At 72.9% G+C, this 115,007-nt stretch carries 94 protein-coding genes, 1 other RNA gene and 4 pseudogenes (2 of these 99 cut by a window edge); 60 read left to right on the top strand and 39 right to left on the bottom strand.

Features of this window, described 5'->3' with window-relative positions; genetic code table 11:
- Positions 1-231: the 5' portion of a TetR/AcrR family transcriptional regulator gene (locus ABTZ58_RS19410; RefSeq protein ID WP_351357808.1), read on the bottom strand. Its footprint begins 393 nt before the window's first position; 231 of the gene's 624 nt are visible here — the first part of the coding sequence; the start codon lies at positions 229-231; the stop codon falls past the left edge of the window.
- A gap of 96 nt (positions 232-327) precedes the next feature.
- Here ABTZ58_RS19410 and ABTZ58_RS19415 point away from each other — a divergent pair, with 96 nt between their 5' ends.
- Positions 328-1,383 carry an aldo/keto reductase gene (locus ABTZ58_RS19415; RefSeq protein WP_351357811.1) on the top strand — a complete coding sequence of 352 codons (1,056 nt, stop codon included), beginning with the start codon at positions 328-330 and terminating at the stop codon, positions 1,381-1,383.
- Between the two features lie 61 nt (positions 1,384-1,444).
- On the opposite strand, the gene ABTZ58_RS19420 is transcribed toward ABTZ58_RS19415, so the two are convergent.
- Positions 1,445-1,759, bottom strand: coding sequence for a hypothetical protein (locus ABTZ58_RS19420; protein ID WP_309098129.1), 315 nt, complete (start codon positions 1,757-1,759; stop codon positions 1,445-1,447).
- 229 nt (positions 1,760-1,988) lie between these two features.
- Between ABTZ58_RS19420 and ABTZ58_RS19425 the strand changes: the two genes are divergently transcribed.
- The 8 genes from ABTZ58_RS19425 (at position 1,989) to ABTZ58_RS19460 (ending at position 10,444) form a co-directional block, all read left to right on the top strand.
- Positions 1,989-2,348: an arsenate reductase family protein gene (locus tag ABTZ58_RS19425; RefSeq protein ID WP_351357814.1), complete on the top strand. Its 360-nt coding sequence runs from the start codon at positions 1,989-1,991 to the stop codon at positions 2,346-2,348.
- Positions 2,349-2,466: 118 nt separating this feature from the next.
- Complete coding sequence (locus tag ABTZ58_RS19430) at positions 2,467-3,150, top strand: SCO2207 family protein (protein ID WP_351357817.1); 684 nt, start codon at positions 2,467-2,469, stop codon at positions 3,148-3,150.
- A gap of 358 nt (positions 3,151-3,508) precedes the next feature.
- Positions 3,509-4,540: a glutamine synthetase gene (gene glnII, locus ABTZ58_RS19435; RefSeq protein ID WP_351357820.1), complete on the top strand. Its 1,032-nt coding sequence runs from the start codon at positions 3,509-3,511 to the stop codon at positions 4,538-4,540.
- Positions 4,541-5,037: 497 nt separating this feature from the next.
- A complete protein-coding gene (locus ABTZ58_RS19440; RefSeq protein ID WP_351357823.1) occupies positions 5,038-5,619 on the top strand; it encodes a winged helix-turn-helix domain-containing protein in 582 nt (193 codons plus the stop codon).
- Positions 5,620-5,682: 63 nt separating this feature from the next.
- Positions 5,683-6,693, top strand: coding sequence for an SDR family oxidoreductase (locus tag ABTZ58_RS19445; RefSeq protein WP_351357826.1), 1,011 nt, complete (start codon positions 5,683-5,685; stop codon positions 6,691-6,693).
- A 96-nt stretch (positions 6,694-6,789) separates the two neighbouring features.
- Positions 6,790-8,049 carry a sensor histidine kinase gene (locus ABTZ58_RS19450; protein WP_351357829.1) on the top strand — a complete coding sequence of 420 codons (1,260 nt, stop codon included), beginning with the start codon at positions 6,790-6,792 and terminating at the stop codon, positions 8,047-8,049.
- Positions 8,040-8,693 (top strand): response regulator, encoded by a 654-nt coding sequence (locus ABTZ58_RS19455; RefSeq protein ID WP_351357832.1) that lies wholly within the window; start codon positions 8,040-8,042, stop codon positions 8,691-8,693. Before ABTZ58_RS19450 ends, ABTZ58_RS19455 begins: the two co-directional genes overlap by 10 nt.
- Positions 8,694-8,896: 203 nt before the next feature.
- Positions 8,897-10,444: a DUF1996 domain-containing protein gene (locus ABTZ58_RS19460; RefSeq protein WP_351357835.1), complete on the top strand. Its 1,548-nt coding sequence runs from the start codon at positions 8,897-8,899 to the stop codon at positions 10,442-10,444.
- 71 nt (positions 10,445-10,515) lie between these two features.
- On the opposite strand, the gene ABTZ58_RS19465 is transcribed toward ABTZ58_RS19460, so the two are convergent.
- A complete protein-coding gene (locus ABTZ58_RS19465; protein ID WP_351357838.1) occupies positions 10,516-10,950 on the bottom strand; it encodes a hypothetical protein in 435 nt (144 codons plus the stop codon).
- 147 nt (positions 10,951-11,097) lie between these two features.
- Between ABTZ58_RS19465 and ABTZ58_RS19470 the strand changes: the two genes are divergently transcribed.
- From ABTZ58_RS19470 to ABTZ58_RS19480, 3 genes are all read left to right on the top strand, one after another.
- Positions 11,098-11,625, top strand: a complete 528-nt coding sequence (locus ABTZ58_RS19470) for a tetratricopeptide repeat protein (RefSeq protein ID WP_351357841.1) — start codon at positions 11,098-11,100, stop codon at positions 11,623-11,625.
- Positions 11,626-11,674: 49 nt separating this feature from the next.
- The gene (locus tag ABTZ58_RS19475) at positions 11,675-13,597 is read left to right on the top strand and encodes an amino acid adenylation domain-containing protein (RefSeq protein ID WP_351357844.1); all 1,923 of its coding nucleotides are present in this window, start codon (positions 11,675-11,677) and stop codon (positions 13,595-13,597) included.
- 93 nt (positions 13,598-13,690) lie between these two features.
- Positions 13,691-14,380 (top strand): TetR/AcrR family transcriptional regulator, encoded by a 690-nt coding sequence (locus tag ABTZ58_RS19480; protein WP_309096285.1) that lies wholly within the window; start codon positions 13,691-13,693, stop codon positions 14,378-14,380.
- A 6-nt stretch (positions 14,381-14,386) separates the two neighbouring features.
- On the opposite strand, the gene ABTZ58_RS19485 is transcribed toward ABTZ58_RS19480, so the two are convergent.
- The 7 genes from ABTZ58_RS19485 to ABTZ58_RS19515 all read right to left on the bottom strand — a co-directional run bounded on the left by ABTZ58_RS19485 (position 14,387) and on the right by ABTZ58_RS19515 (position 27,050).
- A complete protein-coding gene (locus ABTZ58_RS19485) occupies positions 14,387-14,743 on the bottom strand; it encodes a 5-carboxymethyl-2-hydroxymuconate Delta-isomerase (protein ID WP_351357847.1) in 357 nt (118 codons plus the stop codon).
- Positions 14,744-14,827: 84 nt separating this feature from the next.
- On the bottom strand, positions 14,828-20,221 hold the full coding sequence (gene pulA, locus ABTZ58_RS19490; protein ID WP_351357850.1) for a pullulanase-type alpha-1,6-glucosidase: 5,394 nt from the start codon (positions 20,219-20,221) through the stop codon (positions 14,828-14,830).
- A gap of 184 nt (positions 20,222-20,405) precedes the next feature.
- The gene (locus ABTZ58_RS19495) at positions 20,406-21,779 is read right to left on the bottom strand and encodes an alpha-amylase (RefSeq protein ID WP_351357853.1); all 1,374 of its coding nucleotides are present in this window, start codon (positions 21,777-21,779) and stop codon (positions 20,406-20,408) included.
- 119 nt (positions 21,780-21,898) lie between these two features.
- The gene (locus ABTZ58_RS19500; RefSeq protein ID WP_502996099.1) at positions 21,899-23,623 is read right to left on the bottom strand and encodes a glycoside hydrolase family 13 protein; all 1,725 of its coding nucleotides are present in this window, start codon (positions 23,621-23,623) and stop codon (positions 21,899-21,901) included.
- 112 nt (positions 23,624-23,735) lie between these two features.
- Complete coding sequence (locus ABTZ58_RS19505) at positions 23,736-24,644, bottom strand: sugar ABC transporter permease (protein ID WP_309096289.1); 909 nt, start codon at positions 24,642-24,644, stop codon at positions 23,736-23,738.
- Between the two features lie 14 nt (positions 24,645-24,658).
- Complete coding sequence (locus ABTZ58_RS19510; RefSeq protein ID WP_351357856.1) at positions 24,659-25,663, bottom strand: carbohydrate ABC transporter permease; 1,005 nt, start codon at positions 25,661-25,663, stop codon at positions 24,659-24,661.
- Between the two features lie 118 nt (positions 25,664-25,781).
- Positions 25,782-27,050 carry an extracellular solute-binding protein gene (locus tag ABTZ58_RS19515; protein ID WP_351357859.1) on the bottom strand — a complete coding sequence of 423 codons (1,269 nt, stop codon included), beginning with the start codon at positions 27,048-27,050 and terminating at the stop codon, positions 25,782-25,784.
- A gap of 398 nt (positions 27,051-27,448) precedes the next feature.
- On the opposite strand from ABTZ58_RS19515, the gene ABTZ58_RS19520 reads away from it, so the two are divergent.
- A complete protein-coding gene (locus ABTZ58_RS19520) occupies positions 27,449-28,483 on the top strand; it encodes a LacI family DNA-binding transcriptional regulator (protein ID WP_309096292.1) in 1,035 nt (344 codons plus the stop codon).
- Positions 28,484-28,576: 93 nt separating this feature from the next.
- Entirely contained in the window at positions 28,577-29,464 is an 888-nt protein-coding gene (locus ABTZ58_RS19525) for a phosphatase PAP2 family protein (RefSeq protein ID WP_351357862.1), read from the top strand.
- A 43-nt stretch (positions 29,465-29,507) separates the two neighbouring features.
- On the opposite strand, the gene ABTZ58_RS19530 is transcribed toward ABTZ58_RS19525, so the two are convergent.
- Positions 29,508-32,516, bottom strand: coding sequence for a bifunctional [glutamine synthetase] adenylyltransferase/[glutamine synthetase]-adenylyl-L-tyrosine phosphorylase (locus ABTZ58_RS19530; protein ID WP_351357865.1), 3,009 nt, complete (start codon positions 32,514-32,516; stop codon positions 29,508-29,510).
- A 422-nt stretch (positions 32,517-32,938) separates the two neighbouring features.
- Here ABTZ58_RS19530 and ABTZ58_RS19535 point away from each other — a divergent pair, with 422 nt between their 5' ends.
- Positions 32,939-33,388, top strand: coding sequence for a VOC family protein (locus ABTZ58_RS19535; RefSeq protein WP_351357868.1), 450 nt, complete (start codon positions 32,939-32,941; stop codon positions 33,386-33,388).
- 274 nt (positions 33,389-33,662) lie between these two features.
- Here the strand turns inward: ABTZ58_RS19535 and glnA2 are convergent, their stop codons facing one another.
- Entirely contained in the window at positions 33,663-35,024 is a 1,362-nt protein-coding gene (gene glnA2 / locus ABTZ58_RS19540; RefSeq protein ID WP_114257364.1) for a gamma-glutamylpolyamine synthetase GlnA2, read from the bottom strand.
- A 292-nt stretch (positions 35,025-35,316) separates the two neighbouring features.
- Between glnA2 and ABTZ58_RS19545 the strand changes: the two genes are divergently transcribed.
- Positions 35,317-36,504, top strand: a complete 1,188-nt coding sequence (locus tag ABTZ58_RS19545) for a globin domain-containing protein (protein WP_351357872.1) — start codon at positions 35,317-35,319, stop codon at positions 36,502-36,504.
- Positions 36,505-36,534: 30 nt separating this feature from the next.
- Here the strand turns inward: ABTZ58_RS19545 and ABTZ58_RS19550 are convergent, their stop codons facing one another.
- Positions 36,535-36,975, bottom strand: coding sequence for an RrF2 family transcriptional regulator (locus tag ABTZ58_RS19550; protein WP_309098116.1), 441 nt, complete (start codon positions 36,973-36,975; stop codon positions 36,535-36,537).
- A gap of 189 nt (positions 36,976-37,164) precedes the next feature.
- On the opposite strand from ABTZ58_RS19550, the gene ABTZ58_RS19555 reads away from it, so the two are divergent.
- The 6 genes and pseudogenes from ABTZ58_RS19555 (at position 37,165) to ABTZ58_RS19580 (ending at position 41,255) form a co-directional block, all read left to right on the top strand.
- On the top strand, positions 37,165-37,830 hold the full coding sequence (locus ABTZ58_RS19555; protein WP_351357876.1) for a thioredoxin-like domain-containing protein: 666 nt from the start codon (positions 37,165-37,167) through the stop codon (positions 37,828-37,830).
- The gene (locus tag ABTZ58_RS19560; protein ID WP_351357879.1) at positions 37,827-38,447 is read left to right on the top strand and encodes a DUF305 domain-containing protein; all 621 of its coding nucleotides are present in this window, start codon (positions 37,827-37,829) and stop codon (positions 38,445-38,447) included. Before ABTZ58_RS19555 ends, ABTZ58_RS19560 begins: the two co-directional genes overlap by 4 nt.
- A gap of 13 nt (positions 38,448-38,460) precedes the next feature.
- Positions 38,461-38,675, top strand: a pseudogene (locus tag ABTZ58_RS19565) (serine protease); the annotation flags it as partial.
- A gap of 77 nt (positions 38,676-38,752) precedes the next feature.
- The gene (locus ABTZ58_RS19570) at positions 38,753-40,507 is read left to right on the top strand and encodes an NAD+ synthase (protein WP_351357882.1); all 1,755 of its coding nucleotides are present in this window, start codon (positions 38,753-38,755) and stop codon (positions 40,505-40,507) included.
- A gap of 56 nt (positions 40,508-40,563) precedes the next feature.
- Complete coding sequence (locus ABTZ58_RS19575; protein WP_309097722.1) at positions 40,564-40,866, top strand: ArsR/SmtB family transcription factor; 303 nt, start codon at positions 40,564-40,566, stop codon at positions 40,864-40,866.
- The gene (locus tag ABTZ58_RS19580) at positions 40,863-41,255 is read left to right on the top strand and encodes a VOC family protein (protein ID WP_351357886.1); all 393 of its coding nucleotides are present in this window, start codon (positions 40,863-40,865) and stop codon (positions 41,253-41,255) included. The genes ABTZ58_RS19575 and ABTZ58_RS19580 overlap by 4 nt, the downstream gene beginning before the upstream one ends.
- Positions 41,256-41,370: 115 nt before the next feature.
- On the opposite strand, the gene panB is transcribed toward ABTZ58_RS19580, so the two are convergent.
- Positions 41,371-42,243, bottom strand: a complete 873-nt coding sequence (gene panB, locus ABTZ58_RS19585; RefSeq protein ID WP_309097724.1) for a 3-methyl-2-oxobutanoate hydroxymethyltransferase — start codon at positions 42,241-42,243, stop codon at positions 41,371-41,373.
- A 196-nt stretch (positions 42,244-42,439) separates the two neighbouring features.
- Between panB and ABTZ58_RS19590 the strand changes: the two genes are divergently transcribed.
- The 6 genes from ABTZ58_RS19590 to ABTZ58_RS19615 all read left to right on the top strand — a co-directional run bounded on the left by ABTZ58_RS19590 (position 42,440) and on the right by ABTZ58_RS19615 (position 49,820).
- Positions 42,440-44,041 carry an MFS transporter gene (locus tag ABTZ58_RS19590; protein ID WP_351357889.1) on the top strand — a complete coding sequence of 534 codons (1,602 nt, stop codon included), beginning with the start codon at positions 42,440-42,442 and terminating at the stop codon, positions 44,039-44,041.
- Positions 44,042-44,106: 65 nt separating this feature from the next.
- On the top strand, positions 44,107-44,745 hold the full coding sequence (locus ABTZ58_RS19595; protein ID WP_351357893.1) for a TetR/AcrR family transcriptional regulator: 639 nt from the start codon (positions 44,107-44,109) through the stop codon (positions 44,743-44,745).
- A 280-nt stretch (positions 44,746-45,025) separates the two neighbouring features.
- Positions 45,026-45,988, top strand: a complete 963-nt coding sequence (locus ABTZ58_RS19600) for an endonuclease/exonuclease/phosphatase family protein (RefSeq protein WP_502996104.1) — start codon at positions 45,026-45,028, stop codon at positions 45,986-45,988.
- Positions 45,989-46,123: 135 nt separating this feature from the next.
- Entirely contained in the window at positions 46,124-47,341 is a 1,218-nt protein-coding gene (locus ABTZ58_RS19605) for an MFS transporter (protein ID WP_351357899.1), read from the top strand.
- Between the two features lie 647 nt (positions 47,342-47,988).
- Positions 47,989-49,008 carry an ATP-binding cassette domain-containing protein gene (locus tag ABTZ58_RS19610; protein ID WP_351357902.1) on the top strand — a complete coding sequence of 340 codons (1,020 nt, stop codon included), beginning with the start codon at positions 47,989-47,991 and terminating at the stop codon, positions 49,006-49,008.
- Complete coding sequence (locus tag ABTZ58_RS19615; protein ID WP_351357905.1) at positions 49,005-49,820, top strand: ABC transporter permease; 816 nt, start codon at positions 49,005-49,007, stop codon at positions 49,818-49,820. Before ABTZ58_RS19610 ends, ABTZ58_RS19615 begins: the two co-directional genes overlap by 4 nt.
- 21 nt (positions 49,821-49,841) lie before the next feature.
- Here the strand turns inward: ABTZ58_RS19615 and ABTZ58_RS19620 are convergent, their stop codons facing one another.
- Positions 49,842-53,168 carry an AfsR/SARP family transcriptional regulator gene (locus ABTZ58_RS19620; RefSeq protein WP_351357908.1) on the bottom strand — a complete coding sequence of 1,109 codons (3,327 nt, stop codon included), beginning with the start codon at positions 53,166-53,168 and terminating at the stop codon, positions 49,842-49,844.
- A gap of 318 nt (positions 53,169-53,486) precedes the next feature.
- Between ABTZ58_RS19620 and ABTZ58_RS19625 the strand changes: the two genes are divergently transcribed.
- Positions 53,487-54,287 carry a site-2 protease family protein gene (locus tag ABTZ58_RS19625; protein WP_351357911.1) on the top strand — a complete coding sequence of 267 codons (801 nt, stop codon included), beginning with the start codon at positions 53,487-53,489 and terminating at the stop codon, positions 54,285-54,287.
- 4 nt (positions 54,288-54,291) lie between these two features.
- Here ABTZ58_RS19625 and ABTZ58_RS19630 read toward each other — a convergent pair whose 3' ends face one another.
- The 3 genes from ABTZ58_RS19630 to ABTZ58_RS19640 form a co-directional block, all read right to left on the bottom strand.
- On the bottom strand, positions 54,292-54,471 hold the full coding sequence (locus ABTZ58_RS19630; RefSeq protein ID WP_502996100.1) for a hypothetical protein: 180 nt from the start codon (positions 54,469-54,471) through the stop codon (positions 54,292-54,294).
- 65 nt (positions 54,472-54,536) lie between these two features.
- Positions 54,537-55,256: an NADPH-dependent F420 reductase gene (gene npdG / locus ABTZ58_RS19635; protein WP_351357917.1), complete on the bottom strand. Its 720-nt coding sequence runs from the start codon at positions 55,254-55,256 to the stop codon at positions 54,537-54,539.
- A 38-nt stretch (positions 55,257-55,294) separates the two neighbouring features.
- Complete coding sequence (locus ABTZ58_RS19640) at positions 55,295-56,368, bottom strand: sialidase family protein (protein ID WP_351357920.1); 1,074 nt, start codon at positions 56,366-56,368, stop codon at positions 55,295-55,297.
- Between the two features lie 118 nt (positions 56,369-56,486).
- Between ABTZ58_RS19640 and ABTZ58_RS19645 the strand changes: the two genes are divergently transcribed.
- On the top strand, positions 56,487-57,089 hold the full coding sequence (locus ABTZ58_RS19645) for a hypothetical protein (RefSeq protein WP_351357923.1): 603 nt from the start codon (positions 56,487-56,489) through the stop codon (positions 57,087-57,089).
- Positions 57,090-57,996: 907 nt separating this feature from the next.
- Here the strand turns inward: ABTZ58_RS19645 and ABTZ58_RS19650 are convergent.
- A complete protein-coding gene (locus tag ABTZ58_RS19650; protein WP_351357926.1) occupies positions 57,997-58,227 on the bottom strand; it encodes a hypothetical protein in 231 nt (76 codons plus the stop codon).
- Between the two features lie 58 nt (positions 58,228-58,285).
- Between ABTZ58_RS19650 and map the strand changes: the two genes are divergently transcribed.
- Positions 58,286-59,143, top strand: a complete 858-nt coding sequence (map, locus tag ABTZ58_RS19655; protein ID WP_309097284.1) for a type I methionyl aminopeptidase — start codon at positions 58,286-58,288, stop codon at positions 59,141-59,143.
- 168 nt (positions 59,144-59,311) lie between these two features.
- Complete coding sequence (locus ABTZ58_RS19660; RefSeq protein ID WP_351357929.1) at positions 59,312-59,959, top strand: biliverdin-producing heme oxygenase; 648 nt, start codon at positions 59,312-59,314, stop codon at positions 59,957-59,959.
- A 293-nt stretch (positions 59,960-60,252) separates the two neighbouring features.
- Here ABTZ58_RS19660 and ABTZ58_RS19665 read toward each other — a convergent pair whose 3' ends face one another.
- Positions 60,253-60,930 carry a PhzF family phenazine biosynthesis protein gene (locus ABTZ58_RS19665; RefSeq protein ID WP_351357932.1) on the bottom strand — a complete coding sequence of 226 codons (678 nt, stop codon included), beginning with the start codon at positions 60,928-60,930 and terminating at the stop codon, positions 60,253-60,255.
- A gap of 198 nt (positions 60,931-61,128) precedes the next feature.
- Between ABTZ58_RS19665 and efeU the strand changes: the two are divergent.
- Positions 61,129-62,061, top strand: a pseudogene (gene efeU, locus ABTZ58_RS19670) (iron uptake transporter permease EfeU); the annotation flags it as partial.
- Positions 62,024-63,016: an SCO2278 family lipoprotein gene (locus tag ABTZ58_RS19675; RefSeq protein ID WP_351357938.1), complete on the top strand. Its 993-nt coding sequence runs from the start codon at positions 62,024-62,026 to the stop codon at positions 63,014-63,016. The pseudogene efeU and the gene ABTZ58_RS19675, both read left to right, overlap by 38 nt.
- A 15-nt stretch (positions 63,017-63,031) precedes the next feature.
- Here ABTZ58_RS19675 and ABTZ58_RS19680 read toward each other — a convergent pair whose 3' ends face one another.
- Positions 63,032-63,763: a bifunctional DNA primase/polymerase gene (locus ABTZ58_RS19680; protein ID WP_309096342.1), complete on the bottom strand. Its 732-nt coding sequence runs from the start codon at positions 63,761-63,763 to the stop codon at positions 63,032-63,034.
- 229 nt (positions 63,764-63,992) lie between these two features.
- Between ABTZ58_RS19680 and ABTZ58_RS19685 the strand changes: the two genes are divergently transcribed.
- Positions 63,993-64,850, top strand: a complete 858-nt coding sequence (locus tag ABTZ58_RS19685) for a glycerophosphodiester phosphodiesterase (protein WP_351357941.1) — start codon at positions 63,993-63,995, stop codon at positions 64,848-64,850.
- On the opposite strand, the gene ABTZ58_RS19690 is transcribed toward ABTZ58_RS19685, so the two are convergent.
- Entirely contained in the window at positions 64,829-65,476 is a 648-nt protein-coding gene (locus ABTZ58_RS19690; protein WP_351357944.1) for a TetR/AcrR family transcriptional regulator, read from the bottom strand. The two genes, ABTZ58_RS19685 and ABTZ58_RS19690, sit on opposite strands and share 22 nt — an antisense overlap.
- Before the next feature lie 105 nt (positions 65,477-65,581).
- Between ABTZ58_RS19690 and ABTZ58_RS19695 the strand changes: the two genes are divergently transcribed.
- Positions 65,582-65,788: a DUF6243 family protein gene (locus ABTZ58_RS19695; RefSeq protein ID WP_351357947.1), complete on the top strand. Its 207-nt coding sequence runs from the start codon at positions 65,582-65,584 to the stop codon at positions 65,786-65,788.
- 128 nt (positions 65,789-65,916) lie between these two features.
- Positions 65,917-67,362 (top strand): S28 family serine protease, encoded by a 1,446-nt coding sequence (locus ABTZ58_RS19700; RefSeq protein ID WP_351357950.1) that lies wholly within the window; start codon positions 65,917-65,919, stop codon positions 67,360-67,362.
- Here the strand turns inward: ABTZ58_RS19700 and ABTZ58_RS19705 are convergent.
- A complete protein-coding gene (locus ABTZ58_RS19705) occupies positions 67,299-68,294 on the bottom strand; it encodes a small ribosomal subunit Rsm22 family protein (protein ID WP_351357953.1) in 996 nt (331 codons plus the stop codon). The genes ABTZ58_RS19700 and ABTZ58_RS19705 overlap by 64 nt on opposite strands.
- 207 nt (positions 68,295-68,501) lie before the next feature.
- On the opposite strand from ABTZ58_RS19705, the pseudogene ABTZ58_RS19710 reads away from it, so the two are divergent.
- Positions 68,502-68,746 (top strand): annotated as a pseudogene (locus ABTZ58_RS19710) (DNA-binding protein); the annotation flags it as partial.
- A 36-nt stretch (positions 68,747-68,782) separates the two neighbouring features.
- Here the strand turns inward: ABTZ58_RS19710 and ABTZ58_RS19715 are convergent.
- Positions 68,783-69,958, bottom strand: a complete 1,176-nt coding sequence (locus ABTZ58_RS19715; RefSeq protein WP_351357956.1) for a serine hydrolase domain-containing protein — start codon at positions 69,956-69,958, stop codon at positions 68,783-68,785.
- Entirely contained in the window at positions 69,910-71,208 is a 1,299-nt protein-coding gene (locus tag ABTZ58_RS19720) for a multidrug effflux MFS transporter (RefSeq protein WP_351357959.1), read from the bottom strand. The genes ABTZ58_RS19715 and ABTZ58_RS19720 overlap by 49 nt, the downstream gene beginning before the upstream one ends.
- Positions 71,209-71,293: 85 nt before the next feature.
- Between ABTZ58_RS19720 and ABTZ58_RS19725 the strand changes: the two genes are divergently transcribed.
- Positions 71,294-72,340: a Gfo/Idh/MocA family protein gene (locus ABTZ58_RS19725; RefSeq protein WP_309096349.1), complete on the top strand. Its 1,047-nt coding sequence runs from the start codon at positions 71,294-71,296 to the stop codon at positions 72,338-72,340.
- Here ABTZ58_RS19725 and ABTZ58_RS19730 read toward each other — a convergent pair.
- A complete protein-coding gene (locus ABTZ58_RS19730; protein ID WP_351357962.1) occupies positions 72,327-73,967 on the bottom strand; it encodes an alkaline phosphatase D family protein in 1,641 nt (546 codons plus the stop codon). The two genes, ABTZ58_RS19725 and ABTZ58_RS19730, sit on opposite strands and share 14 nt — an antisense overlap.
- Positions 73,968-74,101: 134 nt before the next feature.
- On the opposite strand from ABTZ58_RS19730, the gene ABTZ58_RS19735 reads away from it, so the two are divergent.
- On the top strand, positions 74,102-74,860 hold the full coding sequence (locus ABTZ58_RS19735) for an SDR family oxidoreductase (protein ID WP_351357965.1): 759 nt from the start codon (positions 74,102-74,104) through the stop codon (positions 74,858-74,860).
- Between the two features lie 251 nt (positions 74,861-75,111).
- On the opposite strand, the gene ABTZ58_RS19740 is transcribed toward ABTZ58_RS19735, so the two are convergent.
- Positions 75,112-75,438, bottom strand: a complete 327-nt coding sequence (locus ABTZ58_RS19740) for a nuclear transport factor 2 family protein (RefSeq protein WP_309096352.1) — start codon at positions 75,436-75,438, stop codon at positions 75,112-75,114.
- Between the two features lie 167 nt (positions 75,439-75,605).
- Here ABTZ58_RS19740 and ABTZ58_RS19745 point away from each other — a divergent pair, with 167 nt between their 5' ends.
- From ABTZ58_RS19745 to ABTZ58_RS19770, 5 genes are all read left to right on the top strand, one after another.
- Complete coding sequence (locus ABTZ58_RS19745) at positions 75,606-76,172, top strand: DoxX family protein (protein ID WP_502996105.1); 567 nt, start codon at positions 75,606-75,608, stop codon at positions 76,170-76,172.
- A gap of 61 nt (positions 76,173-76,233) precedes the next feature.
- Positions 76,234-76,587 (top strand): MazG-like family protein, encoded by a 354-nt coding sequence (locus ABTZ58_RS19750; protein ID WP_351357972.1) that lies wholly within the window; start codon positions 76,234-76,236, stop codon positions 76,585-76,587.
- Positions 76,588-76,743: 156 nt separating this feature from the next.
- Positions 76,744-78,564 (top strand): MFS transporter, encoded by a 1,821-nt coding sequence (locus ABTZ58_RS40230; protein WP_502996106.1) that lies wholly within the window; start codon positions 76,744-76,746, stop codon positions 78,562-78,564.
- On the top strand, positions 78,524-89,521 hold the full coding sequence (locus ABTZ58_RS19765) for a non-ribosomal peptide synthetase/type I polyketide synthase (RefSeq protein ID WP_351357975.1): 10,998 nt from the start codon (positions 78,524-78,526) through the stop codon (positions 89,519-89,521). The genes ABTZ58_RS40230 and ABTZ58_RS19765 overlap by 41 nt, the downstream gene beginning before the upstream one ends.
- A gap of 129 nt (positions 89,522-89,650) precedes the next feature.
- On the top strand, positions 89,651-90,340 hold the full coding sequence (locus tag ABTZ58_RS19770) for a hypothetical protein (protein ID WP_351357978.1): 690 nt from the start codon (positions 89,651-89,653) through the stop codon (positions 90,338-90,340).
- A gap of 64 nt (positions 90,341-90,404) precedes the next feature.
- Here the strand turns inward: ABTZ58_RS19770 and rnpB are convergent.
- The 4 genes and pseudogenes from rnpB to ABTZ58_RS19790 form a co-directional block, all read right to left on the bottom strand.
- An RNA gene (rnpB, locus tag ABTZ58_RS19775) (RNase P RNA component class A) lies at positions 90,405-90,810 on the bottom strand.
- Between the two features lie 115 nt (positions 90,811-90,925).
- A pseudogene (locus ABTZ58_RS19780) lies at positions 90,926-91,705 on the bottom strand (DMT family transporter); the annotation flags it as partial.
- Between the two features lie 19 nt (positions 91,706-91,724).
- Positions 91,725-92,555, bottom strand: coding sequence for an AraC family transcriptional regulator (locus tag ABTZ58_RS19785; RefSeq protein ID WP_351357981.1), 831 nt, complete (start codon positions 92,553-92,555; stop codon positions 91,725-91,727).
- Positions 92,556-92,579: 24 nt separating this feature from the next.
- Positions 92,580-93,158, bottom strand: a complete 579-nt coding sequence (locus ABTZ58_RS19790) for a Uma2 family endonuclease (protein ID WP_351357984.1) — start codon at positions 93,156-93,158, stop codon at positions 92,580-92,582.
- A 167-nt stretch (positions 93,159-93,325) separates the two neighbouring features.
- Between ABTZ58_RS19790 and ABTZ58_RS19795 the strand changes: the two genes are divergently transcribed.
- The 4 genes from ABTZ58_RS19795 to eda all read left to right on the top strand — a co-directional run bounded on the left by ABTZ58_RS19795 (position 93,326) and on the right by eda (position 96,209).
- Complete coding sequence (locus ABTZ58_RS19795; RefSeq protein ID WP_351357987.1) at positions 93,326-94,087, top strand: MerR family transcriptional regulator; 762 nt, start codon at positions 93,326-93,328, stop codon at positions 94,085-94,087.
- Entirely contained in the window at positions 94,084-94,662 is a 579-nt protein-coding gene (locus tag ABTZ58_RS19800; RefSeq protein WP_351357990.1) for a hypothetical protein, read from the top strand. The genes ABTZ58_RS19795 and ABTZ58_RS19800 overlap by 4 nt, the downstream gene beginning before the upstream one ends.
- Positions 94,663-94,705: 43 nt before the next feature.
- Positions 94,706-95,488, top strand: coding sequence for a peroxide stress protein YaaA (gene yaaA / locus ABTZ58_RS19805; RefSeq protein ID WP_351357993.1), 783 nt, complete (start codon positions 94,706-94,708; stop codon positions 95,486-95,488).
- Between the two features lie 67 nt (positions 95,489-95,555).
- Complete coding sequence (gene eda, locus ABTZ58_RS19810) at positions 95,556-96,209, top strand: bifunctional 4-hydroxy-2-oxoglutarate aldolase/2-dehydro-3-deoxy-phosphogluconate aldolase (RefSeq protein ID WP_351357996.1); 654 nt, start codon at positions 95,556-95,558, stop codon at positions 96,207-96,209.
- Here eda and ABTZ58_RS19815 read toward each other — a convergent pair.
- The 3 genes from ABTZ58_RS19815 to ABTZ58_RS19825 are packed head-to-tail and all read right to left on the bottom strand — an operon-like array spanning position 96,184 to position 99,159.
- Complete coding sequence (locus ABTZ58_RS19815; protein WP_351357998.1) at positions 96,184-97,536, bottom strand: bifunctional RNase H/acid phosphatase; 1,353 nt, start codon at positions 97,534-97,536, stop codon at positions 96,184-96,186. The two genes, eda and ABTZ58_RS19815, sit on opposite strands and share 26 nt — an antisense overlap.
- Positions 97,537-97,555: 19 nt before the next feature.
- Complete coding sequence (locus tag ABTZ58_RS19820) at positions 97,556-98,299, bottom strand: zinc ribbon domain-containing protein (RefSeq protein ID WP_351358100.1); 744 nt, start codon at positions 98,297-98,299, stop codon at positions 97,556-97,558.
- The gene (locus tag ABTZ58_RS19825) at positions 98,296-99,159 is read right to left on the bottom strand and encodes a Nif3-like dinuclear metal center hexameric protein (RefSeq protein WP_351358001.1); all 864 of its coding nucleotides are present in this window, start codon (positions 99,157-99,159) and stop codon (positions 98,296-98,298) included. Before ABTZ58_RS19825 ends, ABTZ58_RS19820 begins: the two co-directional genes overlap by 4 nt.
- A 223-nt stretch (positions 99,160-99,382) precedes the next feature.
- Between ABTZ58_RS19825 and ABTZ58_RS19830 the strand changes: the two genes are divergently transcribed.
- From ABTZ58_RS19830 to ABTZ58_RS19845, 4 genes are all read left to right on the top strand, one after another.
- Entirely contained in the window at positions 99,383-100,765 is a 1,383-nt protein-coding gene (locus ABTZ58_RS19830; protein ID WP_351358004.1) for a hypothetical protein, read from the top strand.
- Positions 100,766-100,861: 96 nt separating this feature from the next.
- A complete protein-coding gene (locus ABTZ58_RS19835; protein ID WP_351358007.1) occupies positions 100,862-101,029 on the top strand; it encodes a hypothetical protein in 168 nt (55 codons plus the stop codon).
- Positions 101,030-101,201: 172 nt separating this feature from the next.
- The gene (locus tag ABTZ58_RS19840; protein ID WP_351358010.1) at positions 101,202-101,582 is read left to right on the top strand and encodes a DUF2087 domain-containing protein; all 381 of its coding nucleotides are present in this window, start codon (positions 101,202-101,204) and stop codon (positions 101,580-101,582) included.
- A 136-nt stretch (positions 101,583-101,718) separates the two neighbouring features.
- A complete protein-coding gene (locus tag ABTZ58_RS19845; RefSeq protein ID WP_351358013.1) occupies positions 101,719-102,951 on the top strand; it encodes a polysaccharide pyruvyl transferase family protein in 1,233 nt (410 codons plus the stop codon).
- 4 nt (positions 102,952-102,955) lie between these two features.
- Here the strand turns inward: ABTZ58_RS19845 and ABTZ58_RS19850 are convergent, their stop codons facing one another.
- Both ABTZ58_RS19850 and ABTZ58_RS19855 read right to left on the bottom strand, forming a co-directional pair.
- Entirely contained in the window at positions 102,956-103,711 is a 756-nt protein-coding gene (locus ABTZ58_RS19850; protein ID WP_351358016.1) for a class I SAM-dependent methyltransferase, read from the bottom strand.
- A 239-nt stretch (positions 103,712-103,950) separates the two neighbouring features.
- Positions 103,951-105,384, bottom strand: coding sequence for an MFS transporter (locus ABTZ58_RS19855; protein ID WP_351358103.1), 1,434 nt, complete (start codon positions 105,382-105,384; stop codon positions 103,951-103,953).
- Between the two features lie 208 nt (positions 105,385-105,592).
- Between ABTZ58_RS19855 and ABTZ58_RS19860 the strand changes: the two genes are divergently transcribed.
- The 6 genes from ABTZ58_RS19860 (at position 105,593) to ABTZ58_RS19885 (ending at position 110,900) form a co-directional block, all read left to right on the top strand.
- The gene (locus ABTZ58_RS19860) at positions 105,593-107,332 is read left to right on the top strand and encodes an MFS transporter (RefSeq protein WP_351358019.1); all 1,740 of its coding nucleotides are present in this window, start codon (positions 105,593-105,595) and stop codon (positions 107,330-107,332) included.
- An 88-nt stretch (positions 107,333-107,420) separates the two neighbouring features.
- Complete coding sequence (locus ABTZ58_RS19865; protein WP_351358022.1) at positions 107,421-108,071, top strand: class I SAM-dependent methyltransferase; 651 nt, start codon at positions 107,421-107,423, stop codon at positions 108,069-108,071.
- A 108-nt stretch (positions 108,072-108,179) separates the two neighbouring features.
- The gene (locus ABTZ58_RS19870; protein ID WP_351358025.1) at positions 108,180-108,467 is read left to right on the top strand and encodes a hypothetical protein; all 288 of its coding nucleotides are present in this window, start codon (positions 108,180-108,182) and stop codon (positions 108,465-108,467) included.
- A gap of 51 nt (positions 108,468-108,518) precedes the next feature.
- A complete protein-coding gene (locus ABTZ58_RS19875) occupies positions 108,519-109,469 on the top strand; it encodes an N-acetylmuramoyl-L-alanine amidase (protein ID WP_351358028.1) in 951 nt (316 codons plus the stop codon).
- A 157-nt stretch (positions 109,470-109,626) separates the two neighbouring features.
- Positions 109,627-110,451 (top strand): DUF5336 domain-containing protein, encoded by an 825-nt coding sequence (locus ABTZ58_RS19880; protein WP_309094053.1) that lies wholly within the window; start codon positions 109,627-109,629, stop codon positions 110,449-110,451.
- 155 nt (positions 110,452-110,606) lie between these two features.
- A complete protein-coding gene (locus ABTZ58_RS19885; RefSeq protein ID WP_309094054.1) occupies positions 110,607-110,900 on the top strand; it encodes a hypothetical protein in 294 nt (97 codons plus the stop codon).
- A 44-nt stretch (positions 110,901-110,944) separates the two neighbouring features.
- On the opposite strand, the gene ABTZ58_RS19890 is transcribed toward ABTZ58_RS19885, so the two are convergent.
- From ABTZ58_RS19890 to ABTZ58_RS19900, 3 genes are read right to left on the bottom strand one after another with little or no spacing between them, the layout of a single operon-like run.
- Complete coding sequence (locus tag ABTZ58_RS19890) at positions 110,945-112,015, bottom strand: prenyltransferase (protein WP_351358032.1); 1,071 nt, start codon at positions 112,013-112,015, stop codon at positions 110,945-110,947.
- Complete coding sequence (locus ABTZ58_RS19895; protein WP_351358035.1) at positions 112,012-112,758, bottom strand: class I SAM-dependent methyltransferase; 747 nt, start codon at positions 112,756-112,758, stop codon at positions 112,012-112,014. Before ABTZ58_RS19895 ends, ABTZ58_RS19890 begins: the two co-directional genes overlap by 4 nt.
- The gene (locus ABTZ58_RS19900; RefSeq protein WP_351358038.1) at positions 112,752-114,380 is read right to left on the bottom strand and encodes a glycosyltransferase; all 1,629 of its coding nucleotides are present in this window, start codon (positions 114,378-114,380) and stop codon (positions 112,752-112,754) included. The genes ABTZ58_RS19895 and ABTZ58_RS19900 overlap by 7 nt, the downstream gene beginning before the upstream one ends.
- A 211-nt stretch (positions 114,381-114,591) precedes the next feature.
- Here ABTZ58_RS19900 and ABTZ58_RS19905 point away from each other — a divergent pair, with 211 nt between their 5' ends.
- A protein-coding gene (locus ABTZ58_RS19905) for a TetR family transcriptional regulator (protein WP_351358041.1) crosses the window boundary here: on the top strand, positions 114,592-115,007 show its 5' portion. It continues 250 nt past the right edge of the window; the window shows 416 of its 666 coding nt (coding positions 1-416); its start codon is at positions 114,592-114,594; the stop codon falls past the right edge of the window.

Here is a 115,007-nt window from a genome sequence, read left to right on the forward strand (position 1 = left end):
GGACCGCTCGGCCATGTCCGCCAGGAGGTCGGCCACCAGCCCGGTCACCGTCCCCCAGCGGCGGTAGACGGTCGTCTTGCCCACCCCGGCGCGGCGGGCGATGTCGGCCAGGTCCAGGCCGGTGAAGCCCTGCTCGGTCAGGGCGTCCTCGGCCGCCCGCAGCACGGCCTCCCGCACCCGCGCCGTACGCCCACCGGGCCGCAGCGTCCCCGGCTCGCCTCCGTCAGCCATAACGGCACTCCTGTTCCATTAAGAGCCTCGCCCTGCTAGCCTAATGACCACTAACGGAACCATAGACCCGTTAGTTGCGACCAAGGAGGGTCCGCGATGGAGTACAGGCGATTGGGCGCGTCCGGGCTGATGGTCCCCGCGCTGAGCTTCGGCGCCGGCACCTTCGGCGGCCGGGGCCCGCTGTTCGGGGCATGGGGCGCGACCGACGCACGGGAGGCCCGCCGCCTGGTGGACATCTGCCTGGACGCCGGCATCACGCTGTTCGACACCGCCGACGTCTACTCCGCCGGCGCGTCCGAGGAGGTGCTCGGCCAGGCGATCAAGGGCCGCCGCGACCGGGTGCTCCTCTCCACGAAGACCGGCCTGCCCCTGGGCGACGGCCCGGGCGACGCGGGCACCTCGCGCTCCCGGCTGATCGCCGCCTGCGAGGACGCCCTGCGCCGGCTGGGCACCGACCACATCGACCTGTTCCAGCTCCACGCCTTCGACGCCGGTACACCGGTCGAGGAGGTGCTGGACGCCCTGGACAGCCTGGTCCGGGCGGGCAAGGTGCGCTACACCGGCGTCTCCAACTTCTCCGGCTGGCAGCTGATGAAGTCCCTCGCGGCGGCGGACCGGCTCGGCCGCCCCCGCCACGTGGCCCACCAGGTGTACTACTCCCTCGTCGGCCGCGACTACGAGTGGGAGCTGATGCCGCTCGCCCGGGACCAGGGCCTCGGCGCGCTGGTGTGGAGCCCGCTCGGCTGGGGCCGCCTCACCGGCCGCGTCCGCCGCGACACCCCGCTCCCGCCCGGCAGCCGGCTGCACAGCACCGCCGGCTACGGTCCACCGGTCGACGACGACCACCTGTACCGCGTGGTCGACGTGCTGGACGAGATCGCGCAGGAGACGGGCCGGGCCGTCCCGCAGATCGCACTCAACTGGCTGCTGCGCCGCCCGACCGTCTCCTCCGTCATCATCGGCGCCCGCGACGAGCGGCAGCTGCGCCAGAACCTCGGCGCCGTCGGCTGGAGCCTCACCCCCGAGCAGGTGGCGCGACTGGACGCGGCGAGCCACCGCCCGGCGCCGTACCCGTACTTCCCCTACGAGCGCCAGGAGGGCTTCGCCCGGCTGAACCCGCCGGTGTTCGCGGCACCGGAGCGGGCGGCGTGAGAAGGCGCACCGCGCGCCGGGCGCACCGCACGGCTGGGCACCCGGCGCGCCAACGGTCCGGTCAGCGTGCGTAGCGCATGAACGCCCGCACCATGTGGCACGTCGTGTCCGACGGCGGGTGGACGCCGATCAGCTCCGCCGTGTCGCGGATGGTCTCGTTGCGGGCCTGGTTCGGCAGGTAGACGCCGGAGTCGAGCAGGGCGATGGCCAGCCGCATCGCCTTGAGGCGGCGGTTGTGCGTCACGTACCACTCGCGGGGCCGGCCCGGCGGCAGCGGTCGCTTCTCCACGGGCGCGTACGGCAGGTCGAGCAGGACGGGACGCTTCGCGGTGGACTGGGTGGGCAACGGCTTCGGCTTCAGAGCGGCAGCGGGCACAGGCATCCTCCTGTCGCGGTCGGGCGGTCCGCCGAAGACCTCGGCGTCGTCGGCGTCACCCTCGAACACTGCTTCCAGTTTACCGCCGGGCACTGACAACGGGGAGTCCGCAACCACTCACAAAAGCCCAGGTGGCGACGGAAATTGGCACCTCGTCACGGCAGCTGCGGAAGGGGCGGATGAGTCGGCAGAAAATCGAACAGAGCCGGGAGCGCGTACGGTGGGCGGCATGGAAATCTGGATCAATCCGGCCTGCTCGAAGTGCCGCAGCGCCGTGCAGCTGCTCGACGCCGAGGGCGCCGACTACACCGTGCGCCGCTACCTGGAGGACGTGCCGAGCGAGGACGAGATCCGCGGCGTGCTCACGCGCCTCGGCCTCGAACCCTGGGACATCACCCGGTCGCAGGAGGCGGCCGCCAAGGAGCTCGGGCTGAGGGAGTGGCCGCGGGACGCCGGGGCGCGCGACCGGTGGATCAAGGCGCTGGCCGAGCACCCGAAGCTGATCCAGCGCCCGATCATCACCGCGGACGACGGCACGGCGGTGGTGGCCCGCACCGACGAGGCCGTACGCGACGCGCTGGGGCGTTGACGCCGGTCAACAGCGTTGTGGCGCAGGTCACTTCAGCGTCTCCCGCAACCGCTGAGCAACCCCGTTCGGTATCTCGTACATAGCGGCGTACGCTCCCCTACCGCTTCAGGAGGCGCGCATGTCGCGCAGGAGAACTCTCGGCACGAAGAAGAAGATCGCGCTGCTCGTGGGCGCGGCGACGGTGGCGGGAGGCGGGGCCTTCGTCATGGCGAGCACGTCGAACGCCGCGCCGACCCCCAAGTCGGCGTCGGAGTCGACGGTCTGCCTGGGCCTCGCCACCGCCCTCGGCAACAACCAGAAGTTCATCGCGGACCAGCGGGCCAGGCCCGACGCCCAGTCCGAGGCGCGGATCGCCAACCGCGAGGCGGTCGTCGCGGAGATCAAGCGCAAGCAGGAGGCGTCGGGCTGCGTGGTGGGGGAGTCGGCTCAGGACTCCCAGGCCACGCAGCCCGCGCAGCCCGCCCAGCCGTCGGCCCCCGCGGCGTCGGCCCCGGCCGCCCCGCCCGCCGCGTCCGCCCCGGCGGGGAACGCCGGTGGCGGTGGCGCGGCCGCCGGGCAGCAGGTGTGCAACGGCTCCACGGTCACGCTCTCCGGCGAGGGCGGTGCGCCCGCCGCGTCCAGCAACCAGTTCCCGGCCGGCACGAAGCTGAAGGTCACCAACCTGGACAACAACAAGTCCACGACGGTGGAGGTCACTTCGGTCTCCGGCAGCTGCGTGCTGCTCAACAACGCGGCCTTCGAACAGGTCCGTGAGCCCGGCAAGTTCCTGATCCGCCGGGCCGTGATCGAGAAGGTGGGGTGAGGCCGGGCGGTCGAGGAAGCCACTGAGGCGGCGGCCCACCCCCCGGTCGCCCCTCGTACGTGTCCCCGGCTCCCGCCTCCCCCGGCCAGGGGCGGCGGGACCGGCACGTCAGGGCCGCACGGCGCAGTTCACCGGCTGACCGGGGGGTAGCCGGTGAACTGCGCCTGTCCCGGGGCGAAACACCCTCACAGCGTGAGGTGCGGCGCAGCGCCACCAGGTAACACGGGGTTCACATTCGGGCAATGGCCGGGAAATCGCCCGTTGCGAGGCTGCCGGGCAGCACCGCGCGGCGTTTCAGTGCCGCAGCGCCGCAGCACCCGCGATACGCGCCCAGACACACCCCCGAAGGATGTGGCCCGTGACCTTCAAGGCTGAGTACATCTGGATCGACGGCACCGAGCCGACGGCCAAACTGCGTTCCAAGACCAAGATCATCACGGGTTCCCCCGCCGGTCTCGACGCGCTGCCGATCTGGGGCTTCGACGGGTCCTCCACCAACCAGGCCGAGGGCCACGCCTCGGACTGCGTGCTCAAGCCGGTCTTCACCTGTCCGGACCCGATCCGCGGCGGCGACGACGTCCTGGTCCTGTGCGAGGTGCTGAACATCGACCTCACCCCGCACCCGAGCAACACGCGGGCCGCGCTGGCCGAGGTGGCGGAGAAGTTCGCGGCGCAGGAGCCGATCTTCGGCATCGAGCAGGAGTACACGTTCTTCAAGGACGGCTACCCGCTCGGCTTCCCCAAGGGCGGCTTCCCGGCCCCGCAGGGCGGTTACTACTGCGGCGTCGGCGCCGACGAGATCTTCGGCCGTGACGTCGTCGAGGCCCACCTCGACAACTGCCTGAAGGCCGGCCTCGGCCTGTCCGGCATCAACGCCGAGGTCATGCCCGGCCAGTGGGAGTTCCAGGTGGGCCCGTTGGCCCCGCTGGAGGTCTCGGACCAGCTGTGGGTGGCCCGCTGGCTGCTCTACCGCACCGCCGAGGACTTCGACATCGCCGCCACCCTCGACCCGAAGCCGGTCAAGGGCGACTGGAACGGCGCGGGCGCGCACACCAACTTCTCCACCAAGGCGATGCGCGAGGGCTACGACGCGATCATCACCGCGTGCGAGGCGCTCGGCGAGGGCTCCAAGCCGCTCGACCACGTCAAGAACTACGGCGCCGGCATCGACGACCGCCTGACCGGCCTGCACGAGACCGCCCCGTGGGACCAGTTCTCCTACGGCGTCTCGAACCGCGGTGCCTCGGTCCGTATCCCGTGGCAGGTCGAGAAGGACGGCAAGGGCTACATCGAGGACCGCCGTCCCAACGCCAACGTCGACCCGTACGTGGTGACCCGTCTGCTCGTCGACACCTGCTGCACGGCGCTGGAGAAGGCCGGCCAGGTCTGATCCCGTCCCGCGGGGCTTGTCAGGGGGCGCTCACCGTGCGCGGTGGGCGCCCCCTGTCGTCGCCTGGGTGATGGTGCGCTGGGAGCGGGAGAAATCCGGCTGCCGGCCCCGCCGCCCGGCCGGGAGACCGCCGCGCGGCCCACGGCCCCCTGGCCCGGCGCGAACGGACGATGGGGTGACGCACCCGACATCCGCTCGATGTCCAAGCAGTGAGAGAAGGGTCCCGGCGGTCGGCCCCCGTCTGCTTCAATGGGCCCATGGCCAGCTACCAGAAGCACACCGCGACGGGTCGCCATGACCTCGAGCCCTTCTGGCCTTCCCGTCAGCACCACGACTTCGACCGGGTGTGTTGCCGCGCGACGAACGCGCCGGCCCTCTAAAGCCGTACACCCCGGCCTTCGGCCAGCGCGCACCGCGTACGTCCTCGGCGGCCCCGACCACGAACTCGCGGCCGTCGACCTCCCGACGAACCCTTCGCGCGAAAGAGCTGACCTCTCATGGCGACCACTCGTTCCCTGTCCACCGCCACCCTCGACTCCCCCGCCCCCCACGGCCCCCGGCACCGGCTGCGCGCCGTCGACCGGGACGAGGTGGTGACGGTCGCGGATCTGCTGCCGCCCGGGGCCACCTGGCTGCCGGCTCCCCCGCACACCCTGCCGGCGCTGCCCGGGCAGCCGCCGATGATCGGTTATCTGGTGCTCGTCCCCGCCGACCAGCAGCCCCCGTTCCCGGTGGCGGTCCCCGACCGGCCCGCGGCGCCCGAGGCCGCGACCGAGCCGGGCGGCGAGCCGCTGATCCGGGTGGACACCGTGCAGCGCACCGCCCAGGTGGACGGGCGGCCGCTCGACCTGACGTACCTGGAGTTCGAGCTCCTCGCCCACCTGGTGGCCCACCCGGGCCGGGTGCACACCCGGGACCAGCTGGTCGGCACGGTGTGGGGCTACGGCCACGTGGGCGACGGCCGCACGGTCGACGTCCACATCGCCCGCCTGCGCCGCAAGCTGGGCGCGGAGCACCGCGACGCGATCCGCACGGTGCGCCGCGTCGGCTACAAGTACGTGCCGCCGGTGGAGCGGTGATCCGCGTCTGCTGACAGCAGATCCCCGTTCCGTCCCCTCGCCGCACCGGGCAGAGTCCTCGGCATGAGACTTCTGGTGCTGGGTGGTACGGAGTTCGCGGGGCGGGCCGTCGTGGAGGCGGCGCTCGCGCGGGGCTGGGAGGTGACCGTCTTCCACCGGGGGCGGCACGAGGCGCCGCCGGGCGTGCGGTCGCTGCACGGCGACCGCACCGCGCCCGGCGGGCTCGCCGCCCTGGCCGAGGACACCGGCGCGTGGGACGCCGTCGTCGACACCTGGTCGGCGGCGCCCCGGGCCGTACGGGACACGGCGCGGCTGCTGCGGGACCGCGCCGGCCGGTACGTGTACGTGTCGAGCTGCTCGGTGTACGCCTGGGCACCGCCCGCCGGGTACGGCGAGGACGCGCCCCTGGTGGAGGGAGCCTCGGCGGAGGCCGGGGCGACCGACTACGCCCGGGACAAGCGGGGCGGCGAGCTGGCCGCCCTGGACGCCTTCGGTCCGGACCGGTCGGTGCTCGTCCGGGCCGGGCTGATCCTCGGCCCGTACGAGAACGTCGGCCGTCTCCCGTGGTGGCTGAACCGGATGGCCCGCGGCGGCCCGGTCCTGGCGCCGGGGCCGCGGGAGCTGCCCCTGCAGTACGTCGACGTCCGGGATCTGGCCGAGTGGATCCTCGGCGCGGCGGAGCAGGGGCTGAGCGGGCCGTACAACCTCATCAGTCCGCAGGGGCACGCCACGATGCACACCCTCCTCGACGCCTGCGCGCGGGTCACCGGCGGTGCGGCCGAGCTCCGGTGGACCGAGCCCGGGGTGATCCTGGAGGCGGGCATCGAACCGTGGGTCCAGCTGCCGGTGTGGGTGCCGCCGGGCAGCGACCTGCACGACGCCCTGCACAGCGCCGACGTCTCCCGGGCGCTCGCGGCCGGTCTGCGCTGCCGGCCCGTCGAGGAGACCGTGGCCGACACCTGGAGCTGGCTGCGGGCCCTCGGCGGGGTCGCGCCGCAGCGGCCGGACCGGACGGGCAAGGGGCTGGATCCGGAGGTGGAGGCGAAGGTGCTCGCGGCCGGCGCGGGTTCCTGAGCCACCGGCCGCCCCGGGGGGGTGTAGGCAGCACCACCCCCGGGCCGGGTGCCGGGCCCCGTGACCGCGCACGCCCGCTCGACCAGACTGAACGCCATGACCATCGACACGAGGACCAGCGGGTTGCGGACGGCGGGGCGGGGCATGGGACTCGCCGCGGTGCGAGGGCTGGCCCTGGCCCTGATCTCCCTGCCCGGGGCGGTGCTGTGCTTCTGCCTGTCCGCGGTCTCGATCGGGCTCATCCCGATCGGGGTCGGGCTCGTCACCACGCCGTACGTGCTGACGGGGGTGCGGGCGTTCGCGAACTGGCGCCGGGTGCTCGCGGCCGAGTGGGGCGGGGTGCGGATCCCCCCGGCGTACCGGCCGCTGCCTGAGGGTGCCAACCCCTGGGCCCGCACGTTCGGGATGCTGCGCGACCCGGCGACCTGGCGGGACCTGAGGTGGCTGCCGGTCGACATGACCGTGGGATTCACCACCGCGCTGCTGTCGGCCGCGCTGCTGATCTGGCCGCTGGAGGGGTTCGCGCTCGCCCTCGGGCTGTGGCGGGTCTTCCCCGACGGGTACTGGTACGGCTTCGTGCCGGTGACGGGCCAGGCGTCGGCGCTGGGTGCCGCCGCCCTCGCCCTGGTCATCGTGTTCTTCGCGCACTTCTTCACCCCGCGCCTGCTGGACGCCCACTTCCGGCTGACCCGGGCGATGCTCGGCGGCGACCAGGTGCAGCTGGCCGAGCGGGTGCGGGTGCTGACCGAGACGCGGCGGGACGCGGTCGACGCCTCGGCGGCCGAACTGCGGCGCATCGAGCGGGACCTGCACGACGGGGCACAGGCCCGGCTGGTCGCCGTCGGCATGGACCTGGGCACTATCGAGGCGCTCCTGGACAAGGACCCGGCCCAGGCCAGGGAGCTGATCGCGCAGGCCCGCAAGTCCTCGGTGGAGGCCCTGACCGAGTTGCGCGAGCTGGTGCGCGGCATCCACCCGCCGGTGCTCGCCGAGCGCGGTCTCGGCGACGCCGTGCGGGCGCTGGCGCTGCGGTTGCCGGTGCCCACCGAGGTGAGCGTGGACCTGCCCGGGCGTGCCGAGGCGCCCGTGGAGTCGGCCGCGTACTTCGCGGTGAGCGAGGTGCTCGCCAACGCCGTGAAGCACTCGGGCGCGGACCGGATCTGGGTCGACCTGCACCGGACGGACGGCATGCTGCGGGCGACCGTGACGGACAACGGCAAGGGGGGCGCGGTGATCGGGACCGGTTCGGGCCTGGCCGGCGTCGAGCGGCGACTCGGTACATTCGACGGCGTCCTGGCCGTCAGCAGCCCCGCGGGCGGCCCCACCATGGTCACCATGGAGATCCCTTGCGCGTAGTCCTCGCCGAAGACCTCTTCCTGCTGCGCGACGGACTCGTCCGGCTGCTGCAGGCGCACGGCTTCGAGATCGCGGCGGCCGTCGAGTCCGGGCCCGAACTGGCCGCCGCCCTGGCGGAGCTGGAACCGGACGTCGCCGTGGTGGACGTGCGCCTGCCGCCCACGCACACCGACGAGGGGCTGCAGTGCGCGCTCGACGCCCGCCGCGAGCGGCCCGGCCTGCCGGTGCTGGTGCTGTCCCAGCACGTGGAGCAGCTGTACGCGCGTGAGCTGCTCGCCGACGGCAGCGGTGCCGTCGGCTATCTGCTGAAGGACCGGGTGTTCGACGCCGAGCAGTTCGTGGACGCCGTACGGCGGGTGGCGGCCGGCGGTACGGCGATGGATCCGCAGGTCATCCAGCAGTTGCTGGCGCGGCAGTCGGGCGGCGACCGGCCGCTGGCGCGGCTGACGCCCCGGGAGCTGGAGGTGCTGGAGCTGATGGCGCAGGGCCGGTCCAACGCGGCGATCGCCGGGAAACTGGTCGTGACGGAACGGGCGATCGCCAAGCACACCGCGAACATCTTCGCCAAACTGGGCCTTGAGGTCTCGGACGACGACAACCGGCGCGTGCTGGCGGTTCTCGCGTATCTCGACCACGGCCGGTGAAACCGGACCTGCTCATTCACCGACGGTGCGGGATCGACAACTCCCGGTGCTCCAGGGGCTGTTGAGCACACAGAGTCCACACGAATCTCGCATCAATTCCCGGGACCTCTGAACACCCGTGGGACGGCCTCCGTATGGAAGGGAGCCGCTTCACTCCTGTCGGGCGCCTCGATGCCCCCGAAAAAGGAAGTCAGAGGAGTTCCATGGGACGCAACACAAGAAAACGCCGTACGCCGCTGGCCACCAAGGCCATTGCCGCATCGGCGGCCCTAGCGCTCGGTGGGGGCGGGCTGATCTGGGCAAACTTCTACGCCTCGGCGCACGAGGAGAACTCGGCGAACCAGACGAAGGCCGCGGGCGCGCAGATCGCCACGATCCAGTGCCCGGACGTCGGTCAGAAACTGACCAAGGTGCCCAAGCGTGCCCGGCGGGGGGTGGACCGGGAGCTGGCGAACCTCGACAAGCAGATCAGCGAGGCGTACTCGCGGCTCGCCTCCACGCGCCAGGCCCAGGCCGGCGACCCCGGCTTCGTCAACAACGCCATCCTCGGCCCGCTGAAGTCGAAGCGGACCGCGGCCCTCGACCGGATCGGCATCAACATCCGGCGGGTGGGCGGCAAGGCGCCCAACCTCGGCAGGTTCGCCGGGTGCAAGGGCATGGCCGCGAACCCGAACACCAACGACGGCAACGCCGGAGGCGGCCAGAACGACGGCGGCCAGAACAACGGCGGCCAGGACCAGGGCCAGAACAACGGCGGCCAGAACAACGGCGGTCAGGGCAACGGCGGCCAGGGCAACGGCCAGGGCGGCAACGGTGGTCAGGCCGGCAACGGCCCGGCGGCGGCGGACTTCATCAAGATCGAGGACGTCCAGCCGAACTCCCGCAACCTGCCCAACGGCCTCGCCGCGAACGGCGAGGGCGGTTCCACGGGCTCGTTCACCACGAACTGCGGCACCAACGAGAACGAGAACCGCAACTCCGACAACGTGATCGTGGCGCCCGGTGTGTCGAACGGCGCGCAGCACCAGCACGACTACGTCGGCAACCAGAGCAACAACGCCTTCGCGAGCGACGAGGACCTGGCCAACGCCCAGACCACCTGCCAGAACCAGGGCGACAAGTCCTCGTACTTCTGGCCGGTCCTGCGCGTCCAGGACGGCTCGCAGGACATCGACCAGGGTCAGCCCGGCGGCGGCCAGGACGGCAACGTCGGCAAGATCGTCGAGCCGGCCGAGGCGCAGCTGAAGTTCGTCGGCAACCGCACCAGCGACGTCGTCGCGATGCCGAAGGCCCTGCGCATCATCACCGGTGACGCCAAGTCCTTCACCAACGGCCTGAACAACGCCAACACCTCCTGGAGCTGCACCGGCTTCGAGGACCGGCAGGTGACGGACAAGTACCCGATCTGCCCCCAGGGCAGCTCCGTGGTGCGCACGTCCAACTTCCAGAGCTGCTGGGACGGCCAGAACATCGACAGCGCCAACCACCGCACCCACGTGGACTTCGTGGAGGCGGACGGCACCTGCTCGAACGGCTTCCAGGCCATCCCCCAGCTCCAGGTCCGCCTGGTCTACGACGTGCAGGCGCCGCAGATCAACAACGGGCAGGTGCAGAACGCCTTCGCGGTGGACTCCTTCCCGGAGCAGCTGCACAAGCCGATCACCGACCACAACGACTTCATCAACTTCTTCGACGAGGACCTGATGAACGAGATGGTCCAGTGCATCAACAACGGCGAGGACTGCCAGTAGTGCGGACCCGGTGAAAGCCGGCGGTGGGATCTCCCACCGCCGGCTTTCGCATGCCCGGACGTGCCTCGTGGTCAGCCGTGGTGGCCGCCGCGGTTGTGGCTGCCGCCGGGGTTCATGTGCTCGGAGCCCTCTTCCATCGTCCCGCCGAGCGTGCCCTGGAGCGCCAGGACGGTCTTCTCCTGGCCGACGGCGACCCACTTGCGGCCGACGAGGTAGTAGCCGCCGTAGTCCTTGGCGCCGTTGAGCCATTCGCGCTGGCCGCGGTCGGTGGCGAAGGTGGCGAGGACGTACTTCTCCTTGCCCTTCTTGCAGATGGCCTGACGGATGGTGTCGGCGTCGGTCTGCATGTTCGGCTCGCACTCGGCCTGGGCCGCGATGTGCTCCAGGCTGCCGGTCACCGCCTCGGGCACGGCGGCCGCCTCGTGCTCGCCGCCGGATCCGCAGCCGGCCAGCGCCAGTATCGCCACCGCGCCGCTCAGCGCGAGCATCGGTCGGGTCACCCTCATCTGTTCCTCCGGTCCTTGTCACGGCACGGTCCGGACGCATGCCGCACGGAGCCCTGGCACGAGGCTCTCCCCCTCGATACGGCCGCGGGGCCCGGACTGCTCAAAATTCCGCTGTCCCGATGGGCACTGCCGTGCGAGGGTGGGCGCGTGAACCAGGACTGGGAAGACCGCGTGGCCGCCCTGTGGGACCGTTTCGACGAGTACGCCGAGACGGAGGAGGACGAGGCCCGCTTCCGCGCCGACGTCGACGCCCTGGTGGCCGAACTGCCCGGCGACAGCCCGCTGGGCCCCTTCGAGCAGGCCTGCGCCTGGGACTCGACCGGCCACTCGGACCGGGCCGTCCCGCTGTACCGGGAGGCGCTGGCCCGGGGTCTGGCCGGCGTCAGTCCCTACAAGACCCGCCGGACGAAGATCCAGTTGGCCAGCTCGCTGCGGAACATCGGGCAGGCCGAGGAGGGCGTCAAGCTGCTGGAAACCGAACTCGACGCCCCCTCCGACGAGCTGGACGACGCCGTGCGCGCCTGTCTCGCCCTGTGCCTGTCCAGCCTCGGCCGCGACCGCGAGGCCCTGTCGCTGGCCCTGGGCGCCCTCGCCCCGCACCTGCCGCGCTACCAGCGGTCGATGGCGAACTACGCCCGGCTGCTGGTCGAGCCCGAGGGAGGGCCCGGGGCCTGACAGCTCCGCGGTCAGGTGACCATCCACCGATTCGCTCGTTCTGCTGAACGTGCAGTCACAGGATGTCGCCCAGCGCCCCGCAGCCTCTTCCCCGGCCGGCCCGGTCGTCGACGTCGAGCAGGCGGAGGCCGCCCTCGTCGAGCACTATCCACGGCTGGTCCGGCTGGCCTACCTGGTGTTGCCGCCCGGCCTGGGCCGCAGCCGGCGCGTGCTGACCGCACACGCCCTCACCCAGCGCGCGCTTCCCCGCAACCGCACCCCGGCACCCGTGATCCCGGCCCAGTCCACCGGCCGGGACGGCGACCCGGGCTACGCCCTGGTCCGGCTCCAGGTGCTGCGCACGGCGCTGGAGGCCGGACTGCCGCTGCGGCTCAGGGCCTGGCCCAAGCGGTCCCAGCTGCCGCCGCTGCTGCCGCAGGTGTGGGGGCTGAAGCTCTTCCCGCGCTCCGGCGGCGCCGACGAACTCGCGCTGGACCAGCGGCTTTCCACGCTGTCGGGCCCGGCCCGGGCCGCGTACGCGCTGCGCGGCGTGGAGCGGCTGACGGACGACGGCGCGCGCGAGGTACTCGCGGCGGCGGGCGTCGCCGATCCGGAGGGTGCCCTGCTGGAGGCCGGCGGCGTCCCCGAGCAGTTCGGCCTGCTGGACTCCCCCGAGTTCGACCCCTGCTCGCTGCAGGCCCGCCCCACCGACCTGATGCGGCGCCGCCAGCACCTGAAGGCCGCGCTGGCCGCCGGTGCGGCCCTGCTGGTGTGCGGGGCGCTGCTCGGACTGCCCGGCGAGGGCTGGGGCCCCGACGGCGCCGCCGCACCTCCGTACGCGCGGAACCCGGCCGCCCAGGCCGCCCTCGACCCGGCGAAGCTCACCCGGGTCCCCGCCGCCGCGTGGCGTGTCTCGGCGCGCACCGACTTCTCCGTGTGGCCCGCCCGGGGCGACCTCACCGGCGACGACGCCCTGCTGCGCCGCGCCCTCGCGGTGTGGGCCCGGCCCGGGGAGACGGTCCAGGTATCCGCGACGCCCGGCACCCCCTCCGGCGGCCCGGCCGGACCGCCCCAGCTGCTGTACGCGGGGACGGTCGACGCCGCCCGCGTGGTGATCCTCTACGACGGGCTGCGCATCACCCGGTACGCCGAGCCGAAGGACGGCGCGCAGGGGGCCGCCCTCGACTTCGCCCGGGTCGACGGGGCCTCCCGGGCCGAGGCCGGCGCAGTGGTCCTCGGCCGGGCCGACGGGAACGTCCGCTACCTGACCGCCCCCTGGGTCGAGAAAGCGGCCGAGCGGGATCTGCTGAAGCCGCGCTCGGGCGCGATGGACCTCGCGCTCGACGACGGGGTGACCGCCCCGCTGGCCAGCCCGGCCGTGCGCTCCGGCCCGTGCACCTCGTGGAACGTGCTGCAGGTGACCGACGGCACCAGGACCCGGCTGCTGACGGACCTCGGCGAACTGGTCCCGGCCCGGCTCACCACCGGCCGGCCCGGCTCCCCGGGCGAGGTGTCCGGCGCCGCGGCGCTGCGCACGTGGCAGCCGTTCGCCTGCTCGCTGGGCACGGTCCGCTCGGCGGGGGTGCGCAGCATCAACGCCTGGGCGTTCAACGAGCAGCCGCTGCCCGACGCGAGCGGCTCGGCGGCGTGGGTGTGCACGCGGGCGGAGACCTGGCGGGGCGGCGGGGCGCGGGTGCTGGCCCAGTTCCACACGCCGGGCGGGGCGTACGGGGCGGTGGCGGCGAAGGCCGAGAACGTCCCGGCGTGCGGGGCGCGGGATCCGCACGTGCTGGCCGGCGTGCTGTGGAAGGCGAAGGCGGGCGACTGGTACCTGCTGGCGGCCGGCAGCCGGCGGACCGCCTCGATCCGGGCGACCGGCGGGGTCGACGGGTCGGCGCCGGGCAGTCTGCTCACCGTGCCGGCCGAGCAGGGCGCGCAGGCGGAGCTGAAGGGCACGCTGGAGGACGGGCGTTCGGTCGGCGGGCTGCGCTGACGCGCGGTTCCGGCGACGGCCCGGTGGCCCTGGGCGGACCTCGGCGAACGCTCCGGACCGTTCGCGGCTGGAATCGATCGGTAAGGTGTTCGTATGACTACCGGGGTTCGCCGCAGAATGGGAGTCGAGGAGCGGCGGCAGCAGTTGATCGGCGTCGCCCTCGAACTGTTCAGCCGCCGCTCGCCCGACGAGGTCTCGATCGACGAGATAGCGTCGGCCGCGGGCATCTCGCGCCCGTTGGTCTACCACTACTTCCCCGGCAAACTCAGCCTGTACGAGGCCGCGTTGCAGCGGGCCTCGGACGATCTGGCGGCCCGGTTCGTGGAGCCGCACGAGGGACCGCTGGGGGCCCGGCTGCTGCGCGTGATGCGCCGCTACTTCGACTTCGTGGACGAGCACGGGCCCGGTTTCTCCGCCCTGATGCGCGGCGGCCCGGCGGTCGGGTCCTCGACGACCAACGCGCTCATCGACTCCGTACGGCAGGCCGCGTATGTCCAGATCCTTTCGCACCTGGGCGTGAGTGATCCGCCCGCGCGGCTGGAACTGGTCGTGCGGTCCTGGATCTCGCTCGCCGAGTCGACGGCGCTGATCTGGCTGGACGGGCGGCGCATCCCGCGCGAGGAGCTGGAGCCCCAGCTCGTCAACGACTTCGCCGCGCTCGCCGCCGTCAGCGCCGCCTATGACGAGGAGATGGCCGCCCTGCTGCGCCGCATCGTCAAGGACGAGCCGGCCGACGGCCCGTTCGCGGACCTGGCCGGCCGGCTGCTGGCCCTGGCGACCTGAGGCCGCTCAGGTCTCGGACTTGGCGTACGAGGGGTCCAGGTCGCGGACCTCGGCGGAGGCGTGCAGCGCGACGCCCGCGGCGGGCTTCAGATGCGTCCGCAGCAGCTCCAGCGCGGCCTGCGTGAGCCGGGCCTTGGTCTCGTCGGTGCGGCCGGCGAGCAGCGCGATGTGGACGTGCACATGGGCGTGCCCCTCGGCGTCGGGGCCGACCACGATGTCCTCGGTCCGGCGGAACCGGGTCTTGCAGGCCGGCGGCTTGGCGGCGGCGATCTCGACCGTGGCCTCGTGCAGCGCCTTCGCGAAACCGGGCCGGTCGAAGTCGTCCGCGAGGCCGGCGGAATAGTCGACGGTGATCTGCGGCATCAGCACTCCTGTTCCGGGTCGGTGGGCTCACCCTAGCCGCAGACGGGGCGGACCGCCGGTGGCGGTCCGCCCCGTCCGGGTGCGTTACCCCGCGGTCCGGGTGAAGACCGCGACCGTGCGTCCCGGAACGGTGAACGTCCCGGACTGCTCCGCGTACGCGGAGGACTTCACGGTGGCGTCGGACCCCGCCGCCTGCACGGGGTGCAGCCGGTAGCCGGTTCCGGCCAGGTCGGGGACGCGCTGTTCCTGCCGCTGGGGCGTGGCGTTGAAGACGACGACGAGGTCACCGAGCCGCATGGTGATCACGCCGGGCGTCTCGTCCGTGCCGGACAGCGGGAAGGACAGCCGGGACTGCACCCGCTCGGCCGTGCCGAGGGAGAAGTCCGGCTCGGCGGCGCGGATCCGCAGCAGGTCGCGGTAGGCCGCCGAGGCGCCCTCGATCTGCTCGCAGCCCACCCTCACCGTGCTCAGCAGGGGCTTGGCGTAGGGCCACTTGCCGGCGTTGTCGGCCGCCATCGGCAGTCCGCGGCCGAAGCCGTTGCCGTCCCGGCAGTCCCAGTGGATCGCGTTGAACCAGTCGCCGCTGTCGTAGGAGTTGCGGTCGAGGGACTTGGAGCGCAGCAGGTCGGTGCCCGCCTGGGAGAGGGCCGGGCCCTGCGAGAGGGTGGCCGTCGCCATGGCGAGGACCTGCATCCGGGCCCGGTCGGAAGCGCTCACCGAAGCGGGCAGCTTGAAGGCGAGCGCGTCGAACAGGGACTCGTTGTCGTGCGCGTCGGCGTAGGCGAGGGCGTCGCCGGGCGCGTCGGCGTATCCGGCGGGGGCGCCGTTGTAGTCGACCTCGGAGCCCTTGACCTGCTTGCCGCTGGTGTCGGTGAAGGCGAAGGCGCTCAGGTTGCCGGTCAGGCCCACCTTGATGAGGTCCTGGTAGTGCAGCAACCTGGCCTTCTGCTCGGCCGGGGTGCCGTTGGCCTTGGCGGAGTTGGGCTCGGTGTACAGGCCGGACGCGAAGCCCTGCACGCCGGGGTCCTCGTCGAAGGGGCCGCCGCCGCGGACGGCGTCGCGGGCCCGGTCGGAGAAGGTGGCGATGCCGGTGCCGGCCATGTTCTTCTGCGTGGCCTGGACGAACCGGGCGTCGTCGGCGACCTCGCCGAAGTTCCAGCCCTCGCCGTACAGGATGATCTTCTTGCCGTCGACGCCGTCCTTGTCGAGGGTCAGCGCGTCGAGGGCCTTCCTGACGGCCAGGACGTTGGCCTTCGGGTGGTGGCCCATGAGGTCGAAGCGGAAGCCGTCGACCTTGTACTGCTTGGCCCAGGTGACGATCGAGTCGACGACCAGCTTGCCCATCATGGCGTTCTCGGTGGCGGTGTTGGCGCAGCAGGTGCTGTTGGCGACCGAGCCGTCGGCGAGCAGGCGCTGGTAGTAGCCGGGCACGATCCGGTCGAGGACGCTCGTCCGTTCCTGGCCGCTGGCCGCGGTGTGGTTGTAGACGACGTCCATGACGACCCGCAGCCCGTCGTCGTTGAGGGCCTTCACCATCCTGCGGAACTCGACCGTGCGGGCCGTGCCGTCCGGGTCGGTGGCGTAGGAGCCCTCGGGGACCGTGTAGTGGTACGGGTCGTAGCCCCAGTTGTAGGCGTCCTTGGCGCCGATCTTCCCGACGCACTCCTGCTGCTTGTCGGAGTCGGCCGGGTAGGAGGCGAGGTCGCAGTCGGTCCGCGCCTGGTCGGCCCCGCGCTCCGGGATGGTGGCGATGTCGAAGGCGGGCAGCAGGTGCACGTGGGAGGTGCCGGCCTTCGCCAGCTCGCGCAGGTGCCTGCTGCCGTCGCTCGCCTTGTCGGTGAAGGCGAGGTAGGTGCCGGGGTGCTTCGCGGTGCGGTCCTCGACGGAGAAGTCCCGGACGTGCAGCTCCTGGATCTGGGCGTCCCGCAGCGGCACGGCCTTCGGCTTGGTGTACGTCGACCAGCCGGCCGGCTTGAGGTCCTTGTCGTCCAGATCGACGACGAGGCTCCGCCGGGAGTCGGTGGTCAGGGCGAGGGCGTAGGGGTCGGTGACCTTGTTGGTGACGACCTGGCGGGCGCTGGGCGCCCAGACCCGCACGACGTAGCGGTAGGGCTTGTTCTTCCAGGACGCCGGGCCGGTGACGGACCAGACGCCGGTGGCGGGGTCGCGGCGCATGGCGACGGTCCTGCCGTCCAGTTCCAGGGCCACGGACTGCGCGGTCGGCGCCCACACGGACAGGGTGGGGCGGCCCTTGGCGAACGTCGGTCCCAGATCGGCCTTGGTGGCGTCGTAGAGGTCGTCGAGGACTCCGGCGATCTGGACGCCGGTCGCCGCGAGCACGGCCCCGTTGGCCGCGTGCCGGGTGGCGACGACCTGGCCGCGCAGGGCTTCGCGGACCCGGTCGCGGTCACGCGGGTCGACGGTCCAGGCGTCGTACTCCTTCAGGTGCGGGAACTTCGCCTTCTGGGCGTCGGTCAGCTCGCCCTTCGACAGGCGCAGCCACTTCGCCTCGCCGGTCAGGGCGCCGTCCTCGACCTTGACCGAGCCGTCGCGGGAGTACTGCAGCTGGGTGGAGGCGGCGGCGTCGGAGCCGTTCCAGACGAGGGTGTTCCGGTCGATCCAGACCGCCTTGGAGGTGGTCAGGTCGAGGGCGGCGGCAGAGCCCGCGGGCTGCGGGAGCAGGTACTTCTCCTGGCCGCTCACCAGCCACACCTCGTGGCCGTCGGCCTTGAGGTCGAGCGACCGGTCGGTGGGCAGGTCCTTCTCGTCGCCCTTGTGGATGATGTAGCTGAGGCTGGTGGCACCCTCGGTGAGCGGCACCTCGAAGACTGCGCCATAGGCATCAGTGTCGACCGGCTCGAGGGGGTTCGACCAGTCGGTGGGGTCGGCGGCGCCGGTCCAGACGTGCAGACCCCAGCCGTCGTAGTTCCCGTCGGCCCGGTGGTAGTGCAGGACGGCCTTGCTCCTGTCCGGTGCCGGGTGGTCGGGGCGCTCGGTGGTGACGGTCTCCTTGCCCTGCTCGATCCAGATCTCGCCGGTCTTGGTGACGTCGATCGTGCGGTCGGTGGCGACGTCCTTGGTGCCGTCCTTGTCGATGACGAGGAAGCCGACGTTCGAGGCGCCGGGCTTGAGCTTGACCCAGGCGAAGGCGCCGTAGGCGTCCCGGCCGGTGAAGGGGTGGCTGTCGGGCCACTCGGTGGCCTCGCCCTCGGCGAGGTCGCCCCAGGCGTACAGGCCCCAGTCGGCGTAGTCGCCGTCCGCGCGCTTGTAGTGGACGATCGCGTAGTCGCGGGAGGACGCGCCGGGCGGCTCCGCGACGGGCGGGGTGCCGGTGGTGGAGGCGGCCAGGGCGCTCGCGGTGCGGCCGGCCGAGTCGACCACGACGGCCTTGTAGCGCAGGGCGGTGCCCGGTGCCACGTCCTTGCCGACGGTGTGCGTGACCTTGTAGGGGGCGTGGTCGGCGGAGCCGAGGACCCGCCACTTCCCGGTGCCGGTCTGCGCGGCGAAGACGACCCGGTTGAGCTGCCCGCCCTCGACGTCCGCGGAGAGCTCCACGGTGCCGGTGGCGCCGGCCGCGGGGGCCTTGAGGGTGAGGGACGGTTCGGTGGCGGGCTTCGCGAGCCTGCCCGCCGCCTTGAGGACGATCGCCGAGCCGGCCGGGACGGTCACGGTGAGCTTCTTGTCGCCGTCGCTCCTCGCGGAGGCGTCGGTGCCGTAGAGGCCGCGGAAGGTCATGCCGGCCGAGCCGGTCGCGAAGGTCGCGGTCCTCTCGTCGGCGGCGTTGTTGAACGCGACGACGTACTCGGTGCCGGTCTTCGCGTCCGTGCGGGAGAAGGCGTAGACGCCGGGCCCGTCGGCCGCGTACCGCTGCTGCTGGACGCCGTCGGTGAGCGCCGGGTGGGCCTTGCGGAGCTGGGCGAGGGCGCTGATCTGCCGGTAGAGGGGCGCCTTGGTGTCATAGGCGTCCTCGGCGTGTGTGGCGTCGGTGCCGATGCGGTCGTCGTCCAGGTAGTCGGCGGTGCGCGAGGCGAACATGCTCTGCCGGGCGTCCTTGTCGCCGCCCGGGCCGGCGAAGCCCTGCTCGTCGCCGTAGTAGACGACCGGGTTGCCCCGGCTGAGGAACATCAGCTCGTTGGCGAGCTTGTCCTTGGCGAGGATCTCGGCGTCGGTGGCCTTGGGGTTGTCCTGCTTGAGGAACGTCCCGATGCGGCCCATGTCGTGGTTGCCGAGGAAGGTGACCTGCTCGTACGCGTTGGCCTTGCCGGTCGTGTACTTGTAGTCGTCGCCGAAGACACCCGCGAGCTTCTGCGCGCTGCCGCCCTGGGAGGCGTACTGACGGGCCGCCTCCTGGAAGGGGAAGTCGAGGGTGGCGTCGAGCCGGCCCTCGGTGACGTAGGGGGCGGTGACGTTCGTGTCGGCCGAGTAGACCTCGCCGAACATGAAGAAGTCGTCCCGGCCCTGCTTGGCCGCGTACGCGTCGAGGGCGGTGGCCCACTGCGTCCAGAACTCCATGTTGACGTGCTTCACGGTGTCGATCCGGAAGCCGTCGATGTCGAAGTCCCGCACCCAGCGCTGGTAGATCCTCTCCATGCCGCTGACGACCTCGGGCCGCTCGGTCCACAGGTCGTCGAGCCCGGAGAAGTCGCCGTGGGTGGAGCTCTCACCGGCGAAGGTGGAGTCGCCGCGGTTGTGGTACATCGTCGGGTCGTTGAGCCACGACGGCACCTTGTTCCGCTGGGTGACCACGGGGGTGCGCGGGAAGGAGTCCCGGCCGACCTCGGGGAAGCCCCGCCGCCCGTCGGCGTAGTCGGCGTCGTCGAACGGCCTGCCGTCCTTCGTCAGGTACGGGAAGGCGCCCTTGGCGAGGTAGTCGTAGGACTTCTCCTCGTAGTCGACGACGTCCGCCGTGTGGTTGGTGATGACGTCGAAGAAGACCTTCATGCCCTTGTCGTGGGCCTTGTCGATGAGGGTTTCGAGGTCCTCGTTGGTGCCGAAGTGCGGGTCGACCTGGGTGAAGTCGGTGATCCAGTAGCCGTGGTAGCCGGCGGAGGCGTTCGCCCCCGTGCCCTGCACGGGCTGGTTCTTGAAGATGGGGGCCATCCACAGGGCGGTGGTGCCCAGGCCCTTGATGTAGTCGAGCCTCTTGGTCAGGCCCTTGAGGTCGCCGCCCTGGTAGAAGCCCTTGTCGGTGGGGTCGTAGCCGGTCGTCAGACGCGAACCGGTCAGACCGCCCTTGTCGTTGCGCGGGTCGCCGTTGGCGAAACGGTCCGGCAGGACGAAGTAGAACTGCTCGCGGGTGGCGTCGTGGCGGGCGGGCTCGGCGGCCAGCCGGGCGTCGGACGGAGGCGCCGGCGGGGTGGCCGCCCCGGCGGCGAGCGGCTGGACGAGTGTGGCGGCCAGCGCGGCGGCGGTGACCGCGGCGACCCGTCCGGCACGTGCGGTACGGCGCCTGGACGGCACCGGCCATCTCGGTATCACAGATGGGCTCCTAGCGATTGCGGCTCTCTCGGGTCCGACCCCGCGCGACCGTATCGCCGCCGAAACCCTTACAGCAAGAGTCTTGAAACTGTTGGAAAGAACTTTCAACCAGGTGTGCTGGTCTGGAACAGCGGCCCCGGCCGCCCCAGGGGGTGACGGGCGGGGCCGCCCGCGGTGTCCGGCCTCAGCAGGCGGACCTGCCCGCGTGGATCGCCAGAGCCGTGTTCGCGCCGAGGGTGGCCGTGAACTGCCCGGCCGAATTCACCGTCACCGGCGTGTTGTTCTGCACGTTGCAGTACGTGCCCGCCGGCAGCGAGGTCTGGTACGTCCGGGTCAGGGAGCCCGACTCGTGGTTGATGGCCACGAAGCCCTTGCCGCCCCGGCCGAAGGCGATGGCGTCACCGCCGTTGTCCCACCAGTTGGTGACGGCCTGGCCGCGCGTGGCGTTGCGGAAGGCGACCATGGACTTGATCTCCGGCCAGTTGTGCTGGCACTTCCAGCCGTCCTGCCAGCAGGCGTTCACCTGGCCGCCGTTCGGCGGGCCGGCGTCGTGGTCGGTGAACTCGTAGCCGGAGTTGATGTCCGGGGCGCCGTAGGGCCAGGCCAGCATGAAGACGTTGGCCAGGGTGTAGGTGGCCCCGTCCTTGTAGCTGAGGGTCGAGCCGTTGCGCTCGGTGTCGTGGTTGTCGACGAAGACGCCCGAGACGCCGCTGTTCATGTAGCCCCAGCCCTCGCCGTAGTTCTTCAGGTAGGCGAGGTTCTCGTTGTTGAAGACCCGCTTGAGGTCGTAGGCGTAGCGGAACTCCTGGACGTCGCCGTTGCCCGTGTACTCGGTGGGCTGTACGGCCTCGCCGGCGCCGAAGATGACCTCCTGCTTCCAGTACACCGACGGGTTGCTCAGCCGGGACTTGATGTTCGCGAGGTCGGCGGCCGGCATGTGCTTGGCCGCGTCGACGCGGAAGCCGTCCACGCCGAGGGAGAGCAGGTCGTTCATGTACCCGGCGATGGTCCTGCGGACGTAGTCCTCGCCGGTGTCGAGGTCGGCGAGGCCGACCAGCTCGCAGTTCTGGACGTTCGCGCGGTCCTGGTAGCTGGTGATCTGCGAGGTGCAGTTGTCGAAGTCGTACGAGGAGTACAAGCCGGGGTAGTTGTACTTGGTGTACGACGAGCCGCCGGTGCCGGTGCCGCTGCCCGCCGACATGTGGTTGACGACGGTGTCGACGACGACCTTCACACCGGCCGCGTGGCAGGTGTTCACCATGTTCTGGAAGGCGGCGCGATCTCCCAGCCGCCCGGCGATCCGGTAGCTGACCGGCTGGTACGAGGTCCACCACTGCGGGCCCTGTATGTGCTCGGCGGGCGGGGAGACCTGCACGTAGCCGTAGCCCGCGGGGCCGAGGGTGGTGGTGCACTCGCGGGCGACGGAGGCGAACTTCCACTCGAAGAGGACGGCGGTGACGTCCTTGGTGCCCGGTGGGGAGGCAGGGGCGGTAGTCGGGTGCATGACAACCGCAGCCGCGGCGAGCGCGACGGCGGCGGAGAGGTGTCTGCGTGCCATGTGGGGTTTCCTTCTTCGTTGAAGGCTCTTGCTGCAAGGTTCAGAAACCTTGCGGTGACGCAGATGGTAAAGGCCCGCCGCCCGAAAGGGCAGCGGGCCGTGCGAAATTCGGAGGAAAATCAGGCAGTCGTCGCGGTGGTCCACCACACGGTGGTGTCGGCGGGCACCTTCGCCTCGTCGTCGACCTGCACGATCTCACCGCTCGCGACCAGCACCCGGCCGTACGCCGGCATCGCCACCGACTCCCCGGTGGTGTTGGCGACGCACACGAACTCCCCGCGCCGGAAGGCGAGTACGCCCTCGGGCGCCCGCAGCCACTCCACGGACGTGCCGGCTCCGAGGTCGGGCTGCTCCCGGCGCACGCCGAGCGCGGCCCGGTACAGCTCCAGCGTGGAGCCGGGCACCCCGTTCTGCGCCTCGACGCTCAGCTCGCCCCACTCCGCCGGCTGCGGCAGCCAGCTGCCCCCGTCGCCGAAGCCGTACGACGAGCCGGTCCTGGTCCACGGGATCGGCACCCGGCAGCCGTCCCGGAAGCCGTCCTGGCCCGCGCCCCGGAAGTACGCCGGGTCCTGGCGCACCTCGTCGGGCAGGTCGACGACGTCGGGCAGGCCCAGCTCCTCGCCCTGGTAGATGTAGGCCGAGCCGGGCAGCGCCAGCATCAGCAGGGTCGCGGCCCGGGCCCGGCGCAGGCCCAGTTCCCGGTCGCCGGCCAGGCGGATCTGGGTGCCGAGGCCGGGCGGGTTGGCGAAGCGGGTGGCGTGCCGGGTGACGTCGTGGTTGGACAGCACCCAAGTGGCCGGGGCGCCGACCGGGCGCATGGCCTCCAGGGTGCGGTCGATGACCTCGCGCATCTCGGCCGCGTCCCAGTGGGTGCTCAGGTACTGGAAGTTGAAGGCCTGGTGCAGCTCGTCGGGACGGACGTAGTTCGCGGTGCGCTCGATGGTCGGGGTCCAGGCCTCCGCCACGAAGATCCTCTCCCCCGCGTACTCGTCGAGGATCAGCCGCCACTGCCGGTAGATCTCGTGCACGCCGTCCTGGTCGAAGAACGGCATGACATCGTTGCCCAGGAGCTTCACCTGGTCGTGGGATCCAAGGTCGGGCAGCCCGTCCGCCTTCACCAGCCCGTGCGCGACGTCGATGCGGAAGCCGTCGACGCCCATGTCGAGCCAGAAGCGCAGGATGGAGCGGAACTCGTCGCCGACGGCCGGGTGGTTCCAGTTGAAGTCGGGCTGCTCCGGGGCGAACAGGTGCAGGTACCACTCGCCGGGCGTGCCGTCGGGCTCGGTGACCCTGGTCCAGGCCGGGCCGCCGAAGATGGACTCCCAGTCGTTGGGCGGCAGCTCGCCGTTCTCGCCCTTGCCGGAGCGGAAGTGGTAGCGGTCCCGCAGCGGCGATCCCGGCCCTTCGGCCACGGCCCGCTTGAACCACTCGTGCTGGTCCGAGGAGTGGTTGGGCACCAGGTCGACGATGATGCGCAGCCCCAGCCGGTGGGCGTCGCGGATCAGCGCGTCGGCGTCCAGGAGGTTGCCGAACATGGGGTCGACGGCCCGGTAGTCGGCGACGTCGTATCCGGCGTCGGCCTGCGGCGAGGCGTAGAAGGGGCTGAGCCACACGGCGTCCACGCCGAGGTCGCGCAGGTACGGCAGACGGGTGCGGACACCCTCCAGGTCGCCCATGCCGTCACCGTTGCTGTCGGCGAAGCTGCGCGGGTACACCTGGTAGATCACCGCGTCCCGCCACCAGTCGCGGCGCTTGGCGACGGCCACGGTGGAGCCGGAGGTGGGGGCAGGTGCAGCTGAGTGCTGGCTCATGTCGTCCTTGATGCGTAACTGGGGTGTGGTCATGTGGGACGTGGTGGGGTGACGAGGCGGCCGCGGCACAGCGGGGTCGGATGGGCACCGCGGCCGCCTCGGGCTTGTGACATGCCGTTCGGCAGCGCCCCGAAGGGCACGGGGGTCACCCCTTGGTGCCGCCGGCGGTGAGCCCGGTCACCAGGTTCTTCTGCACGAGGTAGAAGAAGAGGGCGGCCGGTATCGCGATCAGCACGGCCGTCGCGGCCATGAGGTTGCGCTGTGCGTCGTGCTCGCTGACGAACGTCTGCAGACCGACGGCGAACGTGTACTTGTCGTCGCTCAGCATGAACGTCGAGGCGAACGCGACCTCACCGAAGGCCGTGAGGAAGCTGTAGAACGCCGCGACCGCGAGTCCCGGCTTGGCGAGCGGCAGGATGAGCCGCGCGAACGTGCCGAAGGGGGTCAGCCCGTCGACGCGCCCGGCCTCGTCGATCTCGAACGGGATGGTGTCGAAATAGCCCTTCATCAGCCAGGCGCAGTACGGCACGATGGTGGTGCAGTTGACAAGGATGAGACCAAGGTAGCTGTCGATGAGCTGCAGATCCGAGAGGATCTGGTACATCGGCACGATCAGTACCGCGATGGGGAACATCTGGGTGACGAGCAGCACCCACATCAGCTTCCGGTAGCCCGGGAACCGCATGCGGGAGACCGCGTAGCCGGTGGACGCGGCGACGACGACGCCGATGAGCGTCGTGCCCAGCACCACGACCAGCGTGCTCTTCAGCCAGTCGAAGAAGCTGGTGTCCTGCAGGACGAACGCGTAGTTGTCGAACGTCATCTTGCCCCAGATGCGCCCGGGGTGCAGATAGTCGTCCTTGTCCGGCCCGAGGGACAGGAAGAACAGCCAGGCGACGGGGAAGAGCGCGGTCAGGCTCGCGACGATCAGCACGGCGTGCGAGGCGAGGGACGCCGCGCGGCTCTGCTCGCCGCGCCGGCGCGTCCGGCCCGGGGCCTTCGCGGGGCGCCGCTCGGCCGACGGGGCGGGGGTCTCGACGGTGGTCGTACTCATTTCGGACTCCTGCCTCAGATCGCGAGCTGCTGCTCGTTGCGGTTCAGCCAGCGGCGGTAGAAGGAGGTGAAGACGATCAGGATGGACAGCAGCAGGATCCCGTAGGCGGCGGACTGGGCGTAGTCGCGCGGCTGCTGCCCGAAGCCCAGCTGGTAGGCCCAGGTCACGAGGATCTGCGCGTCGGGGGCGGTGTTGCCGAACAGCAGGAAGATGATGGCGAACTGGTTGAACGTCCAGATGACGCCGAGCAGGACGACCGTGGTGCTGACCGAGCGCAGGCCGGGCAGGGTGACGTAGCGGAAGCGCTGCCAGGCGCTCGCGCCGTCCATCTCGGAGGCCTCGTACAGGCTCGCGTCGATCGACTGCAGGCCGCCGAGGAGCGAGACCATCATGAACGGCACGCCGCACCAGGTGTTGACCATGATCGCGGAGAACCGCTGCCAGAAGGTGTCCTCCAGCCAGGACGGCGTCGGCAGGTGCAGGAACTCCAGACCGCTGTTGATGATGCCGCCGTCGGCGAGCATGAACCGCCAGCCGAAGACGGTGACGAAGGTCGGCACCGCCCAGGGCAGCACCAGGATCATGCGGTACAGGGTGCGGCCGCGCAGCTTCTGGTTGAGCAGCAGGGCGAGGCCGAGTCCGATGCCGTAGTGCAGGGTGACACAGGCCGCCGTCCAGAAGACCGTCCACAGGAAGTGGGACCAGAAGCGGTCGTAGGACGTCGGGCCCCACAGGATGTCGGCGTAGTTGTCCAGGCCGATGAACTCGTAGGTGGCGTCGATCTCGTTGACGCCGATCGTGCGGGCGGTGTTCAGGCTGGTGGCGTCGGTGAGGGTGAGGTACAGGCCGTATCCCAGCGGGTACAGCACGAGGACGCCGAGGACGATCGCCACCGGGGCGACCATCGCGTAGGCGTACCAGTGCTTGTTCAGGCCGTTCCTCAGCCGCTGCACCGGTCCGGGCCGTGGTTCCCGCTCACCGCGCCGCTTGCCGGTCGCTCGGTCGATGGCGACTGTCATGGTTCGACACCTTCTGGAAGTTCAAGGAGGTCAAGGAGGGCTGCCCGGTTCGAGGCGCGGGCCGGTGGCCGCCGGATCCCCTCCCCCTTGACCGGGGGACCCGGCGGCCACCCGGCGGTCACTTGCTGTAGTCGGGCACCAGCTTGGCGATGGCGGTCTCGGCGTTGCCGAGGCCCTTGTCCAGGGACACCTTGCCGCTCGCGATCTTCAGCAGCTCGTCGTCGAGCGGGGTCCACAGGGAGCTGTACTCGGGCAGGGCCGGGCGCGGCTGGGCCGCGGGCAGCACACTCTGGAATCCGGCGATGCCCGGGTCGGCCTTGACCTTCGCGGTGTAGGCGTCCTCGCGCGTGGGCAGCGTGGAGTTCTTCAGCGCGATGGTCTCCTGGGCCTTGGCCGAGGTCATGAACTTCACGAACTTCAGCGAGGCCTCCTGGTGGGCCTTGTCCGAGCCCGCGTACACCGAGAGGTTGTGGCCGCCGGTCGGGGCGCCAGCCTTGCCGGTGGAGCCGGCCGGGACGGTGGCGATGCCGAGGTTGTTCTTGTCCTTGAAGGCCGAGCCCTTGTAGAAGTTCGTGATCTCCCACGGGCCCTGGATGATCGAGGCGACCTTGCCGCTGACGAACGCCTCCTGGATGTGGGCGTAGGCGTCGGCGGTGGTGTCGGCCTTGTGCAGGCCCTTGCCCTTGAACAGGCCCTGCCAGGTGCCGTAGGCCTTCTTGGCCTCGGGCGAGGTGACGGTGATCTTCTTGGCGTCGACGTCGACGGTGTCGGTGCCCTCGCCGTAGAGGAAGGACTGGGCGTAGTAGGCCTGGGTGGAGCCCCAGTAGCCGTCGACGCCGGTCTTGTCCTTGATGGTGGCGGCGGCCTTCTTCAGGTCGTCCCAGGTCCTGGGCGCCTCGACGCCGGCCTTGGCGAACAGTTCCTTGTTGTAGACGAGGGCGAGGGTGTCCGTGGTGAAGGGGACGCCGTAGGTCTTGCCCTCGTACTTGGCCTGCTCGATCAGGCTGGGCTGGAACTTGTCCTGCTCGGCGAGGGCCTCGGTGCCGTCCAGCGGCGCGAAGAAACCCTTCTTGGCGAAGGCGGGGGTCCAGCCGACCTCGGAGCGCAGCACGTCGGGGGCGCCCTTGGAACCGGCGGCGGTGTCGAACTTGTTCTGCGCCTGGTCGAAGGGGACGTTGACGTACTTGACCTTGATGTCCTTGTTGGCGGCCTCGAACTCCTTGACCAGGGCCTGGTACGTCGGCGCCTCGTTGGTCGCGTTGGAGGTGTCCCACCAGGTGATGGTGACCGGACCGCCGGCCTCGTCGCCGCTGTCGCTTCCGCCGCAGGCCGTCGCCGCCAGGGCGAGGGACGCCACCAGCGCGGTGGCCGCTATGCCACGCCGCATGAGTTCTCCTTGAGGGTGAAGCCCGTTGTGCTGCCGACTGCGCCGTTGGCCGCCGGGCGTCGGTGACATTAACCTCGCCGCAACGGGTTGCGAAAGACCTTGCAGCAAAAAGTTGCAAGAGGTGCGGATGGTTATCCCGCCGTGACCTCCTCTCGATTGCCCTGAGGCCTTGATCCGCCTTGCTGACCGGCTGTTCGACGGGCAGTCGGACAGTTGTGCAAGACTCTGCAAGCACTTGCCATCCGTGTCCGCCGGGAGAATCATCCGTTGCGGAGCGGACGCCGACACGACTTCAGGGGACCGCGATGACCAAGCAACCCGCAGCGGGCCGTGCACCGGCCCGCACCCGGCGTCCCGTCGGTGTGCAAGCAGAAGTCCGGCCGCTACAGTCCAGTGCTGTGACCACACGGCTTGCGGACATCGCGTTGCAGGCGGGGGTGAGCGAAGCGACCGTCAGCCGCGTCCTCAACGGCAAGCCGGGCGTCGCCGCCACGACCCGCCAGTCCGTGCTGGCCGCCCTCGACGTGCTGGGCTACGAACGCCCGGTGCGGCTGCGTCAGCGCAGCGAGGGCCTGGTCGGCCTGATCACCCCGGAGCTGGAGAACCCGATCTTCCCGGCCCTCGCCCAGGTCATCGGCCAGGCGCTGACGCGGCAGGGCTACACGCCCGTGCTGGCCACCCAGACCCCGGGCGGCTCGACCGAGGACGAGCTGACCGAGATGCTCGTGGACCGCGGGGTCGCCGGCATCATCTACGTCTCCGGGCTGCACGCGGACACCACCGCCGACATGCAGCGCTACGACCGGCTGCGCGCGCAGGGCGTGCCCTATGTCCTGGTGGACGGTTTCTCGCCGAAAGTGCAGGCGCCGTTCATCTCCCCCGACGACCGCGCGGCGATGAGCCTGGCCGTGACGCATCTGGCGTCCCTGGGGCACACCCGGATCGGGCTGGCGCTGGGGCCCAAGCGGTTCGTGCCCGTGCAGCGCAAGATCGAGGGGTTCGTGCGGGCCATGCAGGAGCAGTTGGGCCTGGGCGCCGAGGCCGTCGAGTCGGAGCTGGTGCAGCACTCGCTGTACACGCTGGAGGGCGGACAGGCCGCCGCCGTCGCCCTGATGGAGCGGGACTGCACGGCCGTGGTGTGCGCCAGTGACATGATGGCCCTGGGCGCGATCCGGGCGGCCCGGCAGCGCGGTCTGGACGTGCCGAAGGACGTCTCCGTGGTCGGCTTCGACGACTCCCCGCTGATCGCCTTCACCGACCCGCCCCTGACGACCATCCGCAAGCCGGTCCCGGCCATGGGCCAGGCGGCCGTGCGCACGCTGCTGGAGGAGATCGGCGGAACGCCCGCGCCCCACAGCGAGTTCGTGTTCATGCCGGAGCTGGTGGTGCGCGGTTCGACCGCCTCGGCGCCCGGTGACCGTGCGCGGTCGTGAGGCGCGCGGCCTGATCTCGCCGTAGAACATGCGGCTCAGGCCGGGCCGCGGGATGATCGGTGGGGAAGTCCTTTTCTGGCAGACTTTGTGCCTATGGGTGACGCGACCGTGACGCAGCCGGAGGGCCTGGAGGCGGCCCTCCCGCCCCCCGTTGCGGCCGAGACGGGACCGCGTGTGCTGCGCCGGCTGCGCACCCCGCGCCGGCCCCGCTTCTGGTTCGAGATCCTGTTGATCGCGGTGAGTTACTGGACGTACTCGCTCGTCCGCAACGCCGTGCCCGAGCAGCGGGCCGAGGCGCTGCGCAACGCCGACTGGATCTGGCAGACCGAGCACCGGCTGGGCATCGCCGTCGAGGAGTCGGTCAACCACGCCGTGAACTCGGTGAATTGGCTGATCATCGGCATGAACTACTACTACGCGACGCTGCACTTCGTGGTCACGCTGGGTGTGCTGGTGTGGCTGTACCGTCGTCATCCCGGCCGGTACGCGGCGACCCGGCTGGTGTTGTTCTCGACCACCGCCGTCGCCCTGGTCGGTTACTACCTGTATCCGCTGGCGCCCCCGCGGCTGATGAACGGCGGCGGCTTCATCGACACCGTGATGGTCCACCAGACCTGGGGTTCGATGGCGTCCGGCGACCTGAAGAACATGTCCAACCAGTACGCCGCGATGCCGTCGATGCACATCGGCTGGTCGGTGTGGTGCGGTCTGACGATCTTCGCGCTGGCGGCCGTCCCGTGGGTGCGGGTGCTGGGCCTGCTGTACCCGGCGCTGACGCTGGTGGTGATCGTGGCCACGGCCAACCACTTCTGGCTGGACGCGGTCGGGGGCGTGCTCTGCCTGGCGTTCGGGTTCGCGGTGGCCCGGGTCTGGTGCGGCAGGCTGCCGTACGCCCTGCCGCGGGTGGTGCGCGCACCGGCCGCATCCCGCTCGCGGACGTCCCGGGAGCAGGGCCGGCCACTCGCGCGGGACAGGGTCTGACGCCCCGGCTCACGGCCCTGGGGACCCGGTGCTCGCGCCGGGGTCAGCGCTCGGCCACCCCGTAGAACAGCTCCTCCACCACGCCCCGCGCCCGGCGGGCGGTGCGCCGGTAGGCGTCGAGCATGTCGCCGACGTGGCCCGGGTTGTGGCCCAGGTACCGGCCGACGGCGGCCAGTTCGCGCGGGTCGGAGGGGAAGGTGTCGCCGGCCCGGCCGCGTACCAGCATCACCGCGTTGCGCACGCGGGTCGCGAGGACCCAGGCCTCGTCGAGTGTCCCGGCGTCCTCGTCCGCGATGAGCCCGGCCGCGCGGGCGGCGGCCAGGGCCTCGCGGGTGCGGGTGGTGCGCAGCCCCGGTTCCCGGGCGGCGTGCCGCAGCTGCAGCAGCTGCACGGTCCACTCCACGTCCGACAGCCCGCCCGGCCCCAGCTTGGCGTGCAGCTTGGGATCGGCGCCGCGTGGCAGCCGCTCCCGCTCCATCCGGGCCTTCAGCCGCCGGATCTCGCGGACGGCCTCGTCGCCGAGCCCGTCCGCCGGGTAACGCAGCGGATCGATCAGTTCGATGAAGCGGCGGCCCAGGTCCGCGTCCCCGGCGACCGGCTCGGCCCGCAGCAGGGCGTGCGACTCCCAGGTCAGCGACCACCGGCGGTAGTACGCCGCGTACGAGGTGAGCGTGCGCACCAGCGGCCCGGACTTGCCCTCCGGGCGCAGGTCGGCGTCGATGAGCAGGGGCGGGTCGGCGCTCGGGAGCTGCAGCAGACGGCGCATCTCGGAGACGACCTTGTTCGCCGCCTGGGACGCCTCCCGCTCGTCGACGCCGTCGCGCGGCTCGTGCACGAACAGCACGTCCGCGTCGGAGCCGTAGCCCAGTTCGTGGCCGCCGAACCGGCCCATGGCGATGATCGCGAAGCGGGTGGGCAGCTCGTCGCCCCAGCCGTCCCGCACGACCGCGCGGAGCGTGCCGGCGAGGGTCGCGGCGGTCAGGTCGGACACCGCCGCCCCGACCCGGTCCACCAGGGCGCCCTGGTCGGCCTCGGCGGGCTGCTCCTCGGTGCCGTAGGAGCCGACGATGTCGGCGGCGGCCGTGCGGAACAGCTCCCGGCGGCGCACCCCGCGTGCGGCCGTGACCGCCTGGGCGGCTCCGTCGGCCCGGTTCACCGCGGCGAGTATCTCCTGCTCCAGGTGGGCGCGCGGCCGGGGCGTGAGGCCGCCGCCGTCCCCGTCGCCGAGCAGCGCGACCGCCTCGGGCGCGCGCATCAGCAGGTCGGGGGCGAGGCGCCCGGCCGACAGGACCCGGGCGAGGTTCTGCGCGGCGGCGCCCTCGTCCCGCAGCAGCCGCAGGTACCAGGGCGTCTTGCCGAGGGCGTCGGAGACCTTGCGGAAGTTGAGCAGGCCCGCGTCCGGGTCGGCGGATTCGGCGAACCAGCCGAGCAGGACGGGCAGCAGAGTGCGCTGGATGGCGGCCTTGCGGGTGACGCCGGAGGCCAGCGCCTCCAGGTGGCGCAGGGCGGAGGCCGGGTCGGCGTACCCGAGGGCGACCATGCGTTCCCGGGCCGCCTCGGCGCTCAGCCGGGCCTCGCCGGTGGCGAGCTGGGCGACCGCGTCGAGCAGCGGCCGGTAGAACAGCTTCTCGTGCAGCCGGCGTACGACGGTGGCGTGCCGCCGCCATTCGCGGTGCAGGTCGGCGACCGGGTCGGCGCGCAGGCCCAGGGAGCGGCCGATGCGGCGCAGCTCCGCCTCGTCCTCCGGCACGAGGTGGGTCCGCCGCAGCCGGAACAGCTGGATGCGGTGCTCCAGGGAGCGCAGGAAGCGGTAGGCCTCGTCGAGCTGCGCGGCGTCGGAGCGGCCGACGTAGCCGCCGGCGGCGAGGGCCTTGAGCGCGTCGAGGGTCGTGCCGCTGCGCAGGGAGGGGTCGGTGCGGCCGTGCACCAGCTGGAGCAGCTGCACGGCGAACTCGACGTCCCTGAGGCCGCCCGGGCCCAGCTTCAACTGGCGGTCGACCTCGGCGGCGGGGATGTTCTCCACGACCCGGCGGCGCATCTTCTGCACGTCGGAGACGAAGTTCTCGCGCTCGGCGGCCTTCCACACCAGCGGCTGGACGGCCTCGACGTACTCCGCGCCGAGGTCGAGGTCGCCGGCGACCGGGCGGGCCTTGAGCAGCGCCTGGAACTCCCAGGTCTTGGCCCAGCGCTGGTAGTAGGCGAGGTGGCTGGCCAGGGTCCGCACCAGCGGGCCGTTCCTGCCCTCGGGGCGGAGGTTGGCGTCGACGGGCCAGATGGAGCCCTCGACCGTGGTCTCCGAGCAGATCCGCATCATGTGCGAGGCGAGCCGGGTCGCGGCCCGGATCGCCTTGGTCTCGTCGGCCCCCTCGACCGCCTCGCCCACGAAGATGACGTCGACGTCGGAGACGTAGTTCAGCTCGTGGCCGCCGCACTTGCCCATCGCGATGACGGCCAGCCGGCACAGGGCGTCGTCCTCGGGCGCCGCCGCCCGGGCGAGGCCGAGGGCGGCGCGCAGGGTGGCGGTGGCGAGGTCGGCCAGCTCGGCGGCGGACTCGGCGACGCCGGTCGTGCCGCACACGTCGCGAGCGGCGATGGACAGCAGGCAGCGCCGGTAGGCGACGCGCAGCGAGACCGGGTCGTCGGCCTGTGCGAGGCCGGCCTCGAACTCCGCCACCCCGGGGTGCAGGTCGCGCGCCTCGTAGGTCACCAGGGCCTGCCAGTCGCCCGGGTGCCGGGTGAGGTGGTCGGCGAGGGCGGTGGAGGCGCCGAGAACGCCGAGCAGGCGGTCGCGCAGCGGCTTGGCCGAGATCAGCGTGTCGAGCAGCTCCCGGCGGGCGCCCGGGTGCGGCTGGGCCTCCAGCAGCCGGACGAGGCCGAGCAGCGCGAGATCGGGGTCGGCGGTCGCACCCAGCGCGTCCAGCAGCACCGGGTCGTCGCGCAGGGGCGCGAGCTCGACGCTGTCCAGGAGCCGCTCGGCGGCCAAGGCGTCGGTGAAGCCGTGCCGCAGCAGCCGTGTGAAGGTACTGCTCCTGCGCCCCGGGGCCGCCGTCATCCGGGCCTCCCTCGCACTCTTTCCGAGCTTGCATCGGATCAAGGTCGTACGGCTTCGAGCCTAACGGCAGGGCCCGGGGGGAGCGCCGGTGAGTCGGCGGGCGGACGGGGTCCGCACGGGAGAGCACGGCTGCTGCGCATCTCGACCGTACGGCCGGACGGGCGCCGGCACACGAGGCGCGTCACCGACGGCGCCCGGCTACGGGGGCCGTCCGCGGGGTGGAGGAGAAGTACGGCGGCTTCTGGCAGGTCGAGGTACGGGAGGGCCATTTCGCGCCACGGCGGGGGACGCGCGGCCGTCCACTCGGTGGCGCCGCGTACGGTTTTCGGCTTCGGTAGGGGGAGCCGTTCAGCCAGGCGCGGTGGCGGTTCGCCTGACACGCGGTGCCTGATGCTGTCGCCGCCCGACGAAGGAGTCACGCCATGGACTTCACCCTGGAAGTCATCCCGCTGCCCGTGACCGACATCGACCGGGCCCGGGACTTCTACCGGGACAAGGTCGGCTTCCACGTGGACATCGACCAGGAGGTCATGCCCGGGATGCGGATCGTCCAGCTGACGCCTCCGGGTTCCGGCTGCTCGATCGCCCTCGGCGACTCCCTCTGGGAGATGACCCCGGGCCCCACCCCGGCCCCCGGGTCCTACCAGGGCCTGCAACTGTGCGTCGCCGACATCAAGGCGGCCCACGCGGAACTCGTCGCCCGCGGCCTCGATGTCTCGGAGCCGGTCCAGTACGCGCCGGACGACGGCGCCACGTTCATGCACTTCCGGGACCCGGACGGCAACGGCTGGGCGGTGCAGGAGTACCGCAGGCGGGCAACGGAACCGCTGCACGAGCTGCTGGCGATCCAGAAGCGGCAGCGGGAGTCCTGACCGGTCGGGGCGCGACGCGACCGGTCAGGAATCGAGAAGCCGGGAGGGACGGCCGCGGCCGGCGTCGATGACATGGCCTCCCTCGCATGCGGGCCCGGACCGGTGAAGCTGTCGCTGTACAAGCGCTCCGGTCTGCCGTGAGCAGATCTCGAACAGTGTCTGCCCGGACTTCTCCGCGAGCTCGTCGAGGATGGTGCGACGGTGCCGGAGACGGCGTCCCTGTGAGGCCGACGGTCCACGGCCGCCGGCCTCCAGCACGCCGAGAGGCTTCGCGCTACAGCGCCGGAAGGTTCTTCCGCAGCTCGAACGCCGTGACCTCCGAGCGGTACTCCTCCCACTCCTGCCGCTTGTTGCGCAGGAAGAAGTCGAAGACGTGCTCGCCGAGGGTCTCGGCGACCAGGTCGCTGCGTTCCATCAGGGTCAGGGCCTCGCCCAGGTTCTGCGGGAGCGGCTCGATGCCCATCGCGCGGCGCTCCGCGTCGGACAGGGCCCAGACGTCGTCCTCGGCGCCCGGCGGGAGTTCGTAGCCCTCCTCGATGCCCTTGAGGCCGGCGGCGAGCAGGACGGCGTAGGCGAGGTAGGGGTTCGCGCCGGAGTCGAGGGAGCGGACCTCGACGCGGGCCGAGCCCGTCTTGCCGGGCTTGTACATGGGGACCCGGACCAGCGCCGAGCGGTTGTTGTGGCCCCAGCAGATGTACGACGGGGCCTCGCCGCCCGCGCCCGCCGTGCGCTCCGCGCCGCCCCAGATGCGCTTGTAGGAGTTGACCCACTGGTTGGTGACGGCGGAGATCTCCGCCGCGTGCCGCAGCAGGCCCGCGATGAAGGAGCGGCCGACCTTGGAGAGCTGGTACTCCGAGCCCGACTCGTAGAAGGCGTTGCGGTCGCCCTCGAAGAGGGAGAGGTGGGTGTGCATGCCGGAGCCCGGGTGCTCGGAGAACGGCTTCGGCATGAACGTGGCGTGGACGCCCTGCTCCAGCGCCACCTGCTTCATGACCAGGCGGAAGGTCATGACGTTGTCGGCCGTGGAGAGCGCGTCGGCGTAGCGCAGGTCGATCTCCTGCTGGCCGGGCGCGCCCTCGTGGTGGGAGAACTCGACCGAGATGCCCATCGACTCCAGCATCGTGATCGCCTGGCGGCGGAAGTCCATGCCGACGTTGGTCGGGGTGTGGTCGAAGTAGCCGGAGTTGTCGGCCGGGGTGGGGCGGGAGCCGTCCAGCGGGCGGTCCTTCAGCAGGAAGAACTCGATCTCCGGGTGCGTGTAGAACGTGAAGCCCAGGTCGGAGGCGCGGGCCAGGGCACGCTTGAGCACGTAGCGCGGGTCGGCGAAGGAGGGGGAGCCGTCCGGCATGAGGATGTCGCAGAACATGCGGGCGGTGCCCGGGGCCTCGGCGCGCCAGGGCAGGATCTGGAAGGTCGACGGGTCCGGCTTGGCGATCATGTCGGACTCGTAGACCCGGGCGAAGCCCTCGATCGCGGAGCCGTCGAAGCCGATGCCCTCGTCGAAGGCCTGTTCCAGTTCGGCCGGGGCCACGGCGACGGACTTGAGGAAGCCCAGCACGTCCGTGAACCACAGGCGTACGAACCGGATGTCGCGCTCCTCCAACGTCCGGAGCACGAACTCCTGCTGCTTGTCCATCTTCCGCTTCCCCATCCTTGCTGGTCAGGCCGCCTGTCTTCCGTACCACGGGAGGCGGTCGGGCACCTGAGCATCCCACCACACCACCATTTCGTACGCGTTGCGGACCATGATCGCCCGACCGGTGGAGACCGGACGACCCGCGTACCGCGGGTGGACTGCTCTTGAGCCCATAGTGCCTGCTCGCACCGACATCCGTAACGGCCGGTCCGCTTCGCTGCCCCGGTCCTTAATTTGCAACGCACATGCAACTTTAATTAGCGTGCGCGCAGTCGAGCCGTGAGGAGCCCCGATGCTGTCCGCGCAGTCCGCCGCCGTCGTCCGCGCCACCCTGCCCGCCGTCGGCGCGGCCCTGGACACGATCACCGAGCGCTTCTACGCCGGTCTGTTCGAGGCACACCCCACGTTGCTGCGCGACCTGTTCAACCGGGGCAACCAGGCCGCCGGCACCCAGCGGCAGGCGCTCGCCGGCTCCATAGCCGCCTTCGCCGCGCACCTGCTGGACCATCCGGAGCAGCGGCCGGACGCGATGCTGCGCCGCATCGCCCACAAACACGCCTCCCTCGGCGTCACCCCCGAGCAGTACGGCATCGTCCACGAGCACCTGTTCGCCGCCATCGCGGACGTGCTCGGCGACGCCGTCACCCCCGAGGTCGCCGCCGCCTGGGACGAGGTGTACTGGCTGATGGCGAACGCCCTGATCGCCGTGGAGCGGCGGCTGTACGAGGAGCGCGGCCCGGTCGCCTGGCGGCCGTGGGAGGTCGTCGAGCGGGTCGTCGAGACCCCGGACGTGATCACGTTCCGCCTGCGTCCCGCCGACGGCGGCCCCGCGCGGGACTTCGCCGCAGGCCAGTACGTCTCCGTCCGCGTCGCCCTGCCGGACGGCGCCCGGCAGATACGGCAGTACAGCCTCTCCGGGGCGCCGGGCCCGGCTCTGCGGCAGATCAGCGTGAAGCGCGTGCACGGCGACGGCACCCCCGACGGCGAGGTCTCCCACCACCTGCACGCGCGCGTGCGCGAAGGCGACGTCCTGGAGTTGTCCGAGGCCTACGGCGACCTGGTCCTGGACGCCGGCCCCGACACCCCCCTGCTGCTGGCCTCGGCGGGCATCGGCGTCACGCCGATCACCGCGATGCTGGCCCACCTCGCCGGCTCGGGCCACCGCGCCCCGGTCACCGTCGTGCACGGCGACCGCTCACCCGCCACCCACGCCCTGCGCGCCGACCACGCGTCCTGGGCGGGCAAGCTGCCTGGGGCGGCCCTGCACCTCTGGTACGAGCAGGACGCCCCGGCCGGCGCCCGCACCGGCCTGGTCGACCTCGCCGGGGTCCCGGTCGCCCCGGGCACGCACGCGTACCTGTGCGGACCGCTGCCGTTCATGCGGACGGTGCGGGCGCAGCTGCTCGCCAAGGGTGTGGCACCGGCCGACATCCACTACGAGGTGTTCGGCCCGGACCTGTGGCTGGCCGGGCAGGGCTGACCGCAGGGAGGGGCGGTCGCACGCAGCGGCCTAAGGGCGGCCGGGCCGTGAGATACCGAGCAGCAGGGCGCCGGTCGGCTCCGCCGCGATGTCCGCCACGGTGAGCGGGTCCAGGGAGGCGAAGAACGCCTCCTGGGCCCGGCGCAGGGCGCCGCGCAGGCGGCAGGCGGAGTTCAGGGGGCAGGGGGTCCGGCCCTCGCAGTCGACGACGTCGCCCTCGCCCTCGAAGGCGCGGACCACGGCGCCCACCGACGCCGTGCGGCCCCGCTCGGTGAGGGCGAGTCCGCCGCCGCGGCCGCGGCGGGCCGTCAGCAGCCCGCTGTGCTGCAGCTCGGCGACGACCTTCGCCAGGTGGGTGTACGGCACGCCCATGCCGTCCGCGACCTCCCGGGTCGTCGGACTCGACTCGCCGGCGACGGCGAGCCGCATGAGGACCCGCAGGGCGAGGTCGGTGGAGCGCAGCAGCCGCATGCGGGCAGCGTAGATAAATAGGTAAGGTCGGTTCAAATCATCCGGGGCCCGGCCGGCCGAAGCTGTCGGGCCGCTGTCGGTGCCGTATCGATTCGGCCCTTTCCCGCGGCCGCTCTACGAGGGGCCCCGCCTCCCCCATTACGATCAGCCCACCCGACCGTCCCACTTTTCCCCCGCGAAGGACACCTCATGGGCTCCGCCAAGAAGAGCAACACGGCACGCAAGGCGCGAATAGAGGAGATGCGGCGCGCCGAGCAGGCCCGTGAGCGCCGCAACCGGATCCTCACCATCGCGGCCAGCGTCGTGATCGTCGGCGGCCTGATCGCCGGCGGTGTCGTGCTCGTGCGGTCCCAGGACGACGGCGGCAGCGACACCGCGGCGAGCGACTCCTCGGGCAAGGGCAGGTTCGTCACCGGCAAGGACGGCGTGAGGACCTGGGAGGGCAAGCTCTCCCGCAACCACGTCACCAAGGCCGTCAAGTACGCCACCCAGCCGCCGGTCGGCGGCGACCACAACCAGGTGTGGATGAACTGCAACGGCGACGTCTACACCAAGGAGATCAACAACACCAACGCGGTGCACTCGCTGGAGCACGGCGCGGTGTGGGTGACGTACAACGCCGCCGCGAAGAAGGCCGACGTGGAGGCGCTCGCGGCGAAGGTGAAGAAGACGCCGTACACGCTGATGAGCCCGCTGGACGACCAGAAGGACCCGATCATGCTCTCGGCGTGGGGTCACCAGCGCACCGTGACGGGCGCGGACGACCCGAACGTCGACAAGTTTTTCGAGAAGTTCGTCCAGGGCGAGCAGACCCCCGAGCCGGGTGCCGCCTGCACCAACGGGCTGTCGCAGTGAGGCACGTCGGTCTGGTCGCCGGGGCCGCGGTGACGGCGCTCGTCGCGGCCGGGGCGATCACCTACGCCGTCGCCGGGGACGACGGCGGGAGCACGACCCCCTCCGCCGAGTCCGCCGACGCCGGGTTCGCGCGCGACATGGCGGTGCACCACCAGCAGGCCGTGGAGATGTCGTACATCGTGCGCGACCGCACCAAGGACGAGGAGGTGCGCCGGCTCGCCTACGACATCGCACAGACGCAGGCCAACCAGCGCGGCATGATGCTGGGCTGGCTCGACCTGTGGGGTCTGCCCAAGGTGTCCTCCGAGCCGCCGATGACCTGGATGGACATGGGCGGCATGGCCTCCGGCAAGGACGGCGCGCTGATGCCGGGCATGGCCACCAACACCGAGCTGAAGAAGCTCGGCGAGCTCAGCGGCAAGCAGGCCGAGATCTTCTACCTGCAGCTGATGACGGACCATCACAAGGGCGGCATCCACATGGCCGAGGGCTGTGTGGACAAGTGCGCGGTCGGGGTGGAGAAGCGGCTGGCGCAGGGCATGGTGGACGCGCAGCAGTCGGAGATCGGGCTCATGGCGGACCTGCTCAAGGCACGCGGCGCCAAGCCCCGCACCTAGGGCGTGAGCCCGCTCGAAGGTCTACCACGACGTCACCGACGACCCGACGGGCGGGGAACTCGCCGGGCCCGCGTCGACTTCGTGAACGGCTACGACGCCACCGACGGCCTGGCCACGTCCGTGCGCGGCCTGGGCAGGGACAGCTCGCTCAAGGCCGTCAGGGGTTACGACGACGTCACCGGCGTGGGCACGCCCGCGAACGGTTACGTCGAGTCGTACCGGCGCTGACCACCGCGCGGCGTCAGGGGTGGTGTGGGATGGCCCACACCACCCCATTGCGTCGCACTGACGATTACACTGACCACGTGCCTCAACTACGTCTCGCCCTGAACCAGATCGACTCGCGCGTCGGCGACCTCGCCGGGAACGCGGAGTCGATCGTCCGCTGGACCCGGCACTCCGCCGAGCAGGGAGCGCACCTCGTGGCGTTCCCGGAGATGGCGCTGACCGGGTACCCCGTCGAGGACCTGGCCCTCAGGTCGTCCTTCGTGGAGGCCTCCCGGGCCGCGCTGCGCTCGCTCGCCGCCCGTCTGGCCGAGGAGGGCCTCGGCCGGCTGCCGGTGATCGTCGGCTATCTCGACCGCAGCGAGACCGCCCAGCCGAAGTACGGCCAGCCGGCCGGTGCGCCGCGCAACGCCGGGGCGGTGCTCCACGGCGGCGAGGTGGTCCTGACCTACGCCAAGCACCACCTGCCGAACTACGGCGTCTTCGACGAGTTCCGCTACTTCGTGCCCGGCGACAGCATGCCGGTGCTGCGGGTGCACGGGGTGGACGTCGCCCTGGCCATCTGCGAGGACCTCTGGCAGGACGGCGGCCGCGTCCCCGCCGCCCGTTCGGCCAAGGCGGGCCTGCTGGTGTCGATCAACGCCTCCCCCTACGAGCGCAACAAGGACGACACGCGTCTGGAGCTGGTGCGCAAGCGGGCCCAGGAGGCCGGCTGCACCACGGCGTACCTCGCCATGATGGGCGGCCAGGACGAGCTGGTCTTCGACGGCGACTCGATCGTCGTCGACAAGGACGGCGAGGTCGTGGCCCGAGCGCCGCAGTTCTCCGAGGGCTGTGTGGTCCTGGACCTGGACCTGCCGGCGGCGGCCGCGGACGCCCCGCAGGGCGTGGTCGACGACGGCCTGCGCATCGACCGCGTGGTGCTGTCGGAGGACCCGCTGCCCGCGTACGAGCCGGAGCTGACGGGCGGTTACGCGGACCGTCTGGACGACGACGAGGAGGTCTACTCGGCGCTGGTCGTGGGCCTGCGGGCGTACGTCGAGAAGAACGGCTTCTCGTCGGTCCTGGTCGGCCTGTCGGGCGGCATCGACTCGGCCCTGGTCGCGGCGATCGCCTGCGACGCGGTGGGCGCGCGGAACGTGTACGGCGTGTCCATGCCGTCGAAGTACTCCTCGGACCACTCCAAGGACGACGCGGCCGAACTGGCCCGCCGCACGGGCCTGAACTACCGCACGGTCCCCATCGAGCCGATGTTCGACGCCTACATGGGCTCGCTGGGACTGACCGGCCTGGCGGAGGAGAACCTCCAGTCGCGCCTGCGCGGCACGCTGCTGATGGCGATCTCCAACCAGGAGGGCCACATCGTCCTGGCCCCCGGCAACAAGTCGGAGCTGGCGGTCGGCTACTCCACGCTCTACGGCGACTCCGTCGGCGCGTACGGCCCCATCAAGGACGTGTACAAGACGTCGGTCTTCCGGCTGGCGGAGTGGCGCAACCGGGCGGCCCGGGAGCGCGGCCAGACCCCGCCGATCCCGGAGAACTCCCTCACCAAGCCGCCGAGCGCGGAACTGCGCCCCGGCCAGGTCGACACGGACTCGCTGCCCGACTACCCGGTGCTCGACGCGATCCTGGAGCTGTACGTCGACCGGGACCGCGGCGCGGACGAGATCGTCGCGGCCGGCTTCGACCGCGAGCTGGTCGTGAAGACCCTGCGCATGGTCGACACGGCCGAGTACAAGCGGCGGCAGTACCCGCCGGGGACGAAGATCTCCGCGAAGGGGTTCGGGAAGGACCGGCGCCTGCCGATCACGAACGGGTGGCGCGAGTCGGTCTGACGGACGCGCCGCGAGGGGACTTGGTAGGCAAGCGGACGCTTGCCTATCCTGGGATCGTGGCCGACGACGTCTTCAAAGCCTTGGCCGACCCCACCCGCCGCACCATCCTCGACGAGCTCGCGGAGAAGTCCGGGCAGACCCTGTTCGAGATCTGCTCGCGGCTGAGCATGAAGCACCGGCTCGGCATCTCGCGCCAGGCGGTCTCCCAGCACCTCGCGGTGCTGGAGGCCGCCGGGCTCGTCGAGACCCGGCGGGAGGGCCGCTACAAGTTCCACGACCTGAACACGGCCCCGCTTCGGCAGATCACCGAGCGATGGCCGGCGCCCGCCCCCTCCCGACCGGAAGAGAGCACCCCATGAGGATCCATCTGACCAGCGTCTTCGTCGACGACCAGGCCAAAGCCCTCCGGTTCTACACCGAGGTCCTCGGCTTCGTGAAGAAGCACGACGTCCCGCTCGGCGAGCAGGACCGGTGGCTGACGGTGGTCTCCCCGGAGGAGCCGGGCGGCACGGAACTGCTGCTGGAGCCGGCCGGCCACCCCGCCGTCAAGCCCTACCGCGACGCCCTGGTCGCCGACGGCATCCCGCTCGCCCAGTTCGCCGTCGCCGACGTGCACGCCGAGTACGAGCGCCTGCGCGCCCTCGGCGTCCGCTTCACGCAGGAGCCCCTGGAGATGGGCCCCGTCACCACCGCCGTCTTCGACGACACCTGCGGCAACCTGATCCAGATCGCGACACAGCCGGAGTAGCCCCCAGCGGTCCCGGGGCGCGGGAAGGGGACAGCCCCGCCGACGGGGGAAGATCGGCGGGGCTGTCCTGGTGCCGCAGTGGCTCAGTGGCTCAGTGGCTCAGTGGCTCAGTGGCTCAGTGAACGGAGTGCTCCTCCTGGGGGAACGTTCCGCCGACCACGTCCTCGGCGAAGGCCTTCGCCGCGTTCCCCATGACCTCCCGCAGGTTCGCGTACTGCTTCACGAACTTCGGCACGCGCCCGCCGGTCAGACCCAGCATGTCGGTCCACACCAGCACCTGCGCGTCCGTCTCCGGGCCCGCCCCGATCCCCACGGTCGGGATGTGCAGCACGCGCGTCACCTCGGCCGCGAGCTCGGCGGGCACCAGCTCCAGGACCACGGCGAACGCGCCCGCGTCCTGCACGGCCTTGGCGTCCCGCAGCAGCTGCTGGGCCGCCTCCTCGCCCCGCCCCTGCACGCGGTAGCCCATCGCGTTGACGGACTGCGGGGTCAGCCCGATGTGGGCCATCACCGGGATGCCGGACTCGACGAGCAGCCGGATCTGCTCGTGCGAGCGCTCGCCCCCCTCCAGCTTCACGGCCTGCACACCGGCCTCCTTCACCAGCCGGGTCGCCGAGCGCAGCGCCTGCACCGGACCCTCCTGGTAGGAGCCGAAGGGCAGGTCGCCGACGATCAGGGCGCGCGAGGTGCCCCGTACGACCGCCGCCGACAGCATGGTCATCTCGTCGAGGGTGACGGGCACGGTGGTCTCGTACCCCAGGTGGCAGTTGCCCGCCGAGTCGCCGACGAGCATGACCGGGATGCCGGCCTCGTCGAAGACGGACGCGGTCATCGCGTCGTAGGCGGTGAGCATGGGCCACTTCTCGCCGCGCTCCTTGGCGGCGGCGATGTCGCGCACGGTGATGCGGCGAGTGCCCTTGCCCCCGTACAGCGTCTTGCCGCCGTCGGAGGGCTTCGTCGCAGTCTGGGCAGCCGGAAGCTGCGTCATGGCACGGCTCCTAACACGTCATCTCGAGGCGCCCTGACGGCGTCCCCGGACCACGTCCATGGTGGCACCTCGTGCCAAGCAGGGCTAGGGGAGCCCCCGTGTGTTCCGCTCGGCCGGCACCCCCGTCCGTAAGAGCTGGGTGAAAGTATTCCAATACGAGACGGTCTCGTATCGGAATGGGCCTAGGCTCGAGCGCATGACCACACCTGCCGACGGCGCCGCCCCCACCGGCCGCCGCATACCGGAAGCGGTGCACCGGCGCCGCTGGGCGATCCTCGGCGTGCTGATGCTGAGCCTGCTGATCGTCGTCCTGGACAACTCGATCCTGAACGTCGCCATCAAGACCATCTCCACCCCGGCCCCGACCGGCCTGGGTGCCACACAGAGCGAGCTGGAGTGGGCGATCAACGCCTACACCCTGGTCTTCGCCGGTCTGCTGTTCACCGCCGGTCTGCTCGGTGACCGGCTCGGCCGCAAGAAGGTGCTGCTCGGCGGTCTCGTCGTGTTCGGCATCGGTTCGGCGTTCGCCGCGTTCTCCGGCTCGCCCGGCGAGCTCATCACCTTCCGTGCCGTGATGGGCCTGGGCGCCGCGTTCGTCATGCCCGCCACCCTCGCCGTCCTCATGAACGTGTTCGAACGCGAGGAGCAGCCCAAGGCCATCGGCATCTGGGCGGGCGGCGTCGGCCTCGCCATCGCCATCGGCCCGATCACCGGCGGCGTACTCCTCGACCACTTCTGGTGGGGCTCGGTCTTCCTCATCAACGTGCCGATCGTGCTGCTCGCGCTCGCCCTGATGCTGTGGCTGGTCCCCGACTCCCGCGACCCGAGGCCGGGCCGGCTCGACCCGGTCGGCGTGGTCCTGTCGGTCGTCGGCCTGGTGCTGCTCGTCTACGGCATCATCAAGGGCGGCCAGCTCGCCGACTTCACCGATCCCGCCGTGCTGACGACGATCGGCGCCGGTCTCGCCGTGCTCGTCGCGTTCGTGGTGTTCGAGAAGCGCAGCGCCCATCCGTCCATCGACGTCACGTACTTCGGGAACAAGGTCTTCTCGGCCGCCGTAGCCGCCATCGCGCTGGTGTTCTTCGCGCTGATGGGCGTGACCTTCTTCTCCGTCTTCTACACGCAGAGCGTGCGCGGCTACTCGCCGCTTCAGACCGGTCTGCTGATGCTGCCGCTGGCCGCCGCCCAGATGATCTTCGCCCCGCGGGCCCGGCTGCTGGTCGACCGGTTCGGCAACCGGGCCACCACGACCGGGGGCCTGCTGGTCATCGCCGCGATGCTGGCCGCCTTCGCCACCCTGGACGCCGACACCCCGATCTGGATCCTGGAGGTCGTCTTCTTCCTGATGGGCACCGGCATGGCGCACATCATGACGCCCGTCAGCGTCGTCATCATGCAGGCCCTGCCCCGCGAGAAGGCCGGCTCGGCCTCCGCCCTCAGCAACACCTTCCGGCAGGTCGGCGGCGCCCTCGGCATCGCCGTCCTCGGCTCGGTCCTGTCGACGGCGTACCGCACGGGCATCGAGGACAAGCTGGGCGCGCTGCCGCCCGCCCTGCGTCACACCGCGGGCGAGTCCATCGAGGCGACCCTGGGCGTCGCGGCCAAGCTGGGCCCACGGGGCGAGGCCCTGGTCGCCCCGGCCCACGACGCCTTCCTGCACGCGATGCACGTCACCGCCCTGTGGGGCGCGGGCGTCGCGCTGGTGGGCGCGGTCGTGGTGGCGCTGTTCCTGCCCGGCAGGCAGCGGGCCGGGCAGGCGGGCGAGGAGCAGCGGGAGCTGACGGACGCTCGGTCGTAGACCTGCTGCGAGAATCGGTCCACCCCGGTCCACCCCGGTCCCCAGGTCAGAAAGGACGCAGCGACGTGAGCCTCGCCGAACGGCAGCCCCGGCACGACGGCCCCCCGAGGGGCCGCCCCAGAAGCGAGGCCGTCGAACGCGCCATCATCGAGGGCGTGATGAGGCTCCTGGAGGAGGGCGTGCCGCTGGCGGAGCTGTCCATCGAGCGCGTGGCCCGGACCGCCGGGGTGGGCAAGGCCACCATCTACCGCCGCTGGAGCGGCAAGGAGGAACTCTTCGTCGACGTCGTGCGCGCCGCCGAGCCCCCCGACCCGCCGCTGCCCGGCACGTCCATGCGCGACGACCTCGTGGTGCTGCTGGAGCAGATGCGCCGGCGCGGGCTCGCCAAGCGCTCGTCGGCGATCCTGCACAGCGTGCACGCCCAGATGAAGAGCAGCCCGAAGATCTGGGCGGCGTACCACGCCATCGTCGTCGAACCGCGCCGCCGTCTGGGCCTGGACATCCTGCGCCGGGGCCAGGAGAACGGCGAACTGCGCACGGACGTCGACCTGGAGCTGCTGAGCGACCTGTTCGTCGGCCCGCTGCTGGTGCGTTCCGTGCTGCACCCGGACGCCGACCTGCCGGAGGGCCTCGCCGAACAGGTCGTCGACACGCTGCTCGAAGGCCTGCGCCCCGCGAGTTCCCCGCCCGTCGCTTCCGGGTGAGCCCGGCCCCAGTGTGCGCGTTTCGTCACAGAGCGCGCTTTCGGGGGCCGGGGCCGGAACTCACCGGACGGGCTCGAACGTCCTCGCCCCCGTACGGCCGTCGCGGGACGGCGGGAACGGAACGGATCATCCCCTAGGGTCGTAAGGACACGGGGGCGATGGTGTGCACGGCAGGTAGTGAGGCGACGGTATGGCGCAGCAGGCGTACATGACGGAGACGGACAACGGCGGCTCGGGGCCCGAGCACCGCGGAACCCGGCTTCGGCGCCTGTTCGACCGGCTGGTGAGCGGCTGGCGGGGCGATCCGAGAATCTGGCGGCGCGGACTGGTGGTGGCCGGGTGCGCGGTGCTGCTGGCCGTGATCATGCTGCTGCACGCGCAGGTCCCCAACGCCATCGGCAACCTGGGCAGCCTCATCGAGACGTTCCTGCCCTGGCTCGGGCTGTTCGTGCCGGTGCTGCTCGTGCTGGCACTGGTGCGCAAGTCGGCGACCGCGCTGATCGCGGTGCTCGCGCCGGCCCTGGTCTGGTTCAACCTGTTCGGCGGGCTGCTCAGCGACAAGACCGTCGCCGGGGGCGACCTCACCGTGGTCACGCACAACGTCAACGCCGAGAACCCGGACCCTTCGGGCACCGCCCGTGACGTGGCCGCGTCCGGCGCGGACGTGCTGGCCCTGGAGGAGCTGTCCCCGGCCGCGGTGCCGACGTACGAGAAGGCGCTGGCGTCGACGTACCGCTACCACGCGGTGGAGGGCACGGTCGGCGTGTGGAGCAAGTACCCGCTGAGCGGCGTCCGGGCCGTCGACCTCGACATGGGCTGGACGCGGGCGATGCGCGCCACCGTGACCGCGCCGGCCGGGCAGGTCGCGGTCTACGTCGCGCATCTGCCGTCGGTGCGCGTGAAGATGGAGGCCGGGTTCACGGCGAGGCAGCGCGACCGCAGCGCCGACTACCTGGGCGAGGCCATCGCGCACGAACCGCTGCAGAACATCGTGCTGCTGGGCGATCTGAACGGCACGATGAACGACCGCGCCCTGAACGCCGTCACCTCCCAGATGCGCTCCACGCAGGGCGCGGTGGGCAGCGGCTTCGGGTTCAGCTGGCCGGCCTCGTTCCCGATGGCGCGCATCGACCAGATCATGGTCCGGGGCCTGGAGCCGCACAGTTCGTGGACCCTCCCGCGGACCGGCAGCGACCATCTGCCCGTCGCCGCCCGTGTGAGGGTCGCCACAAGCGGATCCTGAAAGCCGCAGGTCAGGGCGGTTCCGGCAGGATTCGGCAACCTCGGCTTCACCTCGTGGAACAGTGCGCCTGCGAGACTTTGTTCCGTACTTGAACATACGACGTACGGATCTCACGCAAGTCTCGAAAGGTTCTTCATGCCCCTGGCCCTGCTCGCCCTCGCCGTGGGTGCCTTCGGCATCGGCACCACCGAGTTCGTGATGATGGGGCTGCTGCCCGATGTCGCGGACGACCTGAACATCTCGATACCCAGCGCCGGCCACCTGGTGTCGGCGTACGCGCTCGGCGTCGTCATCGGCGCCCCGCTGCTGGCCGCCGTCACCGCGAAGGTGTCCCGCCGCACGGTCCTGATCGGCCTGATGGGGCTGTTCGTCGTGGGCAACGCCCTGTCGGCGCTCGCGCCCGACAACGGCTGGCTGCTGGCCGCCCGCTTCCTGAGCGGGCTGCCGCACGGCGCCTTCTTCGGCGTGGGCGCCGTCGTGGCCACGAACATGGTCGCCCCCGAACGCAAGGCACGCTCGGTCTCCCTGATGTTCCTCGGCCTGACGGTCGCGAACGTCGCGGGCGTGCCGGTCGCGACCCTCATGGGCCAGCACCTCGGCTGGCGGGCCACCTTCCTCGGCGTCAGCGCCATCGGCCTGGCGGCGATCGCCGCGCTCGCCCTCCTCATCCCGCACGACCACGAACACGCCACCGCCCAGGGCCTGCGCGGCGAACTCGCCGCCCTGCGCTCCGTCCCGGTCTGGCTCTCGCTCGGCACGACCGTCGCGGGCTTCGGCGCCCTGTTCGCGGCCTACAGCTACATCACCCCGATGCTCACGGACGCGGCCGGCTACGCCGACGCCAGCGTGACCCTGCTGCTGGCGCTGTTCGGTGTCGGCGCGACCGCGGGCAACCTGCTGGGCGGCCGCCTGGCCGACCACTCCCTGCGCGGCACCCTGTTCGGCGGCCTGGTCTCGCTGGTGGCGGTCCTGGCGCTGTTCCCGCTGCTGATGCGCACGGAGGTCACCGCCGCGGTGGCGGTGACGCTCCTGGGCACGGCGGCCTTCGCCACCGGATCCCCGCTGCAGCTGATGGTCATGGAGAAGGCATCCTCGGCCCCCTCGCTGGCCTCCTCGGCCAACCAGGCCGCCTTCAACCTGGCCAACGCCGGTGGCGCCTGGATCGGCGGCCTGGCCCTGGCCGCCGGCTTCGGAGCCACCTCCCCGGCCCTGGCCGGCGCGGCCCTGGCCGTGATCGGCCTGGGCGTCGCCGCGCTGGCGGCGGTCGTGGACCGGCGCCGGGCTCCGGTCGCCGGGCGCGAGCGGATCGTGGCCGGCCATGTCCCGCGGGAGGCCGAGGCGGTACGCCACTGACGGTTCCCGGCGAACGGCGGCGGGTGGGCCCGGGCCTGCCCGCCGCCGCGTCTGTCAGGACCGGCGACGGGTGACGACCCCGGCCGGACCGGGGGCACGGCGAGGGATTCGTCGGCGTCGGGCTCCGGGAGCGTGAGCGGGAACAGGCGCAAGTGGTCCGGCGCCCGCCCGGCATCCTCCCGCCTGCCTCCGCCGTCGTCGCGGAAGAACCCGCCGAACGGGGCGTGCCGTTGGAGCCGCCGCCCCTCGCCGTGGAGCACGCTGACGTGGTCGCCGTCCGCGCAGCGCCCGGCGGCGCGGCGGGCCATCCCTGCGCCCCCGCTCCCCGGCGGACCGCCGCGCTCCGGCCCCGAGCCCGCTGGAGCCAGGTGGCCCCCGCCCCCGCCCCGGCGACGACGCACTCCGGCTCACCGACTGCGGCCACGCCCGGCAGCCTGACCTCCGCACGGACACAGCCCGTGGCAAAGGACACCCCGGCGGACCGCCGCTCGGGGGTCAGGACGCGGGAGCGCACGGGCCGCTCGCTCACGGTCCGACCCCTTTCACGAGGCGCCCGGCGCCACCCGGCCGCCTCGCCGCGGACCGCCGGAAACGGCTGTCGGTGGTCTGTCGGTGATTTGTCGGTGGGGCCTGGCACCGTCGGCGACATGACGCGAATCGACGAGAACACCAGCGGTGCCGCTGTGACCGTGCGGGGGCTGGTGAAGCACTACGGCGAGACCAAGGCGCTGGACGGGGTCGACCTGGATGTGCGGGAGGGCACCGTCATGGGTGTCCTCGGGCCGAACGGGGCCGGCAAGACCACCCTGGTACGGATCCTGTCCACCCTGCTCGCACCCGACTCGGGCCGGGCCACCGTGGCCGGCTACGACGTCGTACGGCAGCCCCGGCAGCTGCGGCGGGTGATCGGGCTCACGGGGCAGTACGCCTCCGTGGACGAGAAGCTGTCCGGCTGGGAGAACCTCTACATGATCGGGCGGCTGCTCGACCTGCCGCGCAAGGACGCCCGTACCCGGGCCGACGAGCTGCTGGAGCGCTTCTCGCTGACCGAGGCGGCCAAGCGGCCGGCGGCGACGTACTCCGGGGGCATGCGGCGCCGGCTGGACCTGGCCGCGTCCATGATCGGCCGGCCGGCGGTGCTCTTCCTCGACGAGCCGACCACCGGCCTGGACCCGCGCACCCGCAACGAGGTGTGGGACGAGGTCAAGCGCATGGTCGGCGACGGGGTCACCGTGCTGCTCACCACCCAGTACATGGAGGAGGCCGAGCAGCTCGCCTCCGAGCTGACGGTCGTCGACCGCGGCCAGGTCATCGCCGGCGGCGCCATCGAGGAGCTGAAGGCGAAGGTCGGCGGCCGGGCGCTGCGGATCCGCCCGGCCGATCCGGTGCAGCTGCGGCCGCTGGCCGGCGCCCTGGACGACCTGGGAATCACCGGGCTCGCCACCACGACCGTGGACACCGACCGGAGCGACGTCCTCGTGCCGATCCTCAGCGACGAGCAGCTGACCGCCGTGGTCGGCGCGGTCACCGCGCGCGGCATCACGCTGTCCTCCATCACCACCGAACTGCCCAGCCTGGACGAGGTGTTCCTGTCCCTCACCGGCCACCGCGCCAGTGCCCCGCAGGACACCGTGCCCGCCGAAGACCTTCAGGAGGCCGCCGTATGAGCGCCGTCACCCTCGACGACACCGGGGCCGACGCCCGTATCCCGCTGCGCGGCCACCTGCGGCACACCGGGGCCCTGATCCGCCGCAACCTGCTGTGGATCCGCAAGGACCCGGAGTCGATGGCCGACGCGCTGCTGATGCCGGTCATCTTCACCCTGCTGTTCGTGTTCGTCTTCGGCGGCTCCATCGGGCAGGCGCTGGGCGGCGGGCAGGAGCGGTACGTCCAGTACGTGATCCCCGGCATGATCGCGATGATGAGCATGACGCTGTCCCAGGGCGTCGGCACCGGCTTCAGCCAGGACTTCAACTCCGGTGTCATGGACCGCTTCCGGTCCCTGCCGATCGGCCGCGGCTCGGTGCTGTTCGCGAAGATCTCCGTGGAGCTGCTGCGGATGCTGTTCGCGACGGCCGTGCTGATGATCGTCGCCGTCGCGGTCGGCTTCGACATCACGAACTGGCCGGGGCTGCTGGCGACCGTGGCCCTGTCCACGGCGTTCGCCTCGTCGATCATGTGGGTGTTCCTCACCCTGGGCGTGATCCTGAAGAACGCGCAGTCCGTGCAGGCGATGGGCTTCCTGGTGCTGTTCCCGCTCCAGTTCGGCTCGTCGATCTTCGCGCCGACGACGTCGATGCCCGGCTGGCTGCAGGCCTTCACCGACTACAACCCGCTGTCCACGCTGGCGGACGCCGCGCGGGGTCTGATGATCGGCGGTCCGGTCGCGCACGACCTGTGGGTGACGCTCGGCTGGTCGGTGGCCATCACGGCCGTGATGGCGCCGATCGCGATCCACAAGTTCCGTACGAAGAGCTGACAAGGGCGCGGCCGTGCGCCGTCACAGCAGGGCGGTGGCCTCCTCGACCGAGAGGCCGCCGCCCTGCGCGTACGCGCTCTCGTACGCCGCGTCGCCGAGCAGCGCCCGGGCCTGCCGCTCCGCCTCCTCGCGGGTCTCGCGCTCCTGCCGCTGGGCGACATGGCCGGGCGGCAGCAGGGCGTCGGCGGCGCCGAGGCAGCGGGCCGCGTCCGCGGCGCCGAGGCCCCCGTCGTGGACGGCCAGGGCCTGGGCGCCGACGGTCAGGAACACCGCCCGCATATGGGGCGCGATCGCCGCGGACACCGGGTCCCCCGCCCGCTCCAGCGCCTTGCGGGTGCGGTCCAGGCAGTCCTCGTACCGGCCGTCCCGGGCGTCCAGCCAGGCCTCGGCGCCGAGGATGAACGCGTCGAAGACGATGAAGTGGGCGATCCGGAAGTCCTCGCGCAGCCGCCGCAGTTGCTCGCGGGCCTCGGTGGTGCGGCCGGTCATGCCGAGCCGGCCGGCGAGGAAGAGACGGGCGGCGGGCATGGCCTCGCTGTGCGAGTTCTCGTGCTGGGCGATCACCTCACGCAGCAGCCGCTCACCCCGCTCCTCCTGGCCCGACTCCAGCAGCGCGTTGCCCAGCCGGGCGGTGAGGACGGCCGCCTGGGCGCGGGCACCGAGGCGTTCGGCGTGGGCGATGGCCGCCTCGTAGTCGGCGGCGGCCAGGGCGTGATGGCCGCGGCGCTCGTGGGCCTCGGCCCGGGCCGAGAAGGCCTCGGCGGTGCCCCAGGCGTCACCGAGGCGGCGGTAGATCTCCAGCGACTCGTCGGCGTCGCGCCCGGCGTCACCGGCCCAGTCGGTGCGGTTGGCGAGGAAGTTGGCCCGCATCTGCAGACCGGAGGCCAGCTCCCAGTCGAAGCCCGGGGTGTCCCTGCAGGTGCGGATGGAGGCGTCCATGATGACGCGCAGCCGGTCCATGTCGCCGGTCAGCATCACGGCGAAGAACCAGAACAGGCCGGGCAGCCGGCAGGTCTGCGGCAGGCCGGGCTCGTAGGTCAGGGAGATGGTCCGCAGCTTCTGCTGGGCGCTCGGGTTCTGCCAGGCGTCCAGTTCGGTGTCCATGCAGGCCAGGTGCGCCAGGTGGATGCCGCGCCGGGCCTCCCACAGAATCTCTTCGGTCATCGGGGGCGGGGCGTCGGTGCAGCGCTGCCAGACGGGGGCGGCGCGGCGGACGGGCTCGGCGAAGGGGTCCGGGCCGAGGGCCATCACCTCGCGGCACCAGTTGCGGGCCTCGATGCGCAGGTCGCGCATCTGCCAGTACCAGACCAGCGACAGGGCCAGGCACAGCGCCTCCTGCTCGTCGCGCAGGGCGACGGCGTGGCGCAGGGCGGTGCGCAGGTTCTCGTACTCCCGCTCCAGCCGCCGGATGGCGGCGAGCTGGCCCGGGCCGCGCAGCAACGGGTCGGTGGTGCGGGCGAGTTCGCGGAAGTACGTCAGATGGGCGCGTTCGGCCTCGGCGCGCTGCCCGGACTCCTCCAGCCGTTCGGCGGCGTACTCGGCGACAGTCTCCAGCAGCCGGTAGCGCATCTCGCCGTCTGCCGTGTCGCCGGGCGGGGCGGCCACGACCAGGGAGCGGTCGACGAGCGAGCCGAGCGCCTCCAGGGCGAGGGGTCCGCACACGGCCTCGGCGGCGGACAGGTCACAGCCGCCGGCGAACACCGAAAGGCGCCGCAGGACCTCGCGTTCGTCCTCGTCGAGCAGCTCCCACGACCAGTCGACGACGGCCCTGAGAGTCTGCTGGCGGGGCAGGACCGTACGGCTGCCGGAGGTCAGGAGGCGGAAGCGGTCGTCGAGCCGGTCGGCGATCTGGCGGGGGGTGAGCATCCGCAGCCGCGCGGCGGCCAGTTCGATGGCCAGGGGCAGGCCGTCCAGGCGCCGGCAGATCTCCGCGCAGGCCTCGGGGTCGTCATCGACACGGAAACCGGGCCGGGCCGCCGCCCCCCGCTCGGCGAGCAGCCGCAGCGCGACCGGCTCGGGCAGCGGCTCCACCGGGCGCAGCGACTCCCCCGGCACGCCGAGGGGTTCGCGGCTGGTGGCGAGGACGGTCAGGCCGGGGCAGCGCTCCAGCAGCTCCCCGGCGAGCCGGGCGGCGGCCTCGGCGACGTGCTCGCAGTTGTCCAGGATGAGCAGCATGCCGGGGCGGGAGCAGTGTTCGGCGAGGCGCTCGACGGGGTCGTCGAGCCGGTCGGCGACGGCGGCCCGGATGCCCTCGGCGCCCGCCCCGTACAGGACGGTCTCGCGGGCGCCGACGGCGGTGAGCACGGCTTCCGGTACGGCGGCGGGGTCGTCGACCGGGGCGAGTTCGGCCAGCCACACCCCGCCGGGCATGGCGTGCCGCACGGTCTCGGCGGCCTCCTGCGACAGACGGGTCTTCCCGGCGCCGCCGGGTCCGAGCAGGGTGACCAGGCGGGCCGTCGCGAGATCCGCGCGGATGGTCTCGATGTCGCTCTCCCGGCCGATGAAGGAGGTGAGGCGGGCGCGCAGGTTGCCGGCGGCGGGGGTGGTCCCGGCCGCCGGGGCCGTCGGGGCTGTCGCCGCGCGGGCGGCCGGGCCCGGGGCGGGCCGGGGGTCGCCGTCCGACGCGGCCAGCAACTCCGCGTGCAGAGCCCGCAGTTCGGGGCCCGGGTCGGTGCCCAGCCGGTCGGCGAGGAGCTGTCGTACGTCGTCGTAGGCGGCGAGGGCCTCGGCGGTGCGGCCGGCGTCGCGCAGGGCACGCAGGCGCAGCGCCTGGAGGGGTTCGTCCAGGGGGCGGCTGTCGCACAGGGCGGTCAGTTCCGGCAGCGCCTGCCCGGCCTGGCCGAGGGCGAGGGCGGCGCCGTGCCGGGCGCGCAGCACGTCCAGGCGGCGGGCCTCCCGGCGGGCCGCCTCGGCGGTGCGGTCGGGGAGGTCGGCGAGAGCGGGGTCGCGCCACAGGGCGAGGGCGTCGTCGAGGACCACGGCGGCCTTGGCGGGGTCGCCGTCGGCCAGGGCCCGCAGCCCCTCACCGGCCAGCCGCTCGAAGCGGTGCAGGTCGATGTCGTCGGGCGCGGCCGTGAGCCGGTACCCGCCCTCGGCGGAGGCGACCGCGTCCGCCCCGAGCGCCCGCCGCAGCCGTCCGATCAGCGCCTGCAGCGCGCCGGCTGTGTCGGCGGGCGGGTCCCCGCCCCACACCTCGTCGACGAGCATCCCGGCGGGCACGGTACGTCCCGCCCTCAGGGCGAGCACGGTCAGCAGCGCGCGCAACCGCGCCCCGCCGACCGGAACGACCGTGCCGTCGGTGCGGATCGCCTGCGTGGTGCCGAGGATGCGGTAGCGCACGGGGTCCATTGTCTCCGGAGGTGAGAGGGCGGTCACGGCGGTCCCGCGGCGCGGCGGGGATGCGCCGGCGGGCAGCCCGACGCCAGGGCGGGGCGGGCGTGGCCCGGCCAAGGCCGAGCGGCCGGGACGTCGTCCGACGGCGCTGCGGACACGGCCCGACGCAGGCCGGCGTGATTCAGCACTCCCTGTGCCGGTCTTCGTGGATCACGTGCCGGAACCCCATGGCCCCACCCTCCCCGGAACCGGCCGCCCCGCGCGAGACGTTTTCCCCCCGCGCCCGGTACCGTCGGGCCGTCCCATCGCGTGTTCGAGAGTGCAGGGAGTCCCATGACCACCGCCACCAGCCGCCACAGTGAGCGGCGGATCAGTCCCGTCTTCGTCGGGATCATGGCCGTGACGGCGGTCACGGGGTGGGCGACCTGGACCGGCTTCGCCGAGCAGCCCGGGGTCGCCGTGTTCCTGTTCGTGACGGCGGCGTGGATCGTCTCGCTGTGCCTGCACGAGTACGCGCACGCGCGCACGGCCCTGCACAGCGGCGACATCTCGGTCGGCGCCAAGGGCTACCTGACCCTGAACCCGCTGAAGTACACGCACGCGCTGCTCAGCATCGTGCTGCCGGTGATCTTCGTGATCATGGGCGGGATCGGTCTGCCCGGCGGCGCGGTGTTCATCGAGCACGGGCGGATCCGGGGGCGCTGGAAGCACAGCCTGATCTCGGCCGCCGGCCCGCTGACGAACGTGCTGTTCGCGGTGGTGTGCACGGCCCCGTTCTGGCTGGACGCGCTGGACGGCGTGCCGAGCGACTTCCGCTTCGCGCTGGCGTTCCTCGCGCTGCTGCAGGTGACGGCCGCGCTGCTGAACTTCCTGCCGGTGCCCGGCCTGGACGGCTACGGGGTGATCGAGCCGTGGCTGTCGTACAACGTCAGGCGCCAGGTGGAGCCTTTCGCGCCGTTCGGCCTGCTGTTCGTGTTCGCGCTGCTGTGGCTGCCGGCGGTCAACGGCGTGTTCTTCGACGTGATCGACACCATCCTGAAGTCGCTCGGCATCAGCGACTTCGAGACCTACTGCGGCCAGGAGCTGTACCGCTTCTGGCAGGGCGGCAACGAGTTCTGCTCGGCCGCTTCCTGACGGCTCAGCCCGCGACGGACTTCTGCTGCCTGGCGCGCTTGAGGTAGTACCAGCACATGTTGGACGACAGGCCCGCCAGCAGCACCCACACGATGCCGAGCCAGCTGCCCCGGACGAAGGAGACGACGGCCGCGGTCACGGACAGCAGGCAGACGATGAGGGCGTAGAGGGCGAGGCGGGGCATGTCGGGTGGCTCCTGTCGGGGGACACTTCGGGCGCTGCTGGTGCCCTCCAGTGTCCCCCATCGGCTCATACGTCCGTGACCCGGAGCCCCGCGTGCGCCTTGTACCGGCGGTTCACGGAGATCAGGTTCGCCACCAGCGACTCCACCTGGTGGGCGTTGCGCAGCCGCCCGGCGAAGATGCCGCGCATGCCGGGGATGCGTCCGGCGAGGGCCTGGACGATCTCGACGTCCGCCCGCGCCTCGCCGAGCACCATCACGTCGGTGTCGATCTCGTCGATCTCCGGGTCCTGCAGCAGCACGGCCGACAGGTGGTGGAAGGCGGCGGTGACCCGGGAGTCCGGCAGCAGCGCGGCAGCCTGCTCGGCGGCGCTGCCCTCCTCGGGCTTGAGGGCGTAGGCGCCCTTCTTGTCGAAGCCGAGCGGGTTGACGCAGTCGACGACGAGCTTTCCGGCCAGTTCCTCGCGCAGGGACTCCAGGGTCTTTCCGTGGCCGTCCCAGGGCACGGCGACGATCACGATGTCGCTGCGGCGCGCGGTCTCGGCGTTGCCGGCGCCCTCGACGCCGTGGCCGATCTCCTCGGCGGCGGCCTGCGCGCGGTCGGCGGCCCGCGAGCCGATGATCACCTTCTGCCCGGCCTTGGCGAGCCGGTAGGCCAGGCCCTTGCCCTGCGGTCCGGTCCCGCCGAGCACCCCGACGACGAGTCCGGAGACGTCGGGCAGGTCCCAGGGGTCCTTGGCGGGGGCCTTCTGGGCGTGGTCGGTGGCAGCACTGTCGGTAGAGGTCATGGCCCCGACTCTACGACCGCGTCCCCGCCCCGACCGGCTCAGGTCAGCTCCGCCACCGGCACCCGCCGGAAGGTGATCGTCTCGTAGGCGCCGAAGTCGCCGGTCTCGTACAGCAGCCCCACGGTGTCCGGGTCGACGCGCACCAGGTCGGAGTAGGCGGCGGGCAGTCCGTCGACCGTGTGGGCCGGGCGCCAGGTGGTGCCGCCGTCGGTGGAGGCGCGGATCGTCATCAGGGCGCGGAAGCCCGGGTCGGCGGGCCCGGAGTACAGCAGCACGTCGGGGTCGCGGAGCTGCAGGACGCTCGCCTGGCACACGGGGGCGGACAGGCCCGCCTGCGGACGGAAGGGCTTCACCAGGGTCTGTCCGCCGTCGGCGGAGTGGGCGTCGGCGCGGGTGCCCGGTGCGGGCGAGTCGTTGCGGGTGTTGAAGTAGACGCGGCCGTCGGGCAGTTCGGCGGCGGTGGTCTCGTTGGCGTTGATGTAGCCGTCGGGGGTGTCGTCGACGTAGCCGATCCGCCAGGTGGCGCCCGCGTCGTCGCTGAGCAGGCAGTGGCCGCCGTTGTACCTGCCCTCCGTGCCGTTGTCGGTGCCGGTGGGCGGCAGGGAGTGGTTGGCGGGGACGACGATCCGGCCGGTGCCGAGCCGGAGGGCGTGACCGGGGGTGGTGGCGTACCAGCGCCACTCGGGTTTCTTGGTCTGCTGGGTGATCTCCCGGGGCGCGGACCAGGTGAGGCCCTCGTCGTCGCTGTGCTGCACCCAGACGCGGCGTCCGTCCGCCGCGCTCACCTTGCCGCGGCGGATGGCGTCCTCGGTGGCGGGGGCCGCGTTGCGCACGTGCACCAGGAGCACGCGGCCGGTGTCGAGGACGACGGGGGCCGGGTTGCCGGCGAGGGCGTCGCCGTTGCGCGCGGCGACCTGGAGCGGGCCCCAGGTGCGGCCGCCGTCCGTGGAGCGTTTCAGCACGATGTCGATGTTCCCGAAGTCGTCCCGGGAGCCGACCCGGCCCTCGCAGAAGGCGAGCAGGGTGCCGGTGCCGGTGGCGACGACGGCGGGGATGCGGAAACTGGCGTATCCCTCCCGGCCGGCGCGGAAGGGGACGCTGGTCTCGGTCATCGGCGGGATCCTCCGGGCGTTCGACGTCGGAATGCGTGACCGGGCCGCCTACCCAGGCCGGGCGAATGCGCGGTGAACTCCGGGTCACGACTGGACGGTTCGGGCAGGATGCGTGCGTATGGACGCGGTACGGGTGGCGCTGTTGCGGGAAGTGCTCGCCGGGACGGAGTGGCTGGGCGCCACCCGGCGGTTCGCCAGGGCGCTGCGCGGGTCGGTGGTGTCGCACGGGGGCGGGCTGCTGCTCGTCGGCACCCCCGCGTACGAGCCGTGGCACCTCGCGGCCCATCTGGTGGACGAGGCCGCGTGGTCGGGCACCCCGGAGCTGGCCCCGACCCTGGTACGGCACGACGCGCGCCCCTCGGACCCGGCACACCTGGCGGTGGGGCTGGGCCGGCTGGAGGCGGCCCGGCGGGGCGAGACGCTGCTGGTGGTGTCACCCGGGGGCCCTGCCGCGCCCCTGCTCGAACGGGTGTCGGACGCCCGCCGCGCGGGGGCGACGGTCCTGGCCCTCGGGCCCGACCGGGGTGAGCTGCCGGCCGTGGCGCACGAGACGCTGGCCGTGCCGGCCGGCTCCGAGCTGGACCTGGACACGGTCCAGCACCTGGTCAGCGCGGCGGCGGGCGAGAACGCGCTCCCGACCCCGCGCGGACGGCGCCGCTTCCGGGACCGCGTGGCGAGACTCGCGGAACATTTGACGGCCCCACCACCGGCCCGCTGGTGAAGGGGGCGGCCATCGGCACCAGGACCGTGCTCCCGGGCCACGGCGGCCTGTTCCGCAGGGGGCCGCCGTCGCGGGGGGCCGCCGAGGGGGACCATCGCCACGGGCGCACCACCGCCGCGGGGACGCCGCAGCGGGGGCACCGCCGCCACGCGGAACCGCCGTCGCGGGGGGGGGGCCGAGGGGGACCCCGCCACGAGCGCACCACCGCCACGCGGGACCGCCGCCGAAGCAATCGCCGATGGGGCGCCGTCGGCTGAAGGGCGCCGCCGCCAGAGGAACCACCGCCACGACGGACTGCGTTGCGGGGGACCGCCGAGGGGGACTACCGCCACGGAGGAACCACCGCCACTAGGCAGCACCGCCACGCGGGACCACCGTCGCGGGGGGGCCACCGCCGGGGCACCACCGCGGGGCACCACCGCGGGGCACCACCGCCGCGGGCGCACCACCGCCACGCAGGACCGCCACCGGGGCACCACCGCGGGCGCACCACCGCGGGGCACCACCGCCGCGGGCGCACCACCGCCACGCAGGACCGCCACCGGGGCACCGCCGCCGGGTGCCGTCGGCCAAGGACCGCCACCGGGGCACCGCCGCGCCGTCAGCCGAGGACCGCCGCAGCCGCAGAGGAACCACCACCACGAGGCACCACCGCCACGAGGGAACCACCGCTACGAGGCACCACCGCCACGGGCGCGCCGTCGGCCGAAGGGGAAGCCGCCGGCCGAAGGGGAAGCCGCCGGCCGAAGGGGAAGCCGCCGGCCGAAGGGGACTGCCGCCGGCCGAAGGGGACTGCCGCCGAGGGCGTCGCTGCCGGAGGGTGGCCGCGTTCGTCGCCGCCCGGGCCCGGACGCGGTGGACGCCCGGGGCGGCTCGGCACCCCGGGCGTCGGGTACGGGTCCCCCGGTCAGTTCTCCTCGCGGCCACCCGCAGGGGCGTCGTGCCACTTGGGGTCGTTCTCCCACTGGAGATTGCGTTCGCGGGCGGTCTCCATCGCGTGCTCGGCCTCGGTACGGCTCGCGTACGGGCCGAAGCGGTCCTTGCCCGGGCAGTCGGGCCCCTCTTCGACCTTCTTGTGCTCCAGGCAGTAGTACCACTCGCCCGGCTTGCCGACCGTCCGCTTCTTGAACAGGGCCATGACCAGCTCCTCTCGCCATCGACATGTTCCCCCACGGCCGCTGGTTAGACTCGCTGGCATGTCTGGCCAGTCGCTGCTCGTCCCTGGGGAGCTGTCCCCCACCCGTTCCGTGCCCGGAAACATCCGCCGCCCGGAGTACGTCGGCAAGCCCGCTCCGACGCCGTACACCGGACCGGAGGTGCAGACGCCCGAGACGATCGAGGCGATGCGGCGCGCCGGCCGGATCGCCGCTCGGGCCATGGCGGAGGCGGCGAAGCTGATCGCCCCCGGCGTGACCACGGACGAGTTGGACAAGGTGGCGCACGAGTACATGTGCGACCACGGCGCCTACCCCTCGACGCTGGGCTACCGCGGCTTTCCGAAGTCGCTGTGCACCAGCGTCAACGAGGTCATCTGCCACGGCATCCCGGACTCCACCGTCCTGCGCGACGGCGACATCGTCAACCTGGACGTGACGGCGTACATCGGCGGCGTGCACGGCGACAACAACGCCACCTACCTCGTGGGGGACGTCGACGAGGAGTCGCGGCTGCTGGTGGAGCGGACCCGGGAGGCCCTGAACCGGGCGATCAAGGCGGTCAAGCCGGGCCGGCAGATCAACGTCATCGGCCGGGTCATCGAGTCGTACGCCAAGCGCTTCGGCTACGGCGTGGTGCGGGACTTCACGGGCCACGGCATCAACTCGTCGTTCCACTCGGGCCTGATCATCCCGCACTACGACAGCCCGCACGCCACGACGGTCATCCAGCCCGGGATGACGTTCACGATCGAGCCGATGCTGACGCTCGGGACGCACGAGTACGACATGTGGGACGACGGCTGGACGGTCGTGACGAAGGACCGCAAGCGCACGGCCCAGTTCGAGCACACGCTGGTGGTGACGGACTCGGGCGCGGAGATCCTCACGCTGCCCTGACCGCAGTCCTGCCCCGGCCGACAGCCCGCTCTCCCCGGAGGGCGGGCCGTCGTCGTGCGCGGCCCTTCCCGGCGCCGGAGGTTTTTCCCGACATGGCGTCGGGAAGTTTACCGACAACCCGTCGGCAAGCCATTGACTTAGGTGAGCCTAACCAGAGAAAGTGGGCCCATGGAATCCTTCTCGACCCTCATCCGGACCGCTTCCCGCGAGCAGCACGAGGAGGTCAGGGGCTCGACCTTCCTGAGCGACCTGCTGGGGCACAGACTGGGGGTCGACGCGTTCGCGCGCTACACGGAGCAGCTGTGGTTCGTGTACGAGGCGCTGGAGTCCGCCGCCGAGCGGCTGGCCGGGGACCCGGTGGCGGGCCCCTTCGTCCGCCCGGAGCTGTTCCGCGGCGCGGCGCTGGAGCAGGACCTGGAATACCTGCGCGGCCCCGGCTGGCGCTCGCGGATCAGCGCGCTGCCGGCCACGCTGGAGTACGCCGGGCGGATCACCGAGTGCGCCCGGAACTGGCCGGCCGGCTACATCGCCCACCACTACACCCGCTACCTCGGCGACCTCTCCGGCGGGCAGATCATCCGCGACACGGCCGAGAAGACGTGGGGCTTCCCCAAGAAGGGCGACGGGGTCCGCTTCTACGTCTTCGAGGAGATCCCCAACCCGGCCGCCTTCAAGCGGGGTTACTGGGAGCTGCTGGACGCGGTGCCCGGGGACGAACTGGAGCGGCAGCGGATCGTGGCCGAGTGCAAGCGGGCCTACGGGCTGAACAACGCGGTGTTCCTGGCGCTGGGCGAGGAGTTCCCGCTGTCGGCGTGAGGGACCGGGGACGGCGGGCGGAGCCCCCTCGCACGCCGCGAGAGGCCCCGGATCCGTCTCCGGTGGAGCGCCGGTCCCGGCTCAGATGCCGAACGGACCGTTGTGGCAGACGGCGCCGCCCCACTCCGCCTCGGCGGTCTCGGCCTCCAGCCCACCGAAGTACGGGCGGCGGCGGCCAGAGCGGATCGAATGCGCATGAGTTTCCTCTCGCGGTGGTGCTTTGCCACCCCCGCGGCCCTCGTCCGCCGCCGCGCACACACGCTGTTCCACCGTACGGAGGCGCGCCGCCCGGGTCAGCGTTCGAGACGCACCCGGCCGCCGACCTCGGTCCAGCCGCCCGGCTGGGGCGCGGTGAGGATCTGGGAGCCCGCCCCCTGGGTGATGTTGAGGGCCCGGCCCAGCCGCTCGGTGAGCAGCAGGGCCGCCGCCCCGGTCGCCTCGTCCTCGTCGATGCCGTCGCCCCGGCCGGGGAAGGCCCGGGCCCGCACCCGCCCGGCGGGCTCGTCCTCCCACGCCCAGGCGTAGACCCTCCCCCACTGCCCGAACGGAGTGGGAGGTGCCCCCACCCCCGGCGGCGGCACGGGCAGGTCGTCGACCTCGGCGGCGCTGCCGTACTGCCGCAGGGTGCGCGGCGGCACCCAGTCGGCCCGCGCCTCGATCCAGCAGAACTCCCCGTCCTGCCGGGCCCCGGCCACCCCGGCGGGCGTCACCAGCTCGGGCACGTCGAGCAGCCAGGCCGCGCCCACGCAGGGGTGCCCGGCGAAGGGCAGCCGCAGGGTCGGCGTGTAGATGTCGATCACCCCCCGCTCGGGGTCGTCGACGAACACGGTCTCGCTGAACCCGAGCTTCGCGGCGAACGCCTGACGGTCGTCCGGACCGGGCAGCACGGACCCGTCCCGCACGACACCGAGTTCGTTGCCGTACCCACCGTTCGGCCCGCAGAAGACGCGGAGCACGTCGTAGTCAGTCACGGGGGCATTCAAGCACCGGCGGGCCGGCGGCCGGCGGGCCGCCCGCGACGGCGGCGGCACGACCGCTGCCCCCCGACGCGACCTTTGACCGTCCCTTGACTGCTCCATTCGGTTCGGCGCTCTTCGCCATCCCGCCGGGCGTCCGCGACCAGGACGACTGGTGGGGCCGGCCGCTGTTCTCCGAGGAGGCCTAGGCCCGTGTTCTCCAACTACCTGATCGGTCTGCGCGAGGGTCTGGAGGCGAGCCTGGTCGTCTGCATCCTGATCGCCTACCTCGTCAAGACCGGCCGCAGGGACGCGCTGAAAGCGATCTGGACGGGCATCGGCGTCGCCGTGGCGCTCGCGCTCGGCTTCGGCTGCGCCCTCGAATTCGGCTCCCAGGAGCTGACGTTCCAGGCGCAGGAGGCGCTCGGCGGCTCGCTGTCGATCCTCGCGGTCGGCCTGGTGACGTGGATGGTGTTCTGGATGCGCCGCACGGCCCGGCACCTGAGGTCGGAGCTGCACGGCAGGCTGGACGCGGCCCTGGCGATGGGCACGGGCGCGCTGGTCGCCACGGCGTTCCTGGCGGTCGGCCGGGAGGGCCTGGAGACGGCCCTGTTCGTCTGGGCGTCGGTCCACGCGGCGAGCGACGGCACGCCGCGCCCCCTGCTGGGCGTCGCCCTGGGCCTGCTGACGGCGGTCCTGCTGGGCTGGCTGTTCTACCGGGGCGCCCTGCGCATCGACTTGTCCAGGTTCTTCACCTGTACCGGCGCCATGCTGGTGGTGGTCGCGGCGGGTGTCCTGGCGTACGGCTTCCACGACCTCCAGGAGGCCGACTTCCTGCCCGGCCTCAACGACAAGGCCTTCGACATCTCCGGCACGATCCCTCCGGACAGCTGGTACGGCACGCTCCTGAAGGGCGTCCTCAACTTCCAGCCGGACCCGACGACCCTCCAAGTCACCGTCTGGATCCTGTACTTGGTCCCCACCCTGGCCCTCTTCCTCGCCCCGGCCAGGGTGCGGACGGAACCGGTGGGCGACCGGGCCTGACGCCGTACCCGCCGGAGGCACCCGGTAGGGTTCGCCTCCGGAAAGGGGAAGGTGAAGGAACCCGATGAGCAGGGATCGCGACCCTCGAACGCTCCGCAGGCCCGCCCGGAGCGCCCTCATAGCAACGTCGGTGACCGCTTTGTCGCTGACGACCGGCGGATGCGTCGTCGTGCACGGCGAACGGGAGATCCTCCCGTCCACCACCCGCGCCGAAGCCGCCGAGGCCCTCCGGCAGTTCACGACCGCGTACAACGAGGCCGACAAGGCCTACGACCCCGCCCTGGACGCCGACCACACCACGGGCGCCCTCGCCGACATCGACTCGGCCCGCCTGGAGGCCGGCAGGGCGAACAACCCGGGCGGCAACCCGAACCACACCCCCCTGAAGCTGACGGACGCGAAGTTCACCATCCCGAAGAAGGCCGGCTGGCCCCGCTGGTTCCTCGTCGACGCCGCCGGCAACAAGGGCGGCACCGCCCGCTGGCTCCTGGTGTTCACCCGCGGCAGCCTCGACGCCCCGTTCCAGGTGGCCTACCTGACGCTCGTCGCCCCGGGCAAGGTCCCGGAGTTCAGGAAGGACGCGGACGGCTGGGCCGAGGCCGTGCCGGCGAACTCGGCCGGGCTGGCCGCCGCTCCGGACGAGCTGAGCCGGAGCTACAGCACGTATCTGAGGAACGGCGGCGCCACCTTCTCGGACGGCCCGCACACCACGCAGTGGCGCGCCCTGCGCCAGAAGAACGCCAAGAAGCCGGGCCTGGTCACCCAGTACATCGACGAGCCGCTGACGAACGGCGACTACGCGCCGCTGGCCCTGCGCACCACGGACGGCGGGGCGCTGGTGTTCTTCACCACGCGCCACTACGAGAAGCAGACGGCCGCCGCGGGCACGACGGTCCCCGCCCCGAACAAGGACGTGCTCGCGCTGACCAAGGGTGAGATCAAGCAGTCCCTCCTGATGGAGTTCGTCTCCAACGAGGTGGCGCTGGCTCCCAGGGGCCAGGGCAAGGTGACGATCCTGGGCAGGATCCAGGGCCTGACGTCGGCGGAGGGCTCGTAGCGGCCGGGGAGGCGCTCAGTGCCGCAGGGGCCAGGCCGCCCGCTGGTCGGTGTCCTCACCGGCGTAACGGGCGCAGACCTCGGTGAGCACCTCCAGCAGGCTCAGCGGATCCGGCAGCGCGTGCTCGGGCCCGCGCACCCACCGCACCGACTGGTCCTCGCCGGGCAGCCGCGCCGGCGGTACGAGGACGTAGGAGCCGCGGCAGTGCCAGCGCAGCCCGGGGTGTTCGTCCATCGTCTCGGGGTGACAGTCCAGCTCGCACGGCCACCACTCGTCCTCGTCCTCGGGCGTACCGCGCGTGAGGGTGAAGAAGAGCATGCGCCCGTCGTCGCTCTCGGCGACCGGCCCGACCTCCACCCCCTCGGAGAGCAGCCGCTCCAACGCGACGCGACCGGCGTCGAGGGGCACGTCGAGGACGTCGTGCACCATGCCGGTCGCGGTGATGAAGTTGGCCTGCGGCTGATGGCGGGCCCAGCGCTCGATCTGGGCGCGCTCGGTGGTGGACTGCGTCTGCCAGGCGAAGGACACCGGGTGCCGGGCGGGGGTGGGACAGCCGACGCGGTCGCAGGAGCAGCGGTACCCGGCCGGGTGGGCGGCGGGCGCGAGGGGCAGTCCCGCGCCGGCGGCGGCGAGCAGCAGGGCCTCACGGCCGCCGTCCCCGGCGGTTTCCTTGGGCCGGCGCCCCGCGCGCAGCCACTGGGTGAGTTTGCCCTGCAGGCCGGTCCGGCCGCCGAACTCCGCGCTCATCTATCCCCTCGCCTCGCCGTCGTGCGGAACAGCATGCCCTAGTCTCCCATCTTCCCGCGCACCGGGGGGCCAGTGCCCACATCCGGGGCATGAGGGGCGAGACACGGACCGGTGGGGCGAGTAGCGCACGGATGGGCGAGGCATATGCCACGGGACGAAACGGTGCGCAGCACCGCCATCGGGTGTCATTGACCGCTTTGCCAGGACATGGCGCCCTACCGTGGTCACCATGGTCACAAGCATCGCGCTGACGGCCCTGGCCACCGCGGCGTCCGTGGTCTCGCTCGCCCTCACGGGCCCCGGCGGCCGCGCCCCGGCCCCGCTGGAGTGGGGCCGGGGCCCGCTGACCGTGGCGGCGCTCCCCCGGATCACCTACGTCGCCCACCGCGGCGGCGCCCGCGAGGTCCCGGAGAACAGCATGGCGGGCCTGATGGCGGCCTATGCACGCGGTACGGCGCAGGTGCTGGACTTCGACACCCGGCTGCTGCGCGACGGCACGCCGGTGGTGTTCCACGACGAGACGCTGAACCGCACGACCTTTCTGGGCGGCGCGGTGCGCGGCCTGGACGCGAAGGAGTGGCGGGGCGTGCGGCTGCGCCCGAAGGACCGGCTCCCCGGGAGCTGGCGGTCGGAGCGGCCGCCGACGGTCGCCGAGGTGCTGGACCGTTTCGGCGGCCGGATCGTGTTGATGCTGGAGGCCAAGGACCCGCGCGGCCTGGACCGGCTGGCCGCCCTGATCCGGGCCCGGGGCCTGACCCGCTCGGTGTTCGTGAACTCCAACGACCCCGAGGTGGCCCGGCGCGCACACCGCCTCGGCCTGCTCGCCCAGGTGTGGCGCTCGGCGGAGCAGCTGCGCACGGACCGCCCCGAGCGCTGGCGGTCGTTCGTGGATCTGCTGGACGTGGACCACCGGGCGCGCGACGCGGACCTGCTGCGGGCGGTGCGGTCGGGCATCCCGCGGGTGTGGGCGCACACGGTGGTGACGGACGCCCAGCGGGACCGGGTGCTGGCGCTGGGCTGCGACGGCGTCATCACGGACGCGCCGGGGCGGCTGGCCCGGGCCGCTCAGCGGGGCGCCAGGCCCTGAAGGGCGTAGTCGACGAGGGTGTCGGTGTACTCGTAGGAGATCGGGCCGGTGTGCTGGAGCCAGCGCTGGGCGAGCGGGGAGATGAAGAACTCCAGGGCGATGCGCAGATCGAGGCCCTCGCGGACCTGCCCGGCGGCCTGGGCGGCGCGCAGCCGGTCCATGTAGAGGTCGAGTGAGGGCTGCATCAGCTTGGCCACGAGCTCGCGCCCGAGCTGCTCGTCGACGACGCCCTCGGCGGCCAGCGCGCGGGACGGCGCCTCGAAGCGCGGGTCGCGCAGTTCGTCGACGGTGGCACGCAGGACGGCCTTGATGTCGGCGGCGACGTCCCCGGTGTCGGGGAAGACGTACGTCACCGGCCCCGAGGCCGCCTCCTGCTGGGACCGTTCGGCCAGGTCGAGGAAGGCCTCCATCAGCACGTCCGCCTTCGAGGACCACCACCGGTAGATGGTCTGCTTCCCGACGCCGGCGCGGGCGGCGATGCCCTCGATGGTGGTCTTCGGGTAGCCGACCTCGACGACGAGGGCGAGGGCGGCGTCGTAGATGGCGCGGCGGGACCTCTCGCTGCGCCGGGTGGAGTCGGGGGCGGACTTGCCGGGGGCGGGCTGGGCTGACTTCTGGGCGGCCATGGGCCGAATTTATCAGGTTGACAAGACGGAGCGTCTCGCGAACAGTGGGAGCGTGATTGCGAGACGAACCGTCTCGTTTCTTTGATGGTCAGGAAGGAGCCCGACATGGCCCGAGGTGGAGCCGGAAACATGTTGGGGGTCGGCGGTTCGCGCAAGAACCTCGGCCGTGAGGCCCTGCGGGGCGGCGGCCGGGGCGGCCGGGTCGGCGGCGGGCTCGATCCGCAGGCCCAGAAGCGCGAACTGCTGCGCAAGCTCCAGGAGAAGCGACAGCAGCGACGGCAGGAGGGCGATACGGCCGAGCCGTCGGCGTGAGCCTCCCCCGCCCGGGGGAGGGCATCCCCTCGCGGGCGGGATCCCTCCCGGGAGTCCGGCGGATGTACTGAGGCGGTCGCGGCGGCGCGACCGCCACCAGGCACCGCGGACACCCGGGAGGGATCCCCATGCGCATGTGGACGAGACGCAGGATGCTCACGGCGGCCGTCGCGACGGCGGGCCTCACCGCCTCGGCGGCGGTACCGGCGGCGCGTGCCGCACCCGCCGGGCACGTCCGGCACGCCGGGCACGTCGGGCACGTCGATGTCGCTGACGCCCTGCGGTCCCTGCCCGGACTGCGGCTGGTCGAGGAGCGGCAGGACGCCGAGCCCGGGTACCGGCACTTCGTCCTGGGCCTGCGCCAGCCGGTCGACCACACGGATCCCGCGGCCGGCACCTTCGAGCAGCGGCTCACCCTGCTCCACACGGCCGCCGGCCGCCCCACGGTGCTGTTCAGCACGGGCTACCACGCGGTCCTCACCCCGCGCCGGACCGAGCCCGCGCTCCTGCTCGGCGCCAACCAGCTCCAGGTGGAGCACCGCTGCTTCGGCACGTCACTGCCGCCCGGGCAGCCGGACTACGCACACCTGACGATCCGCCAGGCCGCCGGTGACCACCACCGCGTCGTGCGTCTCTTCCGCCGGCTCTATCCCGGCGCGTGGCTCTCCACCGGCGGCAGCAAGGGCGGCATGGCGACCGTCTACCACCGCCGGTTCCATCCCCGGGACGTGGACGGCACGGTGGTCTACTCGGCGCCGCACAACGTCGACGACCACGACGACTCCGCCTACCTGCGCTTTCTGGAGACGGTCGGCAGCGCTCCGGCCCGCGAGGCCGTCAAGGCCGCCCAGCGGCGGATGCTGCTCCGCAGGGCCGAGATGGTGGCCCGTTACGAGGCCTGGGCGTCCGCCACGGGCGACACCTTCCGCATCGTCGGCAGCGCCGACCGGGCCTTCGAAGTCGCCGTGCTGCGCGTGCTGTTCATGTTCTGGCAGCGCGCGACGCCGGCCGACCTCGCCACGATCCCCGGCCCGGGGGCGACGACCGACGAGCTGTACGGGTGGCTGGACACGTGGGCGGGACTGCCCCTGTACGCCGACGCGGCGGCCCGGCGGTACGTCCCGTACTGGTACCAGATCGGCACGCAGCTCGGGTACGGCGACGTCCCCACCGCCCACGTGGCGGACCTGCTGCGCCACCCCGGCGGAATCGAGGCGCGCGCCTTCGTCCCCCGGGAGGTCCCCATGGCCTTCGACAGCGCGGCCATGCCGGACATCGACCGCTGGGTCCGCCGGCACGGCAGCCGGCTGCTGTTCGTCTACGGAACCCAGGACCCGTCGGTGGCCGAGCACTTCCGCCCCGGGGGCGCGGACTCACGGGTGCTGTGGGTGCCGGGCGGCAACCACGGCGTGGACATCGCGGACCTCTCCCCCGCCGACCGGACGTGGGCGCAGGACGCGCTGGTGCGCTGGGGGGCCGGAGCCAGCTCACCCGGCAGGCCGCGGCCGGGTCACTCGGCGGGGCCGGGAGGCGGCCAGGGGTCCCCCCAGTCGGCGTCCCGGGCCGCCTTGTAGAGGTCGCCGTGGCGTTTGGTGACCGTGGCGCGGCGCAGGGACGGCTCCGTCTCGCACAGGTCCAGCAGGACCTGGCCCTTGCGGATCTGAGGGCGCCGGACGACTCGGGAGGGAGCCGGTCCGACGGGGAAGCGGGCGGCGGCTACGTAGCTGAACTTCTCGTCCTCGTAGGCCAGGGAGCCGCCCTTGACCTGACGGTGCAGGGAGGAGCGGCTGACCCGGGCGGAGAAGTGGCACCAGTCCGTGCCCGGGGGGATGGGGCAGGCGGCGCTGTGCGGGCAGGGAGCGGCGATCCGGAAGCCGGCGCCGATCAGGCGCTCGCGGGCCTCGATGACCCGGGCGTAGCCGGCGGGGGTGCCCGGTTCGACGATCACGACGGCCCGGGCGGCGGCCGCGGCGGCGTCGACGAGGGCGGTGCGGTCGGGGGCGGTCAGCTCGTTGAGGACGTAGGAGACCGTGACGAGATCAGTGCCCTCCAGGGAGAGCGCCGCTCCGATCCGGGAGCGCTGCCAGCGGACGTCGCGCAGGGCGGGCCGGGCCGCGGCGATCTCCCGGCCGAGGTCGAGGGCCGGCTCGGCCCAGTCGAGGACGGTGACGGGCCGCTCCCCCTCCCAGGTCGCGCTCACGGCCCAGGCCGCGGCGCCCGTGCCGCCGCCGACGTCGGTGTGCGATCCGGGCACCCATCCGGGCGCGGCCTCGGCGAACGCCTCCAGCGCCGACCGCACCGCCTCGAAGGTCGCGGGCATCCGGTAGGCGGCGTAGGCGGCGACGTCGGCCCGGTCCCGCAGGATCGGCGCGTCGGTCGGGGTGGCCCCCCGGTAGTTGCTGATCAGCCGCTCCACGGCCTGCGCGGCCTGCCGGGGCGGCAGCCCGTCGAGCAGACCGGCGAGGGAGGCGCGGAGGGAGTCGGCCGGAGGTACGGGGGCGTTCACCCGGCGATTCTACGAGGGCGCCGGGGGTGCGGGGCTCCCCGCCCGGCCCGCCGCCCGGCCCGCCGTCCGGCACCCACGCGTCGCTGAGCGTGCCTTTGGAATACCGACGAGGCCGGCGCGGATCGCGGCGCGGGAGCCAGGCGGGAACGGTTGTCTGCCGCGGCCGCCGTTCCGGTATGGCGGGACTCCGCATGCCGGGACAGCCGCGTGAGCGGTGTCCTCGTCCTGGACAGTGAGGGCCTGGATAAGGCTGTACAGCGTGATCGGGAGATCCACGAGTGGCTGACGGCGGCTCGCGATGCGGACCTGCCGGTGATCACGTCAGCCGCCGTGCTGGTCGAGGTGATCCATCCGAACCGAAGGTGAACGACGCCGCACGGAAGTGGCCCCTGTCCCGTCTGAGCGTCGAACCGGTGACCCACACCGTCGCGCAGTGGGCCGCCGCTCTGCTGTGATCCCCCGCGTGGTCGGGGCAGTTCCTCTCCCCCTCACCTCCCCCGCACAGCCCGGGCAACCCGCGTCCCCGCCGCTGCCCTCGGGGCGTTGTCCGGGCGTCTGCGGCGGGGGTGGACCGTGTTGGTGAGGAGGATCAGGAACGTGTCCGTGGCCGGGTCGAGGACCAGGGACGTGCCCGTGAAGCCCGTGTGGCCCGCCGCGCCGCGACCCGCGAGGTCGCCCATGAACCAGGGCTGGTCGAGGGTGAAGCCGAGGCCGGGCGGGGTGAAGAGGAGTTCGACGAAGTCGGGGCCGAGGATGCGGGCGGGGCCGTAGGAGCCGCCGGCCAGGAGGGCGCGGCAGAACACCGCGAGGTCGCGTCCCGTGGAGAACAGGCCCGCGTGGCCCGCCACTCCCCCGAGCGCCCAGGCGTTCTCGTCGTGCACCTCGCCCCGCAGCATGCCGCGGTCCGCCTTGGCCCAGGGCCGGCGCTGGTCCTCCGTCGCCGCGGCGCCCGGGCACGGCCCGAAGTCGGTCGCCGTCATCCCCAGCGGCCGGGTGATGCCGTCGTGGACCAGGACGTCGAGGGTGCGGCCGGTGAGGCGTTCCAGGACGTGCTGGAGGAGGAGCATGTTGAGGTCGGAGTAGCGGTAGGTGCCGGGCGCCCCGGCCGGCGCCTCCGCCTGGAGTGCCGCGAGGCGTTCGGCGTCGTCGGCGCAGTCGTACAGGGGGAGTTCGGGGCGCAGCCCGGACGTGTGGGTCAGGAGCTGGCGGACGGTGATGCCGTGCCGGGCCGCCGCCGTGAAGTCGGGCAGGTACGCGCCGACCTTCGCGTCGATGCCCAGCGTGCCGCGCTCGATCTGCTGCACGGCGGCGACCGAGGTGAACAGTTTGGTGAGGGACGCCAGGTCGAAGGGTGTGGCGACGGTCATCGGGACCCGCTCCCCGGGGGGCAGTTCCACGCCGGCGTCGGTGGCCTCGTCATAGGCCGCGTAACGGACGGCCCAGCCCGCGGCCTCCTCGACGGCGATCACCGGGCCGCGTCCGACGACCAGGACCGCGCCGGGTGCCCAGGGGCGCTGCCCGGTGGTGAGGACGTGGACCTCCCGGACGAGGTGACGCAGTTCCGCGGGGTCGAGTCCGGCCCGTTCCGGCGTGCCGTCGCGCAGTCTCGGTGCGCTCAGCTGTCCGCTCCCTCCACACTCGCGCGGGCCCTCCAGGGTCGGCACATTCCCATGAAGCAGGCCAGTGCCACCAGTGCGGCGGCCAGTTGGACGACGGCCATCGGGAGGGCGGTGTCCTCCCCGGCGACGCCGACCAGCGGGGACGCGATCGCCCCGATGAGGAAGGAGGTCGTGCCGAGCAGGGCGGAGGCGGAGCCCGCGGCGTGCCGGGTGCGCATCAGCGCGAGCGCCTGGGTGTTGGGCAGGGTGATGCCCATCGCCGACATCAGGACGAACAGCGCGACGGCCACGGGCGCGAGCCCGACCTCGCCGAACACGCCCAGCGACATCAGCAGCAGCGCGGTCGCGGCGGTGATCACGACCGCCAGGCCGATGCCCAGCACCCGGTCCAGGCTGACCCGGCCGACCAGGATCTTGCCGTTGATCTGGCCGACGACGACCAGTCCGACCGAGTTGACGCCGAACAGCAGGCTGAACGTCTGCGGGGAGGCGCCGTAGATCTCCTGGACGACGAACGGGGAGGCGGAGATGTAGGCGAAGAGGGCGGCGAAGGCGAAGCCGCCGGTGAGCATGTAGCCCGTGAAGGAGCGGTCGGCCAGCAGGGAACGCATCGCGCGCAGGGCCTCGCCGACGCCGCCGCTGTGCCGTTCGGCGGGCGGCAGGGTCTCGGGCAGCTTCGTCCAGACCAGGACGCCGATGAGGACGCCGACGACCGTGAGGACGGCGAACACGCCGCGCCAGTCCGTCACGCGCAGCACCTGCCCGCCGATCAGCGGCGCCACGATCGGGGCGACGCCGGAGATCAGCATGAGGGTGGAGAAGAAGCGGGCCATGGCCATGCCGTCGTAGAGGTCGCGGACGACGGCCCGGGCGATGACGATCGCGGCGGCGCCCGCGAGGCCCTGGGCGAGCCGGAAGGCGACGAGGGTCTCGACGGTGGGGGCGAGCGCGCACAGGACGGTGGCGACGACGAACACGGCGAGCCCGGCGAGGAGCGGGCGGCGGCGCCCCCAGCGGTCGCTCATCGGCCCGACGACGAGCTGCCCGAGGGCCATGCCGGCGAGGCAGGCGGTGAGGGTGAGCTGGACGGTCGCGGCGGGCGCGTGCAGGGAGCGGGTGACCTCGGGCAGCGACGGGAGGTACATGTCCATCGCCAGGGGCGGTACGGCGGTCAGGCTTCCGAGGAGGAAGGTGACCAGGAGCCCGGTGCGGCGGTGCGGTGTGAGGTCGGGGGCTGCCGTCCCGGTCGCGGCCCCCTGCGCGGTCTTCGATATGGACGCCCCACCCTCGGGCATGAGTCCCTCCCTCTTCGAGCCGATCGCCACCTATGCTCTCAGCTCGTACGGACTGCTAGGGGTCACGAGGCGGAGGCGGGCGGGAATGACGGTGGACACGGTGCGATGGGGGATCCTGGCGACCGGAGGGATCGCGGCCGCGTTCACCGCGGATCTGATCGACCTGCCGGACGCGGAGGTCGTGGCGGTGGCGTCGCGCTCGCAGGAGCCGGCGGAGGCGTTCGCGGAGCGGTTCGGGATACCCCGGGCCTACGGCGACTGGAACGCGCTCGCGCAGGACGGGGACATCGATGTCGTCTACGTCGCCACGCCGCACACGGCGCACCGGGCGGCGGCCGGTCTGTGTCTGGCGGCCGGGCGGCACGTGCTGTGCGAGAAGCCGTTCACGCTGAACCTGCGCGAGGCGGAGGAACTCGTCGCGCTGGCGCGGGAGCACGGGCGCTTCCTGATGGAGGCGATGTGGATGTACTGCAATCCGCTGGTGCGGCGGCTGAAGGCGCTGGTGGACGACGGGGCGATCGGCGAGGTGCGCAGCGTGCAGGCGGACTTCGGGCTGGCCGGTCCGTTCCCGCCCTCGCACCGGCTGCGCAACCCGGAGCTGGGCGGCGGCGCGCTGCTCGATCTGGGCGTGTACCCGGTGTCGTTCGCGCAGCTGCTGCTCGGTGAGCCGTCGGACATCGCGGCGCGAGCGGTGCTCTCGGAGGAGGGCGTCGATCTCCAGACGGCAGCGGTGCTCTCCTGGGAGAGCGGCGCTCTCGGCTCGGTGCACTGCTCCATCGTGGGCGGGACGGCGACCGCCGCCTCGGTCACCGGCTCCAAGGGCCGGATCGACATCCCGCACGGCTTCTTCTTCCCTGAGGGGTTCGTGCTGCACCGGGACGGCCGCGACGCCGAGGAGTTCACGGCCGACCCGGCCGACGGCCCGCGCAACAGCATGCGCCACGAGGCGCTGGAGGTCATGCGGGCCGTGCGCGCCGGCGAGACCGAGTCGCCGCTCGTCCCGCTCGACGGCACGCTCGCGGTGATGCGGACGCTCGACGCGATCCGGGACCGCGTCGGCGTCCGCTACCCCGGCGAGACCCCGGGTGAGACCCCGGACGAGGGCCGCACGGCGGAACTCACGCCGGCTTGAGCCCCTGGTCCCCCACCTCCGTCACGAAGGACGCTGCCGTCGTGACCGGCGCCCCCTGCCGGGTCACGTACGGCACGGTCTTGAAGTCGGCCCGCGCCGCCTCCCTTCCGAGTTCGACCGTGACGTAGCCGCGCCGGCCGTTGAAGAACTTCAGGTGCGGGTTGGCGGACATGTAGGTGTCCCAGGTCGCGGGCTTGTCGGCGCCGTCCCGGCCGCTGGAGATGGACGTCGCCACGATATCCGTGCCGAGCGTGGCGGAGGACGGGTCGTCGAAGTCGTCCTTGATGTCGAAGGCGTACGCGGAGTGCACGTCGCCGCTGAGCACCATCAGGTTCTCCACGCCGGCGGCCTTCGCGCCGTCCAGGACGCGGCGGCGGGAGGCGCTGTAGCCGTCCCAGGCGTCCATGGACACCCGGGAGGGGGTGGTGGCGTCCATGTTCCGGCGGGCGAACAGGACCTGCTGCGGTACGACGTTCCACAGCGCCCGCGAGGAGCGCCAGCCGTCGAGCAGCCACCGCTCCTGGCTGGCGCCGGTCATGGTGCGTGCCGGGTCGTCGGACTCGGGGCCGGGCACGTGCGCCTTGTCGCCGTAGGCCTGGTCGGAGCGGTACTGGCGGGTGTCCAGCACGTCGAACTGGGCGAGCCGGCCCCAGGTCAGGCGCCGGTAGAGCCGCATGTCCGGTCCGGCGGGGCGCTGCGGCCGGCGCAGGGGCTGGTTCTCCCAGTAGGCCCGGTAGGCGGAGGCGCGGCGCAGCAGGAACTCCTCCGGCGGGACGCTGTTCTCGGGGATGTCGCCGGCGTAGTTGTTCTCGGTCTCGTGGTCGTCCCAGGTGACGACGAAGGGGTGCGCGGCGTGTGCGGCGCTCAGGTCCGGGTCGGACTTGTAGAGGGCGTACCGCAGCCGGTAGTCCTCCAGGGTCAGGGTCTCGCGGGCGAACAGGGCCGGCAGGGTGCGGTCGGTGTACCTGCGCTGGCCGCCCGCCGCGTCGACGGCGTACTCGTAGAGGTAGTCGCCCAGGTGGAAGACGAGGTCGACGTCGTCGGCGGCGAGATGGGCGTACGGGGTGTAGTAGCCGTCGTGGTAGGCCTGGCAGGAGACGGCGGCGAGGGCGAGGGACGCCACGCGGCTGCCGGGGCCGGGGGCGGTGCGGGTGCGGCCGGTGGGGCTGATCCAGCGGCCCGTGCGGAAGCGGTAGTAGTAGACGCGGCCGGCCTCCAGGTGGCCCACCTCGACGTGGACGGTGTGGTGGAACTCGGGGTGCGCGGTGGCGGTGCCGCGCCGGGCGATGCGGCGGAACCGCTCGTCGTGGGCCAGCTCCCAGTGCACGGTGACGCGTTCGGCGGGCAGTCCGCTGTCGGCCTGGAACGGCACGGGCGCGAGGCGGGTCCACAGGATCACCGAGTCCGGCAGGGGGTCGCCCGAGGCGACGCCCAGCGTGAAGGGGTTCTCGGTGATGCGCGCGGCGTCGAGTTCGGCGGCGGCCGCGACTCCGGGGGTGGGCAGGTTGGTCGAGAAGGCCAGCGCGGCGGCGGCGCCGGTGGTGGTGAGGAAGCGGCGGCGGCCGATGTGGCGGGCCGCGGCGCGGAGTTCGGGGGCGTGCTGGGACGGGTGTGCTGCGGGTGTCATCCGGTCCTCCCCTGGCGAATGGCTGCAGGGGGCATTGGAGTGGCCGGGGACGACACCTGGTTGACACGTACACAGCACTCACATGACGGACGGATGAGTTCCGGATGGCGGACGCTCCCGTACGCTGCGGGGCCATGAACACGAAGGGGAACAAGGTCGCGGTGGTGACCGGCGCGGGCTCCGGCATCGGCCGGGCGGTCGCCGTGGAACTGCTGCGCGCGGGCTGGTCGGTGGCGCTGGCGGGCCGGCGCGCGCAGACGCTGGAGGAGACGGCGGCACTGGCGCCGGAAGCCTCGGCTCTCGCCGTACGGACGGACGTGTCACGACCGGAGGACGTCGACGCCCTCTTCGCCGCCACCGTCGGGCGGTTCGGGCGGGTGGACCTGCTGTTCAACAACGCGGGCACGTTCGGGCCCGGCGGTGTGCCCGTCGAGGAACTGCCCTACGAGGCCTGGCGGCACGTGGTGGACACCAACCTCAACGGGGCGTTCCTGTGCGCGCGGGCGGCGTACCGGCAGATGAAGGAGCAGGACCCGCAGGGCGGGCGGATCATCAACAACGGCTCCATCTCCGCGCACACGCCCCGTCCGCACTCGGTGGCCTACACGGCGACCAAGCACGCCCTGACCGGCCTGACCAAGTCGCTGTCGCTGGACGGGCGGCCGTACCGCATCGCCGTGGGGCAGATCGACATCGGCAACGCGGCGACCGACATGACGGCCGGGATGCAGACGGGAGCCCTGCAGGCGAACGGGGCGGTCACCCCGGAACCGGTGATGGACGTCGCGGACGTGGCCCGCACGGTGCGGCACATGGCGGAGCTGCCGCTGGAGGCGAATGTGCAGTTCGCGACCGTGCTGGCCACGGCGATGCCGTACATCGGGCGCGGCTGAGCCCCGCAGGGCGTGCCGGCCACGTCGTCAACTCGTCAACCTGCACAAACGGAATAAATACGTCCGGACCATTGCGGCCGGTCGGGCGCCTATGCTCAACTCTCCTACACCAAAGCTTCACACTTGGAGCAGAGGGCTTCCGTTGGCCACATCCAGGGGGGTGGAGGCGGCAGTCGTTCCACGGGACCGGGTGGGGGTGGACCCCGCGGGGGACCGCGGGATGCGCACCGGTGCGTGGAACGACTGCCGCGTCAGGCCTGGCCGGTCTCGAAGCGGGAGATCCTGCCGTCCTCGTCGACGGTGAAGCTCCACCGGGTGCGCATCTCGCCCCAGGTGTCGTTGCTGTAGCGGGCGAGGAGGGACCGGCCGCCGTCGGACTCCTTGTCGACCTCCATGTGGCCGCGGGAGGAGAAGATCTCCCGGTCGACCCAGTCCTCGAGGTCGCGGTCGGACCCGTCGTCCGCCATGGTCGCGCCCGGTGCGAGGAGCTCCATGAAGCTCTCGCGGTCGTGGTTGTTCACGGCGGTCACGAAGGCGCGGACGACCGGGTCGCTCAGGCGCGTGGTCTGAATCGTCATACGCGTCAGCCTCGTCCCGGCCGCCCGGCCACGCCACCGGTGCCACCCGAACGGCGCCCCGGGCGCATCCGTGGGGTGTCGCGCGGTGCCGGAGGTGCGACGGTGGAGACGCGACGAGGGGTGTTCCCCTGTTCCTGCTGTCTGCTCCGGGAGACGACGTGAGGCACGTGAGGCACGCGAGGCACGACCACCGAGGCGATCTGGGCCTGCTGCTGCTCCGGCTGGGAGCGGGGGGCGTGCTGGCCGCCCACGGCGCGCAGAAGCTGTTCGGCTGGTTCGGCGGCCACGGCATCGAGGGCACCGGCCAGTTCATGGAGTCCGTGGGCTACGCCCCGGGCAGGGCGAGCGCGACGGCGGCGGGGCTCGCGGAGACGGGCGGAGGCACCCTGCTGGCCCTGGGCCTGGCCACTCCCGCGGCCGGCGCGGCGGCGGCCGGGGCGATGGCGGGAGCGGCCGCAGTGCACACCCCGAACGGCTTCTTCAACCAGGGCGGCGGCTACGAGTACGCGGCGACGCTCGGTCTGACGGCCGCCGGCCTGGCCGTCACCGGGCCGGGGCGGTACTCCCTGGACCACGCGCTCGGGCACGCGGTGAACCGGGGCTGGATGATCCCGGCGGCCTTCGCGGCGGCCGCGGCGGGCACCGTCCTGGTCGTCGGGGGGCGGGCCCGGCGGCTGCGGAAGGCCAAGGAGGGTGAGCAGGACGCCCTTTTCGAAGAGGAGTCGATGGCGTAGCGGGCAGCCCTCCATCCGCGCGGCCGGGGCGCTGTCAGACCCGCGTGGCAGGCTGCGGCCCATGAGTGATGACACGCCCCCCGCCCCGCCCGCGCCCGAGCTGTGGGACACCGTCGACGTCCTGTACGCGTGGCTGGACGCGCAGCGCCCGGTCGAGGGCCGCGAGGGCCTGCTGCTGCGCCTGCTGAAACTGAGCGAGGAGGTCGGCGAGGTCGCCGAGGCGGTGATCGGCGCGACCGGCCAGAACCCGCGCAAGGGCGTGACGCACGGCTGGGAGGACGTGCAGGCGGAGCTGTGTGACGTCGTCATCACGGCGCTGTTGGCGCTGCGGACGCTGACACCCGAGGCGCGGGAGGTGTTCGCGCACCATCTGGGGCGGGTGGCGGAGCGGTCACTGGCCTCGGCGCGGCAGTGAACGCGCGCCGGCGCGGCCCGGTGGGCCCGTTTCCACCCGCCGGCCCGAACACTTCTGCAATGATCGACCGAACGCTCGGGTGGTAGGACGACTGCCTTCGGCCTACCGAGGTTGAGGAGTCCGGTGACGGGGGTGGACTGGAGGTTCCGGTCCCTGGTGGTCGCGCACGCCGTGTCGGCCTACGGGACGTACCTCAATCTGATCGCGCTCAGCCTGTTCTCGTACGAGGTCACGGGCACCGCCCTGGGCGTGGGCGCGGTGATGGCCGTACGGCTGCTGTCCGGTGTCGCGGCCGGGCTCGCCGCGGGGGCGGTGACCGCCAGGGTGACGCGCCGCACGGTCATGGTGACCACCGACCTCGCCCAGACGCTCGCCATGGTGGTGCTCGCGCTGGGGGCCCGGGACGTCTCGCCCGGGGTGCTGCTCGGCACGGTGCTCGTGCTGGGCGCGGGCAACACGCTCTTCAACGTCGCCCTGCGCAGCGCGGTCCCGGTCATGGTCGGGCAGAGCAGCCGCGCCCGGGCCAACGGCGTGCTGGTGACGGCCCGTTCCGTCGCCACGGTGCTGGGCTTCGCGTCGGCCGCGCCGATCATCGCCCTCGGCGGCTTCGGTGTCGCGTTCGCGGTCAACGGCGCGAGCTTCGCGGTGTCGGCGGCGGCGGTGCTGGTGCTGCGGCCACGCACGGACTCGGGCGCCGGGGAGGCGGCTGAGGCGGCGACTGGTGCCTCACCCTCCGGGGCGGGCGGGTCGTACTACGCGGCGGGCGGCTCGGGGACCGGGGCGGGCGGGTCGCCTGGGGCGGGCGACTCGTCCACCGGCGTGGGCGGATCGACCGACGCGGCGGGCGACTCGGAGACCGGGGCGGGCGGATCGACCGACGCGGCGGGCGACTCGGCAATTGGGGCGGACCAGTCGTCCGACGGGGGCAACCCGGCAACCGGGACGGGCGGGCCGTCCTACGCGGCGAGCAACCCGGCGACCGGGGCGCGCCAATCGGCCGACGCGGCGGGCGACTCGGCAATTGGGGCGGACCAGTCGTCCGACGCGGGCAACTCAGCCACAGGAACGGGCAGATCGGTCGGCGCGGCGGGCGACCCGGCGACCGGGGCAGGCCGGTCGTCCGACTCAGACAACTCGGCGACCGGGGCAGGCCGGTCGTCCGACGCGGCGGGCGACCCGGCGACCGGGGCAGGCCCGCCAGCAGACCTGGGCAACCCGGCCACCGGGACGGACCGGTCGGCGGCCGGGGCGGGGCAACCGGCCGGCGGCGGTGAGCGGCGCGAGGCCGCGGCGGTCCGTGGGGGGCGGTTGGGGCGGCGAGTGGCGGGGATCGCCGGGCCGTTGCTCGGCCTGATCGCGCTGCGGGGCCTGGACGCGCTGGCGTCCGCCTCGCACAACGTCGCGCTGCCGCTGGCGGCGAACGCGGCCGAGCCGTCCGAACCGGCGTTGTTCATGACCCGGTTCTGGTCGGCGTGGGCCGTGGGCACGCTCCTCGCCCACCAGGTCCTCAAGCGCCGCCCGCACGGCACGACCTGGGGCGAGCGGGCCTTCGCGGCCGGCACCTGCGCGATGTCGCTCTGCTTCGTCGCGGCCTTCACCGGCCCGCCCGCCCCGGCCCTGATCGCGGCGGCCCTGGCGGCGGGGTTCGCGGACGGCTGGACCGAGATCGTCTACACCTCACGCCTCCAGGCCGCCCCCGACCGGCAGCGCGACCGGCTGTTCGGCCTGTCCGCCACCGCCGAGCAGTCCGGGTTCGCGCTGGGCACGATCACCGCCGCCGCCGCGTTGGAGACGCTGCCGGCCCTGGCCGTCGTGGGCGCCTTCCACGGGGCGGCGGCATGCGGGGCCCTGGCCCTGCTGCTCACCGTACGGAAGCGCCACGCGCGCAAGGCCACGAACCGTTCGTCCACCGACGTGGAAGAGGGAGAGGACACGCATGGAGCGTCTACGGGGGCAGGCCGTCTGCCGGGGCCCTGAGCCCGAGCGGACCGAGCAGGATCCGGTCGACGCGGTGCGGGCGCTGCTGGGCGCCGCCCGTTCGGCGCACGGCGGTGCCGTCGTCACCCTCGCCGCCGACGGCACGACCGCCTCCCGGTCGTATCCCGAACTGCTGGACGCGGCACGCCGGATGCTCACCGGGCTGCGCGACCACGGGGTGCGGCGCGGCGACCCGGTGGTGCTGTGCGGACTGCCGCTGGACGAGTTCTTCCCCGCCTTCTGGGCCTGTGTGCTGGGCGGAGCGCTCCCGGTGGCCATCGCCGAGCACCCCGCGCCGGGCTCCCCGGCCTTCGAACGCCTGGGGCAGACGCACGCGTTACTCGATGGGCCGCTGGTCCTGACCGACGCGCCCGGCGCCGCGGCCCTCGCCCATGCCACGCCCGCCCTGCGGATCGCCCTCGCCCGGGACTGCCTCGCCGCACCGCCCGCGCCGGACCACGTCGAGCCCGACCCCTCCGACACGGCCCTGCTGATGCTGTCCTCCGGCAGCACCGGGGTCCCGAAGGCGGCGCGGCTGACCCACGCCGGGCTCGCGGACTTCGCGGCGAGCAGCCGCCGGATCCTCGACGTCCGCCCGGACGACACGATGGTGAACTGGCTGCCCGTCGACCACAGCGGCGCCTTCCTCCTCTACCACCTGCTCGCCGTGTTCACCGGCTGCACCAACGTGCACGCCCCCACCGAGCACGTGCTCGCCGACCCGCTGCGCTGGCTCGATCTCCTCCACGACCACCGGGCGCGGCACAGCTGGGCGCCGACCTTCGCCTACCGGCTCGTCGCGGACGCGCTGGCCGAGCGGCCCGACCGCCACTGGGACCTGGGCGGACTGAAGTCGCTGCTGTGCGGGGGCGAGCGGGTCGTGCTGCCGGTGCTGCGCCGCTTCCTCGACGCGACCGGCCCGTACGGCGTGCGCGAGGGGCACATCGCCCCGGTGTGGGGCATGGCCGAGACGGTCACGGCCGTCACCTACGGCCGGCTGGACCGGCCGGGCACCGTGCACCGCCTGCTCAAGAGCAGCCTGAGCGGCGACCCGGTGCGGGCCGGCGAGGACGTGCCCGACGCGGACTGCGTCACGTTCGTCGCCTGCGGCTCGCCCGCGCACGGCGTCGCGCTGCGCGTCGTCGACGAGCGTGGCGACCTCGCCCCGGCGGGCCGGATCGGCCGGCTCCAGGTCCACTCGCCCGCCCGGCTCACCCCCGGCTACGTGCGCAACCCCGAGGCGGACGCCGCCGCCTACCCGGCCGGGCCGGACTGGCTGGACACCGGCGATCTGGCCTTCCTCGACGGCGGCCAGGTCGTCATCACGGGACGGCGCAAGGACGTCATCATCCTCAACGGCCTCAACGTCTACTGCCACGAGGTGGAGGAGGCCGCCACCGCCGTCGACGGGGTCCGGCAGGGCGAGGTCGCCGCGTGCGGGATCCCGTCGGCGGAGCAGGGCACGGAGGAGCTGGCGGTGTTCTTCGTCAGCCGCGGTGCCGCCGAGGACACCCGGATCGCGGCGGAGGTGAGGGCGGCGCTGTTCACCCGCCTCAGACTCACCGCCGCCCACGTCCTGCCCGTCCCCGAGGGCGAGTTCCCGCGGACGCCGGCGGGCAAGGTGCGCCGGGAGGAGCTGCGGAGCCGGCTGACCCGGGACGAACCGCGGGGCACGGCCCGGGACGGCGGGCCGCGGCACGGGCCGGGCCCGGGCCGGGACGCCGACGCGGTGACCCGGGCCGTCCGGGAGGAACTGGCCGCCGTGCTGGGCCGCCCGGCCGAGACGGACGTGCCGTTCTACGAACTCGGCTTGACGTCCGTGTCGCTGGTGCGGCTGCGGAACCGGCTGACGGAACGCCTGGGCACGCCCGTACCGCAGACGGCGTTCTTCGAGCACCCGACGGTCACGGCGCTCGCGGCCCACCTCGCGGCCGACGTCACGAACGGGAGGGAACCGACCCCGACTTCGGCGCCAGCACCCGCACCCGCACCCGCACCCGCGCCCGCACCCGCAGCCATAGCCGCGCCCGCTGTCACGCCCGCTGCCGCACCCGCGCCCCCCGCGCCTTCGGCGAGTGAGGCCCCTTCGGGTCCGGTCGCCGCGCCCGGCGCGGCGCCCACCGGCAGCCGCCCCGACCAGCGCGTGGCCGTCATCGGGATGGCGCTGCGCTTCCCCGGCGCCCGCACGGCGGACGAGTTCTGGGCGAATCTGCGGGACGGCGTGGACAGTGTGCGGGTGTTCGGCGAGCAGGAGCTCGCCGCGGCCGGGCTCACCCCGGAGCAGCGCCGCACCCCCGGCCATGTGCCCGTCTCCGGAGTGCTCGACGGCGTCGAGGAGTTCGACGCGGACTTCTTCGCGCTCAGCCCGCGCGAGGCCGGGCTCACGCACCCCGCGCACCGGCTGTTCCTGGAGTGCTGCCACCAGGCCCTGGAGGAGGGTGGCCACGCGGCGACCGCCCCGGGCGTGCGGGTGGGCGTGTTCGCCGGGTCCGGCATGAACCTCTACGACCACCAGCAGCGGCCCGCGACCGGCACGGCGTACGACCCGGCGGATCCGGCCGCCGGCATGCAGTCGGCCATCGGGCGGGAGCCGGACTTCCTCGCCACGCGCGTCGCCTACCGGCTCGGCCTCACCGGCCCGGCGATCGGCGTGCAGACGGCCTGTTCCACCTCCCTGGTCGCCGTGCACCTGGCGGTCCAGGCGCTGCTCACCGGTGAGACGGACCTGGCGCTGGCCGGCGCGGCGGCCGTGCACCTGCCCCAGGAGACCGGCTACCACAGCCACCCCGGTTCGATCCTGTCCCCCACCGGCCGCTGCCGGGCCTTCGACGCCGAGGCGGACGGCACCGTCGGCGGCAACGGCGTGGCCGCCGTGCTGCTCAAGCGCCTGGACCGGGCGCTGGCCGACGGCGACACCGTGCACGCGGTGATCCTGGGATCCGCGGTGAACAACGACGGCGCCGCCAAGGTCGGCTTCAGCGCCCCCGGCGTCGAGGGACAGACCGAGGTGGTGCGCCAGGCGCTGCGCAGGGCGGACGTGCCGCCGGAGACGATCTCCTACGTGGAGGCGCACGGCACCGGGACCCGGCTCGGCGACCCGGTGGAACTCACGGCACTGGCACGGGCACTGAGCCCGGGCGAGGACGGCCCGGCCGGCTTCTGCGCGGTCGGTTCCGTCAAGCCGAACATCGGGCATCTCGACAGCTGCGCGGGCATGGCCGGGCTCATCAAGACGGTCCTGATGCTGCGCCACCGCACGCTCGTGCCGACACCGCACCTGACCCGCCCCAACCCGGAACTCCCCCTCGACGACGGTCCGTTGCGGCTGGCCACGAAGCTGGAGCCGTGGCCGGTCCCGGACGGTTTGCCCCGCCGGGCCGGGGTCAGCGCCCTGGGCGTCGGCGGCACCAACGCCCACGTCGTCCTGGAGGAGGCCCCGCCCGCACGCCCCCGCCCGGTGCCCGAACTGCCCGCCCTCGTCCCCGTGTCGGCCACCGACCCCGAGTCCCTCGACGCGCTCACGGCCGCGCTCCGCGACCGGCTCCTGGCCCACCCGGACCTGCCGGCCACCGACGTGGCCGCCACCCTGGCGCTCGGCCGGCCGCACCGCGCGGCACGCACCGCCGTGACCGGCCGCACGGCCGGCGAACTCGCCCGCGCGCTGACGGAACACCGGCGGACCGAACCGGCACCGCTCGGCCCGGTCGCCTTCGCCTTCACGGGCCAGGGCAGCGCCCGCCGCGGCATGGCGCGGGGCCTGTACGCCGCGCACCCGGCGGCGCGGGCCACGCTCGACCGCTGCGAGGAGCTCCACGTCCGGGAGTTCGGCGGCAGCCTGCTCACCGCGCTGCTCACCACCCCCGGCCTCGACGACCCGGGCGGCGCCCCCGGGCCGGACGGCACCCCCGGGCCGGACGGGATCTGGCCCACCGACACCGCGCAGCCCGCCCTCTTCGCCCACCAGGCGGCACTGGCGGACGCCTGGCGGGCGGCCGGGATCCGGCCCGGGCTGCTGTTCGGCCACAGCGTCGGCGAGTACGCCGCGCTGTACGCGGCCGGTGCCCTCTCCCTGGAGGACGGGCTGCGGCTCACTGCCTGGCGCGGACGTCTGATGCGGGACCGATGTCCGGCCGGGGGCATGCTCGCGGTCCGGTCCGACGGTGCCACCGCACGCCGGATCGCCGCGGCCAGTGGCGCGGAACTCGCCGCGGTCAACGGCCCGCACGCACACGTGCTCTCGGGCTCGCGGCAGACGCTGAAGGAGGCGGCACGCCTGCTCGACCAGGAGGGACTGCACCGGCGCGCGCTGCCCGTCGACCGGGCGTTCCACTCCGCGGAGATCGAGTACGCGCTGGACGAGTTCCGGGCCCGCGCCGAGCAGGTGCCGTACCACGCGCTGCACACCCCGCTGGTGACCACGGCCGACGGGGAGCTGCGCCGGGCCGGCTGGACGGTCGACGCGGAGTACCTGCGCCGTCAGGCCCGGCAGCCGGTCCGCTTCGACCTCGCCATGGCCGAGGCCGTCGCGCAGGGCTGCCGGGACTTCGTGGAGATCGGCGCCGGGCGCGCCCTCACGGGCCTCGGGCGGCACTGCGTACCCGACAGCCGGTGGCTGAACGGACAGGGTGCGGGCGACACGGCCGCCGAGCAGGCGCACGGCTTCCTGACGGCTCTGGGCTCCCTGTACGTCAGGGGAGCCGACCTGGACTGGCAGGGGCTCGCGGGAGACGGGGGGCGGGTGCCGCTGCCCGGGCATCCGCTGCGACGCCGGAAGGTGCCGTTCGGGGGCGTGGCACCCAGCGTGGACACGGCTCCGGTGACGGCTCCGGTGACGGCTCCCGAGGTCGCCCCGCGGGCCGAGCCGGATAACGATGTCCTGGACTTCGTGCGGCGGTTGACGGCGGACAAGCTCGGCCGTCCGGTGGCGGACGTGACCCCGGACAGCTCCTTCTTCGAGCTGGGCGCCGACTCGCTGTCCCTGATGGGCCTGACGACGGAACTGCAGCAGCGGTACGGCGTCCGGGTCCCGGTCCGCGAGGTGTTCGACACGGCCGACACGCCGGGGAGACTGGCGGAGCGGGTCGGGGAGCTGCGCGGCGACGGGCGACGGGCGGCGCAACGGGTCGCGGGCACGGTCGTCGAGGAGCCGGCGGATGAGCGACCTGTGGCGCGGCAGCCGGTCGCGGAACCCGCGGCGCCGCAGCCGGTCCAGGAACCCGTCGAGGAACTCGCGGCGCAGCAGCCGGTCGCGGAATCGGCGGTGGCCGCCGCCCCGCAGGAGTCACCGGACGGCCTGGCCGCCCTCTTCGGTCAGCAGCTGCGCCTGGCCGGGCAACTCGTCGACCAGGTCGGCGGGATGATCTCCCGCCAGCTCGACGTCCTGGCGACGACCCCCACCGGGACGGCACCGCCCCGGGCCACCGCCGTCAGCCCCACCTCGGTTCCCCGCCCCTCGACCTCACCCACCGCATCGCCCACCGCCGGGAACACCGACTTCAGCCTCTACTTCTTCGGCGACTACCCCGAGGACACCGACCACGACAAGTACGGCCTGATCATGGCCGCCGCCGACTTCGCCGACCGGCACGGCTTCCACGCCCTGTGGTTCCCCGAGCGGCACTTCAACTCCTTCGGCGCGCTCTTCCCCAACCCCTCCGTCCTGGCCGCCGCCCTCGCCGCCCGGACCAGCCGGGTCCGGCTGCACGCCGGTTCCGTGGTGCTGCCGCTGCACCATCCGGCCCGGGTCGCCGAGGAGTGGTCGGTCGTGGACAACATCTCCGGCGGCCGGACAGGCCTGTGCTTCGCCAGCGGGTGGCACGCCACCGACTTCGCGCTCGCCCCGCAGAACTTCGGCCGGCACCGTGAGGTGATGTACGAGCACCTGGCGACCGTACGGGACCTGTGGTCGGGGCGGCCGGTGAAGACGACCGCGGGTGACGGCACGCCCGTGGAGATCACCCTGCACCCGCGGCCCGTGCAGGAACGGCCGCCGATGTACGTGGCCGTCGTCGGCAACCCGGACAGCTACCGCCGGGCGGCCGCCGAGGACCTCGGCGTCGTCACCAACCTGATGACGCAGACGGTGGAGGAACTGGCCGAGAACATCGCGCTGTACCGGCGCAGCCGCGCCGAGCACGGTCTCGACCCGGCGGCCGGGCGGGTGGTGGTGCTCGTGCACACCTACCTGGAGGAGGACGCGGAGCGGGCGCGGGCCGAGGCGTACCGGCCGTTCCTGTCGTATCTGCGGTCCTCGCTCTCCCTCTTCGACCAGGTCACCAACAGCCTGGGATTCCAGGTGGACCTGGAGAACACGCCGGAGGAGGACGTGGAGTTCCTGCTGGGCCGCGCGTACGAGCGCTACTGCGCGTCCCGCGCCCTGATCGGCGACGAGCGCACCGCCGCCGAGACCGTACGGCGCCTGCTGGCGGCCGGGGCGGACGAGATCGCCTGCTTCGTGGACTTCGGCGTGCCGAAGGAGAAAGTGCTCGCAGCGCTGCCGGTCCTGGACCGGGTGCGCAGGACGACTCCGGCCACGAGCCGCCCGCAACCGCAGCCGCAGCCCGGGCCGTTGCCGCAGCCCCGGCCGAACGCAGAGCCGCGCCCACGCCCACAACCGCGCACCGACACCCCCACCCCTCCACCCGCGCCGCGCCGCCGCCCCCTCACCCCCGCCCAGCGCCGCATCTGGTTCCTGGAGCAACTGCACCCCGGCACCGCCATGTACCACGAGCCCAAGGCGATCCTGCTCGACGGCCCCCTGGACGTCGCGGCCCTGCGCTGGGCGCTGGACCGGGTCGCCGACCGGCATCCCGCCCTGCGCACGGTGTTCGGCGACACGGACGGCGTTCCCTACCAGGAGATACGCGACCGTATGCCACTCGACTGCCCCGTGGAGGACCACACGGGCGCGACCGAGGAGGCGGCGCTGCGCTCGGCGCTGGCGGCGGACCACGGGCTCGACCTGTCCACGGGCCCCCTGGTCGCGGCCCGGCTGCTGCGCCTCGCCCCGGACCGTCACCTGCTCTTCCTCCTGGCCCACCACATCGTCTTCGACTCGTCCTCCACGGCCGTACTGGCCCGCGACCTCGCCGCGTACTACCGCGCCCGGCGCGGCGCGGGCCCCGAACCACGGCCCCTGCCCGAACTGCCGGCACCGGCCAGCCCGGACCCCGCCTCCCTCGACTTCTGGCGGCACCACCTCGCCGGCGCACCCGAACTGACCCTCCCCACCGACCGCCCCCGCCCACCCGTCCGCTCGGGAGCGGGCGCGAGCCTCACCCACGCCCTCGACGCCGAACTGACCGACGGCCTGCAGAAGCTGGCCGCCGGACACCGCGCCACCCTCTTCATGACGCTGACCGGCGCGATCGGCGCGACCCTCGGCCGGTTCGCCGGGCAGCGGGACGTGGTGATCGGCACGGCACTGGCGTCCCGTCCCCCGGGCGCCGAGGACCACGTCGGTCTCTTCCTCGACACCGTTCCACTGCGCCTGGACCTCACCGGCGACCCGGACTTCCCGGCCCTGCTGCGCCGGGTCCGCGAGAGCAGCACCGCGGCGTACGAGCACAGCGGCGTCCCCTTCGACGAACTGGTCGGCGCGCTCAATCCCCGCCGCGACCCGGGCCGCAACCCGCTGTTCCAGGTGATGGTGGAGTACGAGAACGAGGGCGAGGCGGAGTTCGACCCGCCGCGCCTGACCGCCGCGCTGCTCGACGTCCCGAGCGAGCGTGCCCCGTTCGACCTCAGCGTCTACCTCACCCGCCACCCGGGCGGCATCCGCTTCATGGTCGAGTACGACACGGCTCTCTTCGACGAGGCCACGGTGCGCCGCTTCGTGGACCACGTCGAGCAGGTGCTGCGCCGCGCGCTGGACACCCCCGGCGCGCCGCTGTCCGACCTGACGGCCCTCACGGCGGCCGACCGCGCGCTGCTGGCCGCCCTGGACCGCACCGAGGAGGCCGCGCCGCCCGGCACCCTGCACGCCCTGTTCGAGGAACAGGCCCGCCGCACACCGGACGCCGTCGCCCTCCTCGGCGACGAAGTCGAGGTGTCCTACGCGCGGTTGGACGCGGCGGCCAACCGCCTGGCCCATCTGCTCCGCGGCCGCGGCGCGGCCCGGGGACGGCGCGTGGCGGTCCTGCTGCCCCGCGGCCCGCTGCTGATCACGGCCCTGCTGGCGGTCCTCAAGACGGGCGCGGCCTACGTCCCGCTGGACCCGTCCCTGCCCGCCCCGCGCCTCGCCCTGCTCCTCGCCGACACGGAACCGGTGCTCCTCCTCACCTCCGAGGACACGCCCCGGCCGGACGCCGAAATCCCCGTCGTCTTCGCGGAGTCGGCGGACGACACCCTCCCGTCGACACCGCTCACGGACGGCCCCGGCCCGCAGGACCCGGCCTACTGCATCCACACGTCGGGCTCGACCGGCCGGCCGAAGGGCGTGGTCGTACCCCACCGGGGCCCCGCGAACCTGGTCCGGGACCACCTGGCCCGTCACCCGGCGCTGCGCACCCTCCAGTGGACGTCACCGGCGTTCGACGTGAGCGTCCAGGAGATCTTCACGACGCTCGCCTCGGGGGCGGCACTCGTCCTCGTGGACGACGCCGTACGGCACGACCCGGCGGCGGTGGAGCGAACGGTCCGCCGCCACCACGTCCAACGCCTGTTCATGCCCTGCACCCCTCTGAAGTACCTGATGGAGACGGCCCCCGAACTTCCCTCCCTGCGCGAGCTGTTCTCGGCGGGCGAGGCCCTCCACCTCACCCCGGCCTTCCGCCGCTTCCTCGCCACGCACCCGCACTGCACCCTGCACAACCAGTACGGCCCCACGGAGACGTCGATCATCGTCACCTCGCACCGCGTCGACCCCGCCGGCGACGAGTGGCCCCCGATCGGCACGCCGGTGCCGGGGGCGCGCATCCTGCTCCTGGACGCCGCGGGCCGGCCGGTGCCGGCCGGAGCGGTCGGCGAGATCCATGTCGGCGGGGTGCCGGTGGCGCACGGCTACCACGACCGCCCCGCCGAGACAGCCGCCGCGTTCCTCGACGACGGCACGGGCGGGGTGCGCTACCGCACGGGCGACCTGGGCCGCCTGCGCGCCGACGGCACCCTGGAGTACCGGGGCCGGGCGGACGACCAGGTCAAGATCCGCGGCTACCGGGTCGAACCGGGCGAGGTGAGGGCGGCGTTGACGGCCCTGCCCGCCGTGCGGGACGCGGCGGTGCTGGCCCGCCGCGACCGCCACGGCGACAGCGAGCTGGTGGCGTACGTGGTCCTGGAGGAGGGGGCGTCCTGGTCCGAGGTGCGCAACGCGCTCGCGGCCCGCCTCCCCGACCACCTGGTCCCCCGCCGCTGGGCGACCCTGGACCGCCTCCCGGTGAACGCCTCGGGCAAGCTGGACCGCGCGACCCTGCCGGAGCCCGGGGAGGAGCCGGCAGAGCCCTCGCGGGTGGAGCCGGAGACGGACCTGGAGCGGACGCTGCACGACCTGTGGTGCGAGGAACTGGGCACCCGGCCGGTCCCGGTCACGACCCCGTTCTTCGAACTCGGCGGCCACTCGCTGAGCGCGATCCGCCTGCTGAACCGGATGCGGGAGACGGCAGGCATCGACCTCACCATGGCGGACTTCTTCCTGGACCCGACGATCCGGGGCATCGCGACCCGCCCCAGGGTGATGGACACAGCGCCGATGCCCTCCACCCTGCGCCGCCTGTGGCACCGCCACCACACCCTCACCGACCCGAGCGTCTACAACATCGCCCACCGCATGGACCTGCGCGGCGCGTTGGACCCCGAGGCACTGCACGACTCCCTCCGCGACGTGGTGACACGCCACCACGCCCTGCGCGCCAGGCCGCTGCGTCGGCCGGACGGCCGCTACGAGGTCGAGATCCTCTCCGAAGTCCCGGTGCCCCTGCCCCTCACCGACCTGCGCCCCCACACCGCGGCCCCGGAACAGGCAGCCGACGACTGGTGCGCGGCAAGGATCTCCACCCCGTTCGCCCTGGACGAGCCCCCGCTGTTCCGATTCGCCCTGGCCCGCCTGGCGGACGACCACTGGATCCTGCTGACGGTCTTCCACCACGCGGTCTGCGACGGCTGGTCCCTGGGCCTGATCCGACGGGACTTGCGGGAGTTCTACAACGCGCGCAGAACGGGCGGCACCCCACCACTACCCCCGCTGACCCACCACTTCACGGACTTCGCCCGAGCGGAACACCACCTCCCGGACGACCGCAGAAAGACCCTGGAACGCTTCTGGCGCGAGGAACTCACCGACGTCCCCCTGCGCCCGCCCCTCCCCTACGACCACCCCCACCCCGGCACGCTGTCCGGCCGCGGCGCCCTGCACACCTGGACCATCGACGACGACACCCCGGCCCGCCTCACCGCCACGGCGACCCGCCTGGGCACCACGCCCTACACGGTCCTGGCAGCCACGTTCGCGACCTGGCTGGGCAGGCTGTGCGGTGAACGGAACGACATCGTCCTGGCGGCGTCCAGCGCGAACCGCCTCCCCCGCGAACGCGCGGAGACGGTCGGCATCGTGGGCGACGCGGTCCTGCTCCGGGCCCGCCTGTCCGAGTCGGACTCCTTCGCCACCCTGGTGACCCGACTGGGCACGACCCTCTTCGAGGCCCTGGACCACCAGGACCTCCCCCTGACGGACGTGGTCTCACTGGTCTCCCCGGACCTGACGAAGACCCTGTTCCCGACGGTCCTCTTCACGGTGATCACGACAGACCCCCCGACCCTGAACCTCAAGGACCTCCACACGACCGTCCGCCCCCTCCCCATCGAGGGCGTGGCCCGCAACGAGCTCTACACGGTGATCACCCCGGACCCGGACCGCATCACGATCACCTTCGAGTACTCGACGGACCTGTTCACGGCGGAGACGGTCGAGGGATGGGCGGAGTCTTTCACGAGACTCCTGAGGGAGGGGACGACCGCGCCCTGATCACCGCAGCGGGGTGACTCACTCCTCGACGGTGAGTCACCCGTCAGCGCATCACCTGCGGCGAAAGCGCCCCGCAACCGGCAGCCCTGATGGGAGACTTGGGACCTGACGATCCGAGGAGTTCAAGGCATGGCAGCAGACGCCCACGACGGACAGGCTTCGGAAGCGAACGAAGGTGGGCGGCGAGTCCTCGACCTCCTGGACAAGGCGATCGACAGCCAGAGCGTCCTGGTGCGCAAGAACATCGCCCGGGCCCGCCAACGCAACCCGGAGGCGACACCGGCACAGGTGATCCGCACCCTGGAGCGCATGTACGTCAGCACCTTGACCGGGACGGGCGCCGCAGTAGGAGGAACCGCGGCGGCGCCCGGTGTCGGTACGGGGGTCGCACTGGCGCTGTCGGCCGGCGAGACGTTTTCGTCCCTTGAGTTGAGCGCCCTCTTCGCCCTGTCACTCGCCGAGGTCCACGGAGTCCCCATCGACGAGATCGAGCGCCGCCGGACGATCGTCATGGGGATCATGCTCGGCGGGAGCGGCTCGGCGACCATCACGAAGGTCGCCGAGCGGACGGGGCAACACTGGGGACGTCAGGTTGTCGCCAAGGTCCCTGTCGAGACGTTGCGCCAGATCAACAAGATCCTGGGGAAGAACTTCGTCACGAAGTACGGGACGAAGCAGGGGATCATCGTTCTCGGCCGCGTGGCACCGTTCGGTATCGGCGCTGTGATCGGTGGCGGCGCCAACGCTGCCATGGCCACGCTGACCGTGCGGGCCGGCCGCCGCGCCTTCGGCCCTCCCCCGACGACCTGGCGGGGCTGACGCGCAGCACACCGCCAGAGCCACTACCTCAAGCTGATCGTGCGCATTGGCCGAGAGGGGCCGGCAGACGAGTCAGGCTGTACGCCGGGTTCTGTTCCCCGGTTCCCTCGCGGGAGCCGGGGCGACGGCCATCCATCTAGGGCCGGCGTTGCCGCCGGCCTCGTGCGGTCTACCCGCGGACTCGGGCGGGCAGCCCTCGAACGTCCGCGCAGAGACACCGGGGTGTCTCCTCTTGACCTTGCTCCGGGTGGGGTTTACCTAGCTGCCTGAGTCACCCCAGGCACTGGTGGTCTCTTACACCACCGTTTCACCCTTACCGAGGACCGAGGTCCCCGGCGGTCTGCTTTCTGTGGCACTGTCCCGCGGGTCACCCCGGGTGGCCGTTAGCCACCACCCTGCCCTGTGGAGCCCGGACGTTCCTCGGGGAGCTCCCCGTCAGGGGGACTCCACGCGGCCGTCCGCCCGGCTCGTCTGCCGTGTCGACCATGGTACCCGGCGTGCCGCGGCCTTCGGCGCCGCTGCCGTGGCCAGGACCGAGCCGGCCAGGATCAGGGCGAACGCGGCCAGCACGGTCGGGGTCAGGTGCTCGTCCAGGAAGACGGCGCCCGCCGCCACCGCGACCGCCGGGTTGACGTAGGTGATGACGGAGGCGCGGGTCGGGCCGACCTCCTTGATCAGTTCCAGGAAGGCCACGAAGGCGATGGCAGTGCAGACGACGCCGAGGGCCGCAAGGGCGGTGAGCGTTCCGGGTGAGGGGAGGGTCGAGGGGCGGGAGGCCACGGCCGCGGGGGCGTATACCAGGGCGGCCAGGGCCAGGCAGGGCGTGATGAGGTGCAGGGTGGGGACGTCCTTGAGGTGGCGGCTGGCGATCAGCGGGGCCGTGGCGTAGCCGACGACCGTCACCAGAACCTCCGCCAGCGAGAAGGCGTCACCGCCGGTCAGGTGCGGGACAGTGAGGACGCCCACGCCGGCCAGGCCCAGCGCGAGGCCCGTGACGCGGCGGGTGCCGAGGGACTCGGCCGCGCCGAAGAAGCGGGAGAGGAGGACCGCGACGATCGGCACCCCGGCGATCAGCAGGCCCGCGGTGGAGCTGGACAGGTGGCGTTCGGCGTCGGTCAGGGTGTACCAGGGGCCGACGATCTCGATGACCGCGAAGGCCAGCATCGGCTTCCAGTGCGTCCGCAGGGTGCGGGTCAGGCCCGGCTGGCGCAGGGCGAAGGGGAGGAGGAGCACGGCGCCGAGCGCGCAGCGTGCGCACACCACCGCCGACGGGGACAGCTCGTCCACCGCCACTTTGATCAGCAGGTAGGGGACGCCCCAGACCACTCCCATCAGGGAGAACAGGAACCAGCCGCGTGCAGTCATGCGCCGAGTCTCGGCCGTCTCACCCCGCCGCGTCTTGAACGCTGTTGCGGTACGCCGCCGGGGTCACGCCCAGCACGCGGCGGAACCAGCGGGTGAGGTGGGCCTGGTCGGCGAAGCCGACGAGCGGGGCTACCTCGGCGGGGCGCAGGCCGGACTCCAGGAACCGGCGGGCGCGGGACACGCGGTGCTGGGCGAGCCAGGCGTACGGCGGTACGCCCATGGTCGTGCGGAAGGCACGCAGGAGCTGGTAGCGGGAGAGACCCAGGTCGGTGGCGAGGGCGGCCAGGGACGGGGGTTCCAGCAGTTCGTCCGCGAGGCGGTCGCGTACGGTCCGGGCGATGTGGCCGGCGCCCGGCACGGTGGCGCTCGCCGCGCGGGCCGTGGAGTGGCGGTGGGCCAGGGCGGTCAGCAGCCAGGGCAGGCGGGACTCGGCTTCGAGCGGATCGGGGCAGGCGCTGATGTCGGTGTGGGCGGCGCGCAGGGCGGTGGCGAGTTCCGGGTCGTGCAGGACCGGGTCGCGGAAGTGCGGCGGGCCGCCGCCGAGGGTGCCGTCGGCGAGCAGGGCCGGTTCGGCGTAGAGGGCCTGGTAGGCGTAGCCGTCGGAGGCGGCCGGTCCGCCGGTGTGCATCTCGCCCGGCTCCAGCACGACGATCGAGCCGGGGTAGGAGTGGATGTGCCCGCCCCGGTAGGCGATGACCTCCGACCCGCCGACCGTGACACCGACGGTGAATTCGTCGTGGGCGTGTGGTGCGTAGGTGTGCCGGTCGAAGCGGGCGGTGAGAAGGTCCAGCGGCGGCCCGGCCCGGCCCAGGCGTGCTCGGGTCCAGCTGGCCTGCTCGCGTGTTCCCATGACGCACCCCCCGGCCCCAGGGGATCAGAGGAGGTCCGCGGTGTCCAGATCGAAGGCGAAGGGTTCCGGGAGGGTGACGGGCTTGCCGAAGGGGCGGGCGCAGTGCTCGCGGTAGTCGTCGTCCTTCGGCTCGGTGAAGACCGTCACCTGGGCCGTCTCCCGGTCGACGAGCAGGTAGACGGGGATGCCCGCCCGGGCATAGCAGCGGCGCTTGGTCTCGCGGTCGGTCTGCGGCTTGGTCGAGGTCACCTCCATCACCATGGCGACGCCGTCGCAGGACATCCAGGAGCCGGCCCCCCGGTACAGGCGCACATCCATCGGGGCGAACGTACCGTCCGGGACCACATGGTCCTTCGGACATGCTCCCCCGCGGCGCAGTTTCAGACCCTTGTTCCCCGAGAACTGCATGTCGGTCCGGGAACGCCTGATCACCTGGTTCACGATCAGCCCGATGTGATCCTCGTGATCCCCGTCCGGCGGCGGCGTCACAACGATCTCCCCCTCGACCAGCTCGGCCCGGAAACCCTCCGGGGTGTCCAGGGCGAGAAAGCCCTCCAGCAGGACGGCTTCCTGCGAGAGCGGCTCGTGGGCCATGGCGGTCATGTCACGCCCCTCCTTCGGTCGCTCGCCAGACTGGGACATCGGCTGATCACCTGCCGGTGGGATCGGGGTCCGTTCCCCCGATCGTGGCACACACATGGTCAAGGCGGCCGTCGGACACCGGGCCGCGTGCTTGACCCTGCCGCAGCGTCAACGTCTTCACTGGTGGCATGCGGATCGGAGAACTCGCCGCGGTCGTCGGCGTCACCACGCGGGCCGTGCGGCACTACCACCACCAGGGGCTGCTGCCGGAGCCGGAGCGGCGCCCCAACGGGTACCGGGAGTACACCCTGCGGCACGCCGTCGTACTGGCACGGATCCGGCGGCTGACCGAGCTGGGGCTGGGGCTCGCCGAGGTGCGGGACGTGCTCGCGGACGACGCCGGCAAGGACCTCGTCGAGGTGCTGACCGAGCTGGACGCGGACCTGGCGCGGCAGGAGGAGGCGATTCGCGAGCGGCGCGGGCGGTTGCGGGCGCTGCTGGAGGTGGAGGGCGGGCTGCCCGCCGAGGGGCCGGTGTCGCCCGAGCTGGCCGCGCTGTTCGCGGGGACCGCGCATCTCACGGACAGCCCCATGGCGGCCAAGGACCGCGAGGTCATCGCCTTCCTGGAGACCTCCATGCCTCCCGGCGCCCGCGAGCGCATGGTGGCGTCGATCAAGGAGGCGCTGGGGAGTCCGGGGGCCGTGGCGCGGGCCGGTGAGGCGTACGCGCTGCTGGACGCGCTCGCCGACGCCGAACCGGACGACCCGCGGGTCGGGGACGCGGCCCGGGTGCTCGCCGGCTGCATTCCCCCGGGGCTGCTCCAGGAGACCGGGTCCTGGGAGCTCGACCGGGACGACGGCGTGCTGCGCGCGTTCTACGACGACCTGGCACCGGCGCAGGCGGAGGCGGTCCGCCGTGCGCTGCGGATCCTGGCCGGGGAGCGGCGATGAGGGTCGCGGGGCTGCTGGTCCGGCACGAGGCGCGGGTGCTGGTGAGCCTGGTGCTGTGGGCGGCGCGGCGTACGCACGGGACGAGCGGACGCCTGGCCTTCGGGTACGCGCGCGGGCAGGGCGCGATGATGGCCGGTTTCGCGTTCGTGTGCGTGGTCGAGACGGTCGCGATGTCGGTGCTGCTGCGGGACTTCCCGACCGCGCACGCGGTGCTGCTGTTCCTGGACGTGTACGGCGTGGTGGTCGTCGTGGGGCTGCACGCCTCGTCCGTCGTGCGCCCGCACGTGCTGGACCCGGGCCGCGGGACCTTGCGCATACGGCGGTACGCCCACGTCGACCTGTGCGTGCCGCTGGAGCGGATCGCCTCGGCGCGGCGCGAGCTGCGCTTGACGCACGAGCGGGCCGACGGCGAGCTGGACGTCGAGGTCGGGTCGCGGACCACGATCACGCTCGAACTGACCGAGCCGGTCACTCACGTCTCCTTCCTCGGCCGGCGCCGCCGGGTCCGGGTCGTCCGCTTCCACGCCGACGACGCCGACGGCCTGGTCCGTGCCCTCGGCCCGGCGCGGGTGTGAGGCCCCCGTACGCTGTCGGCGGAGTTCGATCGAAGGAGTACGCGTGCTTGTCCTGCTGCCGCCGTCCGAAGGAAAGGCCTCGTCGGGCCGGGGTGCGCCGCTGAAGCCGGAGGCGCTGTCCCTGCCGGGGCTCGCCGGGGCCCGGGAGGCGGTTCTGACCGAGCTGGTCGAGCTGTGTTCGGGTGACGAGGACAAGGCACGCGAGGTGCTGGGGCTGAGCGAGGGGCTGCGCGGCGAGGTCGCGAAGAACGCGGAGCTGCGGACGGCGGGGGCGCGGCCGGCCGGGGAGATCTACACCGGCGTGCTGTACGACGCGCTCGGCCTGGCGACCCTCGACCCGGCCGCCAGGCGGCGTGGCGCGCGGTCGCTGCTGGTCTTCTCCGGGCTGTGGGGAGCGGTCCGGGTGACGGACCGGATTCCGTCCTACCGGTGCTCGATGGGGGTGAAGCTGCCGGGGCTCGGTGCGCTGGGAGCGCACTGGCGTACGCCGATGGCGTCGGTGCTTCCCGAGGCGGCCGGGGGCGGCCTGGTGCTGGACCTGCGGTCGGCCGCGTACGCCGCCGCGTGGAAGCCGAAGGGCGAGGTCGCCGAGCGGACGGCGACCGTGCGGGTGCTGCACGCGCCGACCCGGAAGGTGGTCAGCCACTTCAACAAGGCGACGAAGGGGCGGATCGTGCGGAGCCTGCTGACCGACGGGGCGGCTCCCCGGTCGCCCGCCGAGCTGGTGGAGGCGCTGCGGGACCTCGGCTATGTGGTGGAGGCCGGGGCGCCCGCGAAGGCCGGGCAGGCGTGGGCGCTGGACGTGCTGGTGGACGAGGTCCACTGACCCACTTGCATTGCATTATGCGCAACGCCCTTTGCGTGCTCTGCATTGTGAACGGCAGGATGAGGTCATGGCTTCCTCCTCCGCCCTGCCCGCCTCCGTGCTGGACCTCGCGCCCGTCGTCCCCGTGGTCGTCGTCGAGGACGTCGGCGACGCCGTACCGCTGGCGCGGGCGCTGGTGGCCGGGGGGCTGCCGGCGATCGAGGTGACGTTGCGGACGCCCGTGGCCCTCGACGCGATCCGGGCCATCGCCCGGGAGGTGCCGGAGGCGGTGGTCGGGGCCGGGACGGTGATCAGCCCCGGGCAGGTCGCGCAGGCGGTGGCGGCGGGGGCCAGGTTCCTGGTGAGCCCCGGCTGGACCGAGGGGCTGCTGGAGGCGATGCGGGCGTCCGGGGTGCCGTTCCTGCCGGGGGTGTCGACCACGTCCGAGGTGGTGGCGCTGCTGGAGCGCGGGGTGCGCGAGATGAAGTTCTTCCCGGCGCAGGCGGCGGGCGGTACGGCGTATCTGAGGTCACTGGCGGGGCCGTTGCCGCAGGCGCGGTTCTGCCCGACGGGCGGGATCGGCCCGGACTCCGCCCCGGACTATCTGGCGCTGCCCAACGTCGGTTGTGTGGGCGGCAGTTGGATGCTGCCGCCGGACGCGGTCGCGGGCGGCGACTGGGGGCGGGTGGAGGAGCTGGCCCGGGCGGCGGCAGGGCTCAGCGCAGGTGGGACGTGTCGTTGAACAGGCGGACGCTGGCGTTGCCGTCCGCGTAGTACGCCACGGCCGACAGGGACGCGGCCGACAGTTCCATGCGGAACAGGGACTCGGGCGGGGCGCCGAGGGCGAGCCGGACGAAGGTCTTGATCGGAGTCACGTGCGTGACGAGCAGGACCGTGCGGCCCTGGTGGGCGGCGATCAGCTTGTCGCGGGTGGCGGCGATCCGGTCGGCGGTCGCGGCGAAGCTCTCGCCGCCGCCGGTGGGTTCGGCGTCCGGGGAGGCGAGCCAGGCGTTCAGGTCCTCGGGGTGGCGTTCGCGCACCTCGGCGAAGGTGAGCCCCTCCCAGGCGCCGAAGTCGGTCTCGCGCAGCCCGTCCTCGATCTCCACGTCCAGCCCGAGCCGGGCCGCGACGATCCCGGCGGTCTCGCGCGTGCGGGTGAGGGGCGAGGACACGACCGCCTGGATCGTGCCGCGCCTGGCCAGCATCGCGGCGGCCCGCTCGGCCTGCTCCCGCCCCACGTCGGAGAGGGAGGGGTCGGTCCCGCCGCTCCCCGAGAACCGCTTCTGCGGCGTCAGCGGCGTCTCCCCGTGCCGTAGCAGGACGAAGGTGGCAGGGGCGCCCATGTCGGCGGGCGCCCAGCCGGGCGAGGCCACGGCCTTGGCGGCCCGGGCGTCGGCACCGGCCTTCTCAGCGGAGGGCCTCACCATCGCGACGCGGGTGCCTGCGCCAGTCTCCTCCGTAGAGACCCCGGCCCGTGGAACGCGGGTGCCTGCGTCAGGCCCCTCGACGGAGGGCGATGCGGTGGGCGCACGCCCCGCCGCCAGGGCGTCGCGTACCCGGGCCGCGCCCGCCGCCGCGTCGCCGGGCGACTCCGGCTGAACCGTCGCTCGCGCGGCCGTGTCCGGATCAGCCGTCGAAGCCGACTCCGACCACTGCTCGCCCCTGGCCCCCGCGTCCATCGCCTCGTTGGCCAGCCGGTCCGCGTGTTTGTTCTTCTCGCGCGGGATCCACTCGTACGTCACGCGCCCCGGCGGGAAGATCCGGGCCGCGTCCGCCGCCAGGGGCTTCATGGCGGGGTGCTTGATCTTCCAGCGGCCCGACATCTGCTCGATGACGAGCTTGGAGTCCATCCGGACGTGGACCGTGGCGTCCGGGTCCAGGGCGTGGGCGGCGCGCAGCCCGGCCAGCAGGCCGCGGTACTCGGCGACGTTGTTCGTGGCGACGCCGATGTACTCGGCGGCCTCCCGCAGCGTCTCCCCCGTCGCCGCGTCGCTCACCACGGCCCCGTAGCCCGCGGGCCCCGGGTTGCCCCGTGACCCGCCGTCCGCCTCGACGATGAACTCCCGCACCGCAACGGCTCCCTGAGGACTAGAGACCGGACTCGGACGTGCGCACCAGGATCCGGCGGCAGTTCTCGCAGCGGATCACCGTGTCGGGCGCCGCCGTGCGAATCTCGTTCAGCTCGGTGATGGCCAGCTCCTGGCGGCAGCCCTGGCAGCTGCGCGCGTACAGCTTCGCCGCGCCGACGCCGCCCTGCTGCCCGCGCAGCTTGTCGTAGAGCTTCAGCAGGTCGGCGGGGATGGACCCGGCGATGACCTCGCGCTCCTTGGTGACCGTGGCCACCTCGGCGTCGATCGCCTCGAACGCCGCGTCGCGCCGGGCGGTCGCGTCGTCGATCCTCGCCTGGACGGAGGAGACCCGCTCGGTCAGCTCGGCGACCCGCTCCTGCGCGGACTCCCGGCGCTCCATGACCTCCAGCACCACGTCCTCCAGGTCGCCCTGCCGCTTGGCGAGCGAGGCGATCTCGCGCTGGAGGTTCTCCAGGTCCTTGGGGGAGGTGACGGCGCCGGAGTCCAGGCGCTGCTGGTCGCGGGTGGCGCGCTGGCGCACCTGGTCCACGTCCTGCTCGGCCTTGGTCTGCTCGCGGGCGGTGTCGCTCTCCTCGGTCTGCGCGGCGACGAGCAGGTCGCGCAGCTGGGTGTGGTCCTTGGTCAGCGACTCGATCTCGGCGTGCTCGGGCAGCGACCTCCGCCGGTGGGCCAGCTGCTGGAGGCGGACGTCGAGGTCCTGGAGGTCGAGAAGGCGGATCTGGTCGGCGGGCGCGGCGTTCAGTTCGGGGCTCCCAGGGGGTCAGAAGTGGTCGAGGCCGCGTGGGCGGTCCAGGGGTCGGTGACCGTCTTGGAGACGTGGACCCGCAGGTCCCATCCGTTGCGGTCGGAGATTTCGTCGAGCTGGCTCGCGGCCAGCTCGCACCAGGGCCACTCGGTGGCCCAGTGCGCCGCGTCGAGCAGCGCGAGAGGGCTGTGGGCGCGATCCGCCAGAAACTCGGCCGCCGGGTGGTGGCGCAGGTCGGCGGTGAGGAAGGCGTCGACGCCGGCCGCGCGCACCTGGTCGAAGAGACTGTCGCCGGAGCCCCCGCTGACGGCGACGGTCCGCACCAGCGCCTCGGGGTCGCCGGCGACGCGGATGCCCTGCGCGGTGGCGGGCAGCCGCTCGGCGGCGCGGGCGGCCAGCTCGCGGACGGTCAGCGGGTGGTCAAGCGCGCAGACACGGCCCAGGCCCCGGCGGCCCTCGGAGTCGGTCGGGTCCGGCACGAGCGGCCCGGTGACCCTCAGGCCCAGGGCGCCCGCGAGGGCGTCGGAGACACCCGGGTCGGCGGTGTCGGCGTTGGTGTGGGCGACGTGCAGCGCGATGTCGTTCTTGATGAGCGTGTGGACGACGCGGCCCTTGAAGTGCGTCGCCGCGACCGTCGTGGTGCCGCGGAGGTAGAGCGGGTGGTGGGTGACGAGCAGGTCGGCACCCAGCTTCACCGCCTCGTCGACGATCTCCTGGACCGGGTCGACGGCGAACAGGACGCGCGTGACCTCCTGGTCCGGGTCGCCCGCGACGGTGCCGACCGCGTCCCAGGACTCGGCCCGCTCGGCGGGCCACAGGCTCTCCAGCGCGGCGATGACTTCAGACAGACGGGGCACGGGTGCAAGGCTACCCGCCTGATCTGTGGCGTTGAACCGCCACCGCCACGGCCACCACCACCGCCACCGCCCCTGCCGGCCCGCGCTCGCCCGGCTCAGCACAAACGGTCCCTCTCCCTCAGGCGAATCGTTCCTGGAACACCCTTATGTGTGAAGTGGGGCCCCAGGGAATTCCCCGCCTCTTCGTGCGAAAACTACGTTCGTCACCGGAGGTGACCGAACGATGACTGCCTGTGCGATCGAGCCTTCGCCGGGACACGAGGACGGGGACGGGGCCGCGCCGGCCGGCTGCACGCTCAGCGCGGACGGCGCCTACGGCGCGCGCCTCGCGTCGGCCGGTGACGCCTGGTTCCCGGAGCGCTGGACCCTCGACGGCCCCGAGCCCTACGCCGTGCCCCTGCCACGCAACCAGCCGGAGGAGCCGGGCACCGAGGTGCAGCCGATGGGCGACGGGCGGGTCCTCATCCACCGCCGGGTGGCCGGGCGGCACGCCTTCTCGCTGCTCTACCCGACCGGGCCCGGCACCGGCGAGCTGCCGCTGGGCGCGGTCGAGTGCCCGGACGACAGGGCCCGGCTGCGGCTGCTGCCGCCCGCGCCCGGCGGGGAGAAGGCGTACGCCCTCGCGGTCGGCCCGCGCTCGACGTCCGTGTGGCTGGTGGCGGGCGGCGCCTTCGGGCCCGAGCGGGTGGCGGAGCTGCCCGGCCGCGGCTCGGGCGGGGTCTGGCTGGACCGCGCGGGGCGGCTGCTGGCCCTGGACCGGGAGACGGGCGGGCGCACCAAGGCGGTCGTGGTGGACCTGGAGCGCGGCGGCGAAGTGTCGCCGCTGCTGCAGATCGCCGCGGACAGCGACGACCGGCTGCTGCTCGCCGATCACGACAGCGGCCTGCTGATCGTCCGCTCCGACGCGCCCTCGCCGGGGCAGGAGCGGCTCGGCTGGGGCGTGCTGGGCAGCACGCTGCCGGTGCGGTTCCCGGAGTGCCTGCGGCTGCGGGACTGCTCCGTGACGCCGTTCGCGATCCAGCCGGGGCAGGTGCTGACGCCGGAGAGCTGTGCGGTGGCGCTGCGGGTCGACGGGCCCGCGGGCAGCTGGGTCGGGGTGTGGCGGCCGGCCGAGCGGCGGGTGCACCATCTGCCCGCGCCCGAGGGGTGGTTGGCGGGGACGGGGCTGTGGACGGCGGACGGGGTGCTGCGGCTGCCGTACGCGACGGAGGCGGTGCCGTGCGGGGTGGCACGGGTGTGCCCGCCCGCACCCGCCCTGCCGGACCCCGGCACCGCGCCGTCCCCTGCCGGACCGGCGCCCGGCACCGCGTCACCACACTCGAACGCGCACCCGAACCCGAACCCGATTGCGGGCATCGCACCCCCGCACTCCGCCGGCCGGGAAACCGCACCCCTGTACCCCACCGACCGGGAAACGACGCCCCCGTACTCCACGGACCGGGAAACGGCGCCTCCGTACCCCACCGGCCCGCAGACGGCAGCCCCGCTCCCGGTCCCCGAGCCGGCGACCCCGGTTCCGGAACGGCCCGGACCGTCCCCGGCGCCCTCGGCCGCACGGCCGGTGCCCCTCCAGGAGGCACCCTTGGGGCGCCTTGTAACGAACTAGTGCCGGTTGGCGCGCCCGCCTGGATCCGGGGCGTGGGGCGCCGGTTAGACTCACCCGGCTGTAAAAAAGATCATGTTGACGGGGTGAATCCTTCCGATGAGCGACGCCAGCAAGAACCAGCCGCACACTGCCGACGTCCAGGAGACCTCCGCCGGCCACGGCCGGCACCGTGGCGAGGTCTCCCCGCACGACAGCGAGACGGCCCCGCGCGGACGCCACCGCAAGCCGGTGGCGGAGACCGGGCAAGCCGTGACCGCGGCCTGACGGTACGTCAGTCACCACACTGCGAACTGCCCCTTCCGCCACCCGGCGGGAGGGGCAGTTCTTCGTCCGACGGCGTACTGGACTCAGGTGTGTTCGACGATCGTGTCGGCCAGGACCGGGGCGTCCCCGCGCTCGACGGCGCCGACGGTGGGCGGAGCAGCCCGACGAAGCCGTGGTCAGACTGACACCACCGCCGGGTCCCCGGGGGGGGCGGACCGAGCCACCTGGCCGCGCCGTCTGTCCCCGGGCATCAGGCTCGGCCTGCCGTCCGGGGTGTGGCTCCGGAACACGCCTCACCGTCAACGACGTCTGGCGGCACGCGGCGCCTCGCCGTCCGCGACCACGGCCGCAGGCCTCGATCCCCTCGAAGCAGGGCAAGCGCAGGACGTTCCTGGAAGGGCTGGTACCGCTCTTCGCCCTGCAACGGCGTTACCCGGAAACCGAGGTCAACGACATCCTGCGCGAGGTCCATCCGGATGTGGCCGCGCCGCGGCGGTACTTGGTGGAGGAGCGCCTGCTCATGCGAGCCGACGGTCAGTACTGGCGGCCGTGAACGGCTGTGCCGGCGGCGGGCACCGCGCGGAGGGGCCGGGACGCCGTACCGCCCGCCCCGGCGTGTACGTTGGCCGCTGGTCCGCGCCACACATACAGGTACACGGCGCCGGCAAGCGCTAGGGGAAATGGAGCACATGGCACGCGTCGCCGTCATCACCGCGCCGAACATCGGGTACCGCAACACGGGGATGCTGACCGTCGACTTGGCGTTCGAGTCCCTGCGGCGGCGGACGGCCCCCGAGATCGACGCCACCTGGTACACCCTGCACACACCGGAGACCGTGCCCCTGCGCGCGTGCGCACGAGGCACGGACTTCCCGTTCCGCTTCCACCCCCTGGCCGAGCACCTCGGCGCGCTGCGCGACCACGACGCCGTCGTCTTCTGGGGCGACTTCCTGCACACCCGGCACTACCTCGCGCAGGACGCGACGAACCGCCTGCTCGACTTCGGCATCGCCGCCGACCGGGACGCCGCCCGAGGCCTGCTCAACCGGACCCTGCTGTTCGCGGACCAGCCCGACGAGGTCCTCGCGCGGACCCTCAGCTACGGCGGCACCATCCTGCACAACACCCAGTCCGACTACGAGGACAAGGAGTACGGCCCGCTCTTCACCCGCCTGGTCAGGCGCAGCCACCGGATCTGGGTGCGCGACCCGCTGTCGGCGGCGAAGATCGCGCATCTGCGCGGGGACCGGACGACCGACCACTTCGGCTCGGACGCGGCGCTGCTGTCCCGCCCCGGCGACCTCGACCACCTGCCGACCACGCCGTGGTCCCGGTCGGTGCCGCGGGGCGGTGCCATCGGCGTGTTCCTGGGCGCCCGCACCCCGGTCCCCGACTGGCTGCCCGCCCACTGCCAGGCCCTGTCCGACCGGCTGGGCGTCCCGCTGGAGTGGCTGCCCTGGTTCGACCGGGACGTGCCCGACTCGGTCGGCCACATCCCGGCCCGCGCGGGCGAGTACACCATCGGCGACCTGCTCGCGGTGCTGCCGCGCTACCGGCTGGTCGTCACGGACACCTACCACCTGGCGGTCAACGCCTGGGCCGCCGGCACCCCGGCGGTGTGCGTCGGGGCGCCCGAGCCGACGCCCAGGACGCACGACGACTACCTGACGCTGAGCGACGTGAAGAAGCACGTCTTCCACATGGCGTACGACGCGACGGACTTCTACCTGTCCACCCAGGAGGGCCGGGAGGGGCCGGAGGGGCGTGAGCGGGACCTGGACCGGCTCGTGCGGCTGCTGGAGGGCGGCGGGGCCGAGGCCGTCGCCGCGCGCATCCGCGCACACGCCGACCACTCGGCGTCGGCCTTCACGGAGACCCTGACCGCCCTGCTCGGCACGGATCGCCCGCCTCGGACCGCCTGACCTGCTATCGGGCGGGGGCCGGCTCGCGCCGGAACAGCGCGGTCCACAGGAAGGACTCGCCGAAGCGGTCCGAATCCTCCGGCTCGTCGCGCATCCTCCGCAGTTCGAGCACGCCGAGGCCGGAGAAGATCTCGCCCAACGCCTCGGGTGTGTAGGCGAGCCCGCCCCGCAGTCCGGCTCCCTCACGGTAGAAGTCCGCGTCGGGCACCTCCGCCCCCATGCCGCCCGTCCCGGCGGCGAAGCACGTCAGGCCGAACAGGCCACCGGGTGCCAGGACCCTGTCCAGCAGGGCCAGATAGCTGATCCGCCGGTGCGGGGGCAGGTGGTGGAAGCAGCCGGAGTCGTAGACGAGGTCGTAGGGGCCGGTGAGTTCCGTCCCGGCGAGGGCGAAGGCGTCCCCGCAGTGGAACCGCACCCCTCGCACCCCGGTCTCGCGGGCTCGTTCCCGGGCCCAGTCGAGGGCCGCCGGGGAGAGGTCGACCGCGTCGACCTCGAAGCCCCGGGCCGCCAGGTAGAGCGCGTTGCGCCCCGGGCCGCAGCCCAGGTCGAGCGCCCGCCCCGCGCCGGCCGTCCCGTCCGCCACGTGACGCACCAGGTTCTCGTCCGGTTTCGCCGCGAAGAACGGCACCGGCCGGGACCGTTCGGCGTAGAAGCCGTCCCACCAGCCGGCCCCCCGCTGCGACCACCGGTCGGCCTCGGGTGCGAACAATCCGTCGAGCAGGGCGAGTACGTCGTCGACAGTGCGTATGTTCCGGTCCATCCGGCCCCCTTCCGCGACTGCCGAGCCTAGGCGCGCTCGAGACGAAAGACCAGGTCAGACCGGGTTTCACGGTCCGGGCGGAAGGCGTCTGACGGCCCGTCGCACACGGGGGCGCGCCCGCGCGACGGGCCGTACCGCCCCTGCCGCGAAAAGCACGCGGCGCACCCCCCAGGGGCCACCGCAGGGCCGTTGCGGACCGAGCGACGGAGGCTTTTTTCGGGCCGCGCCGAGCGCCTGGCCTAGGACCCCTCCGGCTTCGCCTTCCGTGGCAGCCAGAGCCACATCAGTGCCACGCCGGCCGCCAGCACCCCGGCGCCCACCCGGAAGGCGAGCGCGTACCCCTCCGTCAGGGCCTGCGGTGTGGTGCTCCCGGCCGAGCGGGAGGCCGCCAGCGTGGAGAGGACGGCCAGGCCGAGGGAACCGCCCATCGTGCGGGACGTGTTGACGAGGCCGGAGACCAGTCCGGCCTCCTCGGGGGCCGCGCCGGACGTGGCCAGGGAGGCGAGCGGGGTCGCCGCCAGGCCCGCGCCGAGCATCATCAGGACGCCGGGGAACAGGATCGCCGTCGCGTAGGCCCCGTCCAGGGTCATGGTGGACTGCCAGGCGAAGCCCGCCACCGCGACCAGCGTGCCGAGCACCGCCACGTTGCGCGGGCCGACCGGCCGCATCAGCCGGGGCGCCAGCTTGGAGCCGAGGATGACGGCGAGGGAACTCGGGACCAGGGCGAGACCGGCCTCCAGCGGGGTGTAGCCGAGGACGTTCTGCGCGTAGAGGGTCATGAAGAACCACATGCAGAACATCGCGAAGCCGCACAGGAACATGGCCACGTTCGCGGAGGAGACCGAGCGCAGGCGCAGCAGACCGAGCGGCATCAGCGGGCTGGCGGTGCGGGCCTCGACCGCGAGGAACAGCCCGATCAGGGCCAGTCCGGCGAACAGCGGCAGCAGCGTGGCCGATGCCGTCCAGCCCTCCGCCTCCGTCTGGGAGATGCCGTAGGCGAGGGTGCCGAGCCCGGCCGTGACGAACAGCGCGCCGGGCAGGTCCAGGCGCCGCCCGTCCCCGGCGCGGCCCTCGGTGAGGAACCAGGCGGCGGCGCACAGCACGACGGCGCCGACGGGCACGTTGATCAGCAGCACCCACCGCCAGGACAGCGTCTCGATCAGCAGCCCGCCGACCAGGCCGCCGGCCGCGCCGCCGCCGGCGCCGACCGCCGTCCAGGTGCCTATGGCCCGGGCCCGGGCCGCGCCCTCGGGCACGGAGGCCGTGAGGATGGTCAGCGTCGAGGGCGCCAGCACCGCCGCGCCGAGCCCCTGCACGGCCCGGGCGAGGAGCAGTTGCCACTCGGCCTGGGCCAGTCCGCCGGCCAGCGAGGCCAGCGTGAACAGGCCGAGCCCGACGAGGAACATCCGCTTGCGGCCGTAGAGGTCACCGGCCCGTCCGCCGAGCAGCATGAACCCGGCGAAGGCGATGGCGTAGGCGTTCACCACCCACTGCAGGCCCTGCTCGCTCAGCCCCAGCCCACCGCGCATCGACGGCAGCGCCACGTTGACGACGGACACGTCCAGGACGACGAGGAACTGCCCGGCGCAGGTGAGCGCCACCACGAGCCAGGTGGGGGGCGAGGTGCGGCGGGGCGTACGGGTCATCTCGGCGGCTTCGACCATGGGTGTCATGCTCTCAACCACTCCACGCTCCTGGCATCGGGATTTCGACCTAGGCCGGATCCGCACGGCCCGGGCCACGGCGGATCCGGCCCCCGTCCCAAGAGAAGGTCAAGATTTCGTTAGAGCGCCAAAGCAACGGAATAGTTGCCTGCGCATACAAGGTTCACACTCCACGTAACCGTCCGCACCCGACCCCCCGGCCTGGAGGCCCCCCTCAATGACGCAGACGACGGCAGAACGTCCCGCCGGCCGAGCGAGCGGGGCCGTGGTCCCGGTGCTCGCCTTCGCGGGCATCGTGGTCGCGGTGATGCAGACCCTGCTCGTCCCGGTGATCAAGGACCTGCCGCGACTGCTGGACACCGCCCCCAGCAACGCCACCTGGGTCCTGACCTCGACCCTCCTCTCGGGTGCCGTGGCCACCCCGATCATGGGCCGCCTCGGCGACCTCTACGGCAAGCGCCGCATGCTGATCCTCAGCCTCTCGGTGATGGTCGTGGGCGCGCTCGTCAGCGCGCTCACCAGCGACCTGCTGCTCATGATCACCGGCCGTACGCTCCAGGGCTTCGCGATGGGCGCCATCCCGCTCGGCATCGGCCTGATGCGGGACATGCTGCCCCGCGAGCGGCTCGGCTCGGCGATGGCCCTGATGAGCTCCTCCATAGGCGTCGGGGGCGGCCTCGCCCTGCCCGCCGCCGCCCTGGTCGCCCAGCACAGCGACTGGCACGCCCTGTTCTACGGCGCCGCGGGACTCGGCGTGCTCTCCATCGCCCTCACCCTCCTCGTCGTGCCGGAGTCCCCGATGCGCGCCGGGGGCACCTTCGACCTGCCGGGCGCGTTCGGCCTGTCCGCCGGGCTCGTGCTGTTCCTGCTGCCGATCACCAAGGGCAGCGACTGGGGCTGGACCTCCGGCACCACCCTCGGCCTGTTCACGGCGTCGGCGGTCGTGCTCCTGCTGTGGGGCGTGATGGAACTGCGCGTCAAGGCCCCGCTGGTCGACCTGCGCACCACGGCCCGCCCGGCCGTGCTCTTCACCAACCTCGCCTCGATCATGGTCGGCGTCTCGTTCTACGTCGTCTCGCTGGTCCTGCCCCAGCTGCTCCAGCTGCCGACGTCCACCGGCTACGGCCTCGGCCAGTCGATGGTCGTCGCGGGCCTGCTCGTCGCGCCGCTCGGCCTGACGATGATGTTCACCGCGCCCGTCTACGCCCGGCTGTCCGCGAAGTACGGCCCCAAGGTCACCCTGATCCTCGGTCTGCTGATCATCGCGATCGGCTACGGAGCCGGCCTCGGCCTGATGAGCGCCGCCTGGCAGAGCCTGGTCATCTCGGTCCTGCTCGGCGCGGGCATCGGCCTCGCCTACTCCTCGCTGCCCGCGTTGATCGTGGGCGCGGTCCCGGCGTCGGAGACCGGCGCGGCCAACGGCCTGAACACGCTGATGCGTTCCATCGGCACGTCGGTGTCGAGCGCCGTGATCGGCATGGTGCTGGCGAACACCGCCGACACCGTCGGCGGCGTCGAGATCCCCACCATGCACGGCTTCCGGGTCTCCTTCCTGATCGCGACGGGCGCGGTCGCCGTGGGACTGCTGCTGGCGCTGTTCCTGCCGGGCCGCCGCCCCTCGGGCAAGCCGCAGTTGCGCGCCAGCAGCGAGGAGGACGCGGCGCTGGAGCGGGCCGAGCGGGTGCTGCGCGGCTTCCGGGGCCGGGTGCTGGCCGCCGACGGCTCCCCCGTCGCCCGGGCCAGGGTCACCCTGATCGACCGCGGCGGCCGGCAGGCCGGAGCGACCCTGACCGCCGAGGACGGCAGCTACGCGCTCGCCGTCCCCGCGCGAGGCGCCTACGTCGTGGCCGCCCGCGCCACCGGCCACGGCCCGCTCGCCTCGTCCGCGACCCACGCCGGCGACGACCGGCCGGTCGACCTGGACCTGTCGCTGCCGGGCGAGACCGTCTCCACCTGACCCCCGCTCACCCGTACCCCCTGTCGTGCCACGGCAGGGGGTACGGCAGCATGGGCGCCCGCAGTGTCGTACGACCGAGAGGAACCCCATGCCCGCGGCCCCCGAGTCCGAGATCCTGGCCGCGTTCGAGGCCGCGAAGGGGTTCATGCCCGTGGCCGAGGGACTGGCGGTGTACGCGGCGGCCGTGGAGGCCGGGCGGCTGGGGCTGCCGCTGCTGGAGGTCGGCACGTACTGCGGGCGCTCCACCGTCCTGCTGGCCGACGCGGCCCGGCGGGCCGGGGTGAGCGCGCTCACCGTGGACCACCACCGCGGCAGCGAGGAGCAGCAGCCGGGCTGGGAGTACCACGATCCGGAGACCGTCGACCCCGAGCTGGGCGTGATGGACACGCTGCCGACGTTCCGCCGCACCCTGTACCGGGCGGGCCTGGAGGAGCACGTGGTGGCGCTGGTGGGGCGGTCCCCGCAGATCGCCGCGTTCTGGCGCACACCGCTCGGCCTCGTCTTCATCGACGGCGGCCACACCGACGAGCACGCCACGGCCGACTACGAGGGCTGGGCCCCGCACGTCGCCGAGGGCGGGCTGCTCCTCGTCCACGACGTCTTCCCGGACCCGCAGGACGAGTTCACCGGTCAGGCCCCGTACCGCGTCTACCTCCGGGCCCTCGCCTCGGGCGCCTTCACGGAGGTCTCGGCGACGGGCTCGCTGCGGGTGCTGCGGCGCACGGGCCCGGGCGTCTGAGGGAACGGCTGGGCGGGTGAACCGCGCCCCGTCCGCCACCGCCCGGTCGGCCCACGGGCGGCGTGGCGCGTCGGCGGGGCGCGCGGCGCTGCCCAAGGATCCGGCCGCGTGGCACACACCTTCGCAGAGCTCGTGGAGAAGCAGCGCGCGGCGGACCAGGCGTACGCCCGCGTGCGTCAGCTGCAGGACGCCTACGGTCCGCCCACCCGGACCCAGTGGAGCGACCAGCAGACCACCACGTGGGAGACCGCCTGGCGCGCCTGGCGCGATCTCGCCCGGGACGTCCAGGCGGCGGTGACGGCGTACGCGAGGCAGGAGGAGACGCCGCGCCAGGAGGTGGAGGCGCGGGTGAAGGAGGCGGTACGGCACGGGGACGGCGACGGGAACGACGCGTAGCGGGCACCCGCCCGGCCCGCTCGCCTCCGTCACGGCCGCTAGGGTGGCTGCGTGTCGTACGCAGGCCCGGACTTCGAACCTCCCCAGCCCCGCCGCCCCCGTCGCGGCCCGCTGACCATGGCGCTCGCCGCGCTCGTGCCGGGGGCGCTGCTCGGCTGGCTGGTCTACGAGACGGTGGGCGGTTCGGGGGACGCCGGCGGTTCGAACCGGGCGAGCACGTCCACGTCCGCCGCGCCCACGGTGCCCGCCGAACCCACCGAACCCACCGAGGACGGCAAGCAGCCGGGGCCGTCGCCGACGCCCACGGCCTCCGCGCCCGCCGCCTCCGGCCCGCTCAAGGGCAAGGTCGTCGTCATCGACCCGGGCCACAACCCGGGCAACTTCCGGCATCCGAGCGAGATCAACCGCACGGTGGACATCGGGACGAACCGGAAGGAGTGCGACACCACGGGCACCTCCACCAACGACGGCTACACCGAGGCGAAGTTCACCCTGGACGTGGCGCACCGCATGCGCGCGCTCCTGGAGAAGCAGGGCGCCGCGGTGAAGCTGACGCAGGACGGCGACCGGCCGTACGGCCCGTGCGTGGACGAGCGGGCCCGGATCGGCAACGAGGCGAAGGCCGACGCGGTGGTGTCGATCCACGCGGACGGCTCCGGCGCCGGCAACCGCGGATTCCATGTGATCCTGCCCGGCCCGGTCCGGGCGGGCGCCGCGGACACCCGGGCGATCGTCGCCCCGTCCCGCGACCTCGGCGAGCGCGTGGCGGGCCGTTTCGTGGCCGTCACCGGCAGCGCGCCGTCCAACTACGTCGGCGACGGCGGCGGTCTCGTCACGCGTAAGGACCTGGGCGGTCTCAATCTGTCAACGGTTCCCAAGGTGTTCATCGAGTGCGGCAACATGCGCGATAGCAAGGACGCGGCGTTGCTCACCAGTGGCGCCTGGCGACAGAAGGCGGCGCAAGGGATCTCTGAGGGAATCGTGAGTTTCCTGCGCGGGTAGGTGTGGACCGGCAGATCCCGGCGGACACCCTGATCGGGCGGACGATAGGGTCCTCCTTACGATGAGGGGCCACCCCCGCGCTCCAACCGAGTCCGGACGGCGACATGGTGACAGCGACGCCTCTACCGACGACGAGACGACCTACGAAGGACCTGAAGTGAATATCCGCTCCCTCACTCGGGGCGACGGCGTGGTGATCGGAGCAGCGGTGTTGCTGTTGATCGCGTCGTTCCTCGACCTCTACTCGTTCGACAATGTCCCCGACAGCGTCGACCTCCCCAGCCTGTGGGGCAGCGGCCCGGTCGTGTTCAGCGTCGTGCTGGCCGGGATCATCGGCGCCGCGCTCGTCGTCGTCGGCCGGGGCCTGCCGCAGGCCCCGAAGATCGCAGGACTGGAACTCGTCCCGTTCGGCGTCGCCTTCACGGTGTTCGCCGCGTGGAGCGCGCTCGGCAACATCTTCGACGTGCCGAGCGGCTTCGACAACATCGGCGACAACGGCGGCTCGGGCGCCCCGAGCCCCGGCATCGGCATGATCCTCGCCCTCGTCGCCACGCTGCTGATGGCCGCCGCCGCCCTCGCCACCCCCCTGGTCCCCGCCCTCAAGGGCTCCCTCGTCCCGGCCCCGCGCCCGGCCGCTCCGCAGCCCTACGGCGGCCAGCCCCAGGGTGGTTACGGCTACCCGGGCGCCCAGCAGCCCGGTGGCTACGGCCAGCCGCAGCCGGGGCAGCCGTTCGGCGGTCAGCCCCAGCCGCAGCAGGCCCAGGCCCCGCAGCCGCCGGCCGGGGACTTCTCCCCGTTCTGGTTCGCGGTGCCGGTGCCGCGGCCGCTGTTCGCGGAGGACGGCTCCCCGACGCCCATCGCCGAACTCGCGCCGGGCACCTGGTACCTGGCCGTCGAGCAGCGCGGCGCGGCCCTGGTCGCCCAGACGCAGGACGGCCGCCGCGGTGTCCTGCAGGACACGTCGGGCATCCAGCGCGGCTGAGCCCCACGGCCCCTCGCACGGCCCCTCGCCCTTCCGGGCGGGGGGCCGTTGCCGTACCGCCGTCGTCCCGTGGCCCCGTCGGCGCGTGCTCGCCGAGTTGAACTCCTGAGCGATTCCCCTGGTTTCATCCAGGGTTCAAGGGCAATCCGGAGACTATGTCCCCTCGATATCGCAACGGCGCGAATCAGGCCGGCACGATCATCGCGGTCGTAGCCGACATCATGGCCCTCATCCTGGGCCTGTGGATTCTGATGTACCTGCTGGACGCGAACCCGGCGAACGACTTCGTCCAGTTCGTGCACGACGCGGCCCGCTGGCTGGCCGGCTGGTCGCACGACCTGTTCACGTTCGACGAGGCGTGGGCCAGGGTCGTCGCCGGGTACGGCCTGGCGGCGGTGGTCTACCTGTTCGTGGGCCACGCCATCGCCAACCGGGTGCACCGGCACTGACGGCGTCCTGAGGGCCGCGTTCTCCGAGCGGGGAGCGCGAGCCCTCAGGCGCAGCAGTCCGCTTCGAGCCCCGTCGGCAACTGCTCCCCGCCGAACACCGCACAGGTCGCCTCGTGGCCGCCCAGTGCGGCGACGGCGAGCAGCAGTGACCCGGCCGTCCAGGTGGTGAGTTCCCGCGGCCAGATCGCCTCGTCGTCGAAAACGTACCCGGTCCAGTAGAGCCCGCTGTCCGCGTCGCGCAGGTGCTGGATCGACTGCAGCACCTCCAGCGCCCGGTCGGACTCGCCCATCGCCCAGAGCGCCAGGGCGAGTTCGGCGGACTCGCCGCCCGTCACCCACGGGTTGGGCACGACACAGCGCACGCCCAGGCCCGGGACGACGAACCGCTCCCACCCCTCCTCGATCCGGGCCTTGGCCTCCGCCCCGGTCAGCGCGCCGCCCAGCACGGGGTAGTACCAGTCCATCGAGTAGCGGTTCTTGTCCAGGAACCGCTCGGGGTGGTGCCGTATCGCGTGCCGCAGGGCACCGGCCGCCAGCTCCCAGTCGGGCTGCGGCTCCTCGCGCTGCTCGGCGATGGCCAGGGCGCAGCGCAGCGCGTGGTGGATCGAGGAGGAGCCGGTCAGCAGGGCGTCGGCGGTCGCCGTGCCGTCGTCGTCGCGGCGCCAGCCGATCTGCCCGCCGGGCTGCTGCAGGCGCAGCACGAACTCCACCGCCGCGTACACCGCCGGCCACATCCGCTCCAGGAACGTGTCGTCGCCGGTGGACAGGTAGTGGTGCCAGACGCCGACGGCTATGTAGGCGACGAAGTTGGTCTCGCGGCCGCGGTCGGTGACGTCGGCGAACTCCCCGTCGGCGTAGGCCGCGTACCAGGAGCCGTCCTGATTCTGGTGCCGGGCCAGCCACAGGTAGGCCCGCTCGGCGGCCTCGTGCTCACCGGCCGCGTCCAGGGCCATCGCGGCCTCGACGTGGTCCCACGGGTCGAGGTGGTGGCCGCGGAACCAGGGGATCGCGCCGTCCTCGCGCTGCACGGCGAGGATGCCGGCCACGGTCTTGGCGGCCTGCGCGGCGGTGAGGACCCCGGGCAGGACCAGGTGTTCCGTCCGGGGAGTGGTCACCGGGCGTCCGCCCCGGCGGCCAGGCCCGGCAGGTGCGGCTTGGTCGCGTACGCCACGAAGCTCTTGCCGATCAGCGGGTTCAGCGCCTGCTCGGCGACGCGGGTGGCCAGGGGCTTCTTCATGATGTCCCAGACCAGCAGCTTGTGGTACGCCCGCACCGGCAGCGCCTTGTCGTTGTCGACGCCGAACGCGCACTTCAGCCACCAGTAGGGCGAGTGCAGGGCGTGGGCGTGGTGGGTGCCGTACGGTTCGAGCCCGGCCTCGCGGATCCTGGCGAGCAGTTCGTCGGCCTTGTAGATGCGGATGTGTCCGCCCTCGACCTCGTGGTAGGCGTCGGACAGGGCCCAGCAGACCTTCTCGGGGCCGTAGCGCGGCACGGTGACGGCGATGCGGCCGCCCGGCTTCAGCACCCGCACCATCTCGGCGAGGACGCCCTTGTCGTCCGGGATGTGCTCCATCACCTCGGAGATGATGACGACGTCGAAGGACTCGTCCGGGAACGGCAGCGCGAGGGCGTCGCCTTCCATGGCGGTGGCCGTGGCCCCCTCGGGCGCCTCCCCCGCCTCCTTCATCGCCGCGAACCACTTCGCGACCTCGCGGATCTCGTCGGCGTTCCGGTCCAGCGCCACGACCCGCGCGCCGCGCCGGTAGCACTCGAACGCGTGCCGTCCGGCACCGCAGCCGAGGTCCAGGACACGGTCGCCCGGGGCGAGCGGGAACCGGGAGAAGTCGACGGTCAGCACGTGGCCCTGCTTTCGGAGTTGACGCCTGTTGCATCTGCGGGGGTTGGGGAGACGGCACCCGCCGAGGACGCGGGGACCGGGGAGCCGGCCCCCGTCGCGGTCGTGGAGACGGAACCGGCCGTGACCGCGGAGGCCGGGGAGCCGGCCCCGCCCGGCGACGCGGAGGGCGAAGTGCCGGACACCGCCGTCGCAGCCGGCGAGCCGGCACTCGCGCCCGGTCCCGGGAGCGGGTGAACGGCCCCGGGAGCGGGTGAGCCGGAAACCGCCGGGGTCGTCGCACGGCCGGAGGCGGCACGCGTCCGGCCGCCCCGGCCCTGTCCGCCGGCCCGGTCGATCGCCTCGCGGTAGCGGGACACCGTCCCCTCCGCGGCCCGGGCCCAGGTGAAGTGGCGCAGGACGCGTTCGCGTCCGGCCGCGCCGAGCCGTGCGCGCAGGTCCGGGTCGCCCAGCAGGCGGCCCAGCCCCGCGGCCAGGGCCTCGGAGTCGCCCGGGGGCACCGCCAGGCACGTCTCGCCGTCCCGCCCGGCGACCTCGGGGATCGCGCCCCCGGTCGTGGCGAGCAGCGGCGTCCCCGTCGCCATGGCCTCCGCGGCCGGCAGCGAGAAGCCCTCGTAGAGGGACGGCACGCACGCGACCTGCGCCGAGCGCACCAGGTCGACGAGTTCCGCGTCGGAGATGCCCTTGACGAACTCCACGGCGCCTGCCAGCCCGTAGCGCTCCACGGCCTGGGCGACCGGCCCCTCGGCCGGGCGTTTGCCGACCACGACGAGATGCGCCCCGGGGTGCTCCGCGCGCACCTTCGCCAGCGCCTCGACCAGATGGACCAGGCCCTTGAGCGGCACGTCCGCGCTGGACGTCGTCACGATCCGGCCGGGGACGGCCGGCACGGACGGGTCCGGCGAGAACAGGTCGGTGTCGGCGCCGATGTGGACCACGTGGATCCGGTCCGGCCGGACGCCGAGGTGGTCGACGATCTCCTGGCGGGACGTGCCGGAGACGGTGAGCACGGACGGCAGCCGCCGCGCCACCCGCTTCTGCATGCGGGTGAAGGCGTACCACCGCCGCACCGAGCAGCGCCGCTGCCAGCCGTCCGCCGCGTCCAGCTCCAACTGGCGGTCCACGGTGATGGGGTGGTGGATCGTGGTCACCAGCGGCGCGCCGACGTCACCCAGCAGGCCGTAGCCGAGGGTCTGGTTGTCGTGGATCACGTCGAACTCGCCGCGCCGGGCGCGCAGATGGCGGCGGGCGCGCAGCGAGAAGGTCAGGGGCTCGGGGAAGCCGCCGGTCCACATCGTCGCGACTTCCAGCGCGTCGATCCAGTCGCGGTACTCGTCGCGCCCGGGCGTGCGGAAGGGGTCCGGCTGGCGGTACAGGTCGAGGCTGGGCAGCTCGGTGAGGCGCAGGCCGTCGTAGCCCTCGTCCAGCACGGGGTACGGCTGGGCGCCGATGACCTCGACCCGGTGGCCGAGGCGGGCCAGCTCGCGCGAGAGGTGCCGGACGTAGACGCCCTGACCGCCGCAGAACGGGTTCCCTTTATAGGTGAGGAGCGCGATGTCGAGCGGTCGCAAGCCGTCGGCAGCGGGGTCCTCCGGAGCCCCGGCCTCCCTGGCCTCAGCGGTCACTCTGGGCCCCCTTCTCCCTGCACTGTCCCGCGAGATTACGCCGGGACGCTAATCTAGAACAAGTTTCAGACTTGATCGTTCGGAGGCTCCGAATCTACCGGCAGGTAGGGGCGCTGTGACCAGTGGATCAGGTGATTCACGCCACGGCCGCCGCCGTGCCATGCTGTCTGATCACTCGCCCTCACGGACGGTCACGGAACGGGACCGAGCCATGCCCGCGGAAGCCCAGGTGAACGCCAAGGTGAACAAGGTGGCCAAGCCGGCCAAGGTGGAAGCCGGAGCCGCAGCCGCCCCTGCGCTGACCCAGCGGCAGGAGGCCCGTCGCCGCCGCATCCTGCACGCGAGCGCACAGCTGGCCGGCCGGGGCGGTTTCGACGCCGTGCAGATGCGTGAGGTCGCGGAGGTCTCGCAGGTGGCGCTCGGCACGCTGTACCGCTATTTCCCCTCCAAGATCCATCTGCTGGTCGCCACGATGCAGGACCAGCTGGAGCACATGCACGGCACGCTCCGGAAGAAGCCGCCGCAGGGCGCCACGGCGGCCGAGCGGGTGGCCGAGACGCTGATGCGGGCCTTCCGCGCCCTGCAGCGCGAGCCGCACCTGGCCGACGCGATGGTCCGCGCCCTCAC

The organism is Streptomyces sp. NPDC094143 (assembly GCF_040303825.1).
Taxonomy (GTDB): Bacteria; Actinomycetota; Actinomycetes; order Streptomycetales; family Streptomycetaceae; genus Streptomyces.

Coding starts and splice junctions, on each gene's coding strand:
- ABTZ58_RS19415 (WP_351357811.1), top strand. CDS start 328: ATGGAGTACAGGCGATTGGGCGCGTCCGGGCTGATGGTCCCCGCGCTG.
- ABTZ58_RS19425 (WP_351357814.1), top strand. CDS start 1,989: ATGGAAATCTGGATCAATCCGGCCTGCTCGAAGTGCCGCAGCGCCGTG.
- ABTZ58_RS19430 (WP_351357817.1), top strand. CDS start 2,467: ATGTCGCGCAGGAGAACTCTCGGCACGAAGAAGAAGATCGCGCTGCTC.
- ABTZ58_RS19440 (WP_351357823.1), top strand. CDS start 5,038: ATGGCGACCACTCGTTCCCTGTCCACCGCCACCCTCGACTCCCCCGCC.
- ABTZ58_RS19445 (WP_351357826.1), top strand. CDS start 5,683: ATGAGACTTCTGGTGCTGGGTGGTACGGAGTTCGCGGGGCGGGCCGTC.
- ABTZ58_RS19450 (WP_351357829.1), top strand. CDS start 6,790: ATGACCATCGACACGAGGACCAGCGGGTTGCGGACGGCGGGGCGGGGC.
- ABTZ58_RS19460 (WP_351357835.1), top strand. CDS start 8,897: ATGGGACGCAACACAAGAAAACGCCGTACGCCGCTGGCCACCAAGGCC.
- ABTZ58_RS19465 (WP_351357838.1), bottom strand. CDS start 10,950: ATGAGGGTGACCCGACCGATGCTCGCGCTGAGCGGCGCGGTGGCGATA.
- ABTZ58_RS19480 (WP_309096285.1), top strand. CDS start 13,691: ATGACTACCGGGGTTCGCCGCAGAATGGGAGTCGAGGAGCGGCGGCAG.
- ABTZ58_RS19485 (WP_351357847.1), bottom strand. CDS start 14,743: ATGCCGCAGATCACCGTCGACTATTCCGCCGGCCTCGCGGACGACTTC.
- ABTZ58_RS19495 (WP_351357853.1), bottom strand. CDS start 21,779: ATGGCACGCAGACACCTCTCCGCCGCCGTCGCGCTCGCCGCGGCTGCG.
- ABTZ58_RS19500 (WP_502996099.1), bottom strand. CDS start 23,623: ATGACCACACCCCAGTTACGCATCAAGGACGACATGAGCCAGCACTCA.
- ABTZ58_RS19505 (WP_309096289.1), bottom strand. CDS start 24,644: ATGAGTACGACCACCGTCGAGACCCCCGCCCCGTCGGCCGAGCGGCGC.
- ABTZ58_RS19510 (WP_351357856.1), bottom strand. CDS start 25,663: ATGACAGTCGCCATCGACCGAGCGACCGGCAAGCGGCGCGGTGAGCGG.
- ABTZ58_RS19515 (WP_351357859.1), bottom strand. CDS start 27,050: ATGCGGCGTGGCATAGCGGCCACCGCGCTGGTGGCGTCCCTCGCCCTG.
- ABTZ58_RS19525 (WP_351357862.1), top strand. CDS start 28,577: ATGGGTGACGCGACCGTGACGCAGCCGGAGGGCCTGGAGGCGGCCCTC.
- ABTZ58_RS19530 (WP_351357865.1), bottom strand. CDS start 32,516: ATGACGGCGGCCCCGGGGCGCAGGAGCAGTACCTTCACACGGCTGCTG.
- ABTZ58_RS19535 (WP_351357868.1), top strand. CDS start 32,939: ATGGACTTCACCCTGGAAGTCATCCCGCTGCCCGTGACCGACATCGAC.
- glnA2 (WP_114257364.1), bottom strand. CDS start 35,024: ATGGACAAGCAGCAGGAGTTCGTGCTCCGGACGTTGGAGGAGCGCGAC.
- ABTZ58_RS19545 (WP_351357872.1), top strand. CDS start 35,317: ATGCTGTCCGCGCAGTCCGCCGCCGTCGTCCGCGCCACCCTGCCCGCC.
- ABTZ58_RS19550 (WP_309098116.1), bottom strand. CDS start 36,975: ATGCGGCTGCTGCGCTCCACCGACCTCGCCCTGCGGGTCCTCATGCGG.
- ABTZ58_RS19555 (WP_351357876.1), top strand. CDS start 37,165: ATGGGCTCCGCCAAGAAGAGCAACACGGCACGCAAGGCGCGAATAGAG.
- ABTZ58_RS19580 (WP_351357886.1), top strand. CDS start 40,863: ATGAGGATCCATCTGACCAGCGTCTTCGTCGACGACCAGGCCAAAGCC.
- panB (WP_309097724.1), bottom strand. CDS start 42,243: ATGACGCAGCTTCCGGCTGCCCAGACTGCGACGAAGCCCTCCGACGGC.
- ABTZ58_RS19590 (WP_351357889.1), top strand. CDS start 42,440: ATGACCACACCTGCCGACGGCGCCGCCCCCACCGGCCGCCGCATACCG.
- ABTZ58_RS19605 (WP_351357899.1), top strand. CDS start 46,124: ATGCCCCTGGCCCTGCTCGCCCTCGCCGTGGGTGCCTTCGGCATCGGC.
- ABTZ58_RS19610 (WP_351357902.1), top strand. CDS start 47,989: ATGACGCGAATCGACGAGAACACCAGCGGTGCCGCTGTGACCGTGCGG.
- ABTZ58_RS19615 (WP_351357905.1), top strand. CDS start 49,005: ATGAGCGCCGTCACCCTCGACGACACCGGGGCCGACGCCCGTATCCCG.
- ABTZ58_RS19620 (WP_351357908.1), bottom strand. CDS start 53,168: ATGGACCCCGTGCGCTACCGCATCCTCGGCACCACGCAGGCGATCCGC.
- ABTZ58_RS19625 (WP_351357911.1), top strand. CDS start 53,487: ATGACCACCGCCACCAGCCGCCACAGTGAGCGGCGGATCAGTCCCGTC.
- ABTZ58_RS19630 (WP_502996100.1), bottom strand. CDS start 54,471: ATGCCCCGCCTCGCCCTCTACGCCCTCATCGTCTGCCTGCTGTCCGTG.
- npdG (WP_351357917.1), bottom strand. CDS start 55,256: ATGACCTCTACCGACAGTGCTGCCACCGACCACGCCCAGAAGGCCCCC.
- ABTZ58_RS19640 (WP_351357920.1), bottom strand. CDS start 56,368: ATGACCGAGACCAGCGTCCCCTTCCGCGCCGGCCGGGAGGGATACGCC.
- ABTZ58_RS19645 (WP_351357923.1), top strand. CDS start 56,487: ATGGACGCGGTACGGGTGGCGCTGTTGCGGGAAGTGCTCGCCGGGACG.
- ABTZ58_RS19650 (WP_351357926.1), bottom strand. CDS start 58,227: ATGGCCCTGTTCAAGAAGCGGACGGTCGGCAAGCCGGGCGAGTGGTAC.
- map (WP_309097284.1), top strand. CDS start 58,286: ATGTCTGGCCAGTCGCTGCTCGTCCCTGGGGAGCTGTCCCCCACCCGT.
- ABTZ58_RS19660 (WP_351357929.1), top strand. CDS start 59,312: ATGGAATCCTTCTCGACCCTCATCCGGACCGCTTCCCGCGAGCAGCAC.
- ABTZ58_RS19675 (WP_351357938.1), top strand. CDS start 62,024: ATGAGCAGGGATCGCGACCCTCGAACGCTCCGCAGGCCCGCCCGGAGC.
- ABTZ58_RS19680 (WP_309096342.1), bottom strand. CDS start 63,763: ATGAGCGCGGAGTTCGGCGGCCGGACCGGCCTGCAGGGCAAACTCACC.
- ABTZ58_RS19685 (WP_351357941.1), top strand. CDS start 63,993: ATGGTCACAAGCATCGCGCTGACGGCCCTGGCCACCGCGGCGTCCGTG.
- ABTZ58_RS19690 (WP_351357944.1), bottom strand. CDS start 65,476: ATGGCCGCCCAGAAGTCAGCCCAGCCCGCCCCCGGCAAGTCCGCCCCC.
- ABTZ58_RS19695 (WP_351357947.1), top strand. CDS start 65,582: ATGGCCCGAGGTGGAGCCGGAAACATGTTGGGGGTCGGCGGTTCGCGC.
- ABTZ58_RS19700 (WP_351357950.1), top strand. CDS start 65,917: ATGCGCATGTGGACGAGACGCAGGATGCTCACGGCGGCCGTCGCGACG.
- ABTZ58_RS19720 (WP_351357959.1), bottom strand. CDS start 71,208: ATGCCCGAGGGTGGGGCGTCCATATCGAAGACCGCGCAGGGGGCCGCG.
- ABTZ58_RS19725 (WP_309096349.1), top strand. CDS start 71,294: ATGACGGTGGACACGGTGCGATGGGGGATCCTGGCGACCGGAGGGATC.
- ABTZ58_RS19730 (WP_351357962.1), bottom strand. CDS start 73,967: ATGACACCCGCAGCACACCCGTCCCAGCACGCCCCCGAACTCCGCGCC.
- ABTZ58_RS19735 (WP_351357965.1), top strand. CDS start 74,102: ATGAACACGAAGGGGAACAAGGTCGCGGTGGTGACCGGCGCGGGCTCC.
- ABTZ58_RS19740 (WP_309096352.1), bottom strand. CDS start 75,438: ATGACGATTCAGACCACGCGCCTGAGCGACCCGGTCGTCCGCGCCTTC.
- ABTZ58_RS19750 (WP_351357972.1), top strand. CDS start 76,234: ATGAGTGATGACACGCCCCCCGCCCCGCCCGCGCCCGAGCTGTGGGAC.
- ABTZ58_RS19765 (WP_351357975.1), top strand. CDS start 78,524: ATGGAGCGTCTACGGGGGCAGGCCGTCTGCCGGGGCCCTGAGCCCGAG.
- ABTZ58_RS19770 (WP_351357978.1), top strand. CDS start 89,651: ATGGCAGCAGACGCCCACGACGGACAGGCTTCGGAAGCGAACGAAGGT.
- ABTZ58_RS19785 (WP_351357981.1), bottom strand. CDS start 92,555: ATGGGAACACGCGAGCAGGCCAGCTGGACCCGAGCACGCCTGGGCCGG.
- ABTZ58_RS19790 (WP_351357984.1), bottom strand. CDS start 93,158: ATGACCGCCATGGCCCACGAGCCGCTCTCGCAGGAAGCCGTCCTGCTG.
- ABTZ58_RS19795 (WP_351357987.1), top strand. CDS start 93,326: ATGCGGATCGGAGAACTCGCCGCGGTCGTCGGCGTCACCACGCGGGCC.
- ABTZ58_RS19800 (WP_351357990.1), top strand. CDS start 94,084: ATGAGGGTCGCGGGGCTGCTGGTCCGGCACGAGGCGCGGGTGCTGGTG.
- eda (WP_351357996.1), top strand. CDS start 95,556: ATGGCTTCCTCCTCCGCCCTGCCCGCCTCCGTGCTGGACCTCGCGCCC.
- ABTZ58_RS19830 (WP_351358004.1), top strand. CDS start 99,383: ATGACTGCCTGTGCGATCGAGCCTTCGCCGGGACACGAGGACGGGGAC.
- ABTZ58_RS19835 (WP_351358007.1), top strand. CDS start 100,862: ATGAGCGACGCCAGCAAGAACCAGCCGCACACTGCCGACGTCCAGGAG.
- ABTZ58_RS19845 (WP_351358013.1), top strand. CDS start 101,719: ATGGCACGCGTCGCCGTCATCACCGCGCCGAACATCGGGTACCGCAAC.
- ABTZ58_RS19850 (WP_351358016.1), bottom strand. CDS start 103,711: ATGGACCGGAACATACGCACTGTCGACGACGTACTCGCCCTGCTCGAC.
- ABTZ58_RS19855 (WP_351358103.1), bottom strand. CDS start 105,384: ATGACACCCATGGTCGAAGCCGCCGAGATGACCCGTACGCCCCGCCGC.
- ABTZ58_RS19860 (WP_351358019.1), top strand. CDS start 105,593: ATGACGCAGACGACGGCAGAACGTCCCGCCGGCCGAGCGAGCGGGGCC.
- ABTZ58_RS19865 (WP_351358022.1), top strand. CDS start 107,421: ATGCCCGCGGCCCCCGAGTCCGAGATCCTGGCCGCGTTCGAGGCCGCG.
- ABTZ58_RS19885 (WP_309094054.1), top strand. CDS start 110,607: ATGTCCCCTCGATATCGCAACGGCGCGAATCAGGCCGGCACGATCATC.